The organism is uncultured Succiniclasticum sp., from assembly GCF_902793885.1.
Classification (GTDB): Bacteria; Bacillota; Negativicutes; order Acidaminococcales; family Acidaminococcaceae; genus Succiniclasticum.
In genome coordinates this window covers 115344-199104 of record NZ_CADBFF010000002.1, presented here as the reverse complement: position 1 = coordinate 199104, position 83761 = coordinate 115344, and the positions used below count along the sequence as shown (strand labels likewise).

Annotated in this window: 77 protein-coding genes (1 of these 77 running past the window's edge); 4 read left to right on the top strand and 73 right to left on the bottom strand. The window is 43.6% G+C overall.

The features are described 5' to 3' along the window. Positions 1 to 95: 95 nt before the first annotated feature. The 4 genes from QZV31_RS02020 to QZV31_RS02005 form a co-directional block, all read right to left on the bottom strand. Positions 96 to 560, bottom strand: a complete 465-nt coding sequence (locus tag QZV31_RS02020; RefSeq protein WP_295357387.1) for a hypothetical protein — start codon at positions 558 to 560, stop codon at positions 96 to 98. A 321-nt stretch (positions 561 to 881) separates the two neighbouring features. Further along, positions 882 to 1505: a hypothetical protein gene (locus QZV31_RS02015; protein ID WP_295357384.1), complete on the bottom strand. Its 624-nt coding sequence runs from the start codon at positions 1503 to 1505 to the stop codon at positions 882 to 884. Continuing rightward, positions 1502 to 2401 (bottom strand): nucleotidyltransferase, encoded by a 900-nt coding sequence (locus QZV31_RS02010; RefSeq protein ID WP_295357381.1) that lies wholly within the window; start codon positions 2399 to 2401, stop codon positions 1502 to 1504. Before QZV31_RS02010 ends, QZV31_RS02015 begins: the two co-directional genes overlap by 4 nt. A 233-nt stretch (positions 2402 to 2634) precedes the next feature. Continuing rightward, entirely contained in the window at positions 2635 to 3459 is an 825-nt protein-coding gene (locus QZV31_RS02005; protein WP_295357378.1) for a helix-turn-helix domain-containing protein, read from the bottom strand. A 373-nt stretch (positions 3460 to 3832) separates the two neighbouring features. On the opposite strand from QZV31_RS02005, the gene QZV31_RS02000 reads away from it, so the two are divergent. Next, complete coding sequence (locus QZV31_RS02000) at positions 3833 to 4063, top strand: DUF2188 domain-containing protein (RefSeq protein ID WP_295357376.1); 231 nt, start codon at positions 3833 to 3835, stop codon at positions 4061 to 4063. A gap of 216 nt (positions 4064 to 4279) precedes the next feature. Here the strand turns inward: QZV31_RS02000 and glf are convergent, their stop codons facing one another. The 9 genes from glf to QZV31_RS01955 all read right to left on the bottom strand — a co-directional run bounded on the left by glf (position 4280) and on the right by QZV31_RS01955 (position 15508). After that, on the bottom strand, positions 4280 to 5389 hold the full coding sequence (glf, locus tag QZV31_RS01995; protein WP_295357373.1) for a UDP-galactopyranose mutase: 1110 nt from the start codon (positions 5387 to 5389) through the stop codon (positions 4280 to 4282). Positions 5390 to 5481: 92 nt separating this feature from the next. After that, a complete protein-coding gene (locus QZV31_RS01990) occupies positions 5482 to 6384 on the bottom strand; it encodes a sugar phosphate nucleotidyltransferase (protein WP_295357370.1) in 903 nt (300 codons plus the stop codon). 86 nt (positions 6385 to 6470) lie between these two features. Then, positions 6471 to 9062, bottom strand: a complete 2592-nt coding sequence (locus QZV31_RS01985; RefSeq protein WP_295357368.1) for a YfhO family protein — start codon at positions 9060 to 9062, stop codon at positions 6471 to 6473. Positions 9063 to 9064: 2 nt separating this feature from the next. Next, a complete protein-coding gene (locus QZV31_RS01980; RefSeq protein WP_366508678.1) occupies positions 9065 to 9982 on the bottom strand; it encodes a glycosyltransferase family 2 protein in 918 nt (305 codons plus the stop codon). A gap of 41 nt (positions 9983 to 10023) precedes the next feature. Next, entirely contained in the window at positions 10024 to 10782 is a 759-nt protein-coding gene (locus tag QZV31_RS01975) for a DUF4422 domain-containing protein (RefSeq protein WP_366508677.1), read from the bottom strand. 118 nt (positions 10783 to 10900) lie between these two features. Further along, entirely contained in the window at positions 10901 to 11539 is a 639-nt protein-coding gene (locus QZV31_RS01970) for a CpsD/CapB family tyrosine-protein kinase (protein WP_295357360.1), read from the bottom strand. After that, positions 11527 to 13017 (bottom strand): GNVR domain-containing protein, encoded by a 1491-nt coding sequence (locus QZV31_RS01965; RefSeq protein WP_295357357.1) that lies wholly within the window; start codon positions 13015 to 13017, stop codon positions 11527 to 11529. Before QZV31_RS01965 ends, QZV31_RS01970 begins: the two co-directional genes overlap by 13 nt. A 62-nt stretch (positions 13018 to 13079) precedes the next feature. Continuing rightward, positions 13080 to 13712 carry a polysaccharide biosynthesis/export family protein gene (locus tag QZV31_RS01960; protein ID WP_295357354.1) on the bottom strand — a complete coding sequence of 211 codons (633 nt, stop codon included), beginning with the start codon at positions 13710 to 13712 and terminating at the stop codon, positions 13080 to 13082. 299 nt (positions 13713 to 14011) lie between these two features. Then, complete coding sequence (locus QZV31_RS01955; RefSeq protein ID WP_295357351.1) at positions 14012 to 15508, bottom strand: polysaccharide biosynthesis C-terminal domain-containing protein; 1497 nt, start codon at positions 15506 to 15508, stop codon at positions 14012 to 14014. Positions 15509 to 15783: 275 nt separating this feature from the next. On the opposite strand from QZV31_RS01955, the gene QZV31_RS01950 reads away from it, so the two are divergent. Beyond that, a complete protein-coding gene (locus QZV31_RS01950; RefSeq protein WP_295357349.1) occupies positions 15784 to 16740 on the top strand; it encodes a glycosyltransferase family 2 protein in 957 nt (318 codons plus the stop codon). A gap of 69 nt (positions 16741 to 16809) precedes the next feature. On the opposite strand, the gene QZV31_RS01945 is transcribed toward QZV31_RS01950, so the two are convergent. The 6 genes from QZV31_RS01945 to QZV31_RS01920 form a co-directional block, all read right to left on the bottom strand. Further along, positions 16810 to 17994 (bottom strand): Coenzyme F420 hydrogenase/dehydrogenase, beta subunit C-terminal domain, encoded by a 1185-nt coding sequence (locus tag QZV31_RS01945; protein ID WP_295357346.1) that lies wholly within the window; start codon positions 17992 to 17994, stop codon positions 16810 to 16812. 28 nt (positions 17995 to 18022) lie between these two features. After that, positions 18023 to 19228: a polysaccharide pyruvyl transferase family protein gene (locus QZV31_RS01940; protein ID WP_295357404.1), complete on the bottom strand. Its 1206-nt coding sequence runs from the start codon at positions 19226 to 19228 to the stop codon at positions 18023 to 18025. A 15-nt stretch (positions 19229 to 19243) separates the two neighbouring features. Further along, complete coding sequence (locus QZV31_RS01935; protein ID WP_295357343.1) at positions 19244 to 20281, bottom strand: hypothetical protein; 1038 nt, start codon at positions 20279 to 20281, stop codon at positions 19244 to 19246. A gap of 56 nt (positions 20282 to 20337) precedes the next feature. Further along, the gene (locus QZV31_RS01930) at positions 20338 to 21033 is read right to left on the bottom strand and encodes an L-ribulose-5-phosphate 4-epimerase (protein ID WP_295357341.1); all 696 of its coding nucleotides are present in this window, start codon (positions 21031 to 21033) and stop codon (positions 20338 to 20340) included. 112 nt (positions 21034 to 21145) lie between these two features. Then, a complete protein-coding gene (locus QZV31_RS01925) occupies positions 21146 to 22210 on the bottom strand; it encodes an NAD-dependent epimerase/dehydratase family protein (protein ID WP_295357339.1) in 1065 nt (354 codons plus the stop codon). Between the two features lie 47 nt (positions 22211 to 22257). Further along, positions 22258 to 22974, bottom strand: a complete 717-nt coding sequence (locus tag QZV31_RS01920; RefSeq protein WP_295357337.1) for an IspD/TarI family cytidylyltransferase — start codon at positions 22972 to 22974, stop codon at positions 22258 to 22260. A 349-nt stretch (positions 22975 to 23323) separates the two neighbouring features. Between QZV31_RS01920 and QZV31_RS01915 the strand changes: the two genes are divergently transcribed. Together QZV31_RS01915 and QZV31_RS01910 are read left to right on the top strand one after the other, a co-directional pair. After that, positions 23324 to 24868 (top strand): nucleotide sugar dehydrogenase, encoded by a 1545-nt coding sequence (locus QZV31_RS01915; RefSeq protein ID WP_295357334.1) that lies wholly within the window; start codon positions 23324 to 23326, stop codon positions 24866 to 24868. Between the two features lie 5 nt (positions 24869 to 24873). Then, complete coding sequence (locus tag QZV31_RS01910) at positions 24874 to 25965, top strand: NAD-dependent epimerase/dehydratase family protein (protein ID WP_295357331.1); 1092 nt, start codon at positions 24874 to 24876, stop codon at positions 25963 to 25965. Between the two features lie 135 nt (positions 25966 to 26100). On the opposite strand, the gene QZV31_RS01905 is transcribed toward QZV31_RS01910, so the two are convergent. The 54 genes from QZV31_RS01905 to QZV31_RS01645 form a co-directional block, all read right to left on the bottom strand. Beyond that, the gene (locus QZV31_RS01905) at positions 26101 to 27480 is read right to left on the bottom strand and encodes a Na+/H+ antiporter NhaC family protein (protein WP_295357401.1); all 1380 of its coding nucleotides are present in this window, start codon (positions 27478 to 27480) and stop codon (positions 26101 to 26103) included. Between the two features lie 91 nt (positions 27481 to 27571). Next, positions 27572 to 28405 carry an SDR family oxidoreductase gene (locus tag QZV31_RS01900; RefSeq protein ID WP_295357327.1) on the bottom strand — a complete coding sequence of 278 codons (834 nt, stop codon included), beginning with the start codon at positions 28403 to 28405 and terminating at the stop codon, positions 27572 to 27574. Between the two features lie 10 nt (positions 28406 to 28415). Continuing rightward, positions 28416 to 29279, bottom strand: coding sequence for an ATP-grasp fold amidoligase family protein (locus tag QZV31_RS01895; RefSeq protein WP_295357324.1), 864 nt, complete (start codon positions 29277 to 29279; stop codon positions 28416 to 28418). A gap of 101 nt (positions 29280 to 29380) precedes the next feature. After that, positions 29381 to 30331: an ATP-grasp fold amidoligase family protein gene (locus QZV31_RS01890; RefSeq protein WP_295357321.1), complete on the bottom strand. Its 951-nt coding sequence runs from the start codon at positions 30329 to 30331 to the stop codon at positions 29381 to 29383. 272 nt (positions 30332 to 30603) lie between these two features. Further along, positions 30604 to 32115, bottom strand: coding sequence for a sugar isomerase (locus QZV31_RS01885; protein WP_366508676.1), 1512 nt, complete (start codon positions 32113 to 32115; stop codon positions 30604 to 30606). Positions 32116 to 32370: 255 nt separating this feature from the next. Then, positions 32371 to 33597: an EpsG family protein gene (locus tag QZV31_RS01880; RefSeq protein ID WP_295357316.1), complete on the bottom strand. Its 1227-nt coding sequence runs from the start codon at positions 33595 to 33597 to the stop codon at positions 32371 to 32373. 37 nt (positions 33598 to 33634) lie between these two features. Further along, the gene (locus QZV31_RS01875; RefSeq protein WP_295357314.1) at positions 33635 to 34711 is read right to left on the bottom strand and encodes a glycosyltransferase; all 1077 of its coding nucleotides are present in this window, start codon (positions 34709 to 34711) and stop codon (positions 33635 to 33637) included. A gap of 647 nt (positions 34712 to 35358) precedes the next feature. After that, positions 35359 to 36165, bottom strand: coding sequence for a LicD family protein (locus tag QZV31_RS01870; RefSeq protein ID WP_295357311.1), 807 nt, complete (start codon positions 36163 to 36165; stop codon positions 35359 to 35361). 56 nt (positions 36166 to 36221) lie between these two features. Then, positions 36222 to 36836, bottom strand: coding sequence for an MBL fold metallo-hydrolase (locus QZV31_RS01865; protein ID WP_295357399.1), 615 nt, complete (start codon positions 36834 to 36836; stop codon positions 36222 to 36224). A 188-nt stretch (positions 36837 to 37024) separates the two neighbouring features. Further along, positions 37025 to 37150 carry a hypothetical protein gene (locus tag QZV31_RS01860; RefSeq protein ID WP_295357308.1) on the bottom strand — a complete coding sequence of 42 codons (126 nt, stop codon included), beginning with the start codon at positions 37148 to 37150 and terminating at the stop codon, positions 37025 to 37027. 127 nt (positions 37151 to 37277) lie between these two features. Then, positions 37278 to 38009, bottom strand: coding sequence for a sugar transferase (locus QZV31_RS01855; RefSeq protein WP_295357305.1), 732 nt, complete (start codon positions 38007 to 38009; stop codon positions 37278 to 37280). Between the two features lie 15 nt (positions 38010 to 38024). Next, positions 38025 to 38960 carry a hypothetical protein gene (locus tag QZV31_RS01850; RefSeq protein WP_295357302.1) on the bottom strand — a complete coding sequence of 312 codons (936 nt, stop codon included), beginning with the start codon at positions 38958 to 38960 and terminating at the stop codon, positions 38025 to 38027. 487 nt (positions 38961 to 39447) lie between these two features. Next, entirely contained in the window at positions 39448 to 39903 is a 456-nt protein-coding gene (locus QZV31_RS01845) for a hypothetical protein (protein ID WP_295357301.1), read from the bottom strand. 156 nt (positions 39904 to 40059) lie between these two features. Continuing rightward, positions 40060 to 40194, bottom strand: coding sequence for a hypothetical protein (locus tag QZV31_RS01840; protein ID WP_295357298.1), 135 nt, complete (start codon positions 40192 to 40194; stop codon positions 40060 to 40062). Positions 40195 to 40347: 153 nt separating this feature from the next. After that, the gene (locus QZV31_RS12965) at positions 40348 to 40476 is read right to left on the bottom strand and encodes a sugar transferase (RefSeq protein ID WP_366508675.1); all 129 of its coding nucleotides are present in this window, start codon (positions 40474 to 40476) and stop codon (positions 40348 to 40350) included. Positions 40477 to 40714: 238 nt separating this feature from the next. Next, entirely contained in the window at positions 40715 to 41101 is a 387-nt protein-coding gene (locus QZV31_RS01835) for a VOC family protein (RefSeq protein WP_295357295.1), read from the bottom strand. After that, a complete protein-coding gene (locus tag QZV31_RS01830; RefSeq protein WP_295357293.1) occupies positions 41098 to 42762 on the bottom strand; it encodes an HAD family hydrolase in 1665 nt (554 codons plus the stop codon). Before QZV31_RS01830 ends, QZV31_RS01835 begins: the two co-directional genes overlap by 4 nt. Before the next feature lie 18 nt (positions 42763 to 42780). Continuing rightward, positions 42781 to 42996, bottom strand: coding sequence for an acyl carrier protein (locus QZV31_RS01825; protein ID WP_295357290.1), 216 nt, complete (start codon positions 42994 to 42996; stop codon positions 42781 to 42783). Positions 42997 to 43007: 11 nt separating this feature from the next. After that, on the bottom strand, positions 43008 to 43748 hold the full coding sequence (locus tag QZV31_RS01820; protein ID WP_295357288.1) for an SDR family oxidoreductase: 741 nt from the start codon (positions 43746 to 43748) through the stop codon (positions 43008 to 43010). Between the two features lie 3 nt (positions 43749 to 43751). Continuing rightward, positions 43752 to 43970: an acyl carrier protein gene (locus QZV31_RS01815; protein WP_295357286.1), complete on the bottom strand. Its 219-nt coding sequence runs from the start codon at positions 43968 to 43970 to the stop codon at positions 43752 to 43754. A 20-nt stretch (positions 43971 to 43990) separates the two neighbouring features. After that, complete coding sequence (locus QZV31_RS01810; protein ID WP_295357284.1) at positions 43991 to 45052, bottom strand: ketoacyl-ACP synthase III; 1062 nt, start codon at positions 45050 to 45052, stop codon at positions 43991 to 43993. Positions 45053 to 45074: 22 nt separating this feature from the next. Beyond that, complete coding sequence (locus tag QZV31_RS01805; protein WP_295357281.1) at positions 45075 to 45740, bottom strand: PIG-L deacetylase family protein; 666 nt, start codon at positions 45738 to 45740, stop codon at positions 45075 to 45077. A gap of 26 nt (positions 45741 to 45766) precedes the next feature. Beyond that, positions 45767 to 46411, bottom strand: coding sequence for an acetyltransferase (locus QZV31_RS01800; RefSeq protein WP_295357279.1), 645 nt, complete (start codon positions 46409 to 46411; stop codon positions 45767 to 45769). Positions 46412 to 46481: 70 nt separating this feature from the next. Next, entirely contained in the window at positions 46482 to 47786 is a 1305-nt protein-coding gene (locus QZV31_RS01795; RefSeq protein WP_295357277.1) for a DegT/DnrJ/EryC1/StrS family aminotransferase, read from the bottom strand. 42 nt (positions 47787 to 47828) lie between these two features. Then, positions 47829 to 49688 carry a nucleoside-diphosphate sugar epimerase/dehydratase gene (locus tag QZV31_RS01790; protein ID WP_295357274.1) on the bottom strand — a complete coding sequence of 620 codons (1860 nt, stop codon included), beginning with the start codon at positions 49686 to 49688 and terminating at the stop codon, positions 47829 to 47831. A 111-nt stretch (positions 49689 to 49799) separates the two neighbouring features. Beyond that, positions 49800 to 51140, bottom strand: coding sequence for an O-antigen polymerase (locus QZV31_RS01785; RefSeq protein WP_295357271.1), 1341 nt, complete (start codon positions 51138 to 51140; stop codon positions 49800 to 49802). Then, positions 51130 to 51810, bottom strand: a complete 681-nt coding sequence (locus QZV31_RS01780; RefSeq protein WP_295357268.1) for a hypothetical protein — start codon at positions 51808 to 51810, stop codon at positions 51130 to 51132. The genes QZV31_RS01785 and QZV31_RS01780 overlap by 11 nt, the downstream gene beginning before the upstream one ends. Positions 51811 to 51828: 18 nt before the next feature. Further along, positions 51829 to 53073 (bottom strand): flippase, encoded by a 1245-nt coding sequence (locus QZV31_RS01775; RefSeq protein WP_295357265.1) that lies wholly within the window; start codon positions 53071 to 53073, stop codon positions 51829 to 51831. 28 nt (positions 53074 to 53101) lie between these two features. After that, positions 53102 to 54421, bottom strand: coding sequence for an O-antigen polymerase (locus QZV31_RS01770; protein ID WP_295357262.1), 1320 nt, complete (start codon positions 54419 to 54421; stop codon positions 53102 to 53104). A 2-nt stretch (positions 54422 to 54423) separates the two neighbouring features. Then, positions 54424 to 55092: a hypothetical protein gene (locus QZV31_RS01765; RefSeq protein ID WP_295357259.1), complete on the bottom strand. Its 669-nt coding sequence runs from the start codon at positions 55090 to 55092 to the stop codon at positions 54424 to 54426. 88 nt (positions 55093 to 55180) lie between these two features. Further along, positions 55181 to 56218, bottom strand: coding sequence for a hypothetical protein (locus QZV31_RS01760; RefSeq protein WP_295357256.1), 1038 nt, complete (start codon positions 56216 to 56218; stop codon positions 55181 to 55183). A gap of 17 nt (positions 56219 to 56235) precedes the next feature. After that, positions 56236 to 57318 (bottom strand): glycosyltransferase family 1 protein, encoded by a 1083-nt coding sequence (locus QZV31_RS12960; RefSeq protein ID WP_366508674.1) that lies wholly within the window; start codon positions 57316 to 57318, stop codon positions 56236 to 56238. Positions 57319 to 57374: 56 nt separating this feature from the next. After that, on the bottom strand, positions 57375 to 58418 hold the full coding sequence (locus QZV31_RS01750) for a glycosyltransferase family 2 protein (protein ID WP_295357254.1): 1044 nt from the start codon (positions 58416 to 58418) through the stop codon (positions 57375 to 57377). 78 nt (positions 58419 to 58496) lie between these two features. Continuing rightward, entirely contained in the window at positions 58497 to 59969 is a 1473-nt protein-coding gene (locus tag QZV31_RS01745) for a sugar transferase (protein WP_295357251.1), read from the bottom strand. Positions 59970 to 60199: 230 nt separating this feature from the next. Continuing rightward, positions 60200 to 61405 carry a deoxyhypusine synthase family protein gene (locus QZV31_RS01740; RefSeq protein ID WP_295357248.1) on the bottom strand — a complete coding sequence of 402 codons (1206 nt, stop codon included), beginning with the start codon at positions 61403 to 61405 and terminating at the stop codon, positions 60200 to 60202. Positions 61406 to 61450: 45 nt separating this feature from the next. Further along, positions 61451 to 62782 (bottom strand): O-antigen ligase family protein, encoded by a 1332-nt coding sequence (locus QZV31_RS01735; protein ID WP_295357245.1) that lies wholly within the window; start codon positions 62780 to 62782, stop codon positions 61451 to 61453. A gap of 54 nt (positions 62783 to 62836) precedes the next feature. Then, a complete protein-coding gene (locus QZV31_RS01730; RefSeq protein WP_295357242.1) occupies positions 62837 to 63940 on the bottom strand; it encodes a glycosyltransferase family 9 protein in 1104 nt (367 codons plus the stop codon). Positions 63941 to 64107: 167 nt separating this feature from the next. Next, complete coding sequence (locus tag QZV31_RS01725; RefSeq protein WP_295357241.1) at positions 64108 to 65358, bottom strand: glycosyltransferase; 1251 nt, start codon at positions 65356 to 65358, stop codon at positions 64108 to 64110. A gap of 37 nt (positions 65359 to 65395) precedes the next feature. After that, a complete protein-coding gene (locus tag QZV31_RS01720) occupies positions 65396 to 66361 on the bottom strand; it encodes a glycosyltransferase (protein ID WP_295357238.1) in 966 nt (321 codons plus the stop codon). A gap of 17 nt (positions 66362 to 66378) precedes the next feature. Further along, entirely contained in the window at positions 66379 to 67338 is a 960-nt protein-coding gene (locus tag QZV31_RS01715; RefSeq protein WP_295357235.1) for a glycosyltransferase family 10, read from the bottom strand. 122 nt (positions 67339 to 67460) lie between these two features. Beyond that, positions 67461 to 68456 (bottom strand): type I phosphomannose isomerase catalytic subunit, encoded by a 996-nt coding sequence (locus QZV31_RS01710; protein ID WP_295357232.1) that lies wholly within the window; start codon positions 68454 to 68456, stop codon positions 67461 to 67463. Positions 68457 to 68548: 92 nt separating this feature from the next. Continuing rightward, on the bottom strand, positions 68549 to 69964 hold the full coding sequence (locus QZV31_RS01705; protein ID WP_295357229.1) for a sugar phosphate nucleotidyltransferase: 1416 nt from the start codon (positions 69962 to 69964) through the stop codon (positions 68549 to 68551). A 99-nt stretch (positions 69965 to 70063) separates the two neighbouring features. Further along, positions 70064 to 71008: a GDP-L-fucose synthase gene (locus QZV31_RS01700; RefSeq protein ID WP_295357227.1), complete on the bottom strand. Its 945-nt coding sequence runs from the start codon at positions 71006 to 71008 to the stop codon at positions 70064 to 70066. Next, positions 71005 to 72057, bottom strand: coding sequence for a GDP-mannose 4,6-dehydratase (gene gmd, locus QZV31_RS01695; protein WP_295357225.1), 1053 nt, complete (start codon positions 72055 to 72057; stop codon positions 71005 to 71007). The genes QZV31_RS01700 and gmd overlap by 4 nt, the downstream gene beginning before the upstream one ends. Before the next feature lie 81 nt (positions 72058 to 72138). Next, positions 72139 to 72909 (bottom strand): glycosyltransferase family 2 protein, encoded by a 771-nt coding sequence (locus QZV31_RS01690; RefSeq protein WP_295357221.1) that lies wholly within the window; start codon positions 72907 to 72909, stop codon positions 72139 to 72141. Next, positions 72906 to 74666 (bottom strand): phosphoethanolamine transferase, encoded by a 1761-nt coding sequence (locus tag QZV31_RS01685; RefSeq protein WP_295357218.1) that lies wholly within the window; start codon positions 74664 to 74666, stop codon positions 72906 to 72908. Before QZV31_RS01685 ends, QZV31_RS01690 begins: the two co-directional genes overlap by 4 nt. Next, on the bottom strand, positions 74663 to 75607 hold the full coding sequence (locus QZV31_RS01680; RefSeq protein WP_295357216.1) for a VirK/YbjX family protein: 945 nt from the start codon (positions 75605 to 75607) through the stop codon (positions 74663 to 74665). Before QZV31_RS01680 ends, QZV31_RS01685 begins: the two co-directional genes overlap by 4 nt. Before the next feature lie 193 nt (positions 75608 to 75800). Next, positions 75801 to 77777, bottom strand: coding sequence for an LTA synthase family protein (locus QZV31_RS01675; RefSeq protein ID WP_295357213.1), 1977 nt, complete (start codon positions 77775 to 77777; stop codon positions 75801 to 75803). Positions 77778 to 78075: 298 nt separating this feature from the next. Then, entirely contained in the window at positions 78076 to 79365 is a 1290-nt protein-coding gene (larA, locus tag QZV31_RS01670; protein ID WP_295357211.1) for a nickel-dependent lactate racemase, read from the bottom strand. A gap of 141 nt (positions 79366 to 79506) precedes the next feature. Next, a complete protein-coding gene (locus QZV31_RS01665) occupies positions 79507 to 80175 on the bottom strand; it encodes a V-type ATP synthase subunit D (protein WP_093728868.1) in 669 nt (222 codons plus the stop codon). Positions 80176 to 80178: 3 nt separating this feature from the next. Continuing rightward, positions 80179 to 81576, bottom strand: coding sequence for a V-type ATP synthase subunit B (locus QZV31_RS01660; RefSeq protein WP_295357207.1), 1398 nt, complete (start codon positions 81574 to 81576; stop codon positions 80179 to 80181). Next, complete coding sequence (locus QZV31_RS01655) at positions 81569 to 83341, bottom strand: V-type ATP synthase subunit A (RefSeq protein ID WP_295357205.1); 1773 nt, start codon at positions 83339 to 83341, stop codon at positions 81569 to 81571. The genes QZV31_RS01660 and QZV31_RS01655 overlap by 8 nt, the downstream gene beginning before the upstream one ends. An 11-nt stretch (positions 83342 to 83352) precedes the next feature. Beyond that, positions 83353 to 83679 (bottom strand): V-type ATP synthase subunit F, encoded by a 327-nt coding sequence (locus tag QZV31_RS01650; RefSeq protein WP_093728865.1) that lies wholly within the window; start codon positions 83677 to 83679, stop codon positions 83353 to 83355. Between the two features lie 14 nt (positions 83680 to 83693). Further along, a protein-coding gene (locus QZV31_RS01645; RefSeq protein ID WP_295357201.1) for a V-type ATPase subunit crosses the window boundary here: on the bottom strand, positions 83694 to 83761 show its 3' end. It continues 925 nt past the right edge of the window; only the last 68 of its 993 coding nucleotides appear in the window; its start codon lies off the right edge, out of view; it ends in the stop codon at positions 83694 to 83696.

Here is an 83761-nt window from a genome sequence, read left to right as displayed (position 1 = left end):
GGGTAAATCCTCCTTGTTGATTTGGTGTGGTAACTTAATTCTACAAAAGGATTTACACCATGTCTATTTAATTTTGCGCAACTTATTGTACCTTATCAATCATAAGCATGAACAACATAGTTCCTTAAACAGTAGGCAAGTACATATTCTTCACACGTATCATAAGCCTCATGTGTGACATCGCTGTATAACTTTTCATATATTGAGCCATAATGTTTGTTAATTTTCTTTAAATCAGATATATATTTTTTCCAATGCTCTAAAAACAAACGAAATTCCATTACATAAGCGCAAAACCGCCTGTCAACCTCTGCAATAGCATACTTATCACCTGATTTTAAGTTTCTTAATTCATCTTTAAACTCATTATAAGCTTTTTCTGCAGCAATGGATCTTTCTATATTCTTAAAGAGTTTTTCCATTACAAAAGCTGCGTTGGATATTTCTTTAGTTTCCTCATCAGTGAACAAAGTACATTGCTTTAATATCCTTCTACTATTAAAATCGTTTGATGGAGGCATCTCTTCATAAACTAATCCCTTGAATGGAAACTCCACCATATGAAATTCACCGCCTTTATTTTATGGGCATTTATTTCTTCCATATTTATCCCAGATAATATTCACAATAGTCCCTGTGGATGTGTAATTATAAAATTTCAACCAGTCAGTTTTCTATAAAATTAGTGTCAATTCTCTTTCTGCTACTCTGGAAATCGATAAACACAGCTTTATAATTGTCTACAGGGTTCATACACTTTCAAAATGCCGGCGCTTATATCACCATCACAAGCATTGCATTTTAAAACATAATTACAAAACAGCTTTGTGCTGCCTCATCCAGGAACCTTTCTGATGGATTATACTCTTCGCTTGCCAACTCTATTCTTGCTCAGCGTTCGAGCCGGAAGATTTTGATGTAATCGGCTTGAAGTTCATTGAGCCTCTTGTATTTCTGCTAGTATAATAATTTCCGGTTAGTTCTCCGGATTCTTCAATCCAGAGTTCTGCTGTTCCTTTGTGGATTGAACTTCTATCAGCAAGTTCTGCTTTGGGTTCATTCTGATAGATATAAACAATCTTTTTCCAGTCACCCTCTGTTTCTATTGATGACAGTACCGAAAAGCTTCTACTCTCGCCCGTTTTAAAAGCGATCGATACATTAAGAAAACTCTGTTTAATATCCAAACTGCCGTCATACTTTTTGTTCTCGCCTTGCCAGTCCGAAACAAATGTTCCCGTGTATTTTTTGGCAAGAACCGGCATATCAACAATCTTACTGACCCACTTCCATTTCCAGATCACAGTATTAAATAAAGACATCAGAACTGTAGTTATACCAATGGCTTCTCCAGCATAACCAAACACATTATAGCAAAGTTCACCCCAAGCATTAACTTTCAAGTAAATGCCTATATCGGACTTAGCTATATAGCAGCGGAATCCAAATATAATGAATAAGAGCCATATACTGTATTTCATAAACTTTTCATATGATTCCTTCATTGGTCATACCCCAGATAGTTCCATGCATCATAAAGCCATTGTCTTACATCCGAATCTGTCCATTTGCGACCTTTGAAAAGATAAAGCATTCTACTTACTTCTGTCCATTTTTCATGTTTGCCTTCTTTTATCGCGTTATAGAGATAGATAATTGCTTGCTTTATCGTTTCCGTCCAAGTATTATAACCAGTAATTATTGAGTTGGGGATATTCCACACAAGGCACTCTACTAAAAATGAAGTGATTATATCTCCATTGGTTTTCTTGTCGTCAACCATTTCATTTTTGATATGCTTCATGATACGAACAAGCTTTTTGTATTCATAATTCGTATCGTTGTTCTTTGTAATACCATTTCTAATATGTTCTTTAGGATAGTTCTTTATTTCTTTCCCATTCTTTGACATAAACCATGTTCCTTCAATATACCTGTTTGGATCAGTACTTTTCCAATAATAATAGTTCCTAAGCTGAAAAGCAGGGACAACATCTGCTTTGACATGATATGTATTCTCATCAATCTTAAGTGACTTATTTCCATCTGATACATATTCGGTTTTAAACTTCTGCTGAAGCGCCCTTTTTACCATATCCCTGTAATCAAAGAATGTTATTGAGGCAGGAGTAAAACCATAATCCTGCCTCGTCTTACCATCAGGAAGATCAAAATGGAAGGTGTCCTTTAGCATTACACAGACATCTACATCGCTCTCAGCCCTAACGTTTGTATTATTAGCGAAGGATCCTTGTATGAAAACCTCAATATCTTTTGTCTTAAGTTCGTCACTGTTATCTATGGCAGAAAGAATCATTTTGATAGTGTTTTCTGCACGTTGCTCCTCTGATGATGATAGCGGTGCTGTCCACGCTTGCAATGTCTCTTCTGAATACTTCAACTTGTTACTCCTTTCTAAAAAACTGAAATGAAAAATAAATTATTTAGTGGCAGTATTTTCATAATAACCGCCTTTAAACTCAAACAAAACCTTCCTGACACATTATTAAGCAAATGTTACGCTTATCTTTTTCTTCCGCTATACCAAAAATTCCATAAAGCCTTAACTCCGTCTTTCTGTAGATTATTTAAACAATGTTTTTCCCCTCTTGGATGCTATTAACCTGCTTTATCTCAAAACGGCACTTCTTCATCAAATGGCACAGCGGTTTGAAAACCGCCTTGCCCATTAGAATCGTTTGTGAAGTCGTCATTCATAAAAGCATCAATGGCATTACGAAAATCTGATTTCAATTGGGGATGCTTTAAGTACTCTTTTACTGCGTTAAACACATAATCCACAATCTGAGCAAAATGAACATCTTTATTGCTACATAAGAATTGACAGCCTATGGAATACTTATATAACCAAATCTCCTTTGCAAAATTGTTCGAACCATTACCGTTGTTTTCACTATACTGAATATCCATCAAATATAACAGCGTTTTATTTTTCATTTCAATTTTATAGCAATCATCGTGTATCAAGGTATAGCAACCAAAAGAATGTGAATTAAAAACTATGCGGTTTACTTGCTCTTCGCTACCAGCAGTGCTGCCTTTTTGCACAAAAGTTTCCCAACCAAATAATGGATGACAGGGATCACCCTCATCATCAGTTTCGCAGGCATTCAACACATCAGAGGTTTCTTTTTCCCAAATCAACTTTTCTGCCTCCGTATCATTTTTCAATTTTTGCAAAAACTTTAGTGCATACTGTTCTGTACCAGACAGATGTGATAAATCTACCCCAAGCAATGTGTCAAGACTAACATTTAATATATTAGAAGCTTTCACTACAAAATCAATACCCGGCTTTGTATTTATATCTTTGCTCATCCTCGAAATATAACCTGCACTGACACCGGCTTCTTCCTCAAATTCTCCTATTTTTTTCCCTTCTTTTTTTATGAGGAAATACAAATTATCAACAAATATATCTTTAGCGAAATCATTCATTCTATCACTCCTTTACGTCATTTTTTCATTTTATTATTGCACATTTCGGCAAAGCAGTCAACGAAAACATTAAAAATCGCAAAAACATCTTAATTTAATTAGTGAAAAGCCATTTTGATATTTCTGTAAATATCAAAATGGCAAAATGCTATTACGCCAAATTTTGTTTTTATATTGACATTTTTTGCGGTATATGTTAATCCGATTATGTAAACAAAAAGGGACAGCGGCCGCTGTCCCTGCCAGACAAATCCAACTTACATTAGATTCATCCCTACCAGTTTGATTCTAACACAAATTATTTGGAGTTGTAAAGAGATTTTTCTCTCCTCTGGCCGTTTACAAGTTAAAAGCCAGAAAGGAGGTATTACAAATGGCAAGACCTGAACATCACGTAGTTTGGAACTCTGAGAAAGGCACGTGGGACGTTAAAAGAAACAATGCCGAGCGTGTCAGCGGACGCTTTGACACTAAAGAAGAAGCCATGGATTATGGACGGCAAGTCAGCATTAATCAAAATACTGAATTGATTCCGCACCGCAAAGACGGGCGCATCCAAAATCCTGATAGTCATGGAAATGATCCCTATCCGCCTAAAGGATAAACCTGAATACTTTTAGTCGCCCATCAATTATGTATTACAACACAGTCTGGCACTACCAGACTGTGTTTGTTATATTAATACTTAATTACCGAAAACGTTAGGTCTTATAGCAGGTTAAGTAATGGTATCATTTTTCAAAAGGTTCACAACTCGTCCTGGAACGCCAGACCGGAATTAATAGTGAAATGCACATCAACAAAACAGGCAACCTTTTCTTCACTCCAACCCTTCCACTCTCTCCAGTGCCGCCGCAATCACCTGATCCATGTCATAGTACTTGTACTCTCCCAAACGGCCGCCAAAGATTACCTTTTCTTCCTTATCCGCCAGCGCCTTGTAGGAGGCATACAACGTACTGTTGCGTTCGTCGTTCACCGGATAGTAGGGCTCATCCCCGGGCTTCCACTCGGAACTGTACTCCCGGCTGATCACCGTCCTGGGCAGATCGTTCCCTGCCTCGTCCTTGCCAAACTCAAACCACTTATGCTCGATGATCCGGGTCCAGGGCGTCTCCCGGTCCGTATAGTTCACCGCCGCATTGCCCTGATAATTGGGCATATCCAGCAGTTCCGTTTCAAAACGCACCGAACGGTATTCCAGATACCCCAGTTTATAATTGAAATACGCATCAATAGGACCGGTATAGATTACCTTTTCCGCCAGCGCATCCCATGCTACTTTGTCAGCCAAATAATCTTCATTCAGGCGCACTTCCACACCTTCCAGCATCTTCGCCACCATCTTCGTGTAACCGCCAATGGGGATGCCCTGGTACAAGGCATTGAAATAATTGTTATCAAACGTGTAACGCACCGGCAGCCGCCGGATGATGAACGCCGGCAGATCCTTGCAGTCCCGGCCCCACTGTTTTTCCGTGTAGCCTTTGATCAGCTTCTCGAAAATATCCCGGCCTACCAGGGAAATAGCCTGCTCTTCCAGATTGCGGGGCACTCCGGCAATCTCTTTCCGCTGTTCCGCAATCTTGGCCGCCGCTTCTTCCGGCGTCACCACGCCCCACATTTTATTAAACGTATACATATTGAAAGGCAGAGAATATAATTCTCCCTTGTAATTCGCCACCGGACTGTTGGTGAAACGGTTGAACACCGTAAAAGCCTGCAGATAATCCCAGACCTTTTTATCATTGGTATGGAAGATATGGGCGCCGTACTTATGTACCTGAATGCCCTCCACATTTTCCGTATACACATTCCCTGCAATATTGGGACGCTTATCAATAACCAAAACCTTTTTCCCCGCAGCGTGCAGCTGCTGCGCCATCACTGCGCCATAAAGGCCGGAACCTACAATCAAATAATTGTACATAATTAAAAATCTCCATTCGTATCAAGTTATTAATGTATATCGGTAATACCTGACGTATCAAACAAAATTGTTTATAAGGTTAACTACAACAACTACCCCAAATCCCCATACAAGTCTTCCCTATAAGCCCCGTCCGCAATCAGTTTCCGGAAACTGTTTACCACATCCGGCTTGTCTTCCTTGTACGTAACGCCAAACCAACGGTCATGGGAAGACAGCACAGTAAACGCCACGCCATCTTGTAACATAGCATCCGCAATAATCGGAAGCAGATATTCCTCTTTCATAGGATCAGACAAGTTTTCCAAAAATACAGGAAAGCCATTTTTCAGAACATCCATAAACTTCTGCGGATAGCACCAGAAATTCATAGATACCAGCGATTCCGTATCAATTGCGCTGCCATCCGCTTCAGCGCCGCCAGCTGTTTTGATTATGTTTTTCGTTTCTTTGATGCCAACCAGTTTTCCGTCCTGAACTGAACAAATACCCCGGGTCACGCCGCCGTTATCAGACAACGTATTCTTTAACACATAACCCACCAGGCCATATTGTTCCTTTTCCAAAAACTGCGCGGCTTTTACAAACCCTTCTTTGCCGTAATAATCATCGGCATTGATGACACAAAAGGGGGAATCCAACAGGCCGTCGCAGGAAAGCACCGCGTGCCCGGTACCCCAGGGCTTGGTACGGCCTGTCACTTGTTCTTTCCCCGGGAAATCCGGCATGTCCGACAACTCCTGAAACGCGTATGCCACTTCCACATGATGGGCAGCACAAACCTCTTCAATCCGGTTGCCAATCACTTCACGGAAATCCTTTTCAATGTCATGACGGATGATAAAAACGATTTTAGTAAATCCCGCCGCGATCGCGTCGTGGATGGAATAATCCATAATAATATGACCATGGTCATCCACCGGTTCCAACTGTTTGATCCCGCCGCCAAAGCGGGAACCAATACCCGCTGCCAAAATTACTAATGTTTTGTTCACAACTAGTGACTCCTCTTCATATATTTTTACTTTCCCCATATTCCATGACGGATATGGGGAAATTTTAAAATCCATTTATTATTCCATCATTTCATCACGCTAAAATTCCTTCCTACGATTTTTCCTTTCAGGTAACCCGGAAATTTTCCTGATGGTCCGTACAAAAACAAAAACGCCAATCCCAAAACAGAAATTATACATCCTTCCTTAAATAATGGAATACTGTAATGCATATCTATTACATTTTCTCCATTCTCCAAGGGCACAAGCATCAGACAATTGCCAAAAAGATCCGGTTTAATAATTTTTCCATTTCTGATTATATTCCATCCCTTGTGATAAGGAACGGACAAATACAACAGTTCATCCTCTGACCCGTTCACTACACATTTAATATTTTCATTCTTAAGGCTCAGGTTATTAACTTTTCTTGCATTAATTTTCTTGCTGACTTCCTCTAAAGACCTTAAATCCAAAGCGTAGAATTGTTCTTCTTTAATGTGGAGGCCGTCCTTTGTTTTCAGTTCCAAACGCACTTTCTTTTCATTGTTAGAAACAGGAATATAAAAAACACTGGGAGACAACCAGGTTGCGTAACCGGTTATGCATTTATTGTCTTTAAATATTTCACCTTCCATATTCTGATTCCATGGAAGATTACCGTATATTACGTGATCGTCAGACGGCACAGATAACGTGTAGACCATGGAATTTTCCCGCTGTTTTCTGGTAAAAGAAACCGGCTTATACAGTTTCACCGGTTTTCCTATCAGCTGACTGTATAACGCATTCTGATATTCGAACGGATTCAGCGAATCTGCATTTAGCTCCTGTAATTGATTCTTTTTAAATGTAAATGCCATGGGAAGCGCAAATTTGTTAACATACGCCTTTTTATCATACTGCGGTACACTGAGCCGTTTTACCTCCGCCAGACCCCGTATCGGATATCTGGAAAGAATATACTTTACGCCAAGCAACGCATCGGCGCCGATCACAGAGGTATTGACAACCGTAATCCGTTCAAACTCTGTCCGATAGCCCACCCTGTCCAGGAAACGCATCTGCGAATTATCCGGACAGGAAGTATAACTGGAAATGGACGGATAATGAAATGCGACCGGCTCGTTATAATGCGCGGTCAGACCTGAAGGACCCGTACCCCGCGTAGATGTCTGCGAAATACGGAAGTAACCAGGATCATGCCCTTTGATTTTATCTATTAACGCCTGCGTGTTTTTCTCATAACGAATAAACTGGTCGACGTTCTCATTCCGGTACCGTTCCATCAAAAGCTTGCCGTTGCGCCCTAATTCCGTAAGTGTAACGGCAATCAGAAAAATCATCAGCCATACCGTTACCCCCTTAGCACTGTCCTTTACCGTAAGTTTCCTTATACAAAAGTAAACCAGAAATAAAAAAGCAGCCGTAAAATAAATAGTCTTTAACTCAACCGCTGGCTTATTATAATTCAGAAAAAACAATCCTAATACAAACCACACGACCGGTTTACTAGTGGTTTCTATTGTTGTGCCGTCTTTTACGGTTTCATAATAATGCGCCGCTATGAACAACAGGGAAAAAATCCCTATATACGCATAACGGAACCAGTAGCTGGATGCATCCTTTAAGAGAGAAAAGAGTAGAAAAAGCGGTTGCCAGTAAAATACCAGAACTGCAAACGCAAGCAGCCCTTTTAACACGGTTCGTTTTTTATGATCCAGTACCTTATCAAAATTAAACAGTAAACAACCCAGTAAAGGCAGGCTTCCGCAATATAAAGCAACATGATCCTTGTCACTGGCGGCGCCAAGTGTATAATACTGAATCACAGATAAAATATTTCCATCGAAACCAGTTGAAAAGCGGTTCCAGTCAAATCCTTTACCTACCCCATCCCGTAACAAAGCAACGGATGGTAAAAACAAAAAAGCGCTTATACACAATCCAATGAACATGGCAACTATGTAACGGAATAATCTTCTTGCAAACAGTATAAAAGATTTTTCTTCTTCCAGCAAAAAGAATTCTGTTACGAAATAAAAAATGGAGAACAAACAGTTAATTCCGCCAGAATACCAGTTAAAAATAACGGAAAGAGCCACAGATACACTTAATAACCGACTGCCTTGTTCCGTTATGTTTTTATATACACCGGCCAGGATAACCGGCAATAAATACACTCCGTCAAGCCACATGATATTACTGGCCTGAGCGAAAGAATACTGTCCGAACGCATAGGAAAAGGAAAGACAGAGCACTAAATAAAGCGGAAGCCGAAAACGAATCTGTAAATAATAAGCCGCCGCAGCGGCAGCCAGTGATAATTTAATGGCTACGAGTAAATCAAAAAAAGAATGTAACTGTTCTTTTTCAAAAAATACGATCAGCAGATTCAACGGCGAAGCAAGATAATAGCTAAACACTCCGTAATACGTCCCGCCTAAGGTGTTTGCCAAAGTATAACCTATACTGTTTTTACCATGAATGACATCTTTTAAAAACGCAAAAAAATCAAGATACTGGATATTGGCGTCCATCCATGCCAGGGACTGGTTACCAAAGGGTGCATAATGATAGACCCTGTATAAAACTATCATGAATACAAAAGAAATAACAAAGGCTACAAAACAACACCATTTTTTGTTTTCGTTCACACTGGAAAGATATTTTAACATTTTTACTCTCTCTTTTTTATAATATATCTTGGCCGTTGCTTTGACTCCATATAAATGCGGCCTATATACTCGCCTAGCACGCCTATGCCAATTAACTCAATGCCACCTAAAAAGAGCATCGTAACCATGATGGATGTATATCCGGGAACATCATTACCGAAAAGTAATTTTGAAACAATGCGATATCCCCCATATAAAAATGCCCCGGTTGCCACAAACATCCCAATATATGTCCAAATATGCAACAACGTGGTTGAAAAACTGGTAATCCCTTCCATGGCCAGTTTCCACAATTTCCAACCGTTAAATTTAGTTTGCCCCGCGGATCTCTTTGCCCTCTCATAGGTGACCACTACCGTCCTGCCGCCTACCCAGGACAAAATGCCTTTCATAAACAAATTACGTTCCGGCAACGCTTTAATATGTTCCACAATTTCACGACTGAGCAAGCGGAAATCGCCAACATTTTCTTCTATTTTTAAATCGCTGATTTTATTGTTGAACTTATAAAACAATTTCGCCGTTTCCCGTTTTAAATATGTATCACTACTGCGGTCTATCCGTTTTGCCAAAACCATATCCGCCCCATTTTGCCATTCTTTTATTAACTGCGGAATTACTTCAATCGGATCCTGCAAATCAACATCCATGGGTATCACTGCATCCCCCGTCGCATACGTCAAGCCGGCCATGAGCGCCGCCTCTTTCCCGAAGTTACGCGTAAACGACAACGGCAATACTAAAGAATCACGGTCAGACAACTCATAAATCAGCTTCTCTGTATTATCCTGACTTCCATCGTTAATAAACACGATTTCCACTTCATAGGATTGAAGCGCTTCAAAATTTCGTATTGATTTGTAAAAAATAGGAATTGCTTCCTGTTCATTAAAAACAGGTACAACTAATGAAATTTTCAACATAATCCTCACTATCCACATTAAATATTCTGGTTAGTTTGTCACCCAAAAAACTTCCGCTTCAAAAACAGCCCACCCTTTTTGATCCAGTTCTGGGGCTCCATGAAAGAAACGTTCTGTTCCTTATAGGCAATCTGGTTCTTCTCAATCCACACATCCAGTAAACGCTCGCCCACAAAGCCAAACACACGGGAGTTATACGCATCAAAAGAAGAAATATCCAGCCGTTTTTCCAGCTCGAACAGGACTGCAAACATCCACTGGCAATACGCGTCAAACAAATCCCGCCGCATGACGAACATATTGAACATATGCGCCCAGGTCCGGTTCATCACCGTGGTAAATGCAGCACTATATTCCGGATACTTTTCCTTAATGATCCGTTCCGTTTCGTCCAACCCGATGGCCGGATGGGCATGATTATAGTGACTGCGGTTCGTTTCAATGTAATACTTCCGTTTGTCCGCTACCACCACCGGATGAGCGGACAACAGCTTTTCCCATTCTTCCCCACACAAAATCTGATCCTTTTTTGCTTTAATATTCCGCACTTCCTTACGGGTAAAATACCGGCGGTAATGCACCAGGCCGACATAATCCGCTTCCAGATTTTTCCAGGCCCAGTACAGCCCGGTCAATTCGCAGAAATGCGCATTTTTAGCAGAAATATTATCGCCTGTGTTGTCTTTCGTATAACCCAGATCCGGTTTCCCTTCCGCCCCCACATGCAACGGAAGGTATACGGAATCTTCCGGCATCCAGTATTGCTTGTGTGCTGCCACAAGAATTTTAATGTTCAACATATTGCCACCTTAATTTACTATTTTGTTGATTCACTTGTTAAAATACAATACCTCCTTCTTTACCATGGAGATACCCTTATCCACCAAAATAAAGAGGAGGTAAAAAACAATTTCTTCATTCCTCTGTCGTGTTGTTCAAAATACAACCCAACAGGGAAGCCCCAGCCTGCTCCAGCGTCATTTTTGCCTTGTTAAGCAGTTTAGCTTCATTTTTACCACTAGCAATGACCAGAATCACGCCGTCTGCTTTACCGCTTACTGAAATGGTATCTGCCGAAGCCAATACAGGCGGCGTATTCACAAATACATAATCATACTCGTCGCGCACGGCCTGTAACAGTTCCTGCATCGGCCGACCGGAAAGCAGTTCCCCAGCATTGGAAACTGGGGTTCCTCCGGTCACAATATCTAAATCGGCATCGGCAAAATGCTGCACAAATTCATGGTAATCCGCCCCGGTGGTCAGGTAGTCTGTCAATCCTCGGTTGGGCAGTTGAAACACTTCATGCAGTACCGGCGTACGAAAATCACAATCAAGCAACAGCGTCTTCACGCTGGTCTTTGCCATCACCACGGCCAAGTTAGCCGCTACCGCATCCTGTCCATCTTCCGCTATTGTGCTAGTCACTACAATCACACGGACCAGATTTTCCGCCTGGTTCGCCTTCGCCTGCAGTTTCATGCAGATTGCCTGATACGCATCATATTGTAATCCCGTAGGATCTTTCATCGCTGTCAGTTCTATTTTTTCCATAAGAACCCCTTCATTCTACCGATAAGTCCAGACTCAGCTTCCTCTGCCTGCATATCCGCCCGATTCGCCAGCATCGCTGCATCCGGAATGCAACCCAGTACCGCCAAACCAAGATGAGTTTCCACATCCTGCTCCCGACGGATTACAGGATGCATCAGCCCCTGTAACACATAATAACCGCTGCTGAAGAGAAGTCCCAGTAGCATAGACAGAACAAGCACCAGCAACTTTTTCGGTCTTGCCGGTTTTTCCGGGAGGGTAGGTTCGTTTACGACCTGCACATTGTTCTGCTGCATTAATTCCGCAATTTTCGCTTCTTCCACCCGTTTGGCCAGCATACTGTGAATCTCTTTTGCTACGGAAGCCTCCCGGGCAAGCTGGGCGTACTCTTTTTGCAAGGCAGTGTACTTATCAAAGTCCTCATTATTTTTGGCCAGCGCATTGCGCAACGATTCTGCTTTTTGCTGCGCTACCGCCACTTCCGTTTGACTAGCGAATTTTCTGGCAACCAGTTCCTGATGTACCTTATTGTCACTGGGTGCCTGTAAATTAGCCACCCGGGCCGTTTCTTCCGCCACCTTCTGCTTCAGATTGGCAATCCGGTCATTTAACTCAATCATTCTCGGATGTTTTTCCGTATATTTTTCCAGATACGCGATCCGCGTCTGTTCCAGCTTGGCAAGCTGCTCATTATACTGCTGCACCGTCTGGTTATCCGCACTGGCAGCACCGGCATTGGCAAGCTGCGCATCCACGGCAGCCATCTTCGCTTGGGCAGTTTCCAATGCAATCTGATTGGAAACCAGCTGGTTTTCCACACTCTTGATCCGGTCCATGGACGTATTGGCACTGTCCGCAGGGGAAGTCAGCTTATGCTCAGTTTTAAATTTCTCCAGTTCAGCTTCCGTCTTTTCCAGATTTTCTTTAGCTGTCATCGTTCGCTGTTCCAGGAATTTACGGTTTTTTGTCTGTTCTGTATTGCCTACAACCGTAATTTTCTGCATAAAACTGTCCAATAGCCGCTGGCTGGTTTTCTGCGCATCTTCCGGTGTTTTTCCAGAAACGCTGATTTTCAGTATTTCTGTATTTTTAACCGGGGTAGTCTTAATACGTTTTACATAGGATTCATAGGCTAACTTAGCTTTCTCATTTTCACCAGCTTCTTCGTTTTCCTTTTCCTCTGCTTCCATGACCGGCTTCACGACATCCTGACTGACCAGCACTTCTGCCAGCGTACTCATCTGCTGCTGAATCAGCGCTACATTTCCACCTTCAAATCCACTCAGTGGCGAACTGCTGATTCCTTTTGGCAGTCGGATACGAAGTAAAGCTTCCGATTCGTACACAGGCTTCGCAATCAGCAGATACAGGCAGGCTAAAACAAGGCAGCCTGCCGTAACTTTCACAATCTGCCGGATGTGCCTTTTCACTATTTGTACCACTTCAAGCAAATCTATAGTAATTTCCTGCTCTTCCAAGAATTTTTCCCCCTCATTTTAAACTTGTACTGTTCTCACATGACACCATGGATACGTCAAGATTAGAACTTCTTGTCCGCACGCCGCATAAAATACCAGCTTTCAATAAACGGCAACACATCCCTGCCAAAATTGAACTTATGGTTACTGGTCAGGTACAAACAATCCCCTTCCTGTAGCACCGGATTCTGGCTCAAGTCGCCCTTTTTCAGATACGCGTTAAAATTCAAGAACTGGATATTATCTTCCTTGCCGTTCCGAATCAGGTACACCTTTTTCTTGGCTGCCTTACCGGTGAAACCGTTAGCCGCCCCAATGGCATCCAACGCCCGATGACTTTTTGTCAGTTCGTGAAGACCAGCATCCCGCACTTCCCCCAACACAAACACACGGGTACTGCCCATTTTAGTGATATTTATGGTAATCAGCGGGTTCACAATAAATTCTGCCAGACGTTCTTTCAGCTCTTGGGTGAGGCCTTCCACCGTCTTTCCCGTAACATCCACCGTACCGATCAGCGGATATTCAAATTTACCGTCCGTACGCGCAACATAGGTACTGCTAAGGTCCTCATGCCCCATGACCTGTATCTGCACATGGTCCCCGGCATGCATATTATATTCTTCAGCCGTGCATGGAAATGAGAATAACATCATGCATGCAGTGAATAAAAACGAAGCGATTTTTTTACGCATACAACCTCCGAAAATATTTTCTGATCTGTTAAAAAAACTATAAAAATCAACTATTTTTATTGCATTATAGTACATATATTATAGTGATTCTTCGCAGAATCGTCAAATCCTTTTTCTGTTTGATAAAAGTAACCACTAGTGCTTAAAAAAATGTAATTCAAAATTAATCTGTATGATGCCAGGACATTTCTGACCGGCACCCACCCGAAATATTATGAGAAAATGGACAAGCCGGCTCCTTATTGTATCACTATAAAGCATAACGGCGAATACTTTAACGGTCACGAATATATAAGTCCTTATCTCTCCCTCATAGTCCGATACCGTTTCCACAACCAATCCTTTGCGTCCCGGTACTGCGCCGAGCAATGATATACCAGATAATACAGCAGGGCGGTTACTACCGTACAAATAAGCAGCCGCAGCAATAAATACAATGCTTCCACTACTTGGTTGGAATTTCCTGTGCCAACCGTAAGCATCTCACAAACAGAAAAGCAAACAACACCCACAGCAGCTGTTACCAAAAAGTATTTTGCCTGATCCGCAAAAAACTCATTCAACTTGCCGTTCTGAAAATACTCCTTAAACAAAACCCACGCGCCGCCAATAAAGTTGATAAAAAACAGGGAAATCAATGTTGCAACAATAATTCCCAGCACGCCCCAGTACTTAGCTAACAGAATATTCAGTACCACATTGCAAACAATTTCAGCAATCACAATATACCGGGCCTTCCACCAGAGTCCTGCCCCCTGATGATAAATCCAACGCATGTCCCCGGCTTTCAGCAGATAGAAATACAGGCACAGGGCCACTACCTCCGGCATCCCCAGCATCAACGTCTCTCCTGCAACAACGCCGCCCCGGGCCAACGCTCCGCCTGCGGCCACAGTACCGCCAGTCAACACACCGCCCATCCATAACCGTACAAAAGGCTGGTACAGACACAGCAGGCAAACCATGGCCCAGCCAGACAGCAACATGTAGATAAAATTAAACCGGCACATGTCCCGGTAATTTTTCTCCCGGCTCTCGGACGCTATGCTGTTGCCTACAGAAGCCACCATAGCCCCGCACAGAATACCGCTCAGGGAAACCACCCCATTGTGTATAAGATAATAATTACTGTACACCGCTGTCATGGTAAGGCTCACAAAAGCTGTGATACAGATACTGTCAATCGCATGGCGACTGGCACCCCGGAACTTGCTGAGGGCCAGACCACCCACCAGCAACTTCAGCTCCCCGAACTGCTCTTCACTGATACTCCCCCGACATACATACCAGGGGAAACGCCAGTTCACCACACGGGAAACCACCAGATTGCGCAGCACCGTAAACAACAGGGATACGAGCAGATAAAAATAGAAATTATCCGTCAACAGCAGACAAGCCATCTGCACAACAGACTTGCAGAGCAGCACTGCCGTATCGATTTTGCTCAGCAGATCCTCCCGCTGCAGAGCGGAAGGAATCGACGTCTTATATCCAAACAGCAGGTAGCTTACCACTGCATTTGCCAGAAAAATCAGATACCAGGCATACAGGTTCATATTGTCCGGTATCGGATTGTCTTTCACCAGAAGGGGAAACCATGGCAGCACCACCAGCCCAAACCCAAGAATAACCAGACCAATTATACGGTATATCTTCCGGTACGTTCCCAGATAAGCGCAGACCGTATCCGTATCTCCTTCCGCCACAGGCTTATACAAACTGTACACCACCGCCGAACCAAAGCCCAACTCTGCCAGATTCAGAACCTGGAAGATAGAAGCCAGCAGACTGTTCATACCTAGGTACAGTACCCCAAACCGGTAAATCAATATCGTGCGCACTATAAAAGGCAGAAACAATGAGACACAGCGGTTCAACAAACCGTAGGCCACGTTCCTGCTTACATTACGGCTTCTTTGAAATTGTTCTAAGTTAGTGCTCAAATACATAAGTTATGGCTCCTGAAGTATTATTTAAATATTATTATAGCATAATACTGTACACATGCGTTAGTACTATGCTAAAATGAATTGCAACATTTTTTATAGAAATTATAAAGGAGAACAGCAACATGAAGCCATCAGTCAGCGTCATTGTACCCGTATATAAAGTAGAGCCCTACCTGGTACGGTGCCTGGACAGCTTACAAAAGCAAAGTTTGAAAAATATTGAAATCGTTTTAGTAGACGATGCCTCTCCTGACCGCTGCGGTGAAATCTGCGAACAATATGCAGTAAAGGATACTCGATTTAAAGTAATCCACCACACAGAAAACAAAGGCCTGGCTGCAGCTCGTAATACAGGCATTCGGCAGGCAACGGCAGATTATCTGATGTTCGTAGACAGCGATGACTATGTTCATGAAAACTTCTGTAAAGAGCCCTACGAATGCGCCATTAGATTTCATGCTGATTTGGTCATGTTTCGCAGGATGCATATTGGATTCCCCAAAATAAAACCACTAACAGAAAACACAATTCCCAGCGGTTACAAAACACGCACAGAAGCAATCGATTTAATGTTAACACTGATTATTGGCAACGGCGCTTGGAACAAACTGTATAACAAAAATCTGTTCCGTTCTATTTCTTATCCTTCCGGGCACTTGTTTGAAGATATTGGTACAACATATAAAATAATTTGGAAGGCAACAAGCATATATTATCTTGATACAGTTCTATATTATTATTGCTATCGAAGCGGAAGCATTATTACTCGCAGTACAGAAAAATCTCAGCAAGAGTTAATCGAAATGTGCATGCAACAATACCGGGATCTTGTCGAATGGGGATATTCGGCAGAAAAGCAGGAAGAAAAACTGTTAAACATTGCTTTGTCCTATTGTATCAGGCAGAAACCTGTAGTATCCGATGTACGATATAATTTTTGTAAAACCATTCTAAATAAAGCTAATATTTTATCGGAACATTTTACATGGAAACGTAAATTGTTATTAACTATGTTCAACTGCTGCCCACCTGCTTTTGAATTACTTTGCACCCTGTGTAATAAAAAATATTCTAAATAATTAAGCCGCCGAACGGCGGTTTTTATTCATCTGCAAAAAAACTTCCTTTTTCCTGCACTGCAAATATTATTATCTTCTTGATAGTTTCTTTAATGCATTATAAACCGTATCACCAACCGCTCTTCTAGTATATATTTTTAAATAAGTTTTCCAGAGATATCTTTTTACCAGGCTATCAAAATCATTCTTACCCAATTGGGCAAAAAAGCTCCCCCTTTTATCATTTGGAATACACGGTTCTTTTAATGACCGATTTGACTTTGTTGCGCTTTCAGAATCTACAGGCATGATTATCATATCCTGTACAAGTTTGGCAACAGTCCCTTTTCCTCTATCTGAATTAGCTATAATCAAGGATACACCATTCCGTTTTTGTGCTTCCGGAATCCGCTTTAAATCAACACCCCAAAAATCTGAAAGTGTTATGTCCGAAATTCGTTTTGTTCCAACATACTTGCAAGAATAACAGGACTCCCGCAGAAACAAATTTGCATTAAATCCCACAATAAATGTGTCTGCACCTTTCTCTTCTATAATTTGAGTCCCATCTGAAAAATCCAGCCGCATCTTAACTCCGCCTCCTGACATCCAATTACTATCCGGAGGCTTTATACGAAATCTGAATGTACTAATTTCCTTTTTGTATTTTTTCTTTTTAGATCTTATGAACTCGTCAACAACTTTTTTACTTGTTATCCCATGACATAACACATCCACAGTCAACAGTCTGTCATATTCTCTGTTCAGATATTGATACAAACCGGCAACCTGACAACCGGTACCGGTAAACAGAACATAACGCCCACCTTTTAAATCTATTTCTGCTTTTTTATAGCAATCATAAATCCGACTCTGAAAATATTTACTCAAACGCAACTTTGCCAAGGAATCTACAGAGTCAATTCCTATATGCTCTACACAATGTTTCCGTTCATTAAAAAAAGCACCATAAACTACACCTTTTTCTTGCAACACTAGCATTGCAATAGCTGTAAAAGCACCTCCGGAAGAACTATTAAGTAAAATATCTGTATTTTTATGCCAGCCCATATAAAACTTCGGTGTTCCTCTCTTAATCGTAGTATTATTGGGGCAAGTCTTAACACACTTTTTACATTCAATACATTTATCGATATTAATTTCAGGATAATAAAAGCCGTCTTTATTTTCTTTCATTGAAATGCAATTAACCGGGCAAACAGCCACACAAGCTTCACAACCGGTACATTCTTTCAAACTACAAATTACAATCATTTATTAGGCCAATCCTTTTTGATTATACTCATATCTGTTTAAACAACTTTTGTTCCCGTTGTAACCTGTAATACTCTTCCCGTATATCAGCCATCCTCTTTATCAGTACTCTGCTTATCCACTGCCAACTCACATCCATATCTTCCATGAGAGGAATCAAGCTATCGTCAATTTGTTTTAAAGATAAAACCCATTTAGTTGTCCCGTATACATACAAAGCCATTCCCTGACTTTTTTGACTGTAAGAAAGAAATATTGCCGGCACTCCTTCCGTAACTGCATTTACAGCACAATGCATTCTGGCCGAAATCACAAATTTACATTCACGTAATTGTTCTTTAATCCCTAAATAGCCCCCACCTGTATCTGCAAAACAGATTTTTTGTTGGTAACATTCCGGCAACATACTCCTGATTTTTCTTAACAAAAACTCATCATTATCATGTAAGTCATGTGATAGCACATGTGGGATAAATAAAATACCAGAATCAAATCTCTCTGCTATTTTGTAAACCATATCAGATAATCTCTCAATCAAGTTATCTGAACAGGTTCCATATAATTCACGGAGAGAAAGAGGGCTAAGATTGATACCAATGTATTTTTTCTCTGAGCTTGAATCAAAATTATTCCTCATTTGAACAAGAAATGCAGGGTCCGGTTGAAAAATAGCTTTTTCTATTCCGACGCTTTTTAAATAGTCCAAAGTGGCATATTCCCTGCAAATAATATAACGGTATTTTGAAATATGAGTAACATAGTAATCAATCGCTTGTCTATATGTTCCCCATGGACCCATTGAAGCGCCATAAACAATGACCTGTTTTCCATGGCTGATAGCTCTATCACAAAAATCAATTAACGAATTATAATACGGATACCTGACATGATTTCTTCTTGCTTCAGGTATTGTGTACATATCCCCTCCAATGGAAACGATAACGTCTGCCTGATCTATTAGTTCTTGCCACGTAAATAACAGAATTCGTTTTTCACATTGTATCAGAGATAATGCTTTATTTAATATCCGGTTAATGAGAGTCCTTGTTTTCTCTATTTCTATTATTTTAATATCTAAATCTGCAAGTGCTTTAGAGTCATAATCGTAGTTATACGAAAAATATATAATTTCAGCGTCAGGTTTACAATCCCTGATAAATTTGTATGTTCCTCTGATAATGGCTTCGCACCCAAAATTGTATAAGCCATAAATACCGTATAAGCCAAAAATCATCACAACACTCCGTCCTTACATTATTTCCAGTAAAGAAACAATATCCTGTGCTCGTTCTTCCCAGGTGTTTGGTGACAGAAATTTTAATCGCTCTTCATTACTATATTTCGTTTTCGTTAGTTTTTTCATCTCCCTGACTTGAATACAAAACGATTCGTAGTCATGATAAAAGAATACAAACGGTTTAAAACGCTCAACTTCCGGATATTCAACACAAAGGATATTTTTATTAAAGTTGATATATTCATACAGTTTTACAGGATCTACCGCCAACACGATATCGTTTATTCTAAAGGGCATGATAAATGCATCTGCATGTTTAGTTTTTTCATACAACTCGCCATGTTCAACTGCCGGAACATGAACGATTCTGTCATGTTTTGGAATGGTTGTTCCCGGACTTACCGGACCAACCAATAAATACTGAATATCGGGAAAATCCGCTAAACTTTTAACAAGGATATCAAAATTAAACCAATGACTTATCGTCCCAAAATAGCAAAATGTATATAACTGATTATGTAGGTGTTGCTCTTCCTGCACAATATTTCCATCAAAACCATTTTTAATGATGTGCAATTTTGATGCAAAGCCCGGATTACGTTTGCTCAAAACCGATTTTAGCCAATCACTTGAAACAATGACTGTATTTGCCCTTTCAACCAGCTTTTTCTCAAGCTGTAATATATTTTCTTTTCTATGCATAGGAGCAAACGCAATCATATCATCCATACAATCATATACAATTTTCCCTTTGTACGATAGTGGAATTCCTTCAATAAAATCAGGTGATGATACATATATAATTTCCGGATTAAATTTCTTAATATGTTTATAAAGAAATTTCTTTAACCTGAATTGATTGATTTTCCATAACTGAGGATAGCGTGAAATAAACGGGACTCTGTAAAATACGCTCATATTGTTTTTATTATTATAATTTCTAATTCTGTAATTTCTTATACATGTAACATGCACGTCAAATTTATTCTCAAGCTTTTCTTCTATAAATTGCGGCCTTTGCTTAATCCAACTCCAGTCTAAATGCATCACATATAGAATTCTTTTCTTTCCCCTCATAATAGCAAAACACCACCAGATACCTTAAATTATTTCTGTCCATAATACGCATTCGGTCCATGCTTTCGCATATAGTGTTTGTCCAACACATACTGTTGCATAGAAGCATCCGGGTTTAACAACAATGTTTTCAATGCCATTTCTGCCACGGCTTCCATAACCACTGCGTGATAAACGGCTGCATCCGCATCTTTGCCCCAACTGAAAGGTCCGTGGTTTTTTACTACAATTCCCGGCACTGCCATAGGATCAATGCCACGTTCTTTTATACATTCCACAATTACCTTGCCAGTGTTCAACTCATAGGCAGTTTCTACTTCTTCTTTTGTCAGCTCCCGTGTACAGGGAATGGCTCCATAGAAATAATCGGCGTGAGTCGTTCCCAATGCCGGAATGTCTAAACCCGCCTGGGCAAAAGCTACTGCATTAATGGAGTGAGTATGAGTTATCCCCCCAGCTTCCGGAAAAGCCCGGTAAATTTCCAAATGAGTTTTTGTATCAGAAGAAGGTTTCCACTTCCCTTCCACAGTGTTTCCGGTTTCCAAATCTACAACTACCATGTCTTCCGGTTTCATGATATCATACGCAATCCCGGAAGGCTTAATTACTACGAGGCCGGTTTTCCTATCAAGCCCGCTGACATTCCCAAAAGTGTAAATAACAATACCGCGTCGGTTTAATTCCAAATTGGCTTCACAAACCTGCTCCTTCAATTCTTCCAGCATCTTTCTATCCTTCCTTAATAATAAATTATCTTATTCTTAAACAAACAACCCCGGTGCAAGCACACAGGCGCATCTTCCGTGCTCCTGCCTCACTTCGTGAGCGGGGTAAATATCAATTACTTTTTATCTCTTTCAAAATCTGCACCGTATGTTCAAAACCAGTCTCTGCATCAAACAGACCACGCCAACCAAGTGCCAGCAGTTCCGTGCTATCCAGCGAAGAATTGCTCATCGGGTTAAATCCCTTCTTCTCTTCTTCCGTGGGTAATTCCATTTTCAGTTGTACGCCAGCAGATTTCGCCAACAATTCTGCCATCTGCCTGATATTGATCACCGAATCCGGATTGGAAATGTTATAGGCATGGCAATTCTCGCCTCTCAGCAATACTTTCATAATCGCAGAAGCGCAGTCTAAGCAATAACAGTAGCTCCGTATCTGCGCCCCGTCGCTTTTCATCACAATATCCTTGCCTTCCGCTACATCGTAAGCCCAGGCAGAAGAAACCCGGTTATCACTTCGAGTCGCGGTGGGGCCATAAATATGCCCGGGGCGCACTATCACTGACTCCACTCCATACTCATCCGCATAGGAAACACACAGGGTTTCCGCTGCACGCTTTCCAACGGAATAAGAATTACGGGAATTTAACAGATCAATATATCCGTATTCCCCTAACCGGAACGGAGTGACACTTTCTTTCTTGCCATATACCTCCGAACTGGAAACAAACAGAACTCGCTTTGCCTTACTCTCTTTTGCATAATCCAGCAGACACTTTACCCCAAGCACATTATCCAGCATGGTTTCTACCGGTTCTTTCATTATTTTGCCCGGTGCAGCATTGCTGGCGCCGTGAATAATATAATCACAACGTTCTGAAAAATGGTTATCTGCTGCCGAAGCATCATAGGGCGCAAATACAAACCATTCCTTCGCAACATAGGGTGCAAACCGCTCTGCAACCTTTTCCTCACTTCGCCCTGCCGCTAGAATTATTATTTTGTCAGCATGAGTCTCATTCCAGCGAATCAGTACATCCGCCACTGCAGAACAAATAAGACCTGTACACCCGGTTACCATCACGCTTTTACCGGCCAGTTCTGACAGTTCCGGAAGAACAGCTACTGTTTTATCCAAATCAGCAAGCCAAAGCTTACTAGTATAAATATTCATCATGTTCGCCTTTTTACTAACGATCCTCTCTGTTGCTTACTTACTCATTCTTACGCCTTTAACCAGTCCGAACGTTTTGCCGCAAGCAGTGCTTTAAAAATATCAATATCTTCCACTGTAGTCAGTTTGATATTCTTTTCCGAACCAGCAGAAAAATATACCTGTTCTCCCATTTCAATCATCAGCGTACAGGACGCCACTGAATTAGTGATCCCCTTCTCCAACGCCCTTCTGTGCAAATCACAGATGTCGCCGATATGGAATGCCTGGGGAGTCTGGGTTCGTTTCAGGCGATCCCGTGGATAACTGCCACAGGAAACCACACCATCTTCCGTCTGCATCATGGCTTCTGCACAGGGAATGACCGTAATGGCATTACCATATTCCCGCGCCACCCTGATGTTATCGGAAATAATTTCCGCAGACACCATGGGACGAATGGCGTCATGAATCAAAACAATATCCTCCGATGCAAAATGCTTTTCCAATTCATAGACACCGTTACGGATAGAGTCCTGCCCATTTTTGCCGCCAGGTACTATGTATTGTAACTTTGTAATATTAAACTGTTTAGCGTAGGCCCACAGCACCTGCTCCCATCCTTCAATACATACCACAGCGATGGCATCAATCTCCGGATGCTTTTCAAACGCTTCTAGCGTGTACACAATAACCGGACGTTCGTTAACCGTTAAAAACTGCTTAGGTATGTCCTGGTGCATACGATTACCAGAACCGCCAGCGATAATCAAAGCAATGTTTTTCATGGTTCCTCCTGAATAAAATAATAATAATCATGCTCTTGAATTTCTTATTTGAAATACTACAAAAATATTTAATATCTTATTATATCATAAAACAGGGAATTAAAGAAACAACTTTGACAGCATCCAAACTATATAACTTTGTTATAATAAAAAACAATATTCTTTGTTCTAATGATTACCTCTTTAAAAAATGTCTTGGTTATATCAAATTGAATAGACTTTCTTGATATTGAATTAATCTTGTTAATATGCTATAATATAATTCATTTCCAGCTTCATTATTATAATTTTCAAACGGCACTTATTGTCGTTTATAATAACATTAAAAGCTATTTTGGAGGTTCCCACAATGAAAATTTTTTCTTTATCTCTCCTTGCAATTACTGTCATTTCCAAACGCAAAGCGCTCATGATTACGCAAGCGCAATTAGCCGAAAAGACCGGCATTAACCGTTCCATGCTGAGCAAACTGGAATCACAGGAATACACGCCTTCCATTGACCAGTTGCAAGCGCTGGGCGATGTACTGCAGTTTGAACCAGCAACGATGTTCATCGAGCCGAACGAACTCACATCTAAACTGGCAGCATTGGATGCAGAAAATGAAACGGCTATTCCAACCCCCAATCGCAGTTACAAAATTGCAGTAGCCGGCACCGGTTATGTAGGTCTGTCACTGGCAGTACTGCTTGCCCAGCATAACGAAGTGACAGCGGTAGATATTCTGCCGGAAAAAGTAGAAAAGCTGAATAACCATATTTCCCCCATTCAGGATGATTATATCGAAAAATACCTGGCTGAAGCAAAAACCGGGAAGCGTACCTTAAATCTGAAAGCTACACTGGATGGCGCTGCAGCTTATAAAGAGGCAGACTTTATCATTGTTTCAGCTCCCACCAATTACGATGCAAAGCAAAACTTCTTTGATTGTTCCGCAGTAGAATCAGTATTGAAGCTAGTGAAGGAAAGTACAAAAGATAGATCAAATAAACCTTTTGTGGTTATTAAGTCTACAATTCCCGTAGGCTACACCAAACACATCAGAGAGAAGTTACAGATGAACAACATCCTCTTCAGTCCGGAATTTCTGCGTGAATCCAAAGCATTGTACGACAACCTGTACCCTAGCCGCATCATCGTAGGCAGTGAAGAGACTACCAAAGACGCAGCCCGTAACTTTGCTTCCCTGTTGCAGCAAGGCGCCATCAAGAACCCGGTGGATGTGCTGTTTATGGGGCTGACCGAAGCGGAAGCCACCAAGCTGTTTGTGAATACCTATCTGGCACTGCGTGTCTCTTATTTCAATGAATTGGACACCTATGCAGAAATGAAAGGTCTTGACACGGCAGCTATTATCAAAGGTATCTCACTGGATCCCCGAGTAGGCGATTACTACAACAATCCCTCTTTCGGCTACGGCGGTTACTGTCTGCCAAAAGACACCAAACAACTGCTGGCCAATTATCGGGATGTTCCGGAGAACCTAATTAAAGCCATTGTGGAAAGTAACCGAACGCGAAAAGATTATATTGCAGACAAGGTGCTTGAAATAGCCGGCGCCTATGGCGAAAATGAATCCTATTCTACTGAAAAAGAATGCCGGCAAAAAGATATCGTGGTAGGCGTGTACCGACTCACCATGAAAGCCAACAGCGACAATTTCCGCCAGTCTTCCATTCAGGGCGTCATGAAACGCATAAAAGCCAAAGGGGCTACTGTCATTATCTACGAACCCACATTAGAAGACGGTACCACTTTCTTCGGCAGCAAAGTGGTAAACAATCTTGAAATATTTAAAAAACAATGCGGTTGCATTATAGCCAATCGATATGATGCGGTGTTAGATGATGTACAAGATAAAGTCTATACCCGCGATCTGTTCAGAAGGGATTAATTAAAATGAAAAACAAAGTTCACGTCGATCTTAACAATAAAACAATTCTGGTAACCGGTTCACCCGGCTTCATCGGAGCCAACTTAGTGCTACGTCTCTTAAAGGAAATGAGTGTGGGCACCATCATCAGCTTCGACAGCATGAACAACTATTATGATCCCAAGTTAAAGGAATACCGGTTAGGCCTGATTGAGGAAGCTGCTGCCAAATCACCTGTAAAACACATCTTCATCAAAGGAAACCTGGCAGACAAGTCATTACTGGACGAAGTCTTCGCCAAATATAAACCTGCTATCGTGGTAAATCTAGCCGCCCAGGCCGGGGTACGATATTCCATTGACCACCCAGATGCGTACATTGAAAGCAACATAATCGGCTTCTACAATATACTGGAAGCCTGCCGTCACAGTTACAACAACGGAAATACAGGGGTGGAGCATCTTGTGTATGCTTCTTCCAGCTCCGTGTACGGTGGCAACAAAAAAGTCCCTTTCAGCATTGATGACAAAGTGGACAACCCAGTTTCCCTTTACGCAGCCACAAAAAAAAGCAATGAGTTGTTAGCTCATTGTTATTCTAAACTGTATAATATTCCCTCGACGGGCTTGCGTTTTTTCACCGTCTACGGACCCGCCGGTCGACCGGATATGTTCTACTTTTCCGCCACCCAAAAGCTAGCGGCAGGCAAAACCATCCAAATATTCAACTACGGAAACTGTAAACGCGATTTCACCTATATAAACGACATTGTAGAAGGCGTGCTGCGGGTAATGCAAGGTGCACCGGAAAAATGTAACGGTGAAGACGGCCTTCCGGTGCCTCCCTATGCCGTATATAACATCGGAGGTGGCACTCCGGAAAATTTATTGGACTACATAAGCACCCTGCAAGAAGAATTGGTTCGAGCAAAAGTACTTCCTGTCGATTATGACTTTGAAGGCCATCGCGAATTAGTGGGCATGCAACCTGGCGATGTACCAATTACTTATGCAGACAGCAAAGCGTTAGAAGAAGATTACGGATTTAGACCAGCCATCAACATTCGGGAAGGATTACGCAAATTTGCAGAGTGGTACAAAAAATACTATAAGGTATAAGATAACCCTATTTTTCCCTACTTCAACTACTCATTGTCAGTAATACGAAACTATTTATTCATTTTTAATAAAGCTTTTTCTTCTTAACCACTGTGATATTTCAGGTGTTAACTCAACATAAGAATATTTTTAAAATTACACCGCAGCAAACCCAAAAACTAAATACAACATTGCAGAAATCACTGCAACTGTAACAGCATAAGGCAATTGAGTTCTAACATGATCAATGTGATCCGAACCAGCGCCCATAGAAGACATGATGGTTGTATCACTAACAGGCGAACAATGATCACCAAACAGACCTCCCCCTGCAACAGCAGCAAAGCAAAGCGTAGTTAATAAGGTTGCCTGTCCACCAGTTGCATTAAACGCTATCGGTAGCGCTAATGGCATTGCAATTGCAAAAGTTCCCCATGATGTACCTGTTGCAAAGGAAAGTATTGCGCAAATAATGAATACAAAAACTGGCAGGAGAGCCGGCGTCATTGAAGATGAAATAAAACTTGTAATGACCTTAGCTGCACCCATTTCCTTTGTAATTGCGTTTAGTGGATACGCCACTGCAAGAACAAGTACAGCAGGCATGGCTCCCTTGATTCCGTCATTAAAAGTGTCTCCTAGTTCCTTTAGAGGCATTCCCTGAATGAAAAACGATATTGATAGAAGTATTACTACAATTGTAACCGCTTCCAATACTTTAACACCACCAAGAATAAAAAAGGAACCAATAGAAATTACCACTAAAAGTATTGTTGGAATAATAAAATTCAAGAGGATACGCTCTTTCAATGATTCCGATTTTTTCCCTCCGGAAGAAGACATAGGTGTTGCACCGTCACGAATAAGTTTGTGTTCTACCATAGCACGTTGCTCTGCTTGCTTCATTGGACCATAATCTTTAACAATACCTGCACCAATAAGAAAAACCATCAATAAACTCAAGAGCGCATAGAAATTAAACGGAATTGCTTTTAGCATAAAAGCATATGCTTCTTCTTTAGTAGCTAAGCACCCAATACCGACTGCCAAGCCGGTAAGATATGATGACCACCCGGTAAAAGGATAAACAATTGATACCGGTGCCGCAGTTGAATCTGCAATATAGGCCAGTTTTTCCCTTGAAATATTAGCTTTATCAGAAAGCTTACGCATCACAGTTCCAACAAAAAGCGGTGACATCGAATCAGCAAAACAGAAAAGACCTAACACCCATGCCAAAATCTGAACGCCTCTGCGTTTAAGCTCTTTTTGATTGACAATTCTTGTAAACCCGTCAATTGCACCACTCTTTTCATAATAAGTACAAAGAACACCAAAAAGCAGTATATTTAATGCTGCCCAAATAAAATCTTCATTGCCAAGGGCGGACTGAAGTACATTTGTAAAACCCCAAATACCTTTACCTGCCAAAAAACAACCAATAATGCAAGCAATAGACAGCGAGAAAACTGTATTCTTACTCCACAAAGCTAATACAATAGCAATAATTACCGGAATAAGCGATATGTAACCCATAGTCTCCACTACTGTACCTCCTTCAAAAATACGATTAGTATTCTTTATCTAAAAGCCTATTAAGTCCTTCATATCCCTCCTTTATTAATAATCATGGGTTTGTCTCCATTTCTCTTTCAATATTATTAAAGCAAATATTGGCTTCAGAACAACCAAATATATTACCAGATACACAAGCTGATAAATCTGAAAGTAAGAAAATGCAAAGCTGCGCAATCTCTTCCGGAAATAACGTGCGTTTTCCCTGAGTAGACGCCCGACATAATTCCCCATGCGTAAAGTCCTGGGTCATAGGCGTCAAGGTAGTACCAGGAGCGAGAGCATTCACCCGAATTCCTTCGACAATTAACTTTTTTGCTAACCCATATGTAAAGCTTGCAATTCCAGCTTTTGTCAGTCCATATGGGATCGTACTCCCCATGCCGCTTGTATCAGATGCCATCAAAACGACACGACCATTTTTCAGATTATTCACCCTGTAATAACGCAACCAGCTCTGTGTCAAAAAAAACGGCACCTTCAAATTAATATCAAATTGTGTATCCCAGCTAGCTTTTGTTACATTCATAAAGTCGCCTTCATGAAAACTAACGCCAGCATTATTGACTAAGCAATCAATATTTCCATAATAGCTATACGCCTCCTGAATCAAAGCATCAAAATCAGAAACTTTTTGTAAATCAACACAAATTTGACTCGCTTTATTCCCAATCTCTTTACACAAGTCTTCTAATCTTTTCTGATTTCGCCCAATCAAAATTACATTCGCGTTCTGTTCAACACACTGCTTTGCAATACAGGCCCCAATTCCACCTGAGGCTCCGGTAATAAGAACAGTACGACCTTCAAGAAGCTTCCCTGTCATCATTAATCCAATATTAACATTTAAAACAATTTGATTATCGTTACTCTTGTATTGTTTCATTTTCAAGCCTTCATTCTCTTTCACCTGGCAGATGAATCAAACTGCCAAGATAACTATCAGAATACTCATCAAATCCCGTTTCCCAGCCACTTTGATTATATAATGTAAATTCTCCAAAATAAATACAGCCGTTTGCTTCATATAAATCAATACGTACATGCGGGAATCCTTTGCTGATAATTTCTGCTATTTCAATCATCCGGTCAATAAATGGTGGTTTTTCCTCACAAAAATCTAAAGGCAATGCTCTTGTTAACCGATTAAAACGGCACAAATTCCAATCTTTGTCAAAATGATAATATTTTGGTTTCCCATTAGCCCGTCCTCTAACAACCATTATATTATCAACAACACCATCAAAACAAAACAGCTTATAATCATCCAAACTTCCCGTTTTTTCATCTTCCATATATTGTTCTGCAATAATTTTGTGTGGTATATGCTTATATGGCCATTCCCGGCCAGTCCAATAATAATTATGTTTCAAATGTTCATTAATCTTTTCTCCGGCTTTTGTAAAATCAAATTTATTTTTATTCTTGCAAATAACAACTCCTCCTGAATCATGTGTACATTTTAGTACAAACCGATCTGGCAGTTGATTAAAATCAATTTCATCAAAAGAATTCCACACACCTAACGTGGGGATTATATATTCATTGCCAAGCATGTCAGCAATAATTTTTTTTACTTCAAATTTATCTACAAGACTAATATAAACCGGGTTATGATCATGTAATTTAAGCCATTGCAATTTATCATTAAAAAACTTTGGGTTCTTTAAATTTAATGGACGTCCCATAATCCTTTTAAACTTAATTTTCAAATATACGCTATCAGGTAATATTTTGGAAATTGAATGTTTGATATTCATTATTAAAACCTCTTTCTTTATTGCTATTGACACAATCATTGCTTCAATCATCTGTCGTAAAGCAACGTTTTCTTTCTCAGTTGCGCTATAAAGAAAATTTATTACGATAGTTTTTGCAAGTTTATCATTTCACCTAACTTATAATTCCATTGATCAGGTTCAAAAACACCAAAACCGCTTGCAGGATAAAATGTTATTTCACCAAAATACATACGTCCGCTAATATCATAAAAATCAATGCGGACAAAAAGCATATCCTTTGACAAAATTTTAGCTTTGTTCTTCATGTCATCAAAACTGACAGGCTTGTTTATAACTCTGTTACTATGTGGAAACGGTTTACCAGGAAAATGTAGACCTGTAAACTGTTCTTTCTTCCAGTTCATATCATAAAAATCTATAGTCTCATTTGTAGACCTATCTTGTATTACTTGGCAAAACTTCGGCTCACCCTCAAAACAATATAATTTGTAATCAGTAAGATCGCCTCTTAACACGCAAACATTTTTATCTTGCATATATTTTTCTGCCAAAATACGGGGTTTCACATTTTTATATGGCCATTCACGTCCATAAGAATAAAAATTTCGTTTTAGAGATTGTTCTATTATATTCTTAGCCTTTTGTATGTCTAACTTTTCTTTATCATGACATATTACAATTCCTCCCGAATCATGCGTACACTTTAACACAAACTGATCCGGTAATTTATCAAAATCAATTTCATCAAAATGGTTCCAAACACCAAGAGTCGGAATAATATATTGTATCCCGATGCGTTCCGCAACATAGGCTTTTACTTCATATTTATCGACCATTGTTGTATATTCCGGCTTGCGGTCATATAGTTTTAGCCATTGCAACTTTTCGTTAAAAGTTTTGGGATTGTCCAAATTCAAATCATAGCCCATTCTGTAACGAAATAATCGTTTTAAATATTCGTCATCAGGCATATCTTGATACATGTCAAAAAGCGAACAATTTACTGCAAAACGATATCCTTTGTCTGTTAAATAACGTACACCTTTGCTTACAATGTTTCTTGTACTCACGATACAACTTGTATGACATATTCAGAAGCTAATATCATACTTTTCCTTTCTTAAAAATCTAATAACTTGTGAGATATATTACATTCAGATGCTGTAGACCTTGGATGAATTTTACCCTGTCATACAACTCTTTTAGGAGTGTATTGCCACAGCTTCTAAAGCACTTATCAACTGGATATGCTATGCAGTTTTTACAACAGAGTTAAAAACTGCCCACACTAACACCATAACAAGCATTTTGTTGAAATTTAAAAATTTCAAATTATAAAACCTTAAATCTTTTTTCTTCTGCTAAAAAGATGATGCTTAACTAAAAACAAATTATCTTTGTAAAAAAGACAGTTAACCCCTATCCAGATCATCACAACAATAACGAATATTTCAAAAGCCATAATGAACCAGTCAAAATAATTTAATTCTTTCAAGGATATCCAACTAGTCACAAAATATGAAATACCAACGATACATAAATCAACAGCAATTTGTTTTGCCGTGTTTTTAATTGGCCAGTGTATAATATTTTTCGAGTTATAATTGATCATCCATATAATTTGATATAGCAACGCAACGAAGGAACCCATCGCTACACCAACAAGCCCCCACAATTTAACCGTTATTATTGAAACTGTAATATTCAATAGTGCTGCCACAACATAATTTGACTGTGTTTCTTTAAAATGCCCTACCGCCAATATCATCATATTATAGGGAAGCCTGATACAGCGTGATGCAAAAGCCATCACAAGAAAAAACGCAAATAACGGCTGTTGATAATTTGCGTCAACTACACCTTTGGTATAAACACTTATAAATGGTAAAATCACAAAAAGCAAACTACCAAATGTAATCGTAACAAAACTATGTAATGCCCATTCAACCAACGAGAAAAAATATATTAGCTTTTCCTTTTCATTACGAGCCCAAAGTTCACCGAATATTGCCTGTATCCCAACGGTCATCGACATAAACATCTGCTTTGCGCCATTAACAACCAGCATATACATGGAATAAATGGATACATTTGTTAATGAAGAAAACACTGTAAGTACAATATACCCAGTACTGTCCAATACGATTGCCGCAAAATGCTGGGCTACGCCATTCCATTTTTGCCTAATTGGTTCTCCCTGATATTCTATATCCCAATTAATATTATAATTTCGGCTAACATAAAGTTTAAGAATTATCGGCCGTAACAAAAAAATAACCGAAGTAGCAAATTTCACCATTTGGATAGATGCATCCATGTGGATTAGTGTAACACAAGCAATTGTATTAAGAATAATCGTCCCCGTCTGAAGCAAATAATTCACATACCCATGCTGATCTGCTGCAAGCAACAAGGAGTTAACAATACCAAAATAATATTGTGCAAAGGAGCTGATACATATTGCAAGAATCAACGTTGCCGTAAATACAAAATCAAAATTCTGATTTGATATTTGTGGATAAACAAAAATAAGTAACACTACATAAACAGCCAATATAAACGCAAGACTTCTGAAAAACTTGTTAGCCGATGCCATAACTTTGCTGATTTCAATGTTATTTTTTTCGGCAAGTGGTTTATAAAGAGAAGACTCAATTACCGCACCAACTCCCATTTCCAAAAATGCAATAACGTGTAGGAATTGCGCTATAGATTGTGTCAAGCCATTAATTTCTGATCCAAAATGTGATAATAATAGTCTCGGGACAATAAAACCGCAAATGATTGCGGTTATTTGATATAAAAGGGAAGAAAAGGTGTTTCTCGCCAATAATTTTTTACGCAATAACAGCACCACCTGAGTGTTAAATAAGAGTTTTATAAAGTATCATAAAACAACTACTTTGATTTAATGAAAAACTAATAGATTATATTAAATAAACAAATACTATTTGTTTAACCATTTTTGTTCTATCTTATCTTTTGCTTATCTTTTGGCTTTGCATCTATAACTAACATTGTTATATAATATACCATTTCATTAAAATGGGACTAATTTAAAAGATGCATCATACAAGATAAAACCATTCAGTTTATATGCATTAATCATTTAAAGAATATTGGTCAATATTTCAAATAATACGGTGTACATATTAGTTAAAAGTATATCAGCGCCCCAATCTAAAATGCTGTCAATATAAGTATAAGTCCAACGTATTTGAAAAACAAGTGAAGGGATAGTGCATAACCATAAAGATAGATACACTATTTTTATAGCTAACGGCAAACACTTATAATGCTTCCTAACCGGCATCATATATGCACCGCAACATGCATATCCAGCTGCTGCAAATCGCCAATACAATGGAACTGGCATTGGAACAATCGCTAAAACAAATAAATTAATCAAGCTAAAAAAATACAAAAAAGACCGTTGTCGTTGTTCTTCAATAATACCACTTTTTAATAAATAAAATACAATTATTAACATTAGAACTGCCTCAACAGACATAGTGGTTTTTAATAAAAGAAAAGATAACGAGTTTTCAGCAGCCAATCCATAAGCAGTGTATTCATTGGTTGAATAATTCAACGCTTTTGAAGAAAGTTTTACAAAAAACTGATATTGAACTAAATTAAACCTATAAATAATCTCTTGTAAATAATATATTGTTGGCATTGTTAATACGGGGAAAAATAACAATACTTTTTTTATTTTTTCTGGCAACGAACATGCTATTCTAAATAAAATTAAAAATATGGCAGAATGATGGATAAAAATACAAGCTAAATAACCTATAAATACAAATAGATTTTTTTCCTCTTTAACTATATCCAAATAAGCCAATAATATAATTAAAGCTAACGCCATTCCGCTTCGAACGGTTTCCATAACATACATAAACGGCAAAAGCAGCAATTGAAAAAGTAAAACAAATTTTATTGATTTAACCGAATTATAATGTTCAGCTAAATCGCAGGTTATATAAGTTACTGATAGCATTACAATCGTGATTGATAAAGCTGGCAATAATTGTGGAACCCCTAATCGACCAAGCCCCCAATAAATAAAATGCATGACATATAAACCATCATCAAAGAATTGACTGATTTCCGGTAATGTTAATTGCTTTGCTAAATATAACGATTCATAGTATCTAATTAAATCTTTATTAGTACCATGTTTCAACGTAAATGCGCAAATAATAATAAATACAAAAAACAAAAAAGCAGGAATATATTTTCTCCATTTTGATGGATTATAAACTAACCCAACAAGAAAATAAAATAATGCCAACGGGGGGAATGCAAAAAGTATTGCATAATCAATAATCATAAATTAAATACCTTTTCATAATTACTATATAGAAGTGTTAAATCACATCTAACCACATCTGTGCAATCTTCTCAACGGGATACTTGTTTCTGATTTTAACAGCATTTTTTGATAGCATTTTTGCAAAACTCTCATCTTCCAATATTTTCTTCATCCCTTCAAACATTGCTTGTACATCACCAACCGGTACCAAAATACCATTCACGTTATTTTCAATTACCATTCTTGCGCCACCTGCAGGGCAATCGGTAACAACAGAAGGTAAACCCATAGCTAATGATTCTAACATGGAATTAGAAATCCCCTCGTAATCCGATGACAATACAAACATAGCGCTCTTATTCATCTCATCATAAATATTATCACTAAAGCCTGGCAAAAATACCTTGCCTTCAAGATTCTCCCTTTTAATTAATTGCCTGATTTCATTTTCTAAAGGGCCTCTTCCATAAATATATAGTTTATATTCCGGATAAAATGCCTGTAATTTCTTAAAAGCTAATATCATCATAGGGATATTTTTCTGCCTATCTAATCGGCATGCAGAAATAATCTTCTTCTCTCGTTTACCCCCATAAACAACCGGTAAGCTACCATTAATTGGATTTGGAATAATCACGCCCTTATCACGAATAGCTTTTGAGAAAAAATTCATTGCATCTTTTGTTTGAAAAACACATAAATCTGCATGTCCCAAAGAAAAATTTCTCAAATACCGCAATAGAAAAGTATTACATGTATTTTGTGGATCACTTCTTAATGATAAAATAATACGGTTACTCGTAAATAAGGATGCTATACCTAAAACAAAATGTGATTGTAATACAAATCCGACAAACGTAGTTTCAGGCATTTTCTTCATGATTGTAATTAAACTATAAATCCATATAAAATAGCGAATTACTTTATTCTTATGATATTCTAGATCGATAAACTTCATACCTTTTGAAATATTATATTGATTTGCATACATAGACGGCGCAAGTTGAATAAACGTAACGTCGTATCCTTCTTTTTCCCATTCTAAAGCAATTTCAGTTGTTACCCTCTCTGCACCACCGTTAGTCAAATGAAGCGTCACAAAAGCAATATTTTTTTTTATTTCATGTTTCATATTATCACAACCTGTCTCGTATAATTACTGCAATGTGTATGCATTTAATTTATTAGTATTAGCCATGATTTTTACAAATTATTCAGTATTTCCCAAAATCTATTTTCAATCAGTCATTTGATCCGTCCAAAACATTTCCCTCATTTTTTCTTCTGCATCCAAACTGACTGTCTCTTGCCCAATCCCCTCACTCCAAAGATTCGTCATCCGATTTACGTTTTTAATTATTTTCGCAGGAACGCCAGCTACTACACAATTAACTAGTATAACTTTATTTATCAAACTGCATTCAACAATAATCACATTAAAACCTATTTTAAAATTATAAAGAATACATATACCCGCAGCAATGTCAACATTGTCTCCAATCTCTACACATCCAACATTCTAAGCGTACTTCCCCTCAGTGTACATAGTAGTTTCAGGTTTATTTAACATGCTGTGTGTAACATCAAGCATAACAAAATACACGTTATGATCCATACATCATTCCCCATACTAATTATTTTAGCGTAAAGTGAAACTCGCCTATCCATAATCAAGCACTGTTCACGCATGGTGCGGTAGATAGATAGGTAGATATATAATGGCTTTTGATAACACTATCCTCTATGGCAATGTATATCCCATGTCTTCCAAAATTACTTTCAGTTTCCTCCCGGAATCTCACGTTTTTTGTCCTGCCTTCTTGTGATTGAGTTTCTTATCACACTATGTTGTGCTTTTCTATCTTTTTCCGGCGGCGGTGTCATGTAATTTACACCATAACTAGTCACCAGTGCTTCTTCATATCGTTTATTAACCATAAAACTCTTATTTTCGAAAGTTATATCACTATATTCTTTCATAAAATCACAGTCAAATGTTAATGGTAACCAATAAAATGTGTCATTGGAACGATGAATTCTGGTTTTATTTCCTAAAAATCTTTTCTCCTCCAAGTCGTGATACCAGTCTAACTTCCTTTTAAGTGAAAATAACTTGCCTAATGCATATGTAATACAAATCAAAATTTTATAAAAAATATTGCGTCCAACAAATACTATATTCTCTTTCGGTTTTATCATCCCCTGCAAAAATCTTAACAAATTAACTTTTAAAAGGGCTCCCAATTTATTTTCAGTAATATAATCATAAATTAAGATATCTATAAATACCGCTTCTTCCTCCGTAATATGTACAAAGCGCGATACCCATAACACATCTTCATATAATACAACATCACGATAGCGTTTTGCTGCTATAATTGTTTTAAATTTTTTATATTCTTCACGTGTCATCACAACATCTACATCATCATCCCAAGGGATAAAACCTTTATGTCTTTCTGCTCCCAAGAGTGTGCCCCCATGTAATGAATAACAAATTTTATTTTCTCTGCAAATGTAATCAAAAAGAATTAATGATTGTAATAATCTTTTTTGAACGGTTTCTAGTCCATATGAATTATCCATTTCAAATTACACTATTCCTTCCACAAATATTGTTGAAACCATTATGATTATAATTATCAAAACACGCATTTTTTGATCAATTCCAGTGAATGGCTATTAAACAGCACCTCCCCATGCCCTGGATAAGCCCAATCCAATTTTAACATCAGTTTTTCCAAAAATGGTAACGTACGTTCACGATATAACTTTTTGCTGCTCCCCGGAAACTTGACCATCAATCCATTCTCTAATATAGTATCACCCACAAACAACATATCATCCATCAAGATACAGCAACTGCCCTCAGAATGGCCAGGCGTGGTGAACATTTCTACTAAATGGTTCTTCCAATGAAATGAATAACTGTCACTAAAGGTTACATCTGCTTTACCACATACAAAAGGAGACCACCTTTCTGGCTTTTTTTTACCTGCTAATTCTGCCAATACTTCTGCATACGCAGACAAATTTTCCTTTGCATCCTGTATTTTCTCCGAACATTTTTTGCTGGCAATAACCCTGCAAGTAGTATTACATACTTTCCTTAATGTATTCAATCCGTAAATATGATCAAAATGCTCGTGTGTTAAAAGTACTGTAACAGACGCAGCGTAACGACATCTTTTCATGATTACATCTGGATCAGACGGATCAATCACAAGTATATGATTCTCTTCTTCGAATAAGTACATATTGGAGTCTAACAAATCACTTACAAAGCGCCTTATAATCATTATACCTATACTATTATATAAAATATAACAAGATTAAGATACAGCTTATCTAACATCAGCTTAACGACTTTTTCCCGTACTCCCATAACCGTAACAGCAACCTTTCCCAATAACAAAAGTATCAGACGTATTCTCATAAGGGCGGGTTAATGTTTCCCATGCATCAAAATCATACAATCTTCAATAATGCTTTTCTGGATAGCGCCGTCCTGCACGGCAATTACAGCGTAAATATCGTTTTCTTTCGCCAATTCCAAAATATAATCAACCACACAGCACTCATATTCATTAAGACGCCGTCCTTGTTTATTTGGATCATCAACAAGAAACCCGTAAATTTTGTAAACAGAATGCTACTTGTTAATATCTTCTATTAGCCAGGCATCTTCTTTCCCAAAATCACCGGCTCCCAGTATTACTATGATTTTCATTATTCTGCTCTAAACTGTCAAAATGCCGTTCTACTCCTAATTCATTTCTGTCCTTTGTCTCATCAAGATTTGTACCATCAAAAGGCGCCCGTGTATCACTGGCCCGGTATTCACTGCCTCTTACTACCGCTTTAAAGATAGCCAACACCATCTTTAGATCAACTATTAAACTAACATTTTCGATATACCAAATATCATTCTCGAATTGTTCTCGCCATGTCCATGTTTTACTGTCAGTTTTTATAATTCGCTCTAACGTGAGTCCAGGCCTTATGGCATGGCGCATAGCATGACGTTGATTATAATATTGCAAATACTCAACCAATAATGGCCGTGGTCCAACAATACTCATATCACCTTTTAAAATATTGAAAAGCCCCGGCAACTCGTCGAGTGATGTTTTCCGGATAAAATAGCCGAATTTAGTAAGCCTTTTTTCCTCTGGAAGTAAATAGCCGTCTTCCCCATGTTCATTTGTCATGCTCCGAAATTTGTACATACTAAACAGTTTAGCATCTTTTCCCGGTCTCTTGGTATTATAAATTATCGGCCGCCCATGAAAAATCATTTCCAAAATACAGATAACTAATAATACTGGCGAAAAAATCACAATTGCAACACTACTAAGAATAATATCCAAAAACCTTTTTATATACATTGAATAAAATGTTTTCTTTACTTTTGGCAAATTACTTTTCATAATATCTTAAACCTTTTAAAATATATCTGAATCCATCATTGTGATATATGAATTACAAATATCCAAATTCTGCGTCCAACAAGTCATAGGGAAAGGATGATCGCCATTAACAAATCCGGCTTTCCCCAATATATTTTTATACTGTTCAGAAGTCAGCCAAACTTTTAATATGTCACATTTCCATTCTTTTGCCAGATTTTTCGCATACAATAATAATTCATACATTATTTCTTTTGAATCTGCAATAATATCAACAATCTGTAGTTGCCTCAAACTATTTTCTTCGTAAGTATCAACCACAACATAACCACGCTTCCTATTATCAATATACTCAAATCCTGTATAATCAAATCCAGGTTTTTGAAAAAAACGCCAATTTAAAAATTCCGCCTTTCGTGTTTTTATAAAAACGTGCGTTTTAGACAATTCCCTGCTGATTGCTTCATAATCATCTGTAAATTCGGAAAATCTACGAATTTGCTCTGACACATCACATTTTTTTGCCTTAGCTGTCCAAAAGGCCACGTCCCCAACATAGTGATGCTGCAAAAATTTTACAGTAATACCATATGAATTATTGTTTGGAAAGCCGTAGATAATGCCTATATCTTCATTCTGCCTGGCACATTCTGTAAAAAGCTGTAAGGAAGCACCTAAAAAATGTTCATCAGCCATTGTAGTGCCGCTTACGGCAGAAATAACATCTTTTCCGTTAAGAATTGCCGGATGTGGAGTCAATGCATTATACGCCACCAGATTCTCATCTTTCCACAAAGAAGTCGCTCTTTCACAAAGACAGGGATTCTTTTCCATTTGCCAGCGTAACATTTCCAAAGAAAGAACCCTTCCGCCAAATGCCTGAGAAAACAATGCCTGCACTTTATCCAACTTTTCTTTTGGATACTTTTGAACCTCGTATTGCGGAATCCTTAAATACTTTGTAAGCGCCATAACGTCCTCATTTGTAAACTGTTTTATAATATATTTTGCAGAATAAATATTCTATACTGTACTCCATCACCAGTCTGGCTTTAAGAAATCACTGTTCCGGCTAACCTGAAAGCATCCTTCCAAAGCCGGAATCCAGTGCTAAAATTCTTTATAATTGAATTGTGCATCGCAAGATAAAAATTCATTATGAGGAGGTCATCCTTATCAATCCCTGATCTCCATATTTATCTGCCATATGCACGGTAATGATATCCAAATTCTCTGCGGCAGCCAGATTATGGATTTCTTCATCGCTGTATCGCTCTGTAGTTACATTAAATTGATTTATTTATTGATAAGCTAGGTAACTCTTTTTTTCTTCCGGTTTCATGAAATAGATATATGTTCTTAGTCCATTGCAGCACGTTCCGTCCGCAACCACCAACGCAGATAATTAGTAAATTTCTCATTTTATACATCCCATAAAATCACTTGAAAACTCTTGTTACTATGCATCGGCATGTTTCTCATTCATTTTACGAAAATGTTCCCAACAGTTTTTAATGGTTCCTTCTGATAATCCGCCTTTTTCATATATCACTTCTATATCAGTTTTCCTTTTTTTCTTTGCAAATTCATCTATGGAGCAAATATATTTAACAGGTCTACCTGCATATACGCCATTGCCAGGCAAACTTTTGTTTATAAGGCTTCCTTCAGCAATAATAGTGTTCGGACCAATAGAAACATTGTAGAGGATTTCGGTATGTGCACCTATAAAGACATTATCTTGTATTTCGATACAGCCAATATGTTCACAAAAACTGCCCCCCCATTGCGGACAATTGTTCATCATTCTGTGAATTACGTCATGCGTTGTAAAAGATACATCAGAAGCAATCCAAACATTGTTACCAAATGAAATCAACTTAGGGTATAAAGGTATCTTCCGAAACATTGTCATACAATTATCTCCCATGTGATAAAAGATGTTATGCTTTTTTATGTAGGCAGCCCTTCCCACAGCTGTTGTTGTCAGACACAAGCCAATTGTATGCCTAATCCTGTACCAATCCAAATTCATCCTCCCCTAAATATCACAATCTCATTCAACACGAAATTAATTTTCCAAACTATCAAAATATTTCACTATCCCTAGTTCATCAAAGCCTCTTGTTTCGTTAAAAGGATTTTTTGTTGTATTTGCCCTTGTTTCACTAGCTTGTAGAACTGGTTTAAAAATTGCAAGAATCATTTTTACATCCACAGCAAAGCTAATACTCTCAACGTACCAAATATCATTTTTAAACTGTTCCCATCATGTCAATATTCTTGCTGTCTGTCTTTTCTTATGCGTTCCAGCGTAAAATCCGGGCGACCAGTGTACTTCATCGCATGTTTGGGATTATTAGCACTTTAAATACTCAACTAATAATGGTCTGGGCCTCGCAATACTCATATCATCTTTTAACATATTAAACAGCTCTGATAACTCATCAATCTTTGTTTTTCGAATAAAACGCCCAAATTTTATCAGCGCTTTTCTTCTGGTAACAGATTCCCATCGTCACCATGTTCATTTATTATGCTTCAAACTCATATATGTTTTACATTTTTACCTAGTCGTTATGTAATATGGATAATTGATGCCAATGAAAAATAATGTTTAATACATAAACTGACAATGAAACTGCAGCAAAAAACAATTGCATTTTCACACAGCGTGTTAACTTATAATCATTTTAATGCAATTGCAAAAAACAATCTTAAAATCATCACTCTTCTACAATCTCAATCAATCCAACACTCAGCGAAAATAAAAACACCACTCTTTTCCCACCAAATGCCACTGCCGGAGTTAACGGAATGGTAACTTTAAAACGATTTTTTTGCAGACGCTCTATATCTGCTTCAATCTCATCGCTCTTATAACAAATGTGATAAGGTGTCGGGCCTGTTTTTTCCAATAACAAGTCAACAGGTGAATCTGTGCTAATCGGTGCTACTAACTCTACCCTGTAACCGTCCATATCACCAAAAGCTATGTAAACATTACGTGCTGTATCGGTTACCGTATCCTCAAAATGAAAGCCTAATTCTGACATGGATTTTTTAGCTTTATCTATATTTTTAACTGCATACCCTATATGGTCTATTTTCATTCCCAGTCTCCTGCCAGCACCTTTTTGAACATACCGGTAATTTCCGGTAATGAATCAACCGGCGTTGTATAATCTTTACGGTCGCCAATCTCTTTAATTTCACCAGAAATGTTTACAAATCCCATTTTTTCAAACAAGTCAACAACCGGTGCATTCTTGGCTGTTTTAATATAAGAGGCTTTTACAGTAGCAATGCCCTTTTGTTTCAGTAATTCTTTAATCCGTGCCATCATCTCATTTTCTGCATTGCGACCCATTACACGACAACTCATCAGGTAGGTATCAATTTCAGCAACATCTTTTTCATATTTCAAAATCAATACGGCAACCAACCCCTGATCACCAAATTTATCAGCCATATGAACCGTAATAATATCTGAATTGTCTGCTGTTGCCAATGAGTGGATTTCCTCTTCACTGTAACGTTTCGTTGTAACATTAAACTGGTTTGTTTTATTGGTAAGCTGGGTTACACGTTTTTCTTCTTCCGATTTCATAAAATGGATGTCCATGGTCATTTCCAGTTTCTTCAGAAAATCTTCTATGGAAACAGCACTGCTCATCTCTGTTTTACGCATAGCTTCTGAACGGTACATAGCGGTCTTTTTCGTGTCTTCACTAGTCACTTCCAAAGACAGGAAATATTCGTCATATGCTTTGGCAACTACTGCGGGCAATTGCGCTGTATCTTTCGGAAAATCAATCACTGCTACTTCCGGGCACTCCGCTTTCATACGCTCCCGTTCTGCAGGATTGTCGTCTAAAAACACAAAGGAATCCAAACCAATATTCAGATTTGTTGCCAGTTGGCGAATGTTCACCGTTTTCGGTTCCCAGTTAATAACTTCTGCTACCAGATCTTCATGCTGAAGCACCATATCCGGATGTTTAAATACCGGTTCCACATCTTCCACATTGTTCTTGGAAAGAATGGCCACCATCACACCCTGTTCTTTCATTTTTTTCAATATGCGCTGGGTGTCTTTATAACGGGCGCCTTCTTTGTTATTCGCAAGCTGAATCCCGTTCACGCCGTCTTCCCCGATAACACCGCCCCAAAGGGTGTTGTCCAGATCCACGGCAATACATTTCTTCTTAGCGCCTTTGGTAACAGAAGTGTAACGGGTAATCAGTTCCGCAATGGCAGCCATGCCTTTCATGGAATACGGCATGGAACCCACATACCACATTTTGGGCGAATAAAACGCTTTCCGCCCCAAATCGGCAACAGCCTCTTTTACCGGAAGGATGTAAACGTCACTGCCGTTGCAGTACAGTTCCTGAACACGTTCAATCAGATAGTTTTCAAAATAGGCTTCCAGTCGTACTTCTGCTCCAAAATGACAGGTAACATTACTGATATCAATGGATGAAACAAATACCGGTACACCTGGTAATTTAGCAGTTGCCACCTGTAAGGCACTACACCACTCATCTATGGTCTGACAGCCTCTTTCCCTGTCGTTCCATGTATCCGCATAGGCATCGGCATGAAGCAAAACCACAACCGCGTCCGGTTTAAAGGCATACAAACCCGAAGCAGGGTTAATCATCTCCTGCTGCCAGGTATCAAAACCGGGGGAAAGGTACAGCTCTGCGTTTCGCTGCAACATACCAGCAAGCAAGTCTACCGTAACATTGGATAATAAAGCCAATTTCATTACAACAACCTCCGTAACTTATGCCTGGGTGTATTTATAAAAATCATTCAGCGTTTTAATCGTCGGCACTTTTTCAATGGGGATTTCTACATCATATTCCTCTTCAATTTCCATGACCAGACGCATATGCATCAGGGAATCCCATTTCTTAAATTCTTTAAACCTTGTTTCCCCGCTTAATTCAGAAGGATCTACCTGCATCACACCTGCAACAAATACTAAAAAACCCTGCATACCTTTTCCTCCTATACCTTTCGAACAGAATGTCCGCCATCTGCTGTAATAATCTGTCCACTAATCCAACGTGATTCTTCCAAAAGAAGGAAACAAATCAGATTGCTGGCGTCGCTAATTTCTCCAATACCCAGAGGATATGATTCCAACAGTTTTTTCATTCCTTCTTCATTCAACTTATCCATCCAACCGGCAGCCATAGGCGTTTTCACAGGAGCAAAACAAACCTCATTGATGCGGATACCTTTTTCCATCAGTTCCGCAGCTGCCGGAGCCAAATACCCTTCAATGGCACCTTTTGCCGCTGCATATGCCGTATGACCCATGGCACCTTCATGGGCAGACTGGGAAGAAATCAACACGATGCTGGTTCCTTCCGCGTGGTTCTTCTTTTTACTGATTGCCGCAATCATCACCATAGGTACCAGTGCGTGCAATCGCCAGAGGTTCTCAATGTCTTCCACTTTGGTTAAATGCAGCGGTGCCATTTTATCAAAGCCGGCACAATGGACAAACCCACCAACAGGACCATATTCCGCCACAAGATTTTTTATCAAATACTGCAAGTGGTCGACATCCATCAAATCGCATTCCTGCAAAAACAACTTTTCCGGATACTGCTCTGCAATAGCACGAACCTCATCCCGTATTGCTCTGTCAAGGCCAATGACAGAACACCCAGATGCCAGCAATTTTTCTACAACGCCTTTGCCTATTCCTCCGGAAACACCGGTAATCAACACATTCTGCATGGTTTATCCCTTTACACACTTCTTATACAAGTCGCCAATGGTATTGCATTCCATAAACTCATCAACAGAAACTTTTACACCAAATTCATCTTCCATCATTACAATAAGGGAAAAACCTACCAGAGAACTGAAGTCCTCCAAATCACGGAACACGGTTTCCATCGTAATCGTTCCCGGTTCAACCTCAAAAATCTCAGCTACCAATTCAAGAAATTTTTGCATTCTCATTGCTCCTTTAATATTTATTTATATTGGAATAATTTGTAAAACGCCTTTGGATCCAAAGTAATAACACCTGCACTGGCAGAAAGACCTCCCCCAAAGCCGGAAATCAAAACTTTGTTTTCTTTATCTGTAATCAACATTTTTGCTGCTTCTTTCGCAACGGTTACCGGAACCGTAGCCGAAGCAGAATTGCCTACTGCATCCCCGGACTGCCAGGTCTTTTCCCAGGTAAACTTCAATTTTTTACCAAGCTTTTTTATCATATACATATTGGCTTGATGAGGCACAAACGAATCTATTGTTTCAGCGCTTTCACCAATTTCTGCGAGGAATCGTGTTAACCATTTGGATACATCCATAGCCACAAATTTGAAAATGGCAAACCCGTCCATATAAATATCTACATTTCTCCGTTTTCCGCCGTCCGGCAAATCCTGATAAGCAAGATCTTCTGCTTTAATCGGAGATTTAGAGCCGGCAGCAGGAATAAACAAGGAATCCCTGCCGGAACCGTCTGTATAGAACGTAAAACTCCATTCTGAATTGCTTTCCGTTATAGAAAGCAATGTTGCAGAACCAGCGTCAGCCATAACAGGTACAGTTGATTTATCAAGGCCGGACATATAAGTACTTTGGATATCACCATCTAATAGCAACACCTTTTTACCAGAAGCTTTGGCAAACATAGATGCAATATATAAACCATAAGCATATCCGGAACAGGCAAGACTGATATCAAAAGCAGGTATTTCTTTTGACAGTCCCAACTTTTCCTGCACTAAAGATGCATTAAACGGCATTAATCGATCCGGCGTAAAGGTTACAAACACAACACCGCCAATTTCTTCAGGTTTAGTATTTGTCCCTTTTAATACTTCTTCAGCACAAGCAATACAAAGGTCACCGGTTGAAGTTCCAACGTTAGCAAGATAACGTGTTTCAATTCCAGTTGACTGAATAATCAACTGTGCTTCATCGCCATACATTTCCTGTAACGAGGCCGCATTATCAATTTTTCGCTCCGGTACACAAGCCACTACACCATCAATATGAATTCCTTTAATATTAAATATTTGCATTATACTATCTTCTCCCGTTTTTTTAAATCTTAATTTCCCGTATTAAAGAAAAAGCTTCCGCTGCTTTACATCCAATGGTCGCGCCCCTAAATTTAGCCAGGCTTTCAATTGCTTCCAAAGATCGTGTTTCAGGGAACGTACCTAATTGGCTTTTAAAAAATTCCATTGCCCTTAACTTCAAGTTAAGTGTATCAGAAATATCTTCATATACAGTTGGAAAGAACTCATTCACTGTATTAGGAATGTCCCACCCTGTTTCAGAAAGTGTTTCATACGCATAGATACGTTGCACAACATGTCTATATTTAGGTCGTAACGCTACCATCGCGGCGTCAACTACCATTTTATGATCAAGTTGCATATCGCCTCGATGTGGAATATACACTTCGTCAGGGTGAATTCGTTGTACAACTTGGAAAAATGCTTCATTAAACTGATAACGGGGAATTGTTTCCAACATCACAGCAGGGAAGTTCAAATAAACACGTTCTTTCACGCCAAGCAGCTCATCGGCTTGTTTGCATTCATTTCTCACTTGCACTACCGATTCCTCAGAAAAAAGCGGTTCGCATCCTTTGGTAACAACACAAATGTAAACATCATGCCCCCGGGAAATTCTTTTGGCAATGGTCCCACCGACACCGAGATATTCATCGTCAGGGTGTGGCGCAATTACTAAAACATTCATAACTTCTTTCTCCACTATCCCCCATACTACCCTATATTTAATCGCTTGGCCGGCACACCCATAACGGTAGTTCCCTCTTTCACATTTCTAATCACAACAGAACCCGCTCCCACTTTGGCATTTGTTCCTATATGCATTCCAGGAACAACAGTACTATTAGTAGAGAGGTATGCTCCTTCTTTAATTACGGTGTGTCCGCTGATACAAGACCCAGACATAATTGAAACATATTTTTCTATTAAACAGTCATGACCCATAGTAACTGAAAAATTAAAAATGCATTGGTCTCTAATACTTGTATTTACGCTTACAATACTGCCGGCACAAATAATACACCCTTTGCCTATAAAAGAAGTTGGTGCAAAATTAACTGAAGGATGGATTATTGTTTCCCAATTATCAAAATCTACAAGCTTATCTACTATGCGCTTGCGAATCTGCCCGTCCTGCATGGCAATTACCGCACACACAAATTGTCTTTTTGAAATTTCAGAAAGATAATTAACAGGGCCGAGGCATTTATAACCATTGAATTCCTGTCCAATTTTATTTGTGTCATCATCCAAAAAGCCTAATATATTGTACGCTAGCTCTTTCCTGTTAATATCTTCAATCAGCCAGGCAACTTCTTTACCAAAATCACCGGCACCGATTATTATAATATCTTTCATCAACTAACATTCCTTTAATATGAAAATATCCTTAAACTACATAAAACCATTTCGCTTACAACGTAAATGCTTATTTAAAACACCTGTGAATAATATCAATAATCACATCTTGCTCTTCCTTCTGCATTTTATTATCGCTGGGCAGACAAAGTCCCCGTTGGAAAATGTCTGCACCAACATCTATGGTGCCGGTTTCTTTTATATACGCATTGCTTTTTGCCCTGCCGTTTCCATTCCGTGTTACAAACGGGTTCATGCGGTAAATCGGTTGCATATGCATGGGCTTCCAGATGGGCCTACCTTCTGCATTAAAGGCGGCAATAGCGTCCAAAATTTCTGTCGGACAGCTTTTGCCCGGTTCACTTACATACAGCGCATCCTTTTCCCCACGAACATGCGGACACATAGCGTCTTCGTCAATGACCAGGCAGCTTAGCCAGTAGTTGGGTTCGGAGTTGGCAAAGTCGATGGGATTCATCTGTACCGGCAAACCCTTTAACCCTTCTTTATACCGCTCATAAATCGCCATTTTCTGGGCAATGTGTTCTTCCAGATAGGGGAACTGACCGCGAACTACCCCGGCAATGATATTGCTCATACGGTAGTTAAAGCCCATTTCTTCGTGTTGGTACCAGGCGGCATCTTCCCGGCTCTGGGTACTCCATTTTCGGATTTTGTTGGCGTCTTCTTCGTTGTCTGTCAGGTACATGCCGCCGGAACTGCCGGTAATAATCTTATTTCCGTTAAAGGAAATCACACTTTCCGTTCCAAACATGCCGGTCTGCACACCTTTGTAAGTGGCGCCAAAAGACTCTGCGGCATCTTCTACAATGAGGGCCCCATGATTATCGCAAACCGCTTTGATTTCATCGATTTTGCCCGGCGTACCGTATAAGTGGGCAACCACTACAAGCTTTACTTCCGGATAGATTGCAAAGGCTTTTTCCAGCGCCACTGGATCCATGTTCCAGGTATCGTATTCCGTATCAATGAACACCGCTTCCCCGCCTTCGTAGGCAACCGGGTTTACCGTAGCGTCAAAGGTCATATCAGAACAGAACACTTTATGTCCTTCCAGTGCGCCGTGTCCCACCTTGGGCTGGCCATACAATTTTTCCCCGCACAGTTTTATGGCAAGATGTAACGCCGCTGTACCGCAGGAAAGAGCCACCGCGTACTGGCGGCCGATTTTCTCCGCCGCCAGTCGTTCCACTTCGTTGATATTCGCCCCAACGGTACTTACCCAGTTGGTTGCAATGGCATCATCCACCCAGTGCTGTTCATCCCCGTGCATAGTGGGGGAAGAAAGCCATACTTTTTTGGCAAAGGGTTTGATTCCCGCAAAACGGGGATCGTGTATAAAATCATGTTTCATACGGTTAGCATCTCCTGTTCATATAAACATGCCTGTTAGCATTTATTCTGCCTTAAAGTGATTCGGCGTATAGGTGGGAATCATGGTTTTCAACTGCCCGATAATCGCGTTCTCCTCTTTCAGGGACCGCAGGGTTTCAATTTGCCGGTACAACGTCTCCGGGTCTTCCTCCTGCAGAATCGCTTTAGCGATTTTTTTATGGGAGGTTTTTTCCGTCCCTTCTTCCGCCGTCATCAGTTCTTCAAACAGCTTTTCCCCGGGTCGCAGGCCGGTCACTTTGATTTCAATGTCCTGCCCCAGCACCAAACCGGACAGGCTAATCATCTTCTTGGCCAGATCCATGATCTTCACCGGCTCGCCCATGTCCAGTACGAATACTTCGCCGCCTTCACCCAGGCCCCCAGCTTCCATCACCAATTGGCTGGCTTCCGGGATGGTCATAAAGTACCGTTTCATGTCTTCGTGGGTCACCGTCAGCGGACCGCCCTTGGCCAGCTGCTTTTTAAACAGGGGCACTACGCTGCCCCGGCTGCCCAGCACATTGCCGAACCGCACCGCCATGTATTTGGTATTGGGATAGCGTTTGTTCAGGGCCTGCCCGATTTTTTCCGTCACCCGTTTGGTAGCTCCCATCACACTGGTGGGGTTTACTGCCTTATCCGTACTGATCAGCACAAACCGTTCCACCCCGTACTGCCCCGCCAGCTCCGCCGTATTCAGGGTACCTGCCACATTGTTGAATACCGCTTCTTCCGGTTCCGCTTCCATTAAGGGCACGTGCTTGTGGGCCGCCGCGTGGAACACCACCTGGGGATGGTATTGCCGGTACACCTGCTCCATCCCTTCCCGGTTGGTAATATTCATAATATAGGGAACCAGCACGCCTTTCGGTGCCTTTTCCAATAATTCCCGGTGGATTTCGTAAATGCTGTTTTCTCCCCGGCCCAGCAGGATCAATTTCGTCGGACTCAGCCGCAGCACCTGCCGGCAGATCTCGCTGCCGATACTGCCGCCGGCGCCGGTAACCAGCACCGTTTTCCCTGTAATATAACTGCCGATCTCCTTCAGGTTCATCCGTACCGGATCCCGGTTCAGTAAGTCTTCAATGGAAAGTGGGCGTAAATCTTTAACTTTGATATCTTTAGCATCCAGACTGGTAAAAAACTCCGGTAAAATCTGTACGGGCACGCCGCTGGACGCACAGATTTCCGCCAGATCTGACATGGCCACGGCTTCCAGGGACGGGATGGCAATGATGATTTCGTCCACCCGCAGGCTTTTTACCAGGGAACGGATGTCCTGCCGACCGCCGTATACCTTGACGCCGTTCATAATCTGGCCCCATTTGGTATCATCATCGTCCACAAAGCCTACTACCTTGCGGTTATCCCGCTGGCGGATATCCCGCAGAATGATATTGCCCGCATCTCCGGCCCCTACAATCAGAACTCGCAACACTTTACCCTGTCGTACTGTCCTTTTTTCTGAATTATTCTCAGCCCAGCGCACAAACATACGGCTGGCCCCGACCAAGAATACATCGAACAGGAAACAGGAAACAAAAATCCCCTTGGACATGCTGCGGTTGGCAAAATACGGCAACTGGAACACGTTATTGATGATTAGATAGGATACGACAACACCGCAAAGGTTGGCCAGCACGATTGCGATCAGTTCCCGGTTCCCCGCATACCTCCAGGCCCGGTGGTATAATTTGAACTGGTAAAAAAAGCCAAGATGAATCAGGATAAATAATGGCAGATTCGCCATAATGGCCGCCATATAATAGGGATATTGCGGTTCCCCCATGGTAAACCGGATCAATACGGCCAGCCAGGATGAGACAAACATGGTGACGATATCCGTCAGCAGCAAGATACAGGGCAGTAAATAACGCCTCACAACAAACGCTCCTCTTTACTGGTAATATGTCATTATATTATAACACGGAACTGTCAATAAGGCAAAAAAATTGCCCATAATTTTGTGCAAAATATAATTGAGTCAGACTCATTATGGTACGTCGGCAGGAACCTCCCGCTGTACAAAGAATCTGCAGATCAGATAAATAACTGCCATTTTATAAACGGTTGACGTGTTGATGATAAACATCAAAAATCGTTCATCGTACATGGAAAGGAACAGCGGACTGACGAAACAGCCATATAAGATTATATGCCAGAACGGTTTTGCATAAAAACGGACATAATTATAGAACGAGGTATATAGGATCCCCAGAATTGCCATAATGAGGTGGGTTCCCACATATCCGTAATCTTCAATATAACGCCGGAGCATGGTATAAATGTTTGTGCCATAACTCTGATGGATATAGCTGAATTCTAAAAATACAATCGGTTTGGGAAGGGCAAAGCCCAAGGTATTCAGATTGCTGTAAATGCCGGATAATGTATTGCCCCCTGTATATTGGTTTTCCAAAAAAACATGGGTATCCAGAAAATAGGATAACTCGGGAATGGAGGAACCGATATACGAAATAAGTATTCGCAAAGGGTCTGTGATCGTAAAACGGTGCCTGACAAAACCAAAAAGCAGGAATATAATTATAAATATAACGAAACTAATAGATATAATCCGCAACGTTGCATATTTACTTTGTAAAGAAAAACCATTCTTTTTTTGTATCAGTATAGCAAACGTAACCAGTGAAAATAAAAAAAGATTAAAATAATTTTCTCTTCCGGTTTCCAGAAAAAAAGCAGGCAGGCATAAAAGAGGGATCGCAAGATATTTAAGGTTCGAAACCAGTTTTTCTTTCAGGCTGTTCTCTTCCACACTGTTGATAATATTTGAAATGACCACAAACAGGCAGCTATAGCATATGGATAACAAAATCACCATTTCGTAGGACAGCCAGCGTGTATATTTAAATTTGTCTCCTGTCAGGCCTCTTCTTGCCCAAAACATAAAATTTTCATAGGTAATATTTTTCCCGATTTCATGAACCATATCATAGGTTGCTTTAACCTGCAGACAGGTAAAGGCAAGAATCACAAAAACAAAAAGAGCCAGATATTTATGGGCAATGGAATACCGGCCAATACATAAACTGCTTCCATTTTTCACAGCCGCCTGATTTTTTGTAACAGCGTCTGTCCAAATACTGGCTATGCCAAAAACTAACACGGACGTTATGATGAGAAGTGCTGCATCAATGCCCATATAAAAATTCCATTCCGGAATGCCCAGCATAGCCACCGCGGTACTGACGGCGGCTACGGCAGACACAACCGTGAACGGGTGCATGATATCGTATTCGGACATAACATATGCAAATGCTGTGATTACCATTAAAACAGGCAGCAGCACATAAAAGGCATTTTCATAAAACATACGCAAATCCTCGTATCGCCGGAACAATGACCACTAAGATTGCCAGCAGCATGCCAAACACAAACCCGATGATCCCATATTTGATCAGTATATCGTTCCGGTCCAGCGGTAATTCTTTGGGATACGAAAAATTCCGGCTTACCACTTTAACGACAGGGCCTGGTTTTATCTTTTTTACAGTACGGTTCGTCTGTTGTATAAACGAATCCATAAATAAACGGCTGTTTTTCTCCAAAAAGGCAAGGTCGTACACTTCGGCCTGCCGCAGGTTATATAAGATACGAAAATTATTCCTCTGATAATTTTGAATCCTCACATGCTGCCGCAGCCATTGTCTTTGCTGCACATCGGTTAACCGGTTCCAGTTTGGATTCAGTTTTACAAATTCAAAATGGCGCTCCTTATCCAGCAATGTAATAAAACCGGCAAGATTAGCATCACTATGCATCACAGCCGGATAATTCAATTGCTTTTTCGGGTTGGAACGATCCTTTGGATTGACTACGGAAACAATATACTCCCCGGTTACCGGGCCGCCGGCCTGAATTACAAACTTTGTAAAAAAAGCTTTTTCAAGCACTAACAGCCCTGCGCAAACCAGTCCGCAGAGAATGATAACACCCAGTTTTTTTAAAATTGCATTTTTAATTACTACGAATCTTTCATCCATGATAGGCACATCCCGTTTTTATTGTATTAAATTGATTCCGTTCCGTTTTATCGTCCGGTACATAGCAGCTGTAACAAAAAATTCCGTTATGGTTACGGCCACGGCAACCCCTGTTGCCTGTACAAAGAAGATTAACGGACAGATGATAGTCAGATTCAGGACGGATGCCAGAATTAAAATCCGGCTGAATTCTTTCTGCATGCCAAAATTCATCATCACCTGTACGCCAAACACCTGGCTAAGGCCAATCAACAGCGGCAAAAACGCCATGATGCGTAACAGGATTACGGAATGATGGTATGCCGGTCCCAATAACAGTGTAACAAAAAAATCCGCAAACAGAAACAAAATGATGCTAATCGCCAGATTGCCCATCCCCATAAACTGCGTAACTTTTCGCAAAAAAGCCACAGCTTCCTCTTTGGAAACGGCAACTTTTTTACTGACATACGGATAGATTCCCTGCATGACCGGTGAGAACAATTGCGTAATATTATCAATGATCTTTTTAGCCCCGCTGTAATACCCGACCATTGTGTTATTGGTGAGCAACCCTAAAAACACCACACTGCTTGCCGTATACAGATTAATGGCAACGGAAGAGACAAAAATTTCCCAGCCAGCCTTTAAGGCCAGCTTCATTTGCTGACAGTTTGGCAGGCACAGGGTTTCCCGGTAACGTGTTGCCAGGATCCCCCAGGCAAAGCAGCCGGAAACCAGAGGCACCGCCGATTGAAAAAATGCTGCCAGGAGATAATCTTCCGGTGCTTTGACCAGCCAGAATATACCGATAACACTGATCAGCCTCCCGATTACATCAACCATGGTAATATAGCGCATTTGCTGGATTCCCTGAAAAAACCAGACAGGGAAAATTACAAAGCCGATGACATTCAGGTAGCAAATCAGATACAGCGATGTATCTACCGCATACCGATGGGAAAAGAACTGCAGCAGAACGGCTCCGGCCAGCGTTGCGATCAGCAGAAGGAATACCTTCGCGAAAAAGATATTGGCAAAAACCTTTCCCCGTTCTGCAACACTGTCATGCCGGGCGATTTCCCGCGGGCCGACCAAATTGAAGCCATAATCCGTGAACAGCGTAAAATACTGCAGGATACTTTGGGCAAATACAACAGCGCCAAACCGTTCCACCTGTAATACGTGTGTTAAGTAGGGGAACGTAATAAAGCTTAAAATATATTGTAAGCCTTTAATGGTTGCTAATGAAAAAATATTTTCCAGCAACTTTTTATTGACCATGAAACATACGTCCTTAAAACACCAAACATTAATCCGTTGCAGTTCGATGCACAAAAACTTTAAAAACTAAATAAAATAAAACAAAATTATATAAAGTTGCTGTAGTTAAAACTTGTATCAGAAAATGTTCTTCATTCATAGCAAAAAATAGTGTAAATGGCAAATAACCATAGTAGGCAATCCATTCAGTTTTTTTAGATATGAAACGGATATAATCATAAAACGCAGCGTAGAACATCCCGATAAAAGCCATAATCAGGTGCATTCCGATAAACCCGTAATCCGTAATATAACGGGCCATCATAGTATACACATTTGTGTCAACGCCCTTGAAATAAACAAACGGTTGAAACAGTCTTACAGGCGGCAGTCCTGCGCCCAGCCGGTTTAAATTACTGTAAATCCCAAACAGCGTGGTTGAACCAATATACGGATTTTCTGCCCTAACCTGTTCTAAAAACACAGAAAACGCTGGCATGGATAATCCCATATAATGCACCAGAATTTCGTAAAACGATTGACCGCCGGCACTAACCTTACCGCTCAATGTCCCTAAAGCCAAAAATACCATTAAAAAAAATAATCCGCAAACTGCACAGACTAGTATAATATATAATTTGCCTTTTACAGAAAAATGATTCCGTATTTGAAAGATAATTGCACCGGTTAATAAGCAGAACAACAAAAAATCCAAAGGCAATTTTCTACCTGTGTCGCATAGTAAAAATACAAGGGAAAAAAGAAGCGGAATTAAATATTTCATGTTACGTCTGAACTCCAGCCGATAATTCCCTTGAATACTCCTGGTAAAAAACACAAACAGGCTGCAAAACACAATCCCCTGTACAAAATAAAACCGATAAAAGAACCACCTGGAAAATTTAAAAGTTTCGCGCTCAACAGATGGTCGAATCGTTTTAATCATACTTGAAAAATCAAAGGGACCGGAATGATTCCCCAGCATAACAGAACCATCATAAAACTCACGGTACTGAAAGTACGCTAATAGCAAAACTGTCAACGACATCAAAAGTATGCCGCTGTTGCTGATAAAATATTCGCAACAGTCTTTCTTTACCGGAATCCCGTTAAGATTTTTCTTAATACGCCAATCGACCCACAAACCGCCTGTAATAAAACAGATCAGCGAAGTAACGATAAGCAGACTGGCATTTATACTCATAGGCAAATGCCACTGTTCAATTTTTGTTGCAGCCAGAAAGGCGCTTGCCGTCATTACGAAAGTAACAATACTGACCGGATGAAGAATGTCAAATTCCGTCAAAATGAATACTACCACACTCAGCGGAATCAGTATTGCCAATAACAGATAGAATGTTTGTTCCATGATTATTCTCTGCTCTTACCCAACGTAAGCACAAAAAATGCCATTGTCGACACGAGCGCGCCTAAAATAAAACCAATGATTCCATATTTCATCAGAATCTGTTCCTTAGGCAAAGCCTTTGTTTCGGGCAATACAATCGTCTCATCAATGATCCGGATTTTTTCTTTCGGCTGGATAGATTTAATCGTTTTCTCACTTTGCGCCACATATGCTTTCATGAAAGCGCTGGCGTTCTTTTTCAGATAGTCAACATCTTTCGGTTCGCTTTCATCAATGTAAAAATTAAATTCCAGCACACCGCCCTGATAATACGAGGTTTTTACATGATCACGTATCCAGTTTAGTTTTTTTACTCTGGAAAGTGTATTCCAGCTTCCGTTAATTTTATTATAATCAAATATCTTATTTTTTTCTGTTGCATTTAAGAAACGTTGCAAGTTGCTGTTTGTATGTATGATTCGATTGTAATCTATCCGGGACGTTGGCGGTTTATTTTTATCATCTGTAATTTTCGTCAGTTCTGAAATCCAAAAAGTACCTGACTGCGTCACAAAATCAGTACTGCTGTTCTTTTCAAACACTAACGCGGCAGCACAAAGAACGCCTGCTAAAAGAATAACACCAATCCGTTTTAAAAATACGTTCTTTAAATTGTCCAGATACATAAGCATGATATAACTCCCTCTTATAAGTTTATTTACTTTCATTTAGTTGAATCAGAAACTCATCCAACACGCTTCTTATTTTTACAACACCAAATTATAATAACACTTTTTCCGCGATTTTTAAACACCGTTTAGTGAAAACTCCATGTACGATATCTTTTTGAAGAGTTTTTACCGCCTTAGCCATCTCATTATATCCGCTATCAGGTAAAGCCCGGATTCTTTCCGAAACGTCTTTTAGTGACCCTACCGCAATACCAATCTTATGGGTTGTAACAAAATCAGCAATCGCCGCCTGTTTCCAGACAATGACCGGCAAACCGGCTGCAATGTACAGCGACAGCTTATGGGGATTATTGTATTTCATGTAAGTTCCTGTAGGACCGTCACAGGTTTCTATGTCCGTCCCGTCCCATATTAATCCAAAATCACCTTCCAGTTTAAAAGGTACTTCATCCGGCGGGAAACTGCCCTTATAACTTACATTATTCCATTTAATTACTTCTTCTTTAAACCCGGGACCGTACAAATTGAAATGCAGGCCCAGTGTTTCTATTTCCGCATTTCGCATAAATTTGCTTTTCCCAAGATTGCCTGCAAATGCCACGGTTGTTCCCTTGGAAAAAGTCCGTTGCGGTATGTCTGCCAGTAAATAATCAAACAGGCTCAGACTGATCCATGGAACGTTTAATCCTAATTTCTGTAAGGCCTCCCCCATATTATCATTATGAACAATCACTGCCTTAGCCAGATTCAGCTCATCGATTTCATTTTTTATATCCGTATCCTGAAAACTGCGCAGCGCATTCACATCGTGAATCAGAAAAACAACCTCATTTTTACCAAGCGAATTACGCAAAGCTTTTTTTAAGATGGGGTTAAAATAAAACGGATATTGCATGATGAGCTTTTGGGAATGCATCCGTTGAATTCGAAAGATTTGTTTCAAATTGGAGGGATCCAATACATATCCGACCTTTTGTCCCAATCCGGTAAAAACTATTTCTTCCAGATTCTCATAGGGTTCACCATATTTTTCCCTTAATATAGCATCTACATCCACGCGTGCTTTATTTCCTGCATGATTGTTAGGTGCCGGTTTTTCCCCAATGTACGTTATTTTATGTACCATTACTTTATTCCTTATCGTCAGTTCAGATAAAACTGCTGGACTTTTTCAATTTCCGCAACAATGTCATATCCTGCAGCTTCTATTTCTTTCTTGGTACGCTTGCGCTCGGTCGTGCAGCTGAATAGAATCTGCTCTGCCCATGCCTGGGCATCTTGTACCCCAATAAAATGCGCCTGTTCCGTAATTCCTACTTCCCGGGGTATAGTATCTGAAAAGAAACAGGGCAGCCCGCTGGCCTGCGCTTCTATGCCAACAATACCCAACCCCTCGAAATGGGACGGCAACACAAAGCAGTCCATAGCCTGCATCAGGTCCGGCACATCCTTCCGCATACCCAAAAAAAGAACTTTATCGGCCAAACCAAATTCATTAACCATTGCTTTACATTGTTTCCAGTAGGTATCGTCCCCTACGTAATCGCCAATCAACAGTAATCGGGCGTTTGGTTGTTGTTTTATTACTTCCGCAAACACGTTGATTAGAAATTCGTGATTTTTCTGATAAGAAAACCGCCCTACATGACCGATGACAAAAGAATCTTCTAATTCTAACTGTTGTCGGATTTTCTTTCGTTTAGCCTCATTGAAAGCAAATTTATCCGGTTCTATCGCATTATGGATTACGGTAAAATCTGTATCATCGCCAAACATCCACCTGCCTGCTGCTTTAGAACAGGCAAAATAATGGGTGGCGCTATACTTCAATAAAATTGTATTAAATCCTATAAGTAATTTTCGCAACAAACCGATTTTATTTTCAAACCCTGCATTATGGGAATGGATGATGCGCCTGGAAATGCCAAAAAGTCTGGCAGCAAACAATGGAAATACATATTCCAGGCTGTTGGTATTTAACACAATGGCATCATACTGTGTATGAACCCTGGACAGCAGTCTCATCCATTGATAATAATGATTCAGAGGATTTTTGTGTCGGGAACACACGAGGTACACATTGCAACCTGCAGCAATCAGTTCTTCCTGCGCGACAATATCATATTCACCGGTAATATTCACAAAATCATAGGTTACTTTGGTTTTGTCCAATGCCCGAAACTGTTGCAACAGATAGGTTTCCAGACCGCCATGATTCCGCGTCATCCCGATTTGTAAAACTTTAACAGGTAAACTGTGCATCTCAGGCACCCTTCCAAACTTTATTTTTTTACCTTTGCAAAAAAAACAGGCAGATGATGTTTGACAAATCCCATCAGACTGACCGTTGGCTTTATCAGAAACGCCTTTTTGCTTTGCAAGATACTGGTCAGGAGCTTTTTCTTGCATCCGTTAGAGCCAAAACAATGTTTTTGATACGCCGCAAATATCGGTTCTTTTCGTACTGTTTCCAGGGCAGTCCCAGCTTCCAATGCAGAAAATGTAAATCGGGTAAACATCCAATATACTTTATCCAGCATAGCCTGCGTTTCCATATGGTTTTGTTTGAGCAACTGTAAAAAACTACGCACCTTAAGCAGATGCTTTTCGTAATCGTAGTTCTTTTGCTGACTGCTCAAGCTGATACTGTTCCTTTTAGCATAATGATACCCGCAATACGAAAGGCATTTCATTTTACTGACAAACGGCAGATATGCTACACTAAAAGCGAAGTCTTCGTTCACGGTCAGTGTTTTGTCAAACCACAGATTATGGGTTCTGATAATACTCATCTTGTAAGCGCCGTTCCATATATACCCAAACAGCGGTATCAGTTCCATATCGATAACCTGTTCCGTGATTTCTTTGCGCCCCTGACAATTTTTATGCTGCAGCATACATTTTCTGGAGTAAACGAAGTCTTCTTTGTCGTAGTACTCCTCGTATGCACCACTTTTTACCAACTCATACTCGTCTTCCTGTAACGCATCATAGAACTGCTGCAAAAAATCACAATCTATATAATCATCCGCATCCACAAAACAAAGATATTTTCCCCTTGCTGCTTTGATTCCTCGATTCCTTGCAACAGACACCCCACAGTTAGTTTTACAGTCAATTACAGTAATGCGCTGATCAATCGTCGCATATTTGATACAAACTGCAAGACTGTTATCTACAGAAGAATCGTTGACTAAAATCAGTTCAAAATCGGAAAAATCCTGATTTCGAATACTGTCCACTGCATGTTCCAGATATTTTTCTGCATTATAAACCGGCATAACAATGGAAAACACCGGTACTGTCGCGTTTGCTTCTTTATTCATTTTGGTTTTATAATAGTGGTTTTTCCTTCACATTCCATGATAATTGATGATTCTGTCCGACTTACTATAGCGTCCGTATTAATACGCGCCCTTCTTATTCAGCACGACGCTGAATGTTCTCCACAACAACACAATATCAAACCAGATACTCCAGTTCCGCACGTACCAGGTATCCATCTGTACCCGTTCGTCGTAATCGATATCACTGCGTCCGCTGGTCTGCCACATACCGGTGATGCCTGGCCGCACCATATAATAATCTTCAATGTATTTTCCGTACCGGGGTACTTCTTCCTGTATGATGGGGCGCGGACCAACCAGACTCATCTCCCCTTTTAATACGTTAAAAATCTGGGGCAGTTCGTCCAGACTGGTCTTGCGCAGGAACGCTCCGCTTTTGGTAATCCGCGGGTCGTTTTTCAGTTTAAAGTCTTTTTCCCACTCCGCTTTGGCTTCCGGATCCTTTTCCAGCAGGTCTTTCAGTTTAACTTCTGCGTCCACACACATGCTGCGGAATTTGTAACAGTAAAACTCTTTCCCGTCTTTCCCCACACGGCGGTGTTTAAATATGACCGGACCGGGAGAATCCCGATACACCCATAGGCCAATAAGCAATAAAAATGGCGAGATGCAAAGGGTCCCTACCAGAGTCAGGCACCAGTCAAACACGAACTTCAACACGCGGTTAAAACGGCTGCGCAGATTATTCCTCATATTGAACATCATCACATGACCATCAATCAGGCATTCCATTTCCATGTTGGACAGTGGCATAGATCCCAGATCCGGAATAAACGCCACGCTGTTCACTAGCGGCTGGATTTCATATACTATATCCTGCAGATGTTTTTGATCCAGCCCCGGCGCCATGACCAGTACTTTCCGTACGCCGGTTTGCCGAATCACCTTCACAGCATCCGCAAATTTTCCCAAATGCGGCAGTTGTGCCGCCACAACCGCATTGGGTGTATTATCTTCCAGATACCCTATAAACCGATAGTTTAGCCCGATATCGCTTCGGATGTGCTTCAACAAAACCTCCGCAGTCAGCCCGGCTCCCATCAGCAGCACCGGTTCTTCAAACAGATGCAGCCGTGCAAAGATTTTTTTGAAAATAAACCGGAACAGTACGATAAAGAAAAACCCAAAAATCCACAACAGCCCCATGTACAGGCGGGAGGTTGTGGCTGCAGTCTGCACCGCGTACATAACAAAAATACCGGTCAGGATGGCATAAAGATTTGCTTTGAAAATGCCGGCGATGATCCGCCAGAACTGCATCTGATGTGTGTACAGATCACAAAGGTGCAGGTACACAAAATAAATAACGGGTGCAATGACATAAAAGTGAAATTTGGAAATATATAATACGCCGTGATTGCGGATGAAGTAATTTCGCAGACTGAAAGAAAGCCCTTCCGCGCACAACACAGCTGCGTAATCTGCCAGGAACAGCAACAGGGGTGCAAACAGGTATGCGTATTTATGAGTCTTTTTCAGTTTTTTCACAGCATCATACTGTTGGATATAGTCAGGCTTTTTGCCGGCCACAGGAATGCCTCCGGAATCTTTTTATACTACTATAGTAAGGTATATACAATTATATTATACCCCATATTACATCGTTAAAGCAACAGCTTATAGCTAAAAATTGGGCTATTCCATCTAGTTCCGCTGGGATACTTCTGGCCGGTACGAATATACAGTTTCCTAAAAATATTTTACGCTGGCATAAGTTAAGTAAACCCCACCCATTTGGCGATGGGTGGGGTTTGCATGTGTTACAGTGTGTATTCTTTTGCTTTCGCCAGCATTTTCTCCCGGTCCAGGGGTTTTACGTTGTCTACGATCCACTCGCGCATAGACGCCCCTTCCGGCGTATCCTGGGAGGCGGACAGGAATTCCAGCTCGATGCCCAGATTTTTGGCCACGCCGGCGGCCACCAGCGGCCATACCTTGCCGATATCGCCAATGACCGGGATGCTGTTTTCGTGCCGGGCAAAGGCGGACATTTCCATCCGGAACGGAATCTTGGCAGCCTTAGTCTTGGGCAGGCCTTTGTCGATGGCTTCCTGTACGGTCTGGTTCAGTTCCACTGCTTTGCGCAGGTTTTCATCAAGGTCAAAGCGGATCAGGCTCTTCTTCCGCAGGTTATAGGTGTTCTGTCCGGACCACCAGGCCCAGATGCCGTGTCCGGTGTAGCATTCAAACGGTCCGTCGTGGATTTCCTGAGTTAGGGCCACGGCGCTTTCGATGATGGCGTCGCAGGATGCCAGCATCCGGGACAGCCGCATGGAGCGCTGGGACACGGGGATGGAATCGCCGATGGACATGCCTACGGCTCCCCCGCCGATGAGCTGGGGAATGGTGACCAGCACCGGCACGCCTTTCCGTGCTGCGGCACCCAGCATGGTATGTTCGTCGCAGCCCCAGCCGGCCACCGTTTCAAAGGGCAGACCGTACATTCTGGCAAGGCCCAAAATTTCATGGGCCAGCCGTTCGGTCCGCAGACCCATGGGATACGCCATGTTCCCGGCGGCTTTAATGATTTCGTTCTGTTTGGGCAGCTTGGCCCCGCGCTGTAATACATCTTCGTCCAGCGGCATTTCCCGCCGAACGGCGTTCAGTTCTTCTTCCGTCATGCAGGTAAACTCAAAGACGTCCCCCCGGGGCATTTTTTCCATATCCATGCCAAGGGCTTTGGCATCTACCCGGAAGACCCGGTCCAAGGAGCCTGCCATTTCATGGGAAATGACGGCGGAGCTGGTAGACACCGCATCCACGATGCCCACCCGAATCAGTTCGGCGATCAGGGTGGTCACGCCTTCATGGATGTTCGGACCGCTGCCGGTTACGACCATAACTTTGCCGCCACGCTTTTTTATTTCTGTAATTCTTTCGATGGCGGAAGCTGCACTGGCCTGTGACCGTGCGTCCAGAGACGCCTTAAAGTTTTCCAGTTGTGAAGTTCCAAATAATGTTGACATACGAATCCCCCTCAATTCATTTTTTTATAAAAACAACAGGCCGTTTCAGAAACGTTCTGCTGTATTTTCGACACAGGCATAACTCAATGCAAGCCCTAACATCAGGTACGTTAACCGGGCCACCCCTTTATCCACAACCCCGATGTCTAAGAACCCATGGAGCGTCATGGCCAGAAATATCCACAGACCGGCTGGCAGCATCCAGTTTCCGGGTTGTTCCCGTAGCTTTTTTAACAATGCATAAAAATAAAACAACACAAAGAAAACGTATCCAATACCGCCTATACTGCCTGTCGTAGCAAAGAACCAGGCAATCGCATTGTGCGGCATTTCATGACGGCTTTCTTCGTTCAGAGCTGCCTGCTGCACTTCTGCTGCTTTTTCAGCGGAAAACGTTTCGTTTGTTCTGGCTAATTGCGCCATATAATATCTCATGGCCGCTTTCCGAACCACATCTTCTTTAAAATAATGGCCCAAATATTCCTTGCGCCAGTTTTCTAACCCGACTCCCAGCCATTTATGGTCCTTCCACATGTCATAGCTGAAGGAAAGCATGCGCAGCCGGGTCGTATCATCATACCCATGGCTTACGGGCGTAACACCGAAAACGACATAACCGGAAATCAGTATAGCACCGGTCAGCACAAGCGCAAAAACGACCCGCCAGATTCTTTCACGAAAATACACGGCAAGGAAAACAAAAATCCCTCCCGTACAAAATCCGAACATACCACCCCGGGAGCCGGTTTTCCATAGCGACCAGAGCCCTAAAACGATAACTGCAACCTGCAAAGCAACAAACCATTTGGGGAAACGGATTTTTTTATCACAAAACGCACAAAACACAAGCGGCAACACACCTGACAGAAGAGTCGCATGCACGTTGGGGCTTCGGAAAAATGCACCCAGCCTGCCGGGGACAGGTAAGGCAACCTTCTGCCCTTGCAAAAGCAGATAATTCACATGTACCATGTCCAACGAGGAAACGAACAGGGAAAGGATGGCTCCTCCCACGGCCGCATATTTCACATCCGCCTGTCGGCCCAGATAAAACATGATCAGTAACGGCAGAAACCAGTACACATATTGAAACGCCGTGTGGATGCTTGGTTTATCTCCCAGCAGGACTGACGACAGCACGACGGAGGACAAAAATACAACAATCCCCAGCCATAGTTTACCGGGCATGGCAAAGCCGGACAGGCTGCGTTTTTGTATGCAATCGTAAAGAATATAGATAATTCCCAGTCCCATGGGGATGCCATGGGACGCACCGGTGATCATGGTGGAAAAACCAAAAACCATGAAAAAAACGATAATCTGTGCCATCTTCTGTTTTGGTTCGGTCTGTTTCCACCAGTCTGATAAAAGATCCATCTTTTTATACACTCACTTTCGGAAATAATGTCTATATGATACTTTCTTTTTCTATCACAAATATTGCTCTAATTTTTCACAAACATCGTTTACAGATATATTATTAATACAATGTGCTTCATTATGGTTACAACCATCCTCACATCCGGGCATCGGTTTCGGGCGCAGTACTGTCATTTGTTTAGGATTCCATGGGCCAAAACGGGCAGGAGAATTATCATGATTTAAACTTCCTGTGATCGGATGACACGATAATACCACACCGTTTAATCCGGCTGCCTCCGCCATATGCATGGGCCCGGTATCTCCGCCTAAATATATATCACAAAGCGTAAGCACTGCGTAGGTTTCTCTCAAGGTTGTTTTGCCTGTTAAATTTAACACTTCCTCGCCGGGAAAACGCTTTTTCATATCTAACGCTTTCGCCTCAGCCTCTTTTCCGCTTCCCATTAATACGAACTGACAGACCTTGGAGCATAAGATATTTTCAACCACTTCCTTAAAGTGCGTCTTATCCCACTCTCTTCTGCTGGAACCTGCTGTCATAAATAAAGCGATTCTTTTTTTGTATTTACGATTCTCATAATCCAACAGAAACAATGCTTTCTTTCGGTCTTCCTCTGAGCACCACAGTTCCAGATTTCGGCTTTCCACATGACCGCCAAGATAGTTAACAATATCCAGGCCTCGTTCAACCTCATGTTCAACATGACTTCCTGATGCTATTGTATCTGTATAAAAACTGTCGTATCCTTTGTCAGATTTTTTCTTGTTATCATTTACAGTTTCAGAATACCCTATCCTATTTGTTGCATGAGATAAAAAAGCCAGCAGTCCTGCAAAATATCCATGGTCACTGTCCCATCTCGGAACTACAGCTAAATCGTAACCTTCCAGAGAATGTTCAGTGATAAACTTTTTCATTCTGAAGAAGCTTTTTACGAAAGTGTTATTGAAAGCGCTTTCATATCCGAATATTTCATTAACATACGGACATAATTCGAATAATTCCTGTACATCCTTTCGTACTACCAATGAAATATGTGCATGTGGATAGGTTCTTCTGATTTCCCGGATAAATGGAGTGGAAAGGACCATATCCCCTAAGCTATCCAGACGTACAATCAATATTTTTTTTATTTCTTTAGGTGTACTCACAGAGGATATTCCCTCTATATGCAGGACCAGTTTTAATATAAACTGTTCTCTTAAGTTCCTGAACATCTTCCTTCTCCGAAAACATCACAGCGCATGGATTATTCATTACAAAAAATATAAATGATTGTATCATTTACTTTACACAAACTATGATAACGATTGAATTTTTATTTGTTCTCCTGTAAAGCGATTGTCATCTGTTCTCCTAAAAAACTGGCAACGGCTTCGTCCGTATTCCCGTTAAACTGATCCCGGATCCATGCAGCCGGCACGGTTTTTCCTTTGTTTTGAAGACAAAACGCTTTTATCATTTTACTGCAACTTATCGTGTCATGCAACACATCCTGCTCAAAAATATTCAGAGCCAACGGATAGTTCTTTAAGTATTTTAACGTGGGGCAATTGGGCACCTTGTAAAAATTAAGAATCGGCTTCCCGGTACTGATATACTCAAAAATTTTACTGGGCATCTGGTTGTCGATGGCGTTGCCGATATTCACCAGAATATCGGCCTCTTTATAGATTTGCGCCACTTCCTCTTTGCTTTTCCTTCCCAGAAAATGCACGTTATGTAGAGGACCGTTCATTTTGTCCTGTAAGAAACGGTAGGTCTCGCCCACAAAAAACAGGTCCGCTTCCTCCGTAAGTAATGAAAACGCCTGAATCGCAGCATCCGGTGTCCGGATATCTTTATACAGGTTCCCTACAAAATAACAGCTGCATTTATCGCCTGTTTTTACAGGAGCCATCGGATTCTTTTCGGTTTCCGGGGTATCGTTGGCAGTTATGCCCGGCATCTCCGTCATCACGACTTTGTCACGAAAGTCGATGCCCAGTCTCCGATAGTCTTCATTGATCGGATAGGTCAATAATACCTTAGAAGCATAGGCTAATCGTTTGGCTTCCGTATTTTTTCGTTTCAACAGGTCCCGTTTATCATACGTTGCATTGGAAAAATACGGATCCAGATAATAGGCGATCCACGGAATGCCATGTTTTTCCGCCAGAAGGCTGGCGCAATAATGGGATTCAAAGGGGTTGGAAAAACTAACGATCAGGTCAATTTCTTCCATGTTTTCCAGTTTGCCTATGTCGCGAACGAAAAAGTAAACATTTTTCCGTTTGATCTCGTCGCCTTTATATTTGCTTACCAGCTTTAGATAAACCATCCTGGCCAGATCAGACGCCGTATTGTTGTCGGTTTTGTCCCGCTTACTGTAAGCATGAAAGGGAGTACGGACGACCGGTATCCCCTGAACCGTCTCTTTTTCCGGCCCGTTATGAATATTCTGCGCAGCGATTACAAAATCAAATCTGTCAGAAAGGTGGGAAACCAGTTTGCCTGTGATGGCCGTGTTGGCATTTTGAATTGGATAGTATTCTAACGCAATAACCAGTACCTTTGGTTTGCTATGCATATTTACCATCTTTACTTACTTATTTACTCCGCAGCCTTTACCTGAATTTTTTGCTCCACAACGACAACTTGCCGTAGATTTTATTTACCGCCAGGCAATGCCCGGCGCCCCAGAACAGCAGCCGGTTTTTACTCCGCAGCCCTGTAACGTTCCCCCGGATTCCCTGCAGGAAGGCAAACAGTTCCTTTTCTTCCTGCGCCCCAAGGGTTCCGCTCCCCGCTTCCAATGCCGTTATGGCAGACAGCGCGGCTTCCGCGGCAAAGGTTTTGCAAACTTCTTCCGCTTCTTTGCAGAATTTTTTTGAAAACTCGTAGCGTTCTTTATATCCCAGAAAGCATTCGTACCGCCGCTGGGCGTCAAAGGACAGGGCGATGGCGCTGCCTTCGTGTTTTACATAGTAATAAAAATACTTTTTTATATAGCCGACCCTGTCAGCATTATAAAACGTTTTATAGATTGTCGCAACATCTTCGAACCGCCGGCCTACGGGGAAGCGTACACCGTTCCAGACGGCTTTTTTATAAATCTTGTTGCAGGGTGAATTATCGATGATGTCTGTCAGGATTTTTTGCAAGGCATCTTGTGCGGAAAAAATTTTGTCTTCCGCAAAGCGGTAATGGAACTTTTTTTTGCTTTTCCGCACTTCACACACTTCAAAGCAGACGATGTCGGTTTGGATGCTTTTGCAGAATTCGATGGCGGACCGAAGCATATCCGGTTCCACCCAGTCGTCCGGATCGATAAAGGAAATATAATCTCCTTTTGCCCGATCCAGCCCCACGTTGCGGGCTTCGCTGACGCCTCCGTTTGGTTTGTGTATGACCTTCACCCGGGGATCCTGCGCGGCGTAGGCATCACAGATTGTTCCGCATTGGTCCGGGGAGCCGTCGTCCACCAGCAGGAGTTCAAAATCCCTGTAGGTCTGGGTTAATATGGAATCCACACATTTGTGCAGGTATTTTTCCGCGTTATATACAGGCACGATGACCGATAATTCAGGCATTCCCTCTCTCCTGTCTGTCAGTATCCCAGGATCCTGGCAAAGTGTTCTTTCAGCTTTGCATATCTGTCAATGACATACGCTTCTGCCGCAGGGAGCAGCTTCGGCCGGGACATAAATTCCCGGTAAAAACTTTCATTCTGTTTCAGTTCCCGGATTTTTTCCCGGTTCTCCTCATTGTTCCCTTCCTTGTTCCAGAAGATCACCGCGTCCCGGTTGATCAGCCCTGGTTCCGGGTCGTTCAGGGCGCCGTAGTAAAGGGGAATGCAGTCTGCGATAAACGCATCGAAGATCTTTTCGGTTACATAGTCCTTCGTGTTATTGTTTTCCGCGCAAATGTTAAACTTAAAAGTGCGCAGATAGGCTTCCTTGTCATTCCCGAAGTCGTCCCAGAGTTCCCGGGTGTTGTTCCGCCATTGCCCGGCCAGTTTTACGTCCAGGATATCTTTTACCCCGTTGTACACCAGTTCCCGGGTCCCCGCCGGATCGTGTTTGTTGATCAGCACACATTCCCGGGACTTTTCAAAATGACTTTCGTTGATTTGCTTGATCCGTTCCCGGATGGCCGCTGCGTCGTCTTCCGGTGAAAACGTGGTCATGATCCAATAGGGAAACCGGAGATACCGGGCGTGCTGCACCTGCCCGAATCCCAGGGACAGGTCTGTATGGTCCAGGCAATAGTCTCCGTAATACAGCGCTAACTGCGTCCCCGGATGCTCCACGTCCTCCCCCGTATAAAAAACTTTTTTCCCTTCAAACTGCCTTTTAATGAAAAAGGGCGTGCCGACCGGTCCGAAAAAGTTTACCACCGTTTGGTTATCCGGAAAATGGTGCCGCAGGAATCGTATGAACCATTGTTTTTCCAGATTCTCCGGGCCCCACTGGTTATACTCCCGGTACAACCCGTCTTTCGTCCGGTTGCTGGTTTTCGGTTTATTCAATATGTATTCTAAGGGAAGATGCTTAATCAGACTACCCACAGGAAGTTACCTCTGTAAAATATTTTTATAGTAAGCTGTGTAAACCGATATGCCTCAGGCTGCAGATGCGGGGATTGGTTGTGTGTGCAAGGAATGTCTGCATGTACAAGAAATGTCCGCATTCAGCAGCTTACGTTCAGCAATTGGGCTTTGCCGTGCAGTTTCAGCGGAATGCTGCTGGCCGGAACAAAGATGCAATCCCCTTTAAAAAAGGGAAGCATGCAGGTTTCACCGGACAGGGTGCCGCAGCCGTCCGTACACAACAGTACGTGGAAGCTGTTGCCTTCCGTACGGAAGTCGGTCATCTGCCGGTGGCTTTCTGTATTCAACAACAGGCGTTCCGCCTGAAAGTACTTGCAGCGCATCAAAAGTTCCCGGGCGCAGCCCTGTGTATATTTCAGTACCCGCATGGGCTGCCGGGGCGCCGCGGAAGAGTTTCGCTTCATCACCTGCAGCGCTTTCTCCACATGCAGTTCCCGATGGTTTCCGTTTTTATCCGTCCGTTCGTAATCGTACAGACGGTAGGTCAGGTTGGAGCTTTCCTGAATCTCTGCGATCAGCACGCCGGCGCCGATGGCATGCACCGTGCCCGCTTCGATGTAAAACACGTCGTCCTTCTGGACCGGCACGTGGTTCAGGTAGTTGGCAATGGTGCCCTGCTTCAGTGCCTGCCGCACCGTTTTTTCGCTGACATCCTGGTTAAACCCGTACACCACCGTGGCCTTAGGTTTGGCGGAAAGCACGTACCACAGTTCCGTCTTGCCCAGGCTGTGTTCATGGGCCAGGGCATAGGCGTCGTCCGGATGCACCTGCACCGAAAGGTCCTGCTTCGCGTCAATGAGCTTCAGCAGGATCGGCAGCTCCGGCCGGCCCCCGGTGGTCTGCAGGGGATGGGACCCCAGATATTCCGGGTGCGCCTCCAGCACTTCCCCCAGGAGTTTTCCCGCCTCCGTTCCGGACGCCACCACACTGGGACCGTCCGGATGGGTGGAGCACTCCCAGGTCTCCGCCAGGGGGCGTATCTGTATTTCTTTGCCAAAATCGTCATGCAGTCTGCTGCCGCCCCACAGATAATCTTTCGCCGCAGGCTGCAGCAGAAACGGAATAGTTCGGTTCATGTTCAATGCTTTGCTTTTTTAAATACTTTGCTTTTTTACTGACTGACACAGGCGTTTCCGTTTTTACGGATAACATACGCGTTGCCGCATCGTCAGATCTCTAATTCATACTTATGCTTATCGTTTACGCTGATGTCGTTTCCCAGCTGCACTTCAATCAGCTGCAGCTTCGTATCCGCAATCACCGTATGTTTGCAGCCTGCTGCCATGGTGATCACGTCCCCGGCCTGTACGGGCTGTTCCATGCCGTCCACGATGGTCCGGCCTTTCCCGCTGACCACGGTCCACACCTCGTCCCGTTTATCGTGGCTGTGATAATTCATCCGGTGGCCGGGGTTCAGCGTTACTTTAATGGTCATGCTGTTTTCTTCCGCGTCCAGCACCTGGTACTGGCCCCAGCTTTTTTCCGCAAACATCACCTGCTGGTCTATGGCGTCCACAAAGGGTTTTATGTAGGAGCTCTGCTCTTTGTCCGCCACCAGGATTCCCTCTGAGGAGGCCGCGATCACCACGTCCTGCAGCCCCATGGCCAGGATCGGGATGCCCAGTTCATTGAGAACATGGACGTTGCGGCAGGTTTCATTCAGCCGGGCGTCCCCCAGCACGTTCTCTTCCATGGCTTCCGTCAGGGTGTTCCAGGTGCCCAGGTCTTTCCATTCCCCGGTGAAACGCATCACGGCAATATCCGGTTCATGTTCCACTACCGCATAGTCAAAGGAAATTTTGGTCAGGGTATCGTAGCGGCTGAACAGGTCCGCGTAATCCGTAAACCCGAGAAGCTGACGGGCCCGCTCCAGCACATAGGAAATTTTGTAGGCAAACACGCCGCCGTTCCACAGGCCGCCCTGGCCAATATACTGCTGGGCCGTGGCGGCGTCCGGTTTTTCTTTAAACGTGGAAACTTTGGCTACCGTATCTTTCGTTTTCGGAATGATATAGCCGTATTTTTCACTGGGATAGGTGGGATGGATGCCCATCAGTACCAGGTTGGCCGTGCCTTGTTGGGCTAACTCCCACAGTTGGTGCAGGGCGGCAAAATACCCTTCGTCCACATAGGGATCCACCGGGCAGACCACCACCGCTTCCTCTGCCGGAATGCCTTTTACGTCATGCAGGTACGCCGTCGCCAAAGCGATGGCCGGAAAGGTATCCCGCCGGCAGGGTTCCACGCTGATGCCCACGCCCTCCCCCAGCTGGTTATGGATGGCAGACACCTGGGACTTGCCGGTGGCAAGGGTCACCGTGGCTTCCGGATCCGCCGCTTTGATCTGGCGGTAGACGCGCTGCAGCATGGATTCGTAGGCGTCCTCCGCGGAGACCGCTGCCTTTTGTCCTGCAGTGGTATTGGCATCAGGCGCCGCGGAGGCATCTGCATATTCTTCGTTGGGACTGCGGCGCCAATCATCTTTTGGCTTTTTGAAAATTTTGATAAACTGTTTGGACCGGATGTCGTTGGACAGGGGCCATAACCGTTTACCCGAACCGCCGGATAAAAGAATGATATTCATCTCTGTTTCCTTCACTCGTTATGATTTGTGCAGTGATTGTGGATTATGCAGTCAGGTTCCTGCACCGTGATCGTGACCCGGAAGGGGTCCCGTCGGTACTCAGCGTTCCGCCCGCATGGGGTTATGCAAAAAGTCTTCATAGGCTAACCGGATCCCGTCTTCCAGCTCTGTCTTGTACGTCCAGCCCAATTTCTTTGCTTTGCTTACATCCAGCAGCTTCCGGGGCGTTCCGTTGGGCTTGGTGGTATCCCATTCAATCTTTCCGTTGTAACCGACCACTTTGGCCACCAGTTCCGTCAGCTCTTTGATGGTCAGCTCTTTCCCCGTTCCGGCGTTTACCGTCTCATTGCCGCTGTAGTGGTTCATCAGGAACACGCACAGGTTGGCCAGATCGTCCACATACAGGAATTCCCGCAGGGGCGAGCCGTCACCCCAGCAGGTGACGCTGTCTTTGCCTGCCAGTTTTGCTTCATGAAACCGGCGGATCAGGGCTGGCAGCACGTGGCTGTGTTCCGGGTGATAATTGTCGTTGGGCCCGTACAGATTGGTCGGCATGACGGAAATATAATCCGTGCCGTACTGCCCGTTCAGGTATTCGCAGTATTTTAAGCCACTGATCTTGGCCAGGGCATAGGCTTCGTTGGTCTGTTCCAACGAGGAGGTCAGCAGACAGCTTTCCGGCATGGGCTGCGGCGCCAGCCGGGGATAGATGCAGGAAGATCCTAAAAACTCCAGCTTCTTGCAGCCGTTCTTCCAGGCTGCGTGGATCACGTTCATTTCCAGGATCATGTTCTCGTACATAAAGTCCGCTTTGGCCGTAGCATTGCCCAGAATACCGCCCACTTTGGCGGCCGCCAGGAACACATACTCCGGTTTTTCTTCGGCAAAGAATTTTTCCACCTGGTCCTGCCGTGTTAAATCCAGTTCTTTATGGGTGCGGGTAATCAGGTTGGTATATCCCTGCCGTTCCAGTTCCCGAACAATGGCGCTGCCTACCATGCCCCGGTGGCCGGCCACGTAAATTTTCGCGTCTTTCTCCATCATAGTTTTATAGCCTCCAGCATGGCTTTTTCCTGTTTCGCCAGCTTCCGGTCATGTTCCGCCATAATGCGGATCAGTTCTTCATAACTTGTCTTTTGCGGATTCCACCCCAGCACGGTTTTTGCTTTGGTTGGGTTTCCCCACAAATTATCTACATCGGTGGGACGGAACCACAGAGGGTTCACGCACACCAGCATCTTGCCGGTGGAGGCGTCATAGGCTTTTTCGTCCAGGCCGGTACCTTCCCAGCGCAGGGTGATGCCGTTCACCGCAAAGGCTTTTTCCGTAAAATCCCGTACCGTGTGCTGTTCCCCGGTAGCGATGACAAAATCGTCCGGCTTCTCCTGCTGCAGGATCAGCCACATGCACTCCACATAGTCTTTGGCGTAGCCCCAGTCCCGGAGGCTGTCCATGTTGCCCAGCTCCAGATGGTCCTGCAGGCCTTCCGCAATGCGCCCGGCCGCCAGGGTGATCTTTCGTGTAACGAAGGTCTCCCCCCGCCGTTCCGATTCATGGTTGAACAAAATGCCGTTGCAGGCAAACATGCCGTAGGCTTCCCGGTATTCTCTGGTCATCCAGAAGGCGTACTGCTTGGCCACCGCATAGGGGGAATAGGGATGGAAGGGCGTCTTTTCGCTTTGGGGCACTTCTTCCACTTTTCCATACAGTTCGCTGGTCGATGCCTGGTAGATTTTCGTTTTCTTTGTTAAACCAAGAATGCGTACCGCTTCCAGCACCCGCAGGGTGCCCAGCGCATCCACGTCCCCGGAATATTCCGGCACGTCGAAGGACACCTGCACATGGCTCTGGGCCGCCAGGTTATAGATTTCATCCGGTTTTACCCGGTTGATGATGCGCACCAGGGAAGAGGAGTCGGTAAGGTCGCCGTCATGCAGCGTGATTTTGTCCAGCAGGTGCTCGATCCGCCCCATGTTGGAAATGGAAGAACGGCGGTGGATGCCGTGGACTTCATAGCCTTTTTCCAATAAAAACTCCGCCAGATACGATCCGTCCTGCCCGGTGATACCGGTGATCAATGCGGTTTTCTGCATAACCCGTTCCCTTTCTTCCAATCTACTTACCCAAAATCCATTTATTCAAAAATAATTCATTAAAAATCAATGTATCTGAAATCAGTCCTTGCGATTGGACTGCAATCCATACAGCTTTAAATACTTCAGCGTAGTATAGGAAAAATACATGCAGCACAGGCAGATGCCCATCCACCCGTCCAGAAAACCAAGGCGAAGGAGCAGGGTTGAAAACAGACTGCCGATGCCATGCAGCAATGCTTCGGGAAGGGAAGCGCGTCTGCCTTTATGATAGGCTTCTTCCGCCCATAGGGTGGAATACCGGGCCATTTTTTCTTCCCATTCCTGCCAGTTGCGGTAGGTGTAATGCTCTATATGCCCCGGCAGTTTTTCCAGCGGCAGGCTGAGTTCCGGATGTTCGTGCACTTTGCCCACCCATGTCACACTTTCCCGGGGAAACAGGCGGGTCACCCAGTCCGGATGCAGGGGTCCGTAACTGAATTTTTTGCCAAAGGCTACGGACTTGCGCTGCATGCTGTATTGTTTTTTCCTGCCGACATCGGATGGATTGGCAGAAATAATTCTTTTCACAGCGCGAATCAGCTCATCGTTCATCCGCTCGTCCGCATCCAGATACAGCACCCAGTCCGCGTCTGTCTGCGTCAGGGCAAAATTCCGCTGGGCGGCAAAATCATTATCCCATTCCCGGAATACCACCCGGGCGCCGTCCTTTTTGGCCAGTTCCACCGTCCGGTCCGTACTGCCGGAATCCACCACCAGCACTTCGTCCGCGCACTGCCGGGCATTTTGGATGGCAGCCTCTATATCTTTTTCTTCATTTTTCGTTAAGATGATAATGCATAACCTGCTCATAATGATCCTGTAAGCCGTTTTTGCCGGTCCGCATCTTCCGTGATGCTGCGTTTTCCGTACAGGGTTTTAAACCGGTTCACATCCCCATTGTAGGAAGGCGAAGCCAGATCGTTTTCCGCTTCGTAAAACGCCTCGTTGCGGATATCCATAATGCCAAGCATGGTATTGAAAACCAGATCGTTGGTGAAACAATGGGTCCGCGCGGCCCGGAGCGTCTGAAACGTTTTTTCATTCTCTTTGACATACTCCGGCGAGAAATACATGTACAGGGGAATATAGGACATTTCAAAGATAAAATTGTCCGGATTGTGGGCCAGTTCCCGGTCCACCGATTCCCCATGGTCGGAAAAGTACACGAGACCTTTAAACTCCGGCCACCGGTTCACCTGCTCCAGCAGCTGCTGCATAACATGGTCGTTATACAGGATGCTGTTGTCGTATTCGCTCCGTTTCCCGTCCGCTTTGAACTTGTCAAACTCCGCCGGGTAACGGCTGTGGTAGGAAATATGATTGCCCATCAGGTGGATCACGACCAGCATTTTGTCCGAACGTTTCACATCCTGCAGGCGGCGGATCAGTTCCCCGTCATAGTATTCGGTATCCAGCGTGTTGCCCTGATGGGAGTTGATCCAGATCTTCTGGTCCGCTTCATCGGCAATGACCGTTACGGGCGTGCCCCAGGCCCCATACCGCACCTGGTTGCTGAGCCAGACGGTCCGGTAGCCGGCTGCTTTGGCTACGTCAATCAGCGACACCGCCTGTTCCAGTTGCAGGGAGTTATACTGATTCTTGGCCGTCAGCGCATAGGTAAGGGCCGGTACCGTCAGCACCTGACAGGAATAGGCCTGCTGGAAGAGCAGCAGGTTGGGATCGTTTTTTATGGAATTCAGCCAGGGGGTCGTTGGTAAGTGATACCCGTAGGCCGACATACGCAGCGGGTTCTGGGATTCCCCGATGACCAGGACGTAGATGCCTTTTCTGCCGGTCTGGCCCTGCAGCAGGATCTGCGACAGGTTCTGCTTGCGCAGCTCCTTCTGGCGGGCGTACTCGCTGTAATTCTTCTGGTAATCCTTTGTCTCCCGGAAAATACTGGTCATGAAGTTGTCGCTGGTGCGGAACACCAGCACCACGTTCAGAACCAGGAAGAACACAAGGCCTGCGATCCGTTTCCAGGAATGTTTGGTCGCCGTGAGCCGGGAGGCAAGGCGTACCCAGACCGCAAGGCAGGCGGCAAACAGCAGCGCCAGCGGCACGGAGAAGGCTCCGGTACGGTCTTTTACATATTCCATCGCTTCCCCGGCGTTGGTCTGGAGGACCGCCATCACCGAGTCCACGTTCAGCCAGGAAAGTTCTGTCGCATAGTACCCCCAGCACAGAAGGATCGGGGCAAAAAGCGCCAGACCCGCCAGGCCCAGGAACAGTTTCGGTAACACCGGCCGCGGCAGAACGGCGGAAACAAGTAACGCGATATTGACCAACCCAAGACAGAAGCTGATATAAATGTCAACATCCCAGACTTTTAGCGCCGTAGGGGTGACATACCGGATCACAAAAACCGAACAAAGCACGGTCATGGCCGCCGCCACGGTTTTGTAATAGGATTTCGTCTCCTGCAGCAGTTTCGCGCCGGCGGTCAGCAGGATGGCGTCCGCCAGCAGAAACAGGGTATGCCGGGGGCTGAAGTCGTGCATGGCGATGGTTGTAATTGCAGTAAACGTAACGAATAATGCAAGAACCGAAAGAAGCGTTTTTATCATGAAGTGAAGTCCTTTTTCAGCAGTTTTTTGCAGCTGGCATCAAAGGCCGCGTCGATGGAATCCAGTTTTTCAAACCGGCGGCGGTGCTGGGCCCGTTTGGAGGGTTTCAGCTCGTTCATGTCTTTGCGGTGTTCTTTCACCGGCATCACATAGAACCGGTAGTCGGTTTCACAGGGCTTCCCTTCGCATTCTTCCCAGAAGGCGCCGAAATCGGTTTTCAGCTTGCGGTCCATGCGGATATGGTTCATGGCATAATAGCCTGCGTTGGTCACGCCGTAGATCTTACTGATGCCCAGACACCGCGCCAGGTTACGGAGCCCGTAGAAGATCAGATTTTTGGGCCGGTACCCGAAAAAGGCCTTGGTCATCCGTTTGATGGCATCGCTGCCGTGGGGTGTGCCCTGGAGGGCGCCGATCCAGATGGCGTCTCCGGTCTTCTCCATGTCGGGTCCGAACCAGAACATGATCTGGTAAAAGGGCGCTCCGTCCCATGTCAGGATCAGGGACAGGCAGCCTTCCTTATACTGGCCTGCGTGGAAATATAAGGACAGGCACAGGGGCTTGTCTTCAAAGATATCTTCCCATACCGGGACGAGCTCACCGCAGTTCTCTTTGGTATTTACATCTATGTAGAGTCGCCTCAGCGCGTCCTGCGTAAAGTGCTTTTCCAAATACCGCACGTGGTTCTTGATCAGCGCGGAACGTTCTTCGTAAGTTGAATCTTTATAAAAGAACGCCCGGGTCACCTGCTCGATAAAGGCCGGCGTCCCTTTTAAGATATCTTTGCGCTGCTGGGTCTCCGCAAAAAAATCAAGGAAGTCTTCCATGATTTCTTTATGCATCCGGCACCGGGCGCGAAAGACCAGATACCGCTTCATTTCTTTCAGGCGGCTGGTTACGTACAGGCGGTGCCCCGCTTCCCGCAAAATGCTTTCGTCCATTGTGGTCTCCTAAAATGTCAGCATAGCTGTTCGTTCTGTAAGAAAAACCGATTGTTTTTTCGTTTGTTGTATAAAACATTTTAGCTGCAGAAAAATTTACAAAATGTAAAAAGTCCTTACATCGCAGTTCTACAGTGGCTGTTTTATCATATTATTATACCATTTTTTATATATAAAGGAAACTATACCGCGGTTATTTTATCCGGTTCCCTTTCAGGATCCGCCAGGCCGCAATCTGCCGCAGTTGTTCTATCTGCTTCCGGTTGGCTGCGGTCATGGCTTTTTTTGCCGGGTTATGGTCTGTTTCGGATACGTTTTGTTCATGAATGCCGGTCGCGTCTCCCCACAGTTGGTGATTGAACACGAAGTCCTGTTTTTGTAACAGGTCCGGTACCAGACTGCTGTAAGTGTCTCCCTTACGACCTACTAATACGGCCAGGGTGGGCGCTACCTGCAGGGCGGAGCCGAACTGTTTTTCCGGCAGCCAGGCCGGGTCGATGCCTTTGCCGTAAAAGATGCAGGGAATGGAAGCCAGGGTTTGCAGGTCCATTTCTTTGGCAAAGCTGAACCGTTCCCCGTGGTCGCCGGTGATGACGAACAGGGAGTCCGGAACGGCTTTTTCCGTTTCTTCCACAAATTCCCCCATCACGTGGTCCGCGTACCAGATGTGCCCCAGTTCGTTCAGGGTGTTGGCATCGGTGGGGATGGTGTCCGGCAGATTCTTTTGGACCCGTTCGCTGTCAAAGCCGGCTGCTTTCAGATCGATGGTGTAAGGCGGATGGTTGGTGGTGGTCAGGATCAGGTGGAAAATTTTTTCGTTTGTATGCTGTTTGATATAGTTCGCCGCGTTGTCGAACAGCACTTTGTCCGGCACGCCCCAGGCATTGCCTCCCTTTTCACCGGTAAAGCTGCTGGCGTCCCGGAACTCGTCGAACTGCTGGGCCCGGACAAAGTTTTCCACGTTCTGCCAGGCGCCGAAGCCGCCGTACCAGAAAATGGTTTTGTACCCTAACTGTTTCATAACGGAGCCGATGCCGGCGCCGTAGGTTTCTTCGTAACTTTCTTTTTCGTAGTTGAGGTAGATGCCCGTATCGGGCAGGCCGGAGACGAAGCCGTTCACCGCCGGCATGGTTCCGGTGCCGTGGGCCAGCATGTACTGTGTCTCCATGGCCTGGGGAGAGGCCGCGAACTTGCGTCCTTTTTCCGCCAGGTAAGTGCCTACGCTGTCAAACTGGGGCAGCAGCGGCCACTGGGCATAGGATTCTCCCAGCACCAGCACGACGTGGCGGGGCTGAGTCTTCATTTTTTCTTCGTTAACGGTGTGACGGTAGGCTTCATCAATGGTCGCCGCCTCCGGGTTTCCGCCGGTAGCGGCAATTTTTTTACGCAGTTCTTCTGCCGTAAAGGTGACTTCCGTGGTCTTTTTCATGCGTTTGTGCATGCTGTGGACCCGGTACAGGGCCTGCCCGTCGTCCAGCACTGCTTCGTTCAGCAGGTTCGACCGCAGCCGCGAGGCGTTTTCCCAGTTGACGGAATGGGTGTAGCCAAAGGACCCGCCAAACCGGACGAACACCCAGAACAGGGTGATGCCGGCCAGGATCAGCACGGATTTGCCGAGGGTTTCCTTCCGGCTGTGGGTCACAAAGGCGTGGGTCGGAGTCCGCAGCCAGCGTTTCAGCAGCACGCAAAGGATGGCGGCCAGAAGCAGCGCCAGCGGAAGGCGCCACAGAAGGCCGTATTCCTGTACGGCTGTCAGGATAATGGCTTTGATGTCATCGTTCTTTCCGTTGATGAGCATCAGGTTGTAGCCGGAATTAAAAATTTTATAGTATGGGATGCGGGCAAAGAATAATACGGTAAAAACGAAATTGCACAGCGCATACCAGTAATATCGGATCGTGTCTGCCTTCCATTTGCGGAAGAATAGTTTGGGAATCGTGCTCAGGACGGCGCCGATCAGCATGATAGCGCCGGCAGTCTTCAGGCTCATGCGCATGCCGATCCATAAGGCGGCTGCCGTATCCGCCGTAAACAGCCCCTGCACCAGCTGGCTGCCGAACAGCAGGATGAAGGCGATGCGGAACAGGAAGAACAGCACGTTGAACCAGACAAAGCCTTTCAGGTCCGATTGCAGTTGTCGTAAAAAAACGGTAAAACGGGATTCTTGCATAGTATTTACCTGCTTGTTTTCTTATGGCACAAGGCGGTCTTCCGCAACGTATTTTGGCGGAAGGCGGTCTTGTGAAATATTATCTTTCCTTGCGTGGAGAACTTTCTTTTTCACAACAAAAACTTTTTTACATCAAAAACATTTTTTCGCAGCAAAGCCTCCCGCGGCCATGCATCCTTGCGTATGGCCGGAGAGGCTTTTGTTTGTGAAGCAAACAGCACCGGATTGCTGATTCACACAGCATCGGTATGACTCTCTCTTACGTACGGTAACCGTTGATTACTGTAACAGATTTACGTTACCCTTCCACCAGCGGTACGGTGAGGCTGCCCGTAGGCATCAGCACCACACTGTAGTCTTTGCCCACGTATTGTTCCGCAGCGGCCAGGGCTTCTTCCACCGTGTCCACGGCGCCGTCAAAGAGCATGTCTTTCGCCATCTGACGGTCTAAGGCGGTCACTAAAATAAAGTGGGCTTTCTTGAAGAGACGGGTCACGGCATAGGCTTTGTTGGCCCCGATGACGAACCGGTCTTTGATTTCTTTTTCTATAGCTTCAATGCTGCCCAGGCGTTTGCAGGTTTCTTCCAGCACGGCGCTGCCGCTGCCTTCTTCGCATTCCGCCAGCAGAATTACCACGCCGCCTTCCCGGCAGGCCAGTACGGCGTTGTCCATGGTCTTCTGCATCTGGTACACATTGATGTCTTTCGGGTAACCGCCGCAGGAGGCGATGACCACGTCCGCCTGCTTCGGAATTTTAACGCCGTAGACCTGGTCCACGAACTTGCAGGCTTCTTTATGGGCCGCGATGTAATCCCCGGCGAACATGCGCAGGAAGCGATGCTCCGCGTCCAGGATCGCATTGAACAGGAACACGCTGGTGCCCCTCTTCTTCATGGCCTCCGCCCACAGGGCCACCCCTTCCATCTGGTCGTCGTACACGGGGTTGCCTTCCATTTTGCCGATGCCCGAGGCCGGATCCAGCATGAAGCTGTGGTTGTGGCGCACGGTTTCCATGGCGGCGCAGCCCGGCAGCACGGCCTTACGGCCTCCGCCGTAGCCGCTGAAATAGTGGTGCACGATGGTGCCGGTGAGGATGATATGGTCGCTGTGGCAGATCCGTTTGTTGATCAGCACCGGGGTGAAACGGCTGGTGGCGCCGAAATATTCAAAGTCTTCCGCAATCTTGGCGTCGCTGTTGAACATTTTCAGGCGCGAGGCCACTTCCGCGCCCACGCCCTCCACCATTTCCTCATGGGTCATGAGGCGGTGGGTGCCCAGGCTGAACACGATCTGCATGTTTTCGTCGGGAATGCCCAGCTTGTTCAGCTCGTTTACCAGCACCGGCATAAAGTCGAAGCTGTTGGCCACCCGGGTGGGGTCGTTGCAGATGAAGGTCACGGTCTGGCCCGGTTTGATGAGTTTGTCAATAGGCTCTGTGCCAATGGGATGGTAAATGGCATCCAGCACCCCCTTGGGAATGTCCTCCATCACCGGGGTCTCCGGCATCCGGATTTCTTTAATTACTTTACTTTCGTCCAGGGAAAAGCGTTTGGTGCCTCGTCCGTAGTGAAATGTATATTCTTTCATATCTGCCCTCCCTTACCTGATGAATTATTGATTACTTTTCTGTACTAATCTAATCTGCACTACCTAACCATACAGAGTGCAGATCAGGAATCAAAATCTAACCTAACTTAACTCGTTTCAACTTCCGAATTCCGAAACGGATCACACCGCCTGTTTGGCGGCCCGTTCTGCCTGTGCTTTCGCTTCCTGGGCGGCCATCATGTCCTTGGCCTTCATGAGGCGTACGGTGCTGGCCCGTTCGTTTTCGGCCAGTTTCATGGTGATGAACTTGATGTTGGTCTGCATCTCGGGAATCATGACGTATTCCAGGGCGTTTACCCGGCGGCGGGTCTTTTCGATTTCATCCGCCAGCAGGTTACAGGTCTTTTCTACTTCTGCCAGTTCCAGCAGTTTGGGCAGCAGCGCGGACAGTTCCACCACCGCGTTGTCCAGGGAGCTGGAGGTAAAGGTGAAGGCGTAGGGAATCTCCGTGTCTTCGTCGCCCCCGGTAAATTTAATGGTGGGAACGTCGACGCTCATCACGTTATGCATGCCCACTTCGTAAACCGCTGCGCGGGCCGGATACAACAGGGCCTCGCTGATCCGCAGCGCGCCCATCTGCGCTTTCGCCATGGCAAAGCGGGTGGACACCCCCTGCAGGGCTTTCTCCACTTCCAGGCGCAGCGCGTGGTTGCGGCGGATGTGCAGCATGAACTGGCGGACCATTTCATCCCGTTTATCCTTCAGCAGCTTGTGGCCGCGGACGGCGGTTACCAGGCGTTTTTTCAGCCTGGTAAGCTCCATTCGGGTCGGGTTAACTTGGGTTGCCATCGATTATTCCCCCTCGTTATCCTCTGTAGCAGCAGGAACATAGTATTTGTCCAGATATTCGTCGCGGATACGTTTCAGCTCGCTGCGGGGCAGGATGCCCAGCAGTTTCCAGCCCAGGTCCAGGGTTTCGATGATGCTGCGGTTGGTTTCGTAGCCCTGGGAAACGTATTCTTTTTCAAATGCGTCGGCAAACTTCGCATACAGCTTATCTACCTTGGAGAGAGCGGCCTCGCCCAGGATGGTGGCCAGTTCCTTCGCCTGCTTGCCTTGTGCGTACGCGGCGAACAGCTGGTTCATGGTGTCGGCGTGGTCTTCCCGGGTCTTGCCCTTGCCTACGCCCTTATCTTTCAGACGGGACAGGGACGGCAGTACGTCGATGGGCGGGGTCAGGCCCTTGCGGTAGAGTTCACGGGACAGGATGATCTGTCCTTCGGTAATGTAACCGGTCAAGTCCGGGATTGGATGGGTCTTGTCGTCTTCCGGCATGGACAGGATGGGGATCTGGGTAATGGAACCCTTCTTGCCCTTGATACGGCCGGCCCGTTCGTACATGGTCGCAAGGTCGGTGTACAGGTAACCGGGGTAGCCGCGGCGGCCGGGGACTTCTTTACGGGCTGCGGAAACTTCCCGGAGGGCGTCGGCGTAGTTGGTGATATCGGTGATGATGACCAGTACGTGCATGCCCAGTTCGTAGGCGAGGTATTCGGCTGCGGTGATGGCCATACGCGGGGTGGAAATACGTTCTACCGCCGGGTCGTTGGCCAGGTTGATGAACATAACGGCACGGGCCAGCGCGCCGGTACGGTTAAAGTCTTCCATGAAGTAGTTGGCTTCTTCGAAGGTAATACCTACGGCTGCGAATACCACGGCGAAGCCTTCGCCGGTACCCAATACTTTTGCCTGACGGGCAATCTGCGCCGCCAGCTGGGCATGGGGCAGGCCGGAGCCGGAGAATACCGGCAGTTTCTGGCCGCGGACCAGGGTGTTCAGTCCGTCGATGGCGCTGACGCCGGTCTGAATGAATTCGGCAGGATAGTCGCGGGCGGCCGGGTTCATAGGCTCGCCGTTGATATCCCGGTATTCGTCGGGGATGATGTCCGCGCCGCCGTCAATGGGGCGGCCCATTCCGTCGAAGACGCGACCCAGCATGGCCGGGGACACGCCCAGACGTACGCCGTGACCCAGGAAGCGGGCCTTGGCATCGTCGATCTTCAGGCCCTGGGAACTTTCAAAAAGCTGTACCAGCGCCTTGTCGCCGTCGATTACCAGCACCTTGCCGCTGCGGATCTCGCCGTTGGCCTGCTGGATCTCCACCAGTTCGTCGTACTTGACGCCTTCTACCTGGTCAACCAGCATCAGCGGGCCGACGACCTCGCGAATTGTTTTGTAATCTTTACGCATCGAGTTCGCCTCCCTCAGTCAGCGCTGCAAAGGCAGCGTCCAAATTTTTGGCGATGGCGCCAAACTTTTCTACCCGTTCCTTTTCGGGAATGTATTTCATACGGCCGATTTCCTCCCGGACCGGCATATCGATCAGCTTGTCCAGGTGCACATGCTGCTCCAGGGCGGCCTCTGCCTTGTCGTACCAGGTGAGGATCAGCTTCATCATGTCATGCTGTTTTTCCAGGGAGGTGTAGGTATCCACTTCGTGGAAAGAGTTCTGGTGCAGGAAGTCTTCGCGGATGGAGCGGGCGCATTCCAGGGTGATACGGTCCTTGAAGCTCAGGGCGTCCACGCCTACCAGACGTACGATTTCGTTCAGTTCCGCTTCTTCCTGGAGGATGGTCATCATCTTGGAGACCATGCCGGCCCAGTCGGGGGATACGGAGCTGTTGTAGTAATTCCGCAGGCGGTCGCTGTACAGGGAGTAGCTCTGCAGCCAGTCGATAGCCGGGAAGTGACGGGCATAGGCCAGGGCCGCGGACAGGCACCAGAATACCTTAACGATACGCAGGGTAGCCTGGGATACCGGTTCGGAAATATCGCCGCCGGGGGGTGATACGGCCCCGATGGCGGAAACCGCTCCGGTGCGGTCCTCGTTGCCGATACATTTTACGATACCGGCCCGTTCGTAGAATTCTGCCAGACGGGAGCTCAGGTATGCAGGATAGCCTTCGTCGCCTGGCATTTCTTCCAGACGGGAGCTCATCTCACGCATGGCTTCGGCCCAGCGGGAGGTGGAGTCCGCCATGATGGCGACTTTGTAACCCATGTCGCGGAAGTATTCCGCAATGGTGATGCCGGTGTAGATGGAGGCTTCACGGGCCGCAACGGGCATATCGGAAGTGTTGGCGATGAGCACGGTGCGCTTCATCAGCGGCAGTCCCGTACGGGGGTCGCTCAGTTCCGGGAATTCCATCAGAACGTCGGTCATCTCGTTGCCGCGTTCGCCGCAGCCTACGTAGATGATGATGTCGGCGTCAGCCCACTTGGCCAGCTGATGCTGGATAACGGTCTTGCCGCTGCCGAAAGGACCCGGTACAGCTGCCACACCGCCTTTGGCGATGGGGAAGAGAGCGTCCACGACGCGCTGGCCGGTAACCATGGGTTCCGTCGGGGGCAGTTTTTCTTTATAGGGACGGCTCCGGCGCACAGGCCAGGTCTGGAGCATCGGGTACTCCGTCACGTTGCCGTCTTTGTCTTTAATTTTGTAAACCGGGTCCAGAATGGTGGCTTCGCCGCTGAACACCCACTCTACAACGCCTTCCTTGCGGGGAGGCAGCATGATCTTGTGGAGTACGGCCGGGGTCTCCTGGACCACGCCGATGATGTCGCCGCCCGTTACGTGGTCGCCGACATGCACTTTCGGTTCAAATTTCCATTTTTTCTCACGGTTCAGTTTGGGCACTTCCACGCCGCGGGTGATACGGTCGCCCGCTTTGTTGTACAGCACGTCCAGCGGACGCTGGATGCCGTCGAAGATGCCTTCGATCAGACCCGGCGCCAGTTCTACGGACAGCGGGGAACCGGTTGATTCCACCGGCTCGCCGGGTCCCAGGCCTGCCGTTTCTTCATATACCTGAATGGAGGCCATGTCGCCCCGCAATTCGATTACCTCGCCAATCAGATGCTTCTCGCTGACACGGACCACGTCGTAGAGTTCTACGTCGCCCATGCCGCTGGCAACGATCAGCGGGCCTGATACTTTTACTATAGTTCCACTCATCGGCTATTTACCTACCCTTCCTTAAACAGAATGTCTGCGCCAACAGCCTTCTCAACATTGCCTTTCAGCCTTTTCATGCCCAGCCCCAGGCTGCCCTTGGCGGACGGGATGGGGATAATGGCAGGAAATGTCGCAGTAGTGTAATAATCAATTGCTTCGGGCACCAGCTGGGCGGCTTCTTCGGTGATGTAGATGACCGCATACCCTTTGTCCGCCAGTTTGTGTATCCGTTTTTCTATCATGGGTCCCTGTTCCTCGTAATACACATCCAGGCCGATCGCCTTGAAGATCATTACGGAACCGGGGTCGCCAATGACCGCGATTTTTCGTTCCTTCATAGACAGCCGCCTTTCTATGCGTATAATTCGGGCAGCTCGTAATCAAAGCCGCCCCGCTTGGCTCCGAAGATCACCCGGAGGG

Bases quoted from the DNA above. Each gene is read 5' to 3' on its own strand.
- QZV31_RS01900 (WP_295357327.1), bottom strand. From the start codon at position 28,405: ATGAAACAATACAAGAGTAACGATAATCAAATTGTTTTAAATGTTAAT.
- QZV31_RS01955 (WP_295357351.1), bottom strand. From the start codon at position 15,508: ATGAACAGTCTGCTGGCTTCTATCTTCCAGGTTCTGAATCTGGCAGAG.
- QZV31_RS02015 (WP_295357384.1), bottom strand. From the start codon at position 1,505: ATGAAGGAATCATATGAAAAGTTTATGAAATACAGTATATGGCTCTTA.
- QZV31_RS01915 (WP_295357334.1), top strand. From the start codon at position 23,324: ATGAAAATTTTTTCTTTATCTCTCCTTGCAATTACTGTCATTTCCAAA.
- QZV31_RS01810 (WP_295357284.1), bottom strand. From the start codon at position 45,052: ATGCAAATATTTAATATTAAAGGAATTCATATTGATGGTGTAGTGGCT.
- QZV31_RS01665 (WP_093728868.1), bottom strand. From the start codon at position 80,175: ATGGCAACCCAAGTTAACCCGACCCGAATGGAGCTTACCAGGCTGAAA.
- QZV31_RS01775 (WP_295357265.1), bottom strand. From the start codon at position 53,073: ATGGTCAATAAAAAGTTGCTGGAAAATATTTTTTCATTAGCAACCATT.
- QZV31_RS01660 (WP_295357207.1), bottom strand. From the start codon at position 81,576: ATGCGTAAAGATTACAAAACAATTCGCGAGGTCGTCGGCCCGCTGATG.
- QZV31_RS01650 (WP_093728865.1), bottom strand. From the start codon at position 83,679: ATGAAGGAACGAAAAATCGCGGTCATTGGCGACCCCGGTTCCGTAATG.
- QZV31_RS01870 (WP_295357311.1), bottom strand. From the start codon at position 36,165: ATGGATAATTCATATGGACTAGAAACCGTTCAAAAAAGATTATTACAA.
- QZV31_RS01865 (WP_295357399.1), bottom strand. From the start codon at position 36,836: ATGTACTTATTCGAAGAAGAGAATCATATACTTGTGATTGATCCGTCT.
- QZV31_RS01800 (WP_295357279.1), bottom strand. From the start codon at position 46,411: ATGAAAGATATTATAATAATCGGTGCCGGTGATTTTGGTAAAGAAGTT.
- QZV31_RS02020 (WP_295357387.1), bottom strand. From the start codon at position 560: ATGGTGGAGTTTCCATTCAAGGGATTAGTTTATGAAGAGATGCCTCCA.
- QZV31_RS01840 (WP_295357298.1), bottom strand. From the start codon at position 40,194: ATGATTCTTGCAATTTTTAAACCAGTTCTACAAGCTAGTGAAACAAGG.
- QZV31_RS01690 (WP_295357221.1), bottom strand. From the start codon at position 72,909: ATGAGCAGGTTATGCATTATCATCTTAACGAAAAATGAAGAAAAAGAT.
- QZV31_RS01855 (WP_295357305.1), bottom strand. From the start codon at position 38,009: ATGAAAAGTAATTTGCCAAAAGTAAAGAAAACATTTTATTCAATGTAT.
- QZV31_RS01875 (WP_295357314.1), bottom strand. From the start codon at position 34,711: ATGAAACATGAAATAAAAAAAAATATTGCTTTTGTGACGCTTCATTTG.
- QZV31_RS01960 (WP_295357354.1), bottom strand. From the start codon at position 13,712: ATGCGTAAAAAAATCGCTTCGTTTTTATTCACTGCATGCATGATGTTA.
- QZV31_RS01925 (WP_295357339.1), bottom strand. From the start codon at position 22,210: ATGATGAATATTTATACTAGTAAGCTTTGGCTTGCTGATTTGGATAAA.
- QZV31_RS01910 (WP_295357331.1), top strand. From the start codon at position 24,874: ATGAAAAACAAAGTTCACGTCGATCTTAACAATAAAACAATTCTGGTA.
- QZV31_RS01805 (WP_295357281.1), bottom strand. From the start codon at position 45,740: ATGAATGTTTTAGTAATTGCGCCACACCCTGACGATGAATATCTCGGT.
- QZV31_RS01830 (WP_295357293.1), bottom strand. From the start codon at position 42,762: ATGAAATTGGCTTTATTATCCAATGTTACGGTAGACTTGCTTGCTGGT.
- QZV31_RS01795 (WP_295357277.1), bottom strand. From the start codon at position 47,786: ATGAAACATGATTTTATACACGATCCCCGTTTTGCGGGAATCAAACCC.
- QZV31_RS02000 (WP_295357376.1), top strand. From the start codon at position 3,833: ATGGCAAGACCTGAACATCACGTAGTTTGGAACTCTGAGAAAGGCACG.
- QZV31_RS01815 (WP_295357286.1), bottom strand. From the start codon at position 43,970: ATGCAAAAATTTCTTGAATTGGTAGCTGAGATTTTTGAGGTTGAACCG.
- gmd (WP_295357225.1), bottom strand. From the start codon at position 72,057: ATGCAGAAAACCGCATTGATCACCGGTATCACCGGGCAGGACGGATCG.
- QZV31_RS01735 (WP_295357245.1), bottom strand. From the start codon at position 62,782: ATGGATCTTTTATCAGACTGGTGGAAACAGACCGAACCAAAACAGAAG.
- QZV31_RS01710 (WP_295357232.1), bottom strand. From the start codon at position 68,456: ATGAACCGAACTATTCCGTTTCTGCTGCAGCCTGCGGCGAAAGATTAT.
- QZV31_RS01720 (WP_295357238.1), bottom strand. From the start codon at position 66,361: ATGCCTGAATTATCGGTCATCGTGCCTGTATATAACGCGGAAAAATAC.
- QZV31_RS01985 (WP_295357368.1), bottom strand. From the start codon at position 9,062: ATGTTAAAATATCTTTCCAGTGTGAACGAAAACAAAAAATGGTGTTGT.
- glf (WP_295357373.1), bottom strand. From the start codon at position 5,389: ATGTACAATTATTTGATTGTAGGTTCCGGCCTTTATGGCGCAGTGATG.
- QZV31_RS01820 (WP_295357288.1), bottom strand. From the start codon at position 43,748: ATGCAGAATGTGTTGATTACCGGTGTTTCCGGAGGAATAGGCAAAGGC.
- QZV31_RS01920 (WP_295357337.1), bottom strand. From the start codon at position 22,974: ATGAAAAACATTGCTTTGATTATCGCTGGCGGTTCTGGTAATCGTATG.
- QZV31_RS02005 (WP_295357378.1), bottom strand. From the start codon at position 3,459: ATGAATGATTTCGCTAAAGATATATTTGTTGATAATTTGTATTTCCTC.
- QZV31_RS01945 (WP_295357346.1), bottom strand. From the start codon at position 17,994: ATGATTGTAATTTGTAGTTTGAAAGAATGTACCGGTTGTGAAGCTTGT.
- QZV31_RS12960 (WP_366508674.1), bottom strand. From the start codon at position 57,318: ATGACGCGGAATCATGGCGGTCTGGAAACCTATCTGTTGCAACAGTTT.
- QZV31_RS01905 (WP_295357401.1), bottom strand. From the start codon at position 27,480: ATGGGTTACATATCGCTTATTCCGGTAATTATTGCTATTGTATTAGCT.
- QZV31_RS01680 (WP_295357216.1), bottom strand. From the start codon at position 75,607: ATGGACGAAAGCATTTTGCGGGAAGCGGGGCACCGCCTGTACGTAACC.
- QZV31_RS01685 (WP_295357218.1), bottom strand. From the start codon at position 74,666: ATGATAAAAACGCTTCTTTCGGTTCTTGCATTATTCGTTACGTTTACT.
- QZV31_RS01780 (WP_295357268.1), bottom strand. From the start codon at position 51,810: ATGGATGAAAGATTCGTAGTAATTAAAAATGCAATTTTAAAAAAACTG.
- QZV31_RS01970 (WP_295357360.1), bottom strand. From the start codon at position 11,539: ATGGAAAAAATAGAACTGACAGCGATGAAAGATCCTACGGGATTACAA.
- QZV31_RS01700 (WP_295357227.1), bottom strand. From the start codon at position 71,008: ATGATGGAGAAAGACGCGAAAATTTACGTGGCCGGCCACCGGGGCATG.
- QZV31_RS01845 (WP_295357301.1), bottom strand. From the start codon at position 39,903: ATGACAATGTTTCGGAAGATACCTTTATACCCTAAGTTGATTTCATTT.
- QZV31_RS01835 (WP_295357295.1), bottom strand. From the start codon at position 41,101: ATGAAAATAGACCATATAGGGTATGCAGTTAAAAATATAGATAAAGCT.
- QZV31_RS01740 (WP_295357248.1), bottom strand. From the start codon at position 61,405: ATGTCAACATTATTTGGAACTTCACAACTGGAAAACTTTAAGGCGTCT.
- QZV31_RS01850 (WP_295357302.1), bottom strand. From the start codon at position 38,960: ATGGCGCTTACAAAGTATTTAAGGATTCCGCAATACGAGGTTCAAAAG.
- QZV31_RS01655 (WP_295357205.1), bottom strand. From the start codon at position 83,341: ATGAGTGGAACTATAGTAAAAGTATCAGGCCCGCTGATCGTTGCCAGC.
- QZV31_RS01930 (WP_295357341.1), bottom strand. From the start codon at position 21,033: ATGCTGGAAGAATTGAAGGAGCAGGTTTGTGAAGCCAATTTGGAATTA.
- QZV31_RS01725 (WP_295357241.1), bottom strand. From the start codon at position 65,358: ATGCATAGCAAACCAAAGGTACTGGTTATTGCGTTAGAATACTATCCA.
- QZV31_RS01765 (WP_295357259.1), bottom strand. From the start codon at position 55,092: ATGCTTATGTATCTGGACAATTTAAAGAACGTATTTTTAAAACGGATT.
- QZV31_RS01895 (WP_295357324.1), bottom strand. From the start codon at position 29,279: ATGAATATCAAACATTCAATTTCCAAAATATTACCTGATAGCGTATAT.
- QZV31_RS01950 (WP_295357349.1), top strand. From the start codon at position 15,784: ATGAAGCCATCAGTCAGCGTCATTGTACCCGTATATAAAGTAGAGCCC.
- larA (WP_295357211.1), bottom strand. From the start codon at position 79,365: ATGAAAGAATATACATTTCACTACGGACGAGGCACCAAACGCTTTTCC.
- QZV31_RS01770 (WP_295357262.1), bottom strand. From the start codon at position 54,421: ATGGAACAAACATTCTATCTGTTATTGGCAATACTGATTCCGCTGAGT.
- QZV31_RS01940 (WP_295357404.1), bottom strand. From the start codon at position 19,228: ATGATTTTTGGCTTATACGGTATTTATGGCTTATACAATTTTGGGTGC.
- QZV31_RS01750 (WP_295357254.1), bottom strand. From the start codon at position 58,418: ATGAATAAAGAAGCAAACGCGACAGTACCGGTGTTTTCCATTGTTATG.
- QZV31_RS01785 (WP_295357271.1), bottom strand. From the start codon at position 51,140: ATGTTTTATGAAAATGCCTTTTATGTGCTGCTGCCTGTTTTAATGGTA.
- QZV31_RS01675 (WP_295357213.1), bottom strand. From the start codon at position 77,777: ATGCAAGAATCCCGTTTTACCGTTTTTTTACGACAACTGCAATCGGAC.
- QZV31_RS01705 (WP_295357229.1), bottom strand. From the start codon at position 69,964: ATGAATATCATTCTTTTATCCGGCGGTTCGGGTAAACGGTTATGGCCC.
- QZV31_RS01760 (WP_295357256.1), bottom strand. From the start codon at position 56,218: ATGGTACATAAAATAACGTACATTGGGGAAAAACCGGCACCTAACAAT.
- QZV31_RS01825 (WP_295357290.1), bottom strand. From the start codon at position 42,996: ATGCAGGGTTTTTTAGTATTTGTTGCAGGTGTGATGCAGGTAGATCCT.
- QZV31_RS01880 (WP_295357316.1), bottom strand. From the start codon at position 33,597: ATGATTATTGATTATGCAATACTTTTTGCATTCCCCCCGTTGGCATTA.